This is a genomic window from Oryzisolibacter propanilivorax (genome assembly GCF_900103645.1).
Classification (GTDB): domain Bacteria; phylum Pseudomonadota; class Gammaproteobacteria; order Burkholderiales; family Burkholderiaceae_C; genus Melaminivora; species Melaminivora propanilivorax.
The window spans coordinates 393,263-505,891 of the sequence record NZ_FNHP01000001.1 but is presented as its reverse complement, the minus strand read 5'-3'; the positions used below and the strand labels follow the sequence as shown (position 1 = coordinate 505,891).

Here is a 112,629-nt window from a genome sequence, read left to right as displayed (position 1 = left end):
CAGGGGTGCACCAGGCCGCGCGCCACCTCGACCACCGACGCCGGCTGCGTCGCGCGCTCCGGTGCCGGCTGCAGCGTTGTCCGGTCCTGGGCTGGCACGGCCGCAGCGCCAGCCAGCGCCAGGCACAGCGCCAGGGCGCGAAATCGAAGGCGCGAGCAGGTCGGCATGGTCATCCTTTCAGGGGACAGGGCGGGCGCCCCAGGCGCTGCCCGGCCAAGCGGCCAGGGCCGGCAAGAAATGCCTGGACCATCGGATTTGACAATCGTTTGGCACGAATGGCTGAAAACAATCAACCGTTTGCTACATTTTTGTAGGAATTCGCGCCGCATCCCTGTGCTACTCTCGCGCCCCATGTCTCGCTGGTTGTGCCTCCTGTTACTGGTTTGCGCAAATTCTTACGCCTCCCCGGCCGAAGAAAAACCGGTTTCCCCCGCTCTTTCCCTGTCCACTCGTGCTCCGCTGATGGCGCAGTTCGATGAGGTGCGCCACAACGTGGCGGATCGCACGTCCGATCTGATCTCCACGGCCATGGGCTTCATCGGCGTGCCCTACCGCCGCGGCGGCAACAGCGCCGAGGCCGGGTTCGATTGCAGTGGCTTCGTGCGCGCCGCCTTCCAGCAGGCGCAGGGCCTGGTGCTGCCGCGCCGCGCCAACGAGCAGGCCGCCGCCACCGAAGTCATCGACCGCAAGGACCTGCAGCCCGGCGACCTGGTGTTCTTCAACACCATGCGCCGCGCCTTCAGCCATGTCGGCATCTACTTGGGCGAAGGCAAGTTCATCCACGCCCCGCGCTCGGGCGCCAAGGTGCGGGTCGAAGACATGCAGGCCTCGTACTGGCAGCGCCGCTTCAACGGCGCGCGCCGCGTGGCCGATGGCGACGCCGACAGCCTGACTGCGCAGGCCCTGGTGCAGGCCAGCGGCAGCGGCTACTGATTCCACGCGCCTGTGCCGGCGCAGGTTTGATCCTGAATCTGCTCATACTGCCAGGCGCGTCTCGGCAGCAGCCTCTTCCGCCCCCGAACACCGCTTTCCGTCCCTACAATCATCTGCCAGTTGTGGGGACGTAGCTCAGCTGGGAGAGCGTCGCGTTCGCAATGCGAAGGTCGGGAGTTCGATCCTCCTCGTCTCCACCACTCTCCAGCGCCATGCCTTATCTGCAGGCGCCTTTTGCCAGCTGATCGCGATTTGGGTGCCAGGCGCCGGCCTGACGCTGCTTCAACCATGACCGCGCTGCGTCCCGCCGCGCTGCTCTGCCACCGCCTTGCGGTGTGGCCGCTGGCGGTGCTGACGCTGTGGGGCGCGTTCTCACCGGCCCTGATCCGCCTGCATCAAAACCAGCGCCGGCCCGCGCCTAGCCCCCGTCTGCCGCTTGTGATTTCATAGCAGTGCGCCGGGGGCTTGCCCCTAGAATGCGCGCTCCATGTCGCTGGTATTCCTCGTCCTGTTGCCCTTTGTCGGAAGCCTGCTGGCGGCCGTGCTGCCGGCGAACGCGCGCAATACCGAGTCGACCCTGGCGGGGATCATCGCAGTGTTCTGCACGGTGCAGACGGCGCTGCAGTTCAGGCACATCGAGGACGGCGGCGTGCTGCGCCAGGACATCGAATGGCTGCCTGCTCTGGGCCTGAACCTGACGCTGCGCATGGACGGCTTCGCCTGGATGTTCGCCATGCTGGTGTTCGGCATCGGCGCGCTGGTGGTGCTGTATGCGCGCTACTACATGTCGCCGTCCGACCCGGTGCCGCGCTTCTTCTCGTTCTTCCTGGCCTTCATGGGCGCCATGGCCGGGGTGGTGCTGTCGGGCAACCTGATCGTGCTGGTGTTCTTCTGGGAGCTGACCAGCCTGTTTTCCTTCCTGCTGATCGGCTACTGGCACCACCGCGAGGACGCGCGGCGCGGCGCGCGCATGGCGCTCACCATCACCGCCAGCGGCGGGCTGTGCCTGCTGGCCGGCGTGCTGGTGCTGGGCCACATCGTCGGCAGCTACGACCTGGACCATGTGCTGGACTCGGCCGACCTGATCCGCGGCCACCCGCTGTACCTGACGGCGCTGGTGCTGGTGCTGCTGGGCGCCTTCACCAAGAGCGCGCAGTTCCCGTTTCAGTTCTGGCTGCCGCACGCCATGGCGGCGCCCACGCCCGTGTCCAGCTACCTGCACTCCGCCACCATGGTCAAGGCCGGGGTGTTCCTGCTGGCGCGGCTGTGGCCGGTGATGGGCGACACCGAGGCCTGGTTCTGGCTGGTCAGCGGCGCGGGGGTGTGCACCTTCCTGGTCGGCGGCTACGCGGCCATCTTCCAGAACGATCTGAAGGGCCTGCTGGCGTACTCGACCATCTCGCACCTGGGGCTGATCATGCTGCTGCTCGGCATGAATAGCCGGCTGGCGGCGGTGGCGGCGGTGTTCCACGTCATGAACCACGCCACGTTCAAGGCCTCGCTGTTCATGGCCGCGGGCATCATCGACCACGAGAGCGGCACGCGCGACATCCGCCGGCTGTCCGGCCTGCGGCACATGATGCCGGTCACCGCCACCCTGGCAGCGGTGGCCAGCGCGGCCATGGCGGGCGTGCCGCTGCTCAACGGCTTCCTGTCCAAGGAGATGTTCTTCGCCGAGACCGTCTACCTGGATGCGTCTCCGGTGGTGGCGGTGCTGCTGCCGGCGGCGGCCACCGTGGGCGGCATGTTCAGCGTGGCGTACTCGCTGCGCTTCGTGGTCGACGTGTTTGGCGGCCCGCCCGCGCGCGACCTGCCGCACACCCCGCACGAGCCGCCGCACTGGATGCGCGTGCCGGTGGAGCTGCTAGTGCTGATCTGCTTGGTGGTCGGCATTTTCCCGGCCTGGGCCGTGGGCCGCTTCCTGGACGCGGCGGCGCTGCCGGTGCTCGGAGGCGCGCTGCCTCCCTTCAGCCTGGCGCTGTGGCACGGCGTGAACACGCCGCTGGTCATGAGCGTGGTGGCCCTGGCCGGCGGCACGGTGCTGTACCTGTTCGTGCGCGCGCAGCGCCGCGCCGGCCGCATGGAGGCGCCGCCGCTGATGTACCGCATCAGCGGCAAGGCGCTGTTCGAGGCGTTGCTGGCGCGCCTGACCTGGGCCGGGCGCTGCGCGCGCCGGGCCCTGTCCACGCAGCGGCTGCAGTGGCAGATGCTGTGGCTGGTGCTGGCCTCGCTGGCCGCCGGCATGCTGCCGGTGTGGCTGGCCGACGGCCCCGAGGCCGGCGCAGGGCGCGCGCTGCTCCCGCTGTCGCCGGCCTTCGTCCTGCTGTGGCTGCTAGGCGCGGTGTGCGCGCTGGCGGCGGCCTGGCAGGCCAAGTACCACCGGCTGGCGGCGCTGGTGCTGATGGGCGGCGCCGGGCTGTGCGTGTGCATCACCTTCCTGTGGTTTTCCGCGCCCGACCTGGCGCTGACCCAGCTGTCGGTGGAGGTGGTGACCACCATCCTGATTCTTTTGGGCCTGCGCTGGCTGCCACGGCGCGACGCCAGCCTGCCGGCGGCCGACCCCAGCGCGCTGCTGGCGCGCGGGCGCCGGCTGCGCGACCTGGGGATCGCGCTGGCCGCCGGTGGCGGGATGGCCTGGCTGGCGTTCGCCATGATGAGCCGGCCGTTCGCCGAGAGCACCTCGACCTTCTTCCTAGAGCAGGCGCTGCCCGGCGGCGGCGGCACCAACGTGGTGAACGTGATGCTGGTGGACTTCCGCGGCTTCGACACCTTCGGCGAGATCGTGGTGCTGGGCATCGTCGCGCTCACCGTGTATGCGCTGCTGCGGCGCTTTCGCCCGGCGCTGGAGACCATGGACCTGCCCGAACAGCAACGCTGGCTGCCCGCCGACCTGCAGACCGACCTGCTGAACCCGCGCAACGCGCAGGACACGGCCATCGGCTACCTGATGGTGCCTGCGGTGCTGGTGCGGCTGCTGCTGCCCTTCACCGCGCTGGTCGCGGTGTACCTGTTCCTGCGCGGGCACGACAAACCGGGCGGCGGCTTCGTCGCCGGGCTGGTGTTCTCGGTCGGGCTGGTGCTGCAGTACATCGTCTCGGGCACGGCCTGGGTCGAGGCCAACATGCGCCTGTTCCCGCGCCGCTGGATCGCCACCGGCATGCTGCTGGCGTTGGCCACCGGGCTGGGCGCGGTGGCGCTGGGCCACCCCTTCCTGACCAGCCACATGGCGCATGTGCGCCTGCCGCTGGTGGGCGAGCTGCACATCGCCAGCGCCATGTTTTTCGACGCCGGGGTGTTCGCGCTGGTGGTCGGCGCGACGCTGCTGATCCTCACCGCCATCGCCCACCAGTCGGTGCGCAGCCACCGCTGGCATGCGCGCCTGCTGGAGGACGAGCAGCAGGCGCTGTCCGCGGTGGTCCGCTACGACGACGACACGCCGGCGCCCGCGCCGGCCGGGGGGGCGCGCCGATGGAGCTGATCCTGGCGCTGGCCATCGGCGTGCTCACCGGCTCGGGCGTGTGGCTGCTGCTGCGCCCGCGCACCTTCCAGGTCATCATGGGCCTGTCGCTGCTGTCGTATGCGGTCAACCTGTTCATCTTCAGCATGGGCCGGCTGGGCCTGACCGTGGGCCACGAGCCGGTGCTGGTGGACGGCGTGCCGACCGACCTGCTGCACTACGCCGACCCGCTGCCACAGGCGCTGGTGCTCACCGCCATCGTCATCGGCTTCGCCATGACGGCGCTGTTCCTCGTGGTGCTGCTGGCCTCGCGCGGCATCACCGGCACCGACCACGTGGATGGCGAGCGCGCGCGCGACGCCCAGGAGATGCCATGAGCGCCTGGGCCGAGTGGGCGGCGCGCTTCATGCCGCACCTGATGCTGGCGCCGATCGCGCTGCCGCTGCTGACCGCCACGCTGACGCTGCTGATGCGCGAGGAGCGCCAGCGCGCCAAGCTGACGCTGAACATCGCCTCCACCGCGCTGGGGCTGGTGGTGGCGGTGGCGCTGCTGCGCTGGTCAAACCAGGCCAGCGCGCCGACCGGCATGGGCGTGTACCTGCAGGGCAACTGGGCTGCGCCGTTCGGCATCGTGTTGGTGCTGGACCGGCTGTCGGCGCTGATGCTGGTGCTGACCAGCGCCATCGCGCTGTGCGCCGTGGTCTTTGCCGGCACGCGCTGGCACCGTGCCGGGGTGCATTTTCACACCCTGTTCCAGCTGCAGCTGATGGGACTGGCGGGTGCCTTCCTGACCGGCGACCTGTTCAACCTGTTCGTGTTCTTCGAGATCATGCTGGCCGCCTCGTACGGCCTGCTGCTGCACGGCTCGGGCCGCGCGCGCGTGCAATCCGGGCTGCACTACATCGCCATCAACCTGGCGGCGTCGTCGCTGTTTTTGATCGGCTCGTCCATGCTGTACGGCATCACCGGCACGCTGAACATGGCCGACCTGGCGCGCAGCGTGCCACTGGTGCTGCAGCAGGACATCGGGCTGCTGCACGCCGCCGCCGCCATCCTGGCCACCGCGTTCCTGATCAAGGCGGCGGTGTGGCCGCTGAACTTCTGGCTGGTGCCGGCCTACGGCGCCGCCGCGGCGCCGGTGGGCGCGCTGTTCGCGGTGATGACCAAGGTCGGCGTGTACACGCTGCTGCGGCTGTGGACGCTGATGTTCGGCGCCGAGGCCGGCGCGTCTGCGCTGTTCGGCGGCGCGTGGCTGATCGGCGCCGGCATGCTGACCATGGCGTTCGGCGGCATCGGCATGTGGTCGTCACAGCGGCCGGTGCACCTGGCGGGCTTCGCGGCGGTGGTCTCGTCGGGCACGGTGCTGGCGGCCGTGGGCTTTGGCCAGAACCACCTCACGGCGGCGCTGCTGTACTACCTGCCGGGATCGACCATGGGGATTGCCGCGCTGTTCCTGCTGGCCGATCTGGTCGAGCGCTGGCGTACCGATGGCACGCCGCTGCTGGCCGACGACGGCAACGAGGCGCCCTTCCTCACGCCCGAGCTGGTGCCGCGCCCGGGGCTGAACCTGGACGACGAGGAAGAGGTGCTGGTCGGCCGCGCCATCCCCGCTGCTGCTGCTCTGCTTGGCCTGGCCTGGCTGGTGTGCACGCTGGTGATCGCCGGCCTTCCGCCGCTGTCGGGCTTCGTCGGCAAGTTCGCCATGCTGTCGGCGCTGCTCAACCCGCTGGGACTGGGTTCCTCCGCTGGGCTGCGCCCGGGCGCAGCCGGGTGGGGCCTGCTGGCGCTGATGATCACCACCGGTCTGTTGTCGCTGCTGGCGCTGACGCGCACCGGCATCCGGCACTTCTGGGCCGCGTCCGAGCGGCTGGCGCCGCGCCTGCACGTGCTGGAAGGCCTGCCGGTGGCGGCGCTGCTGCTGGGCTGCGTGGCGCTGACGCTGCGCGCTGAGCCGGTGCTGCGCTTCACCGAGGCCGCGGCCACCGCGCTGCACGCCCCGGGCACCTACATCCGCGCCGTGCTGGAGACGCGGCCAACCCCCACGCCGCCCGCACCGGCCGCCCCTGCAGCAGCGCCGGACGGCGCCCCCTCCACGGGGAGCGCGTCATGAAGCGCCTGCTGCCCGCGCCGCTGGTCTCCATCGGCCTGTTCATCGTCTGGCTGCTGTTGAACCAGTCGCTGTCCATGGGCCACCTGCTGCTGGCGCTGATCCTGGCGCTGGCGCTGCCCCTGATGTTCGCCTCGCTGCGACCGCAGCAGGTGCGCGTGCGCCGGCCAGGCGCGATCCTGCGGCTGTGCTTCGCTGTCATGGTGGATACCACCGAATCCAACATCGCCGTGCTTCGCGCGCTGCTGCGCCCTGGTCCGCCGCGCTACCCGTCGGGCTTCGTCGTCATCCCGCTGCAGCTGCGCGACCCGAATGCGCTGGCGGTGCTGGCGATGATTGTCTGCATCACGCCCGGCACGTCGTGGGCCGAACTGTCGCTGGACCGCTCGCGCCTGATGCTGCACGTGCTGGAGGTGGCCGATGAGCAGGCCATCATCGCGCACGTCAAGACGCGCTACGAGCGCCCGCTGATGGAGATCTTCGAGTCGTGAACACCGCAGCCCCCTCCTCGTTCCTGATGGCCTGGGCGCTGCCCGGCGCGCTGCTGATCCTGGTGCTGGCGATGCTGCTGTGCCTGGTGCGCGTGGTGCGCGGCCCGAACGCGCAGGACCGCATCCTGGCGTTGGACTGCATGTACCTCGACGGCATGCTGCTGATGCTGCTGCTGGGCATGTACTACGCCAGCCAGCACTACTTCGAGGCGGCGATGCTGATCGCGCTGCTGGGCTTCGTCAGCTCGACGGCGCTGGCCAAGTTCCTGCTGCGCGGCGAGGTCATCGAATGAGCGGAACTACGCTGCCGCTGTGGCTGGACATCGTGGTCTCGGCGCTGGTGCTGGCCGGCGCCTGCATTGCGTTCATGGGGTCATGGGGCCTGCTGCGCCTGCGCAACTACTTCGAGCGCGTGCACGCGCCGTCGATCATCGCCACCCTGGGCTGCTGGTGCGTCATGCACGCCACGCTGATCTACTTTTCGGCCACGGGGCAGCTGGCGCTGCATGCGCTGCTGATCGCGCTGTTCATCGCGGTAACGGTGCCGGTGACCACCATCTTCCTGATGCGCGCGGCGCTGTTCCGTGCGCGGCGCATGGGCGAGAAGGTGCCGCCCAGCCTGAGCGGCAGCGGGCACGATCCGGGCGCCTGAGCGCCGGACCGCCCGCTTTTGCTACTGATACAAGAGCTTTAGGCCCTTATGGATAAAGGGCTACAGGCGCTTTTTGCCTGAATTCAGGCCCAGCCCTTGCGCGCGCTGGCGCGGCGGCGGCCGCGCCGCGCAAGCGCCGCCGTTCAACCCAGCGCCGCGATCACCTCGGGCGGCGCCTGCACCAGCTCGACCAGCACGCCCTCGCCGGCGATCGGAAACTCCGCGCTGGCCTTGGGGTGCAGGAAGGTGATGTCGTGCCCGGCCGCGCCGCGGCGGATGCCGCCCGGCGCGAAGCGCACGCCCTGCGCGGTGAGCCACTCGACGGCGCGTGGCAAGTCGTCGATCCACAGGCCGATGTGGTTCAGCGGCGTGGCGTGTACCGCCGGCTTTTTGTCGATGTCCAGGGGCTGCATGATGTCCACCTCCACCACATGCGCGCCGCGGCCCATGGCCAGGATGTCCTCGTCCACGTTCTCACGCTCGCTGACGAAGGTGCCGGTCTGCGTCAGGCCGAGCATGTCCACCCACAGGGTCTTCATGCGCGCCTTGTCGGTGCCGCCGATGGCGACCTGCTGGATGCCCAGCACCCGGAACGGGCGGGCGGTGGCGGCTGCATTCACGTCATTTGCTCCCTTATTCATAGCTGGATGCCTTTGTAGTACAAGGGCTGGAGGCCGATTTCATTCAAATTCCAGGATGACTTCGTCCACGCTGAGCGAGTCGCCCTTGCCGGCGACCACTTTGGACACCACGCCGTCCTGCGCGGCGAACAGCACGTTCTCCATCTTCATGGCCTCGATGACGGCCAGACGCTCGCCGGCCTGCACTTTTTGGCCGGGCTCCACCGCCACCTGCACCAGCAGGCCGGGCATGGGCGAGAGCAGGAATTTCGACATGTCCGGGGGCGCCTTGTAGGGCATCAGCCGGTACAGCTCGGCGCCGCGCGGCGACAGCACCAGCGCCTCGACCTGCGTGCCGTTGTGCGCGATGCGCAGCGCCAGCGGGTTCTTGCCCGCGCCGCGCTCGACCTGCGCCGTGAAACCCTGGCCATTGCACGCGCCTTGCACGCGGATCTGTCCCAGCCCGGCAATGCTGCTGATGCGGTAGTCCTTGCCGTTCACGTGCACCACGCTGGCGCCCGAGTCGGTGTCGAAGTCCGTCACCGAGACCGGGTGCTGCTGGTGCTGGCCCTCGTGCCCCAGCGTGACGACGACGAACTGCTCGCCCACCTTCACGCCATGCCCGGCCAGCTGCCCGCTGATGCCCGAGGCGCGCGCGCGGTAGCGCCGGTGCATGAAGGCCGCCAGTGCCACCAGGAAATCCGGGTCCTGGTGTGGCACGTCCTCGGCAGAGAAGCCGTGCGCGTAGTGCTCGGCGATGAAGCCGGTGTTGAACTGGCCCGAGACGAACTTCGGGTGCGCCAGCAGCGCCGCCTGGAACGGGATGTTGCTGCTGATGCCGCGGATGACGAAGCCGTTGAGCGCGGCGCGCATCTTGGCGATCGCGTCGCCCCGGTCGGTGCCATGCACGATGAGCTTGGCGATCATCGAGTCGTAGAACATCGGGATCTCGCCGCCCTCGTACACGCCCGTGTCCACCCGCACGCCGAAGCGCTTGTCCGCGTCGGCCTGGAACATCGTCTCCTCGGGTGGCGCGAAGCGCACCAGCCGGCCCGTGGAGGGCAGGAAGTTGCGGAACGGGTCCTCGGCGTTGATGCGGCACTCGATGGCCCAGCCCTCGCGCTTCACGTCGGCCTGGGCCAGCGGCAGCGGCTCGCCGGCGGCCACGCGGATCATCAGCTCCACCAGGTCCAGCCCGGTGATGCACTCGGTCACCGGGTGCTCGACCTGCAGCCGGGTGTTCATCTCCAGGAAGTAGAAGTCCTGGTCCTTGCCGACCACGAACTCCACCGTGCCGGCGCTCTGGTACTTCACGGCCTTGGCCAGCTGCACGGCCTGCTCGCCCATCGCCTTGCGGGTGGCGTCGGAGATGAAGGGCGACGGTGCCTCCTCGATGACTTTTTGGTGCCGGCGCTGGATGGAGCACTCGCGCTCGTTCAGGTAGATCACGTTGCCGTGGGCGTCGCCCAGCACCTGGATCTCGATGTGGCGCGGCTCCTGCACGAATTTCTCGATGAACACGCGGTCGTCGCCAAAGCTGTTGCGCGCCTCGTTCTGGCAGCTGGCAAAGCCTTCGTGGGCCTCCTTGTCGTTGAAGGCCACGCGCAGGCCCTTGCCGCCGCCGCCGGCGCTGGCCTTGATCATGACCGGATAGCCGATCCCGCGGGCGATCTCCACGGCCTGGTCGGGCGAGGCAATGGGCTCGTTGTAGCCGGGGATGCAGCTCACGCCGGCCTCTTGCGCCAGCTTCTTGGAGGCGATCTTGTCGCCCATGGCGGCAATCGAATGCGCCTTGGGGCCGATGAAGGCCAGGCCCTCATCTTCGACCTTCTTGGCGAACGCTTCGTTTTCCGACAGGAAGCCGTAGCCCGGGTGGATGGCCTGCGCACCCGTCTGCTTGGCGGCGGCGATGATGCGATCGGCCTGCAGGTACGAATCGCGGCTGGGCGCGGCGCCGATGTGCACGGCCTCGTCGGCCAGCTGCACATGGCGGGCGCTGCGGTCGGCGTCGGAATAGACGGCGACGGTGGCGATGCCCATCTTGCGGGCGGTGGCGATCACGCGGCAGGCGATTTCGCCGCGGTTGGCGATGAGGATTTTTGTGAACATGATGTGAGGAATAAGGAGCGCCTCAGGCCTTGGTGGAGGCCATCAGATCCAGCTCGACGCTGGCGTTCTTGGGCAACTGGAATACGCCGACGGAGGTGCGGGAGTGCCGCCCGGCTTCGCCGAGCACGTCAAAGAGCACGGCGGACGCGCCGTCCGCCACTTCGCTGTGGAGCGTGAACGATTCGGTGCATTGCACGAAAACCGTGATGCGCAGGATGCGGCTCACCTGCTCCAGGCTGCCGAACTGGCGGCGCAGCAGGGCCAGGGCGCGCAGCGCGCAGATCCTGGCTGCCAGCTGCGCTTGCTCCAGCGACACCTCGGCGCCCACGCGGCCGGTGACGACGACGCTGTCACCCACGCGGGGCACCTGGCCGCTGACATAGGCCACCCCCACGTCAACGACCAAGGGCGTGTAGTTGCCGCCGATCTTGATCTCGCCGTCGAATGAATAACCCAGGCGCCGGGCCAGGTCGTCAAAGCGTTGATCCGCATTCATCGCGCGCGCTCCCTCAGAGCGGGATGTTCCCGTGCTTGCGCCATGGGTTCTCCAGCTTCTTCTCGCGCAGCATGACCAGGCTGCGGCAGATGCGCTTGCGCGTTTCGTGCGGCAGGATCACGTCGTCGATGAAGCCGCGCGCACCGGCGACGAACGGATTGGCAAAGCGCTCCTTGTACTCGGCCTCGCGGGCGGCCAGCTTCACCGGGTCGTTCTTGTCCTCGCGGAAGATGATCTCCACCGCGCCCTTGGCGCCCATCACGGCGATCTCGGCGTGGGGCCAGGCCAGGTTCACGTCGCCGCGCAGATGCTTGGAACTCATCACGTCGTACGCGCCGCCGTAAGCCTTGCGGGTGATGACCGTGATCTTGGGCACCGTGCACTCGGCATAGGCAAACAGCAGCTTGGCGCCGTGCTTGATGATGCCGCCGTACTCCTGCGACGTGCCGGGCATGAAGCCGGGCACGTCCACGAAGGTCACCACGGGGATATTGAAGGCGTCGCAAAAGCGCACGAAGCGCGCGGCCTTGATGCTGCTCTTGATGTCCAGGCAGCCGGCCAGCACCAGCGGCTGGTTGGCGACGATGCCCACGGTCTGCCCCTCCATGCGGGCGAAGCCGATGAGGATGTTCTTGGCGTAGTCGGGCTGCAGTTCGAAGAAGTCGCCGTCGTCCACGGTCTTGGCGATCAGCTCCTTCATGTCGTACGGCTGGTTGGGGTTGGCCGGCACCAGCGTGTCCAGGCTCATGTCGGCGCGGTCGGCCGGGTCGTTGCTGGGGCGCACCGGCGCCTTCTCGCGGTTGTTCAGGGGCAGGTAGTTGTACAGGCGGCGCAGCATCATCAGCGCCTCGACGTCGTTGTCGAAGGCCATGTCGGCCACGCCGCTCTTGGTGGTGTGGGTGATGGCCCCGCCCAGCTCCTCGGCCGTCACCTCCTCGTGCGTCACGGTCTTCACCACGTCCGGGCCGGTCACGAACATGTACGAGCTGTCCTTGACCATGAAGATGAAGTCGGTCATGGCGGGCGAGTACACGGCGCCTCCGGCGCAGGGGCCCATGATCATGCTGATCTGCGGCACCACGCCGGAAGCCAGCACGTTGCGCTGGAACACGTCGGCGTAGCCGCCCAGGGACGCCACGCCCTCCTGGATGCGCGCGCCGCCCGAGTCGTTCAGGCCGATCACGGGCGCGCCCACTTTCATCGCCTGGTCCATGACCTTGCAGATCTTCTCGGCGTGCGTCTCCGACAGCGCCCCGCCGAACACGGTGAAGTCCTGGCTGAAGACGAACACCAGGCGGCCGTTGATCATGCCGTAGCCCGTCACCACGCCGTCGCCGGGGATCTTGGAGTCCTGCATGCCGAAGTCGGTGCAGCGGTGCTCGACGAACATGTCCCATTCCTCGAACGTGCCGTCGTCCAGCAGCAGCTCGATGCGCTCGCGCGCGGTGAGCTTGCCCTTCTTGTGCTGCGCGTCGATGCGCTTTAGGCCGCCGCCCAGGCGGGCCTGCTCGCGCTTTTTCTCCAGTTGGTCGAGGATGGTTTGCATGGTGAAGCTCGTCCTTGTAGTGAACCGCTGAACGGTTGATTTGCTATTTAAATGATAGCTCTCGACGCTTGACTGGATTGCGCTGAGAGCAGATTTCGTGCTGCAGTGCTGGCGGCGATGCGCCCGGCTGCGACGTCTTGCTGCATTTGCGGCAGCAAGGCCCTGACCTCCGGATGCTGGCGAAACGCCTGCTTGAGGCCTGCGTCGATGCGCTCCCACATCCAGGCCAGCGCCTGGCGCTCGCGCCGCGCCGCCAGCCGGCCGTTGGCGGTCTGCTGCGCGCGGAACTCGCTCACAGCGGCCCAGAACTCGTCCACGCCCTGGCTCTGCAGCGCGCTGATCGTGATGACCTTGGGACGCCACACCAGCCCGGCCTTCCAGTCGTGGTCGGGATTGCCGTGCAGCATCAGCAGCCGCAGGCTGGAGGTGATCTGCGCCTGCGCGCGCATGGCGGCATGGGGATCGATGTCGGCCTTGTTGATGACCACCAGGTCGGCCAGCTCCATCACGCCCTTCTTGATGGCCTGCAGGTCGTCGCCGGCATTGGGCAGCTGCAGCACGCAGAACATGTCTGTCATGCCGTGCACCGCGATCTCGCTCTGGCCCACCCCGACGGTCTCGACGACGACCACGTCGTAGCCGGCGGCCTCGCACACCAGCAGGCTCTCGCGCGTCTTCTCGGCCACGCCGCCCAGGGTGCCGCCGCTGGGGCTGGGGCGGATGTAGGCGTGCTCGTGCACGGACAACTGTTCCATGCGCGTCTTGTCGCCCAGGATGGAGCCACCGGAGACGGTGGAGGACGGGTCGATGGCCAGCACCGCCACCTTCAGGCCGTGCTCGCGGATGAGATGCAGGCCCAGCGCCTCGATGAAGGTGGACTTGCCGACGCCGGGCACACCGCTGATCCCCAGGCGCAGCGCGCGCCCGGTATGCGGCAACAGCGCGGTCAGCAGTTCGTCGGCCTGTGCGCGGTGGTCGGCGCGGGTCGATTCCAGCAGCGTGATGGCCTTAGCCATAGCGCGGCGGCGCACCGCTGGGGCGCCATGCAGCAGGGGTTCCAGCAGGAGGTGGGTCATGCCATCCAGTCGTTGGGAAACGGGGCGCCTCGCATCAAGCGGCGCAGCGGCGCCGGCTTGCAGCGTCCGCACTTCATGCCGCGATGCTGGCCTTGATCTGCTCCAGCACGCCCTTGGCACTGGCCGGGATCGGCGTGCCCGGGCCGTAGATGCCCTTCACGCCCGCCTGCCACAGGAAGTCATAGTCCTGCGCCGGGATCACGCCACCGACGAAGACGATGATGTCGTCCGCGCCCTGCTTTTTCAGCGCCTGAATGATGGCCGGCACCAGCGTCTTGTGGCCGGCGGCCAGGGTCGAGACGCCGATGGCGTGCACGTCGTTTTCGATGGCCTGGCGCGCGCATTCCTCGGGGGTCTGGAACAGCGGACCGATGTCCACGTCGAACCCCAGATCGGCAAACGCGGTGGACACCACCTTGGCGCCGCGGTCGTGCCCATCCTGGCCCAGCTTGGCGATCATCACGCGCGGACGACGGCCCTGGGCCTCGGCGAATTCGGCGATCTCTCCCTTGAGCCTTTCCCACCCCTCGGCGCCCTCGTACGCGGTGGCATAGACGCCGGTGACCATCTGCGTGTCGGCGCGGTGCCGGCCGAAGGACTGCTCCAGCGCATCCGAGACCTCGCCCACCGTGGCGCGCGCGCGGATGGCGTCGATGGCCAGCCCCAACAGGTTGCCCTCGCCGCTTTCTGCTGCAGAACTGAGAGCAGCCAACGCTTGGCTGACGCGGGCTGCATCGCGTTTTTGCTTGATATCGTTCAGCCGGGCGATCTGGCTGTCGCGCACCTTGACGTTGTCCACCTCCAGGATATCAACGGGGTCTTCCTTGGCCAGCTTGTACTTGTTCACGCCAACGATGACCTCCTTGCCCGAGTCGATGCGTGCCTGCTTCTCGGCGGCGGCGGCCTCGATCTTCAGCTTCGCCCAGCCCGAATCCACGGCGGCGGTCATGCCGCCCATGGCCTCGACCTCTTCGATGATCTTCCAGGCGGCGTCCGCCATGTCCTGGGTCAGCTTCTCCATCATGTACGAGCCGGCCCATGGGTCGATCACGTTGGTGATGTGCGTTTCTTCCTGAATGATCAGCTGGGTGTTGCGCGCGATGCGGGCGGAAAATTCGGTCGGCAGGGCGATCGCCTCGTCCAACGCGTTGGTGTGCAGGCTCTGCGTGCCGCCGAACACGGCCGCCATGGCCTCGATGGTGGTGCGCACCACGTTGTTGTAGGGGTCCTGCTCGGTCAGGCTCCAGCCGCTGGTCTGGCAGTGCGTGCGCAGCATCAGGCTCTTGGGCTTCTTGGCGTTGAAGCCTTTCATGATGCGGCACCACAGCAGGCGCGCGGCGCGCATCTTGGCGATCTCCAAGTAGAAGTTCATGCCGATCGCCCAGAAGAACGACAGCCGTCCCGCGAAGTCGTCCACGTCCATGCCCTTGGCGATGGCGGTCTTCACGTATTCCTTGCCGTCGGCCAGGGTGAAGGCCAGCTCCAGCGCCTGGTTCGCGCCGGCTTCCTGCATGTGGTAGCCCGAGATCGAGATCGAGTTGAACTTGGGCATGTGCCGGCTCGTGTACTCGATGATGTCGCCGATGATGCGCATCGACGGCTTCGGGGGGTAGATGTAGGTGTTGCGGACCATGAACTCCTTGAGGATGTCGTTCTGGATGGTCCCCGACAGCTGGTCTTGGCTGACGCCCTGCTCCTCGGCCGCCACCACGTAGCCGGCCAGCACCGGTAGGACGGCGCCGTTCATGGTCATGGACACGCTGACCTTGTCCAGCGGAATGCCGTCGAACAGGATCTTCATATCCTCCACGCTGTCGATGGCCACGCCGGCCTTGCCGACGTCGCCCGTCACGCGCGGGTGGTCGCTGTCGTAGCCGCGGTGCGTGGCCAGGTCGAACGCCACCGACACGCCCTGCCCGCCCGCGGCCAGCGCCTTGCGATAGAAGGCGTTGGATTCCTCGGCCGTGGAAAAGCCCGCGTACTGGCGAATGGTCCAGGGCCGCACCGCATACATCGTGGCCTGCGGGCCGCGCACGTAGGGCTCGAAGCCCGGCAGCGTGTTGGCATACGGCAGGCCCCGCGTGTCCTCGGCGGTGTACAGCGGCTTGACGGTGATGCCGTCCGGCGTGACCCAGTTCAAGGCCTGCACGTCCCCGCCGGGAGCAGACTTGGCGGCTGCCTTGGCCCAGTCCTGCAGGCTGGCGGGCGTGAAAGAGGAGTCGGGTTGCTGGCTCATGGGAAGGAAAGTGGTTCGCAAGGTTGGCGGATGCGCCCGCAGCGGTACGCTGTCGTTCGCCCATTCACCCGAGTTTACCCGAACCATAATTATTAATTCATAACTTTCCTGCGTTACATTCCGCGCATGTCCGTCCTTTCCCTCACTCCCAAGGCACTGTACGAACAGGTGGCCGAGCAGCTGCGCCAGCGCATCTTCCGGCGCGAATTGCAGCCGGGCGGCTGGATCGACGAGCTGAAGATCGCCGAGGAGCTGGGCATCAGCCGCACGCCGCTGCGCGAAGCGCTGAAGGTGCTGGCCGCCGAAGGGCTGGTGACCATGAAAGTACGCCGCGGCGCCTATGTCACCGAGATGAGCGACAAGGACCTGCGCGACGTCTACCACCTGCTGGCGCTGCTGGAGTCCGACGCCGCCGCCGTGGTCGCCGCGCGTGCCACGCCGGCGCAGCTGCAGGAGCTGGAGACGCTGCATGCCGAGCTGACGGCCGCCACCTACGACCGCGAACGCTTCTTTGCGTTGAACGAGCGCTTTCACATGCGCCTGCTGGAGCTGGCCGACAACCGCTGGCGCGGCCAGCTGGTGGCCGACCTGCGCAAGGTCATGAAGCTGAACCGGCACAACTCGCTGCTCAAGCAAGGCCGCATCCAGGAGTCCCTGGCCGAGCACGACACGCTGATGGCGGCGCTGCGCGCCCGCGATGCGGCCGGCACGGCACACGCCATGCAGGTGCATTTCACCAACGGGCTGGAAGCCGCCGGCTGACGGCGGCGATACCCCGGCGCCGGCGCGCCGGCGGCTGATCGGCTATCGTCGCGCCCGGCGGGCGGCGCCCTCGTGGCGCCCGCCCTTTTTGTTGCCCTTTGGTTTCCTTCCTGCGGCTGATGGTGGAGCATTTTTTCTGGCTGAATCCCGGGCCCGGCACACCACTGCCTTTCCATCACGACCCGGCATTGGTGCTGCTGTCGGTGGCCGTGGCGGTTGCCAGCGCGGCCCTGGGCCTGCATCTGGCGGAGACGACCCGGCGCCTGCCGCCTGGCACGCAGCGCCGCCGGCTGGCGCTGCTGGGTGGTGCGGCGGCGTTGGGCACAGGTATCTGGGCCATGCACTTCATCGGCATGCTGGCACTGCGCCTGCCGGTGTCCGTCAGCTACCGGTTGCCGCTGACGGCGCTGTCGCTGCTGCCGGCGCTGCTGGCAGCCTGGGTCGCGCTGCGGGTGCTGGCCCGGCCATACGTCAGCCGGGCGCAGTGGCTGGCCAGTGGCTGCGTGCTCGGCCTGGGCGTCGGTGCCATGCACTACAGCGGCATGGCAGCCATGCAGCTGCAACCGCTACTGCGCCACGAGCCTCTGGCCTTCGTCGCTTCACTGGCGCTATCCGTGGCGCTGGCGCTGCTCGCACTGTGGCTGCGCCTGGCACTGCCGCGGCGCAGCACTTGGGCGCAGCACGCCATGCCGCTGCTATCAGCGCTGGCGCTGGGGCTGGCGTTCGCGGCCATGCACTACACCGGCATGCACGCTGCGCGCTTCATTGGCTTGCCCGACTCCGAGGCGCCCTTGCCGTCGGGCTGGCGCCATCCGCTGGCGCTGGCGGTGGCGCTGACCACCCTGGGTGTGGGACTGCTGGCCCTGCTGCTAGACGCCTTGCTGCGCTACCGCGCGCTGTACCGGCGCGTGCGCGGCAATGAGGAACGGCTGCAGGCGCTGGTGGACACCGCCGTGGACGCCATCGTCACCATCGACGCGCACGGCCTGATCCAGGATTTCAACCGCTCGGCCGAGCGCATCTTCGGCTGGAGCGCGGCCGAGGTCTATGGCCGCAACGTCACCCTGCTGATGCCCGAGCCGTTTCGCGGCGCGCACGACTGGCACCTGCAGCGCTACCTGCAAACCGGCCAGGCACACGTCATCGGCACTGCACGCGAAGTGCTCGGCGTGCGCAAGGACGGCAGCCGGCTGCCGCTGCGACTGGCGGTGGGCCGCTCGGGCACCCGGCAGCGGCCGGTGTTCGTCGGCTTCCTGACCGATCTGACCGCGCTCAAGCAGACCCAGGCTCAGCTGCGCATTGCCGCCAGCGTGTTCCACCACAGCAACGAAGCAGTGCTGATCCTGGACGCCGGGCTGCAGGTGACGGACCTGAACCCGGCCTTCGAGCGCCTGATGGGTGTGACGCGCCTGGGCGCCATGCGGCAGGACATCGAGCACTGGTGGCCCGACATGGATTCCGAACCGCTGTGGGCGGCGGTGCGCGAGCGTGGGCGCTGGCAGGGCGAACTGGCGGCGCGCACCGCCCTTGGCGACGCGCTGGTGCAGCACCTGTCGATCGCCGCGGTGCAAGACGGTGACCAGCCGGCGCGGCACTTCATCGTCGTCATCCGCGATGTCACCCAGGCCCGCCGGAACCAGCAGGAGCTGGAGCGCATCGCCCTGTACGACGCGCTGACCGGCCTGCCCAACCGTCGGCTGCTGATGGACCGGTTGCGCCAGGCCATGGCCCAGGCGCAGCGCAGCGGCCAGTTGCTGGCGGTGTGCTTCCTAGACCTGGACGGCTTCAAGCAGGTCAACGACCGGCACGGGCACGAGGCCGGCGACATCCTGCTGGTCGAAGTCGGCCGGCGCGTGCAGGCGCTGCTGCGCGCGCACGACACGCTGGCGCGGCTGGGCGGCGACGAGATGGCGCTGCTGCTGGGCGAGCTGGACACGCCCGACGCCGGCCTGCCAGTGCTGCGGCGCGTGCTGGATGCCGTGCGCCAGCCGGTGACGCTGCCGGGCGGGACCGGCCAGGTGTCCGTCAGCCTGGGCTTCGCGCTTTACCCGCTGGACGGAGCCAGCGCCGACGCGCTGCTGCGCCATGCCGACCAGGCGATGTACCAGTCCAAGCAGGCCGGCAAGGACCGCATCTGCCGCCACGGCGCCAGAGCGGTCACCGGCACGCAGGGGGCGCCGGTATGATTGCGGGTTTTCCCGCATCTGGGCCGGTACCGCCTGCCTGCCTGCAGATCTGCGTGCCGCACCCTCTGTTGCTACGCTATTTATAGCTGCCTGCCCTTTGAAACAAAGGGCTAGAGGCCAAAAACATACCAAAGTGACTGTTTCGTCCAATTCCTGCAGCCCCTGGCGCATGTCGGTCGCGCCCATGCTCGACTGGACCGACCGGCACTGCCGCTACTTCCACCGGCTGCTGAGCCGGCGCGCGCTGCTGTACACCGAGATGGTGACCACTGGCGCGCTGCTGCATGGCGATGTGCCGCGGCACTTGCGCTTCGACGCCGCCGAGCACCCGCTGGCGCTGCAGCTGGGCGGCAGCGAGCCGCAGGACCTGGCGCGCTGCGCACGGCTGGCGCAGGACTGGGGCTACGACGAGGTCAACCTGAACTGCGGCTGCCCCAGCGAGCGCGTGCAGCGCGGCGCCTTCGGCGCCTGCCTGATGCACGAACCACGCCTGGTGGCCGACTGCGTGAAGGCCATGGTGGACGCGGCGGCGCTGCCGGTCACCGTCAAGCACCGTATCGGCATCGACCGCACCGAGGACTACGCCTTCGTGCGCGACTTCGTCGGCACCGTGGCCGACGCCGGTTGCCGCGTGTTCATCGTGCATGCGCGCAATGCCTGGCTGAAGGGCCTGAGCCCGAAGGAAAACCGCGAGATCCCGCCGCTGCGCTACGACGTGGTGGCGCGGCTCAAGCAGGACTTCCCGCAGCTGACCATCGCCATCAACGGCGGCCTGGCGGGCGACGCGGCGGTGCACGAGCAGCTGGCGCTGGTCGATGGCGTGATGGTCGGGCGCGAGGCGTACCACAACCCCTGGTGGCTGGCACGCTGGGACGAGCAGTTCTTCGGCGCGCAGCCGTCTGCGCTGACGCGCGAGCAGGCCGAGGAACTGCTGGTGGACTACATGGAGCGGCAAGCCGCCGCCTACGGCACGCACTGGTACGCCATCGCCCGCCACATGCTGGGCCTGCGCGCCGGGCTGCCGGGCGCGCGGCGCTGGCGCCAGGTGTGGAGCGACCATCGGCTGAAGCACTTGCCGGCGCGCGAAGTCATGGCGCTGGCGCGCATCCGGCCCGAGCCTGTGGCGGCATGAAGCGACACACCCACGCGCCGATGGGGTCAACCCCTGCCTGCCGGCCGCGTTGCACAGCGGCGGCGCACGTTCTGCGGGCCGTCGCACCGACAGGCCAGCCCGGCATGGCCCGCCGTGTTTCTGCCGGCCGCCTTCCACCATCCCTGCTCCACCCGACCGTACTGCCATGTCCCTGATGCCGGAGGAAGCCGCTTTCCATGCCTTCTACCAACGCGAGCATGCCGCGCTGGAGCAGGCCTGCGCGCTGCATGTGGCACATCTGCAGGAATTGCTGGCGCAGGCGCCCGGCCTGGAGGTCGCCAAGGTCGAGGGCCGGGTGAAGGACCGCGACGAATGCCTGCGCAAGTTCGCGCGCAAGTACCGCGCGGCGCTGGAAGAAGCCGGCACACCCTATGAGATAGCGCCGTGCATCACCGACCTGATCGGCGTGCGCGTGGTCTGCCTGTACGAGGACGAACTGGCGCGCGTGGCGCAGTTGGTGCAGGCGCATTACGAGGTCATCGACGTGACCGACCGTACCGGCGCGGCCCAGGCCGAGACCTCGTTCGGTTACAAGGGCCTGCACCTGGACCTGCGACTGAAGCCGACACCGGGCTCGCAGCCGCAGACGCATGCGGCCCTGCCCTTCGAGCTGCAGGTGCGCACCATCATCCAGGACGCCTGGAGCGTGCTGGACCACCGCATCAAGTACAAGAAATCCATTCCGGCGGAGCTCAAGCGGCGCATCAACGTACTGTCGGCGCTGTTCGAGCTGGCCGACCGCGAGTTTCGCCAGATCCGCGAGGCCACGGAGGCCGAGCTGCGCCGCGTCGACGACGACGCCGAGGCGGAAGCCATCGGCAGTCGCGCCAACCCGGCCAGCGCCACGCTGAATGCCTTCACCTTCCTGCGCATCGCCCAGCATTTCTTTCCCGAGCATGCCTTCGACGCGGCACGGGTGGACCAGTTCGTGCAGGAGATCCACGACGCCTGCCCGGCCATGACACGGGCGCAGTTCAACACGCTGCTGCGTACCACCTTGGCGCCGGTCAGGCGCTATCGGCAGTTCTACGAAACCGCCAACCCACAGGGCAGCTTCAATGCCTTCACCGCCATGCGCCACAGTCTTTATTTGAGCGACAAGGTGGTGTTCCGTCGGCTTTTGCGCAACAGCGCGCGTCAGGCTTTCGAGGGCTGGCTACAAGCCCAATCCTGATGCAAGCAGCGGTGCGCGTCTGACACTCAACGGCACTGCGCTATTCAAAAAATAGCATCAACATTTCACCTAGTGTCGCTTCAGCGACTTGGTGTCAGTAGATGCACGGGCCGTCAGGCTTTTTGTCACTGATATATTGCGTTGCAACAAAAAATTACTTTTACCTATGCTGTACACGATTTATGAAGCCCAGCGCACGCTGATGGAACCCTTTGCCGATCTGGCCCAGGCCACCGCCAAGATCTACAGCAACACGCTCAACCCCTTCAGCCACACCCAGCTGGCGCACCGCATCTCGGCCGGCTATGAGCTGCTGCACCGGCTGTACAAGGACTACGAAAAGCCCGAATTCGGTATCCGCACGGTGCCGGTCGAGGGCGTCGAGGTGGCCATCCATGAACGCATCGAGGTGGAAAAGCCGTTCTGCGAACTGCGCCGCTTCAAGCGCTTCACCGACGACCCCACCACGCTGACCCGACTCAAGGAGCAACCGGCGGTGCTAGTCGTGGCGCCGCTGTCGGGCCACTACGCCACCCTGCTGCGCGAGACCGTGCGCACCATGCTCGGTGGCCACAAGGTCTACATCACCGACTGGAAGAACGCGCGCACCGTGCCGCTGGCCGAAGGCGACTTCCACTTGGACGACTATGTGAACTATGTGCAGGAGTTCATCCGCCATCTGCAGGCACGCTATGGCAACTGCCATGTCATGAGCGTGTGCCAGCCCACCGTGCCGGTGCTGGCGGCGGTATCGCTGATGGCCAGCCGCGGCGAGACCACGCCGCTGTCCATGACCATGATGGGCGGGCCGATCGACGCTCGCCGTTCGCCCACCGCGGTGAACGACTTGGCGATGGAGCACAGCTACCAGTGGTTCGAGAACAACGTCATCTACCGCGTGCCGGACAAATTCCCGGGCGCCGGGCGTCTGGTCTACCCCGGGTTCCTGCAGCACACCGGCTTCATCGCGATGAATCCGGATCGTCATGCCACCAGCCACTACGACTACTTCAAGAACTTGGTCAAGGGCGATGACGCCAGCGCCGAGGCGCACCGCAAGTTCTACGACGAGTACAACGCGGTGCTGGACATGGACGCGCACTACTACCTGGAGACCATCCGCACCGTGTTCCAGGATTTCAGCCTGGTCAATGGCACCTGGGACGTACGCTCGCCCGAGGGAGAGCTGGAGCGCGTGCGCCCGCAGGACATTCGCGGCACGGCACTGCTGACCGTGGAAGGCGAGCTCGACGACATCTCCGGCAGTGGCCAGACGCAGGCGGCGCACGACCTGTGCACCGGCATCGCGCCGGCCCAGCGCCAGCACCTGGAGGTCAAGGGCGCGGGCCACTATGGCATCTTCAGCGGCCGTCGCTGGCGCGAGGTGGTGTACCCGCAGGTGCGCGACTTCATCCGGGCCCATGACCAGCAACCGAAATCCGCGGAAAAATCGCCACGCGGCAAGAACTTGCTGCCAGCCGCAGCGTGAGTCACGGCCCTGTGCGTGCCGCCGAGCTGGCGGCGCGCATCGACGATGCCCTGCCGCAGACGCAATGCACGCGCTGCGGCTTTCCTGACTGCGCTTCCTATGCCCGAGCCGTGGCTTTCGACGGCGCGGCCATCAACCGCTGCCCGCCGGGCGGTACCCAGGGCGTGCAACGGCTGGCTGCGCTAACCGGCCGTGACGCCATGCCGCTGGACCCGGACTGTGGCCAGGAAGGGCCGCGCGGCGTGGCCGTGATCGATGAGGACTGGTGCATCGGCTGCACCTTGTGCCTGGACGCCTGCCCGACGGACGCCATCGTCGGCCTGAACAAGCAGCTGCACACCGTGGCAGCGGGGCACTGCACGGGTTGCGAGCTGTGCCTGCCGGTCTGTCCGGTCGACTGCATCCACATGGAAAACGCCAGCGGCACTGCCTCCGGCTGGCACGCCTGGAGTGCCCAGCAAGCCCGGCACGCGCGCACGCGCTACGGCGCGCGCACCGCCCGGTTGCAACGTGCGCCGGCGGCACAGCCGAAGGCCGATGCGCCGGTGGACAAGCGCGACACCATCGCCGCAATCCTGGCACGGGCCCGCGCGCAGCGGCGTTGAAGCGCGCCGCCCGTCAGCCGCGTGCCGCCAGGCTCTGGTACACGCCGCAACCCAGGTACAGCTCGCCCAGCTTCTGCACGAACGACATCTTGGTCTGCACCGCGCCAGTGGCAGGGTGGGTGATGTCGTACTCGACCCAGCCGGGCGCGCGTTCGGCCTGGGCCACGATATGGCGCAGCAGCGCGTCGCCATCGACGCCGGGAATGTCCTGCACGCGCGTGCCGACCTTGGCCGGGTTGCCGCCGAACGCCAGGTACTGGCCCTTGCCATCCAGCGCGAACACGTACATGTCGCGGTCGTGAAACGGCTGGGCCGAATCGCTCACGGTGCGCAGGAACTCCGCCTGCGCGCCATTGCGATAGATCTGCACCGCACGCTGCACCAGGCCCACGGCTTCGTCGGCCGTACCTTGCGGCAGTTGAAAGCTACGCACCGCCTGCGCCAGCGTGCCAGCCCGCCCTTCGAGGGCCTGGGTCTGGCGCAGGCTGTTGCCCACCATCTGCGCGTTGTGCTGCGTGATCTGGTCCAGTTGCTGCACGGCCGTGCTGATCTCGCGCAGACCGGCGCTTTGCTCACTGGCGGCGTGCGAGATGGCGCTGACGTGCCCGGCAACGTCGCGGATGCCTTCCGCCAGGGCGCGGATGCGCTCGCCGGCGCCGCCGATCAGCACCGCGCTGGACTCCACCTGCTGCACGGACGCCTGGATCAGCGCCCGGATCTCGCGCGCCGCCTCGGCCGAGCGGCCCGCCAGCGTGCGTACTTCCGACGCCACCACCGCGAAGCCGCGCCCGGCGTCGCCGGCGCGTGCCGCCTCGACGGCGGCATTCAGCGCCAGGATGTTGGTCTGGAAGGCGATGCCATCGATCACGCCGATGATCTCACCCATGCGCCGCGCGTCACCCTGAATCGCCTGCACCGACTGCACGGCCTGCGCCATGGTGTCCGCGCCCGCCTGCACCGCGGCGTGCATCCGGGCTGCCTGCCGGTCGGCCACCTCGGCGGCCTGGGCATTGCTGCCGACAGTGGCAGCCAGTTGCTCCACGCTGGCAGCGGTTTCTTCCAGGTTTGCTGCCTGCTGTTCAGTACGTTCGGCCAGGTTGCCGCTGTCATGCGCCAGGTTCCGCCCTTCCTGGGCCACCAGCGCGGCGCCGCTGCGGACGTCGGCCACCATGGCCGCAAGCGCCAGGACCATGCGGTCCAGCTGCTGGCCCAGTTGTGCCAGCTCACTGTTGCCCTGAAAACCGACGCGCGAGCACAGGTCGCCCTCGGCGGCGCGTGCCACTCCTTGCGCCAGATGGCGCAGCCCTGGCACCACGCTTGCCCACAGCGCCCCGCCCAGATAGGCCAGCAGCGCCGCGCAGGCGCCGAAAACGCTCCAAATCATGCCGGTGCTGCTCGCGCGCAGGGCCGCCAGCAGCGCCAGCGCGGCAATGGCCAGCGCGACCAGCAGCAGCAACCGGCCACCCAGGCGCAGACGCCGCATCAGCCAGATCCCGGGACCCAGGATCGAAAAAGAAGGCATGTCGAAGTCTCCAAAAAAATGCCCCGCCTCGCCGGGCAGGTGCACCGTGGCCGCGGATGATACCCTCCGTAACAATTGCGCGGGCTGACAAGATACTGGGGGAGACCCGGAGTCTTGCGGCAGGTCATGCGCCGGCGTCGCGCTCCCCGATAATCGCGCGCCATGAATCCCCTGCTCGACCTTCTGCAGCCCTACCCTTTCGAGCGGCTGCGACAACTTTTTGCGGGGGTGCAGCCGGCATCCGCGTACCCGCCCATCAGCCTGGGCATCGGCGAGCCGCGCCACGAAACGCCGGCCTTCATCCAGCAGGCCCTGGCCGACTCGCTGGACGGCCTGGCGCGCTACCCCTCCACTGCGGGCGAGCCGGCATTGCGCCAGGCCTGCGCCGACTGGGTGCAGCGGCGCTATGGCGTGGCGCTCGACGCGGGCACCCAGGTGCTGCCGGTGAATGGCTCGCGCGAGGCGTTGTTTTCCTTTGTGCAGACCGTGGTCGATCCCCGCCGTTCTGGCGCCACGGTGGTCTGTCCCAATCCGTTCTACCAGATCTATGAGGGCGCAGCGCTGCTGGCGGGCGCCCAGCCCTGGTACGCGCCCAGCGTGGCGGAACGCAACTTCGCGGTGGACTGGGACAGCGTCCCCCAGGAGGTTTGGCAACGCACGCAGCTGCTGTTCGTGTGCTCGCCCGGCAATCCGACCGGCGCCGTGATGCCGCTGGCCGAGTGGGACAAGCTGTTCGCGCTGAGCGAACGCCACGGCTTCGTCATCGCATCCGACGAGTGCTACAGCGAAATCTGGTTCCAGGGCGAGCCGCCGCTGGGCGGACTGGAGGCCGCGCGCCGGCTGGGCCGGACGGACTTCTCCAACCTGGTCGTCCTCACCAGCCTGTCCAAGCGCAGCAACGTGCCCGGCCTGCGCAGCGGCTTCGTCGCCGGCGACGCACGGCTGCTGCAGGCCTTCTTGCTCTACCGCACCTACCACGGCGGCGCCATGGGCCCGGCGGTGCAGGCCGCCAGCATCGCCGCCTGGAACGACGAAGCGCACGTGCAGGCCAACCGCGCGCTGTACCGCGCCAAGTTCGAGCAGGTCACGCCGCTGCTGGCGCAGGTGCTGGACGTGCGTCTACCCGATGCCGGCTTCTACCTCTGGGCCGGAGTGCCGCCGCAGCTCGGGCTGGATGACACTGGCTTCGCCCGCGAACTGCTGGCTCAATACAATGTGACGGTGCTGCCGGGCAGCTACCTGGCACGCGAGGTACAGGGCTTCAACCCCGGACGCGGCCGCGTGCGCATGGCCCTGGTGGCCAGCCAGGACGAATGCCTGGAAGCGGCGCAGCGCATCGTGCGCTTCGTGCGCAAACACCTCTGAACGCGCCCTCCTCGCCTGCATCTCCAGCCTGTTCCTTTTTTTTCTCAACCCTTGACCGCAACACCATGAGCCACGCTCTGCAGACCCTGATCGACAACGCCTGGGAAGACCGCGCCAGCCTCTCGCCCGGCCGCGCGCCGCGCGAGGTGCAACAGGCCGTCGAAGAGGTGATAGACGGTCTGGACAGCGGTGCGCTGCGCGTCGCCACGCGCCAGGGCGTGGGCCAGTGGACGGTGCACCAGTGGATCAAGAAGGCGGTGCTGCTGTCGTTCCGGCTGAACGACAACGCCGCCATGCGTGCCGGTGACCTGGCGTTCTACGACAAGGTGCCCACCAAGTTCGCCGGCATGAGCGACGAGCAGCTGGCCGCCACCGGCGTGCGCGTGGTGCCACCGGCCACGGCGCGGCGCGGCAGCTACATCGCCCCCGGCGCCATCCTGATGCCCAGCTACGTGAACATCGGCGCGCATGTCGGCGAGGGCACCATGGTCGATACCTGGGCCACCGTCGGCTCCTGCGCGCAGGTGGGCAAGCACGTCCACCTGTCCGGCGGCGTCGGCCTGGGCGGGGTGCTGGAGCCGCTGCAGGCCGGCCCGACCATCATTGAGGACCACTGCTTCATCGGCGCCCGCTCGGAGATCGTCGAGGGCGTGGTCGTCGAGGAGAACTCGGTCATCAGCATGGGCGTGTACATCGGCCAGAGCACGCCCATCTACGACCGCGCCAGCGGCGAGATCCACTACGGCCGCGTGCCGGCGGGCTCGGTCGTGGTCAGCGGCAGCCTGCCCAAGGATGGTGGGCGCTACAACCTGTACGCCGCCGTGATCGTCAAGCGCGTGGACGCCAAGACGCGCTCCACCACCAGCCTGAACGAGCTGCTGCGCGACTGAGAAGCGCCAGCGACTGCCAAGGAGGAACAGCCGGCATGAACACCAGCATGGGCACCATGGAGCGCATCCTGCGCCTGATGGCGGAGAAGCACGCCTCCGACGTGTACCTGTCGGCCAACGCTCCGGCGCTGATCAAGATCGACGGCGAGTGCGTGCCCATCAACAGCCAGCCGCTGCCCATCGACGCACCGCTGAACCTGCTGTCCGAACTCGTTCCGCCCGAGCGCATTGAGGAGCTGAAGGAGACCGGCGAGCTGAACATGGGCGTGCCGCTCAAGGGTGTGGGGCGCTTTCGTGTCAGCGCCATGCGCCAGCGCGGCACGGTGGCGGTGGTCATCCGCTTCATCGCCCAGAACATCCCGCGCCTGGCCAGCCTGCAACTGCCGGCCGTGCTGACCGAGCTGGCGCTGCACAAGCGCGGCCTGGTGCTGGTGGTCGGCGCCACCGGCTCGGGCAAGAGCACCACCCTGGCGGCGATGCTGGACGAGCGCAACGAATCCACCACCGGCCACATCCTGACGGTGGAAGACCCGATCGAATACCAGTTCAAGAACAAGAAATCCATCGTCAACCAGCGCGAGATCGGCAGCGACACGCAGTCGCTGCAGACGGCGTTGAAGAACGCCCTGCGGCAGGCGCCGGACGTGATCCTGATCGGCGAGATCCGCGACCGCGAGACCATGTCCGCGGCCATCGCCTATGCCCAGTCGGGCCACCTGTGCCTGGCCACGCTGCATGGCAACAACAGCTACCACGCGCTGAATCGCATCCTGTCGTTCTATCCGGTCGAGGTGCGCGAGACCATGCTCGGCGACCTGGCGTCCGCCCTGCGCGCCATCGTCTCGCAGCGCCTGGTGCGCACGCTGGGCGGCGCGCGCGTGGCGGCGGTGGAGGTCATGCTCAACACCAAGCTGGTGGCCGAGATGATCGAGAAGGGCGACTTCTCCGGCGTGCGCGACGCGCTGGAGAAATCCATGTCCGAAGGCTCGCAGACCTTCGAGGAGTCTCTTGCGCACCTGATCCGCGAGGGCCGCATCGACCGCAAGGAAGGCCTGGCGCATGCCGACTCGCCCACCAACCTGATGTGGCGCCTGCAGAACGACTTCGTCGCCGCCAAGGGCGTCGAGCAGGCGCCGCTGCAGACCGGCCCCGGCGAGGACGATCTGCCCTCGTTCACCGAAATCGTGCTCGACGTACGTCCGCCGGCCTGACCGGGCTTCAGCTTTTCGCATCACCATGAACGCCACCCTGCAACTGGCGTGCGAACTCATCGCGCGCCCTTCCGTCACCCCCCACGATGCCGGCTGCCTGGAGCTGCTCGCCGGGCGCTTGGCGCCGCTGGGCTTTGCTTGCGAGCGCCTGGACGGCGGCCCCGAGGCCGCGCGCGTCAGTAATTTATGGGCAAAACGGCCTTCAGCCCTGGATGGAAAAGGGCCTGATGCTACAAAAACCATAGTTTTCGTGGGCCATACCGATGTCGTGCCGCCCGGGCCGCTGGACGCCTGGACCAGCCCGCCGTTCGAGCCCATGCAGCGCGACGGCCGGCTGTACGGCCGCGGCGCGAGCGACATGAAGACCTCCATCGCCGCCTTCGTCGTCGCCGCCGAGGAATTCCTCGCCGCCACGCCCCGCCCGGCCATCGGGCTGGCGCTGCTGCTGACCAGCGACGAGGAAGGCCCGTCGGTGGACGGCACGCGCATCGTCGTCGAGCAGCTGCGCGCACGCGGCGAGCGGCTGGACTGGTGCCTGGTGGGCGAGCCCACCGCCGTGCAGCGCGCTGGCGACATGATCAAGAACGGCCGGCGTGGCACGCTGTCGGGCCGGGTCACCGTGCGCGGCGTGCAGGGCCACATCGCCTACCCGCAGCTGGCACGCAACCCCATCCACCAGGCGCTGCCGGCGCTGGCCGAGCTGGCCGCCACCTGCTGGGACGAAGGCAACGCCTTCTTCCCGCCCACCAGCTGGCAGGTCAGCAACATCCACGCCGGCACCGGCGCGACCAACGTCATCCCGGGCGATGTCACGGTGGACTTCAACTTCCGCTTCAGCACCGAGTCCACCGCTGACGGCCTGCGCCAGCGCGTGCACGCCGTGCTGGACCGCCATGGCCTGGAGTACCAGCTGGAGTGGACGCTGGGCGGCCAGCCCTTCCTGACGCCGGCCGGCACGCTGGTCGAGGCGGTGCGCGGCGCCATCCACGACGAAACCGGCCTCATGGCCGAACTGTCCACTACCGGCGGCACCAGCGACGGGCGCTTCGTCGCGCAGGTCTGCCCGCAGGTGGTCGAGCTTGGCCCACCCAACGCCAGCATCCACCAGGTGAACGAACACATTGCCCTAGCCGACATCGAGCCGCTGAAGAACATCTACCGCCGCACCCTCGAGCGCCTGAACGCGCAGGCCGCCACATGAGCGGGCCACTGGCCACCCAGGTCACGGGCAGCACCGTGGGCGAACTGCTGGCCAGCGGCGAACAGCGCCTGCAGCAGGCCGACGTCGCCTTCGGGCACGGCACCACCAACGCCCGCGACGAGGCCACGTGGCTGGTGCTGTGGGCGCTGGGCCTGCCGCTGGACAGCGCCCTCGACCCGCAGGCGCCGGAATCTGTATCAAATCGGCCTGTAGCCGTTGAAGATCAACGGCGTATAGCTACACTTTTTGAAGAACGCATCACCACCCGCAAGCCCGCCGCCTATCTGACGCGCGAGGCCTGGCTGCAGGGCGTGCCGTTCTATGTGGACGAGCGCGCCATCGTGCCGCGCAGCTTCATCGCCGAACTGCTGGCCGACGGCAGCATCGACCCCTGGCTGAGCGAGCGCACGCACCGCGTGCTGGACCTGTGCACCGGCAATGGCAGCCTGGCAGTGCTGGCGGCCATGGCCTGGCCAGAGGTGCGGGTGACAGGGGCAGACATCTCCGCCGACGCGCTGGAGGTGGCGCGCATCAACGTCGAGCGGCATGGGATGGGCGAGCGGGTCAGGCTGGTGGAGAGTGACGGGCTGGCCGGCGTGCCAGGGCCGTGGGACCTGATCCTGTGCAATCCGCCCTATGTCAACGCCGCCAGCATGGCGCGACTGCCCCAGGAATATTTGGCCGAACCGCAGCTGGCGCTGGCGGGTGGAGGCGATGGCATGGACTTCATCCGTACCCTGTTATGGGGAGCCGCTGCCTGTATGACAGAGTCTGCGGTGTTGGTGTTGGAAATAGGAAATGAACGTCATTTCTTTGAATCTGCTTTTCCAGATTTACCGGTTTTCTGGCTACCAACAAGTGCTGGAAATGACCAGGTGTTGCTGATCACCCATCCGGCACTATTTATTTGGCACAACTCTAGAAACGTAAAATCATTACCCTCCTCATGAGGATTGAAATGGCCAAACAAAATTAAACCAGGCCATTCTCGCAGCACTGGTTTAATTTTTGAAAAATCAAGGATTGAATCTCAAAGTAATAGGGTAGCCATAGTAGAGATTTCCACCCATCGGATCTCCGCTACCATTAAGATACGTAATATTCAATACATCGTTATTTTGAAAAACCCTGAATACATTGTTGATTGAATCACGACCATAAGCATAAGTGGCAGATGTGTTGCGCAAAAAATTATTGTTGCGCCCTGAACTTCCTATCTCACTATTCAGAGCAGCCGGCCCGGTAAGCCAAACGTAGCTCACAATACTGGCATTAGGCGGACAAGCCGGCGGCGTGATCAGTGGATTGTTGATTGGACGATTCACCGCGAGTATATATAAGCGGCGCCCATCTGCGGTGGTGGAAGGGGAGCTTAAAGAATAGCTGCAATTCGGATTATTCACCGCCTGATCGCTGCTCCGCTGCACAAAATACGGATCTTTGCCGGCATAATTTCCTATTTTGAAATTCAAAGTGCTTGAAAGCGGATCTACCGCTGGACCTTGAGCTGGCGAGGCAGAAAGCAACATGGCACCGAAACCTGCAGGATTTGCCTGAAGCTCAAATTCCAGATTTAGATACACAGTGGATCCGTTGTACACAATCGGAACGTGTCCGGCTCTCAGTATTTTTCCAACACCAGATACCGCGGCATTGCCGAAGTCAATGGATAATCCCGTGCCATTCACCTCCTGAGACTCAGCATGGGCCGACACGGAAAATACCGCGAGCATCACCGCGCAGACAGCGGGCGAAACAATTGAATACTTCATTGCAGCTCTCCTTACATTCCATCTCACTTTGGCGAAGCGCCACCGGTGATTTTGCCGATTTCCTCAGCCGGGTTTGTACATTTTGCGCATATGAAATGAATTCTTCATATTCATCGACAATGCAGCATTACGTGATATATCTGTCTTTTGCCTTGAACACCTGGCGACGGGAAATGCCTAATATTTTGTCCAGGCGGCTCAACCCACTCCCGGCTTTGTCATAGGCCATCCAGTTCAAGCTCAGCATTCGTCTGGCCAAAGCTGCGCGGCCCTGTTCTTTTTTTCATTACCGTGATCCAACTCAAAAACGTCACCCTGCGCCGCGGCGCCAAGGTGGTGCTGGATGGCGTCAGCGCCACCCTCAATCCTGGCGAGCATGTCGGCCTGGTCGGACGCAACGGCGCCGGCAAGTCGTCGCTGTTTGCGCTGCTCGCCGGCCAGCTGCATGAAGATGGCGGTGACTTCTTCGTCCCGCCGCAGTGGCGCATGGCGCAGGTCGCGCAGGAAATGCCGGAAACCGACGAAGACGCCACCGCCTTCGTGCTGGCGGGCGATACCCGGCTGGCCCAGCTGCAGCAGCGTCTGGCCGAGGCGCAGGAGTCCGGCGACGGCATGGCCATCGCGCAGCTGCACGCCGACCTGGCCGACGCTGGCGCGCACGACGCCACGGCGCGCGCGCAGACACTGATCCTGGGCCTGGGCTTTCTGCCGGCGCAGCTGCAGCAGGCGGTGAACAGCTTTTCCGGCGGCTGGCGCATGCGCCTGCAGCTGGCGCGCGCGCTGATGGCGCCGTCCGATCTGCTGCTGCTGGACGAGCCGACCAACCACCTGGACCTGGACGCGCTGGTGTGGCTGGAGGCCTGGCTCAAGCGCTACGCCGGCACGCTGATCGTCATCAGCCACGACCGGGAGTTCCTGGATGCCGTCACGGACGTGACGCTGCATATCGAGCACGCGCAGCTGACGCGCTACGGCGGCAACTACAGCCGCTTCGAAGAGCTGCGCGCCCAGCAGCTGGTGCTGCAGCAGTCCGCCTACGAGCGCCAGCAGGACAAGATCGCCCACCTGCAGAGCTTCATCGACCGCTTTAAGGCCAAGGCTACCAAGGCGAAACAGGCGCAGAGCCGCGTCAAGCAGATCGAGCGCATGGAGAAGATCGCGCCGGTGCTGGCCAGCGCCGACTTCACCTTCACCTTCCGCGAACCGGCCAACCTGCCCAACCCGATGCTGGCCATCACCGATGCCGCCTTCGGCTACCAGGGCGAGGACGGCCAGGAGACGGTCATCCTGCGCGGCGTGAACCGCTCGGTGCTGGCCGGCCAGCGCATCGGCATCCTGGGCGCCAACGGCCAGGGCAAGTCCACGCTGGTCAAGACCATCGCGCGCGAGATGGCACCGCTGGCCGGCCGGGTAACGGAAGGCAAGGGCCTGTCGATCGGCTACTTCGCCCAGCAGGAGCTGGATGTGCTGCGCCCGCAGGACAACCCGCTGCAGCACATGGTGCGCCTGGCGCGCGAGACCGGCGCCGACGCCGCCGCCAGCCGCGAGCAGGAACTGCGCAACTTCCTGGGCAGCTTCAACTTCAGCGGCGACATGGTGGCGCAGGCGGTGGGCAGCATGAGCGGCGGCGAGAAGGCGCGCTTGGTGCTGGCGATGATCGTCTGGCAGCGCCCGAACCTGCTGCTGCTGGACGAGCCGACCAACCACCTGGACCTGGCCACACGCGAGGCACTGGCCATGGCGCTGCAGGACTTCGACGGCACCGTCATGCTGGTCAGCCACGACCGGGCGCTGCTGCGCGCCGTATGCGAGGACTTCTGGCTGGTCGGGCGCGGCGCCGTCGCGCCGTTCGACGGCGACCTGGACGACTACCAGCGCTACCTGCTGGAGGAATCGCGCCGGCTGCGCGAGGCTGCGCGTGCCGCGGCGGCCCCTGACACCGCTGCCGCGATGGCGGACAAGCCCGCGACCGCCGGCGGGCGCGAACAGCGCAAGGCCAGTGCCCAGGCACGCCAGCAACTGGCCGAGAAGACACGCCCGCTGCGCCGTGAACTGGAAAAGATCGATGTCCGGCTGGCGGCGCTGACGGCAGAGCGCTCGGAGCTGGAAGAGCGCTTGAGCACACCGCTGGCGCCCGCCGACATCGCCGAGTGCGGGCGGCGCCTGAAAGCCTGCGGCGAAGAAATCGATGGCCTGGAAGAGCGCTGGCTGGAGCTGGGTGAAGCCATCGAGGCCCTCGCGAGCACCGCCGACCCAACCTGAAATTCACTCCAAGTCATTGATTCTTAAGGCCTTTCTTTTCCATCGCCAGGAATTTAAGGGTTTATACGCAGTTTTCTACAAATTCTTGCGTGGCGGCGTCAACGCCGAGCGCTTCCAGGGCGTTGTTCCCGCATCTAAGGAGGTTATCCGCGATGAACACCATGCTCAGCACCCTGTCCGCCTGGCCCGAAGACGAACGCGACCGCAAGCGCGCCCCCGTCCGCGCCTGAGCGCTACGGCGCGGGCCCCGGCGCCCGGCCTGCCCCCATCCCATATGGCCGGCGCCATTCCCCTTACTACCGCCTTTCAGGCCCCATGAAAAAAACCCGCCGCGGCGGGTTTTTTGTCGTCCTGGCGCAATGCGCAATCAGTTCATGTGCAGGCCGCCGTTGACCGAGAATTCGGCGCCGGTGGCGTAGCCGCCCTCTTCGCTGGCCAGCCAAGCGATGATGGAGGCGATTTCGCTGGGCTCGCCCAGGCGCTTCACGGGCACGGTGCCGACGATTTTTTCCAGCACATCCGGGCGGATGGCCTTGACCATGTCGGTGCCGATGTAGCCGGGCGAGACAGTATTCACGGTGACGCCCTTGGTGGCCAGCTCCTGCGCCAGCGCCATGCTGAAGCCGTGCATGCCGGCCTTGGCGGCCGAGTAGTTGGTCTGCCCGGCCTGGCCCTTCGCGCCGTTCACGCTGGAGATGTTGATGATCCGGCCCCAGCCCTTTTCCACCATGCCAGCGACGACCTGCTTGGTCACGTTGAACATGGAGTTCAGGTTGGTCTCGATCACCGCATCCCAGTCTTCGCGCGTCATCTTCAGGAACATGCGGTCGCGCGTGATGCCGGCGTTGTTCACCAGCACGTCGATCTGGCCATGCTCGGCCTTGGCCTTGTCGAAGGCCGCCACCGTGGAATCCCAGTCGCCCACGTTGCCGGCCGATGCATAGAAGGTGTAGTCCTGCGCCTTCTGCTCGTCCAGCCACTTCTGGTAGTCGCGCGTCGGGCCGCAGCCGGCGATGACCTTGAAGCCTTCCTTGTGCAGGCGCTGGCAGATGGCGGTGCCGATGCCTCCCATGCCGCCGGTGACGTACGCTACTTTCTGGCTCATTTTTGCCTCTCCTTGTGAATGGTGGAATCTGTGGGCCTGGTCACTCTAACCAGGCTTGCTTGCGGATGGCTTGCTGACAAACACTGAATCGCCAAGTAGCGCGCGTCAACGCTCCAGCGCCATGGCCACACCCATGCCGCCGCCGATGCACAGCGCAGCCAGGCCCTTCTTGGCGCCGCGGCGCTGCATTTCGTGCAGCAGCGTGACCAGGATGCGGCAGCCCGACGCGCCGATGGGGTGGCCGATGGCGATCGCGCCGCCGTTGACGTTGACCTTGGCCGGGTCGGTGCCCAGTTCCTGGTTGACCGCGCAGGCCTGGGCAGCGAAGGCCTCGTTCAGCTCGAACAGGTCCACGTCATCCACTTTCCAGCCGGCGCGCTCCAGCGTCTTGCGCGACGCCGACACCGGGCCCATGCCCATGGTGGCCGGGTCCAGGCCGGTACTGGCGTAGGCGCGGATGTGCGCCAGCGGCGTCAGGCCCAGCTCCTTGGCCTTGGCGGCGCTCATGACCACCACGGCGGCGGCGCCGTCGTTGATGCCCGAGGCATTGCCCGCGGTGACCGAGCCGGCTTTGTCGAAGGCCGGACGCAGGCCGGCCAGGGCTTCGGCGTTGGTCTTGCGGTTCAGGTACTCGTCCTGGTCGAAATTGACCGGGTCACCCTTCCTTTGCGGAATCTGCACAGGGACAATCTCGTCCTTGAAGCGGCCGGCGTCCTGCGCCGCGGCGGCCTTTTGCTGGCTGGAGAGGGCCAGCGCGTCCTGCGCCTCGCGGCTCACGCCGTGTTGCTTGGCGACGTTCTCGGCGGTAATGCCCATGTGGTACTGGTTGTACACGTCCCACAGGCCGTCGACGATCATGGTGTCGGTCATCTTCCAGTCGCCCATGCGCTGGCCGTCGCGCGAGCCGTTCAGCACGTGCGGCGACAGGCTCATGTTCTCCTGGCCGCCGGCGACGACGATCTCGCTGTCGCCCGTGGCCACAGCTTGGGCCGCCAGCATCACCGCCTTCAGGCCCGAGCCGCAGACGGCGTTGATGGTCAGCGCCGGGGTTTCCTTGGCAATGCCGGCCTTCATCATGGCCTGGCGCGCCGGGTTCTGGCCGACGCCGGCCGCCAACACCTGGCCCATGATGACTTCGCCCACCTGGTCGGGCGCTACCTTGGCGCGTGCCAGGGCTTCCTTGATGACGGTGGCGCCCAGTTCGGTGGCGGGCACCTTGGCGAGAGCGCCGCCGAACTTGCCCACGGGCGTGCGTACGGCGGAGACGATGACGATGTCCTGTTGCATGGCTGGCTTTCGTTCGTTGTGTGGCGGTGAGGAAAAGGATGCAGGCGCTCAGGCCTTTTGCAGCACGTAGCGGCCGGGCGCGGGCTCAATGGCCTGGTAGGCCTTGCCGCGGCCGTAAGCCTTGGGTGCGGCGATCTGCTTGCCGGCGTGCGAGGCGAGCCAGCCGGCCCAGTCGTCCCACCAGCTGCCGGGCACCTGCGTGGCGCTCTCCAGCCAGGCGTCGAAGCTGGCGGGGAACTGGCCGTCGTCCCGCACCCAGTGGCTGCGCTTCCTGGCCGCCGGCGGGTTGATGACGCCGGCGATGTGCCCGGACGCCCCGGCGACGAAGCGCTTGTTGCCCGGCAGCACCTGGGTGGAGGCGTAGGCGGCGTCGATCGGCACGATGTGGTCCTCGCGCGAGCCGTAGACATAGACCGGCAGGCGCACCCGGTTCAGGTCCAGCTTTTCGCCGCAGACGGTGAGCGCGCCGGGGCGCACCAGGCGGTTTTCCAGGTAGAAGTTGCGCAGGTACGACGCGTAGAACGGCCCGGGCAGGTTGGTCGCGTCGCCGTTCCAGTACAGCAGGTCGAACGCCGGTGGCGTCTCGCCCTTCAGGTAGTTGCCCACGACGTAGTTCCAGACCAGGTCGTTGGGCCGCAGGAAGCTGAAGGTACTGGCCATGTCCTGGCCCTTCATCAGCCCGCCCTTGCCCATCTGCAGCTCGCGCAGGCGCACGAAGTTCTCGTCGATGAAGACGTCCAGGATGCCAGGGTCACGGAAGTCCAGCAGCGTCGTCAGGAACGTGGCGCTGGCCACCGGGTCCTCGCCGCGCGCGGCCAGCACCGCCAGCGCGTTGGCCAGCATAGTGCCGCCGACGCAGAAGCCCAGGGCGTTGATCTGCTCGCTGCCGGCAATATTGCCCACCGTTTCGATGGCGCGCAGTACGGCGCCTTCGATGTAGTCGTCCCAGGTCTTGCTCGCCAGGCTCTCGTCCGGGTTGCGCCAGCTGACCACGAAGGTACGGTGGCCCTGGGAGACGGCGTAGCGAATCAGCGAATTGGCTGGCTGCAGGTCCAGGATGTAGTACTTGTTGATGCACGGCGGCACCATCAGGAACGGCCGCTCGTGCACCTTGGGCGTCAGCGGCTTGAACTCCAGCAGCTGGAACAACTCGTTCTCGAACACCACTGCGCCTTCGCTGCTGGCCACGTTGCGCCCGACCTGGAAACCGCTCTCGTCGGTCATCGAGATGCGGCCCTGGCGCATGTCGCGCAGCAGGTTGGCCATGCCCTTGGCGATGCTCTCGCCCTGAGTTTCCAGCGCCTTTTGCTGCGCTTCCGGGTTCAGCGCCAGAAAGTTGCTGGGCGCCATGGCCGCCAGCCACTGGTCGACGGCGAAGCGGATGCGCGCGCGCGTCTTGTCGTCGGCCAGCATTGCGTCGACCAGGCCGTTGAAGGTGCGCGACTGCAGCTGGTACAACGCGGCGGCGTAGGCCGACAGCGGGTTGTGCGCCCAGCTCTCGCCGGCGAAGCGCCGGTCGGGCTTGTCGCTGGCGAGGGCGGCCGGGCCCTGGGTCCACAGCGCACGGGCGTCCTGCAGGTACTGCTCCTGCAGCTGGGCCAGCTTTTCCGGGTCGAAGTTGACCGGCGGCTGCGGCCGCACGGCGGCCGAGAGCGAACCCAGGTCCGGCGGCTGCAGTGTCGCCATCATCCGGCTCCAGCCATCACCGATCATCTCTTGCCATTGCCGGGCGCTTTCGGCCCAGCCTGCGTCAGAATTCATGGTCCGCCTCCTTGCATGTGCTTTGCGTATACACGGCATAGGCCAGCCCGTATAGCGCGCTTGTCACCATTGTGACGCACCGCAGAAACGACCAAGGCCTCGAGCACTCTAACCGGGGCCCATCCTCTCGCAAACCCTGATAAAAGACATGTATCTGGTTGCCATTGCCTGGCTGTACGTGACGCTAATGATGGCCCTGGCCGAGGCCACCGCGGCCAATGGCAGCGTGCTGGGGGCGATCGTCACGTTCGTGCTCTACGGGCTGCTGCCCCTGTCCATCGTGCTCTACATCCTGGGCACACCGGGGCGCAAGCGCGCGCGCCGCCAGCGCGAGGCACAGGAACAGCAGGCCCATGTGCAGCAGCAGGCAGACGCCGCCGCGCCGGCGTCAATCGGCCAGCCAGACCAGGGCGGCCATCCGACCGGTGCCGCCGAGGGCGGCGTGGTCGCGCCGGTACGAGAAGAACCGTGACGCGTTGGCGAAGGTGCACCAGGCGAGCGAGCCATCGTTGCCGTGGATGTGCCGCACCCCGGCGGCGCGCAGGCGCTGGCGTGCCAGCCCGGCCAGGTCGGCCCAGTACTTCCCGCCGGCTGCTGCCTGGAAGTGCAGTGCGGCAGCGGGGTCATGCGCCAGGAAGGCGGCACGCACCTCCGGCCCCACCTCGAATGCCTGCGGGCCGATGCCAGGGCCGATCCAGGCCAGCACTTCATCGCCCCCCAATGCTCCATTTTCGATAGCTAAAAGCCCTTTGTTTTCACGGTCCAGGGCGGAAAAACAGGCCACGGCATTGTCCAGCACGCCGGCGGCCAGCCCGCGCCAGCCGGCATGCGCGGCCGCGACCTGCGTGCCAGCGCGGTCGGCCAGCAGGACCGGCAGGCAGTCGGCAGCCAGGGCTACGCAGGCGATGCCGCTGGCGCGGGTGGCGGCGGCGTCCGCCGGCTGGCGCTCCTGCGTGCCCGGCCCGAGCTGCAGCACGCGCGTGCCGTGCACTTGGTCCAGCCGCACCGGGCGCACCGCTGCGCCGGCGCGCCCGCCGTGCAGCGCCGCCTCCACCGCAGCCCAGTTGGCAGCGACGGCGGCTGGCCTGTCGCCGGTGGACAGGCCCAGGTTCAGGCTGTCGAACGGCGCCGCGCTGACGCCGCCGCGCCGCGTGGTGCACAGCGCGCGCACGCGCGCCGGGGCGGGCCAGTCGGGAACGATCCAGTCGGGGTGCGGGGGCAGGTGATTCACGATAGCGGTCCAGGCCAGGTGGGGCGGCGCTGCGTGGCACACTGCGCCGGTCATCGTTCGATTGCCAATCCAAACCGCATCATGCGCCATGTGATCCCCCCTGCCGAAGTGCCGTCGGTGCCCGTCACCGGCCGCGACGCGCGCTTTCCCGTGCGCCGCATCTACTGCGTAGGCCGCAACTACGCCGAGCACGCCCGCGAGATGGGCTTTTCCGGGCGCGAGCCGCCGTTTTTCTTCATGAAGCCGGCCGACGCCATCGTGCCGGTGCCTTCGGGCACCACCGGCCGCCTGCCCTACCCCACGCTTACCGCCGACCTGCACCACGAGGTGGAGCTGGTCCTGGCCATCGGCCAGGGCGGCCGAAACATCCGCGCCGCCGATGCCCTGGCGCATGTCTGGGGCTACGCCGTCGGCCTGGACATGACGCGCCGCGACCTGCAGGCGCAGATGAAGCAGCAGGGCCGGCCCTGGTGCATCGCCAAGGGCTTCGACGCCAGCGCGCCCATCGGCCCCATCACGCCTGCCGCACAGGCGGGCGACATTCAGCACGCCGGCATCTGGCTGCATGTGAATGGCCAGCAGCGCCAGCGCGGCAGCCTGGATCAGCTGATCTGGAGCATCGCCGAGACGCTCGAGCACCTGTCGTCGGCCTGGACGCTGCAGCCGGGCGACCTGGTCTTCACCGGCACGCCGGCCGGCGTCGGCGCGGTGCAGCGCGGCGACCTGCTGGAGGCCGGCATCGACGGCCTGGAAGGCCTGCGCCTGGAGCTGGCGTGAAGACCGGTGCGCCACCCCGCCGTCCGCCCATCCGCCATTGCCGCGAGTGCGGTGCACCGACCGCGTACCGGGTGCCCGACGATGGCGACACGCGCCAGCGTGCCATCTGCAGCGCCTGCGGCACCATCCACTACGAGAACCCCCTGAACGTGGTCGGCACCCTGCCGGTGCTGGGCGAGCGCGTGCTGCTGTGCCAGCGCAACATCGAGCCGCGCTGGGGCAAGTGGACGCTGCCGGCGGGCTTCATGGAGCTGGAGGAAACCACCGCCCAGGGCGCGCTGCGCGAGACCGACGAGGAGGCCGGCGCGCAGGTCACGCTGGGGCCGCTGTTCTCGCTGCTGAACGTGCCGTCGGTCGGCCAGGTACACCTGTTCTACCTCGCCACGCTGCACAGCGACCGCTTCAACCCCGGGCACGAGACCATCGAGGCACGGCTGTTCAGCGAAGACGAGATCCCGTGGGAGCAGATCGCCTTTCGTACGGTGCGCGCGACGCTGGAGCGCTACTTCGCCGACCGGCGCACCGGGCACTTCGGCGTGCACTGCATCGACATCGTGTGACCGCGCCGCGCGGTCGAGCGCGTTCAATTAACCAGGAAAACCCAGCCCAGCCCTTGTCGGACAATGGCACGCAGCTACTTATTCGATAGCGGAATGGCGATTGCCGAAGCGCCCAGCCTGCAGCCTGGGAACGTGTGCAGGAGCCCGATGCGGATGCGGGGCAGCGGCCCCGGTCGCTCCGCGTCGGTGTCCGTAGTCGGCACAGCGCCGCCGCCTGCGCCCCGCGGCCTGTCCCGATCCGCAACCCGCACCCCTTCACGCCGATACCGGAACCACGCCCTCAGCGCTGCGGCGGCAGCGGCGTCGGAAATACCGTGCCGGGCGCCACCACCCGGCCCGGGATAGGGCCGTAGCCGTCGCCCGGCGGCAGCACCTCGCCCTGGATGGGCGCGGGCAGGGTAGGCACCACCACTCCTGGCTCCGGCGCGGGCGCTTCTTCCGGGGACAGCACCCACACCGGCGGCGCCGCCGGGCGTGGCGGAACGCTTTCCAGTGGCAGCAGCGGGGCCTCGCTGATCTCCGGGCGCTCCTCGGGCGGCGCAGGCGGGGGTATCCGCTGCGGCTCGGGCGACTGCGGCCCGGCGCCTTTGTCTTGCACCGGCGCGGGGTTACCGAACAGGTCGTAGGCCCAGTGGCGCAGCGCATCCACGGCCTCGCCGGCGCGGCTGCTCCAGCTGCGGTCGGCTTCGTCCACGAAGCGCACTTTCGCATCCAGCACCTTGGTGCGCAGCGCCTGGCGGAAAAATTCGCCCACGATGGGCAAGGCACTTTGCGCGCCCTGGCCCCAGTGGTCGCTGCGCAGGGTGATGCGCGCGTCGTTGAAGCCGACCCAGGCGCCCGCTACCAACTGCGGGTGCATCAGGATGAACCAGCCATCGGTGTTGCCTTGGGTGGTGCCGGTCTTGCCGGCCACGTCGGCGGTGATGCCGTAGCGGCTGCGGATGGCCGTGGCCGTGCCCTTGTCCACCACTCCGCGCAGGGCGTCACGCAGCTGCTGGGCCGCGCCGGTGGCCAGCGCCTGCTCGGGCGCGGGCGGGACGAATTCTTGCAGCACGCGGCCGCTGGCGTCCTCGATGCGCGTGATGATGTACGGCGCGTGGTAGCGCCCGCCGCTGGCGATGGTGCCGTAGGCAGCGGCCATTTCCTTCAGCGTCACGTCGCTGGTGCCCAGGGCCAGGGCCGGCACCGCTTCCAGCGGCGACTCGCGCACGCCCATGGCGCGCGCCAGCTGCGCCACGCGCTGTGGGCCGACCTGCGTCATCAGCTGCGCGGTGATGGTGTTCTTGGAGTACGCCAGGCCGTCGGCCAGGGTCATCGGCATTTCGCTGGGCGCGGCATTGCCGTCGCGCGGGCGCCAGACATGGCCGCCGGGCAGCGGAATCTCCACGGCGGTATCCAGCAGCGTCTCATCCGGCCGCCGGCCCTGGGCGAAGGCGGCGCCATAAACGAAGGGCTTGAAGGTCGAGCCCGGCTGGCGCCGCGCCGCCTGCACGTGGTCGAACGGGTCGGCGGCGTAGTCGCGGCTGCCCACCCAGGCACGCACGGCGCCTGTACCTGGCTCCAGCGCCAGGAAGCCGGCCTGCACCCGCGTGCGCGCGGCGCGCAGCTCCTGCAGGAAGCTGGCATCGGCCAGCAGGCGTTCCAGCGCCGCCTCCTCGCTCTCGCCGCCCTCCACCGCTTTGGCGAAGGTGTTCGATTCGCGCACCAGCTGCTGCACCAGCGGGTTCCTGGCGTTCCACACGCCGCGCCCGGCCCAGGCGCCATCGGCCACGCGCTGCAGCGTGCGGCCGTGCTGCTGCACGGCCTTCGTCGCCAGCTCTTGCAGCTGCCCGTCGATGGTGGTGCGGATGACCAGCCCGTCGGCGTACAGGCTGTAGCCGTTGCGATCCGACCATTCGATCAGCTGGCGCTTGAGCTGCTGCGCCAAGTGTGGCGCCAGGCCCCCGACCTCGCTCTGGCGCTCGAAGCGGATGCGCAGCGGGCGGCGCACCAGCTTGTCGTACTCGGCCGGCTCCAGCTTGCCGCGCTTTTTCATCTGCGCCAGCACGGTGTTGCGCCGGTCCTGCGCGCGCTCGGGGTTGAGCACCGGGTTGTAGTAGGCCGTGCCCTTGAGCATGCCGATCAGCGTGGCGCTCTCCAGCACGCCCAGCTTGCCCGCCGACTTGTCGAAATAGGTGCGCGCGGCCATCTCGATGCCGTAGGCGTTGTAGAGGAACGGCACGGTGTTGAGGTAGGTTTCCAGGATCTCGTCCTTGGAATAGCTCCATTCGATCTTCAGCGCCGTGATGGCTTCCTTCAGCTTGCGGTTGAGCGTGGGCGCGCGGCCGATCTCCTCTGGGTACAGGTTGCGCGCCAGCTGCTGGGTGATGGTCGAGCCGCCCTGGCGGTCGCCGCCGGCGGTGCGCACCACCGCGGCCAGGGTGCGGCGCCAGTCCATGCCCCAGTGCTGGTAGAAGCGGTGGTCCTCGGTGGCGATCAGTGCATCGACCACCGCCGGGGCGATAGCCGCCAGCGGCACCCATTCGCGGTTGACCCACTTGTACTCGGCCAGCAGCCGCCCGTCGGTGGACACCAGCTGCGCGGGCTGCTCGCCCTTGGCCTTGCGGATGTCGCGGATGGACGGCGTGAGCAGCGTCAGCACCAGCAGGTACAGCACGCCGGCCACGGCCAGCGCCGCGGCGCCCCAGGCCAGGCCGTGCGGCGACAGCCAGCGCTGCGGCCGGCGTGCCAGGGGCGCCAGGCGCAGGCGCAGCGCGGCCAGGCGCTGGCGCAGCAGTTCGATGGCTCTCATCAGTATTTCAATGGTCAAAATTGGCTCTAGCCCTTATCAGATAAGGGCTAGAAGCTATGGTTTTCATATCAATCAAAAGGCGCGCAGCGGCTCAAGAGATGTTGCATCTCCGTTATCCATAGCGCTGCGCGCCACCCGCAGGGCATGAAACCGGCGCGCCCCGCGCGCGGGCAGCCGCGCAAGGGCCGCCCCGCAGCGAGGGCTGCGTCCTCCTGCCCGCATGGCGCAGCCATGCGAGAGCGGGGGGAAGCGCCGCAGGCGCTCAGGGGGGTGTTTTTGCATCTCACCCCGTGAAGCGCTGCAGCTGCGCCAGCGCGGCCTGCGCGGCGCGCCGGCCTTCCTCGATGGCCTCGGGGGCGCGGTGGAAATCGAGCACGCCCAGGTGCGACAGGCTGGGGGCAATGACCACCTCGGGCGGGTCGCCGGCCATGCGGCTGCGGGTGATGCGGATCTGCATGATGGTCACGCTGGTCATGACCACGTCCAGCACCGAAGGCCGGCTGGGCAGCGGCGCCACCTGCGCGGCGCCGGCGGCGGCACCCGAGCCCGTGCCGTGTCCCCAGAATTTCAGGCGGCCCATCCAGTCGCCACCGGTGCGTGTGCTGGCCAGCGCCGTGGCGTCCGCGGCCGGCAGCGTCGCCGCCGCTTCGCCCGCCAGGGCCAGAGGCTGCAGGTGGCGGTGCAGGATGTCGGAGTTCAGGTCAACACCGATGACGATGTCCGCGCCCATGGCGCGTGCCAGCGAGGTCGGCACCGGGTTGACGATGCCGCCGTCGACCAGCAGCCGCCCACCCTCCTGCGCCACCGGCGTGAACAGACCGGGCAGCGCGATGGAAGCGCGCACTGCGTCGGCGATGGAGCCCTCGCGCAGCCAGACCTCGGCGCCCGAGTGCAGGTCGGTGGCCACGGCACCGAAGGGCATGGGAGATGCTTCGATGTCGAAGTCGGCGAAGTTGCGGCGCCAGAAGGCGATCAGGCGCTCGCCCTTGAGCATGCCGCCCGACAGGTTGAAGTCCATGAACCCCCAGACCTGGCGCATGCCCAGCGACTGCACCCAGGCGGAAAACCGCTCCAGCTCGCCGGCCGCGTAGGCGGCGCCCACCAGCGCGCCGATGGAGGCACCGCAGACCACGTCGGGGCGGATGCCCGCCTCGTCCAGCACCTGCAGCACGCCGATGTGCGCCCAGCCGCGCGCCGAGCCGCTGCCCAGGGCCAGGCCCAGGCGCGGTCGGCGGCGCGACAGGGCCATGGAGGAATTACCCCTGCGCCGGCGGCGTGCCGGCCAGCAGCGCGCGCAGGCCGTCTTCGTCCAGCACCGGCACTCCCAGGGCGCGCGCCTTGTCCAGCTTGGAGCCGGCTTCGGCCCCGGCCACGACGTAGGCGGTCTTGCCGCTGACGGAGCCGGATACCTTGGCGCCGGCGGCCTCCAGCAGCTCCTTGGCCTGCTCGCGGCTCAAGGACGGCAGGGTGCCGGTCAGCACCACCGTCTTGCCCGCCAAGGGCAGCAGTGCTGCGGGCTGGGGCTCGCCCTCGGCCCAGATCACGCCGCAGGCGCGCAGCTGCTCGACCACCTCGCGGTTGTGCGGTTCGGCGAAAAAGTCGTGGATGGCGGCCGCCACCACCGGGCCGACGTCGGGCACCTGCAGCAGCTGGTCGACACTGGCATCCATCAGCGCATCCAGGTTGCCGAAGTGCCGCGCCAATTCCTTGGCCGTGGCCTCGCCGACGTGGCGAATGCCCAGGCCGAACAGAAACCGCGCCAGCGTCGTGTGCTTGGACTGCTCCAGCGCCGCCAGCAGGTTCTGCGCCGACTTGTCGGCCATGCGGTCCAGCTGCGCCAGCGTCGCCAAGCCCAGCCGGTACAGATCGGGCAGCGCCCGTATCACACCGCCCTCGATCAGCTGGTCCACCAGTTTCTCGCCCAGGCCCTCGATGTCCATGGCGCGGCGCTGGGCGAAGTGCAGGATGGCCTCCTTGCGCTGCGCCGGACAGAACAGTCCGCCGGTGCAGCGGTGGTTCGCCTCGCCCTTTTCGCGCACCACGGCGCTGGCGCAGACCGGGCAGCGGCGCGGCATGCGGAAGTTGGGCACGTAGGGGCGGCGCGGCACGTGCTCGCCCGGCCCCGTGGCCGTGCCGTCGGCGTCGCTGGATGCATCGACCAGAGCGTCGCTGCCGACCAGTGCCGGTGCCAGCGATTGCAGCGCCGGCGGTACGGTGCCCACCACCTCGGGAATCACGTCGCCGGCGCGCCGCACGATCACCTGGTCGCCCACGCGCACGTCCTTCTTGCGGATCTCGAACAGGTTGTGCAGCGTGGCGTTGGTGACGGTGACGCCGCCGACGAACACCGGCGCCAGCCGCGCCACAGGGGTCAACTTGCCAGTGCGCCCGACCTGGATGTCGATGCCCTCGACGCGCGTGACCATCTCCTGCGCCGGGTACTTGTGCGCCACCGCCCAGCGCGGCTCGCGTGTGACGAAACCCAGCTGGCGCTGCAGGGCCAAGCTGTTGACCTTGTAGACCACACCGTCGATGTCGAACGGCAGCTGGTCGCGCAACGCCCCGACGCGCTGGTGATACGCTATGAGTTCAGGAGCACCATGGGCAATCTCCACTAGGGCCGAGACCGGAAAACCCCAGGATTTCAGCTGCTGCAGCATGCCGTAGTGCGTCTCGAACTGCGGCCCGCCGTCCTCCGGCGGCGTGACCTCGCCCAGGCCGTAGGCGAAGAACGACAGCGGCCGGCGCGCGGCAATGCCCGAATCCAGCTGGCGCACTGCGCCGGCGGCGGCGTTGCGCGGGTTGACGAAGGTCTTGTCGCCCGCCTCGCGCTGGCGCTCGTTCAGGCGTTCGAAGTCGGCGCGGCGCATGAAGACCTCGCCGCGCACCTCCAGCACCGGCGGCACGGGGGTGGCTGCGCTGCCCTGCAGCAGCAGCGGGATCTGGCGGATGGTGCGCACGTTGTGCGTCACGTCCTCGCCCACCTCGCCATCGCCGCGCGTGGCGGCCTGCACCAGGCGCCCGGCCTCGTAGCGCAGGCTCATGGCCAGACCGTCGAACTTGGGCTCGGCGACGTATTCCACGGCCGGCGTGTCGGGGGCGAGCTTCAGCTCGCGGCGCACGCGGGCGTCGAAGGTCTCGGCGCCGCTGCCCTCGGTGTCGGTCTCGGTGCGGATGCTGAGCATCGGCACCCGGTGGCGCACAGGGGCCAGGCCCGGCAGCACCGCGCCAATCACGCGCTGCGTGGGCGAGTCGGGCGTGACCAGATCGGGATAGGCGCCCTCCAGCGCCTGCAGCTGCTGGAACACGCGGTCGTACTCGGCGTCGGGCACGCTGGGGGCGTCCTGCACGTAATACTCGTGCGCCCAGCGGTTCAGCTGCGCCCGCAAAGCTCCTATTTTGCTAGCTGCAAGCCCTTGTCCCTTCGGGGCTGGAGCCGGAAAAAGCTCGGATTGATCGGTCATGCCAGCGCGCGACTCAGCTGAACAGGCGTCGCGCCAGCACCGAGCCGGCCGACAGCTCGCGCGCGTCCAGCTGGTCGTACAGCTGCTCCAAGTCGGCGGTGATCGGGTCGAACGCCATGGCCGGCAGCGGCGTGCCGTTGCCGTCGCACAGCACGCCGTCCATGGCCTCGCCCAGCGCCTGCGCCACGTCGCGCAACCGGGCGAAGGGCTGCTCGGTGCGCTCCACCTGCGCCACGTCCAGGCTCAGCGCCACGTCGCGCAGCGCGGTCTGCTCGGGGTCGTCGGACATCGCGGCCTGGGCGTCGAAGTCCAGCGTCAGCACCGGCGGCATGCCGCTGGCCGCTGCCGGCAGCACCATGCGCCCGGGCATGGCGCCGGGCACAAAACCGGCGCGCGTGGCGTTCTGCTGCACGTAGCCCGGGCTCCACGCCGCCTGGCGTGCGCGCAGCACGAAGGTCAGCTGCGCATCGTGGTCGCTGGCGAACTGGTCCAGCTCCTTGGCCCGCGCCACCTCGTGCAGCATGTCGGGGAAGTCCGCGGTGGCGCCGATGGCGTCGGCGAACTGCTGGGTCTTCATGACGAACTCGGAGAACTCGATCTCGTTGAGCGCGCCGGTGCGGTTGGCCAGCTGCACGCCGGAATGGAAGTGGCGGTAGCTGCGCCCGGACTGGGGCGTTTCCCACTGCTGCGTGTCCTCGTTCAGCCCCTCGACGGCAAACGGCTTGCTGCCGGCGCGGCGCGTGGGCGGCAGTGCGGCCAGCGCGGCGTCGCCGCTGACGGGACGCTCGGGCGTGATCGGGGCGATGGCGTCGATCAGCGCATCCAGGCCGCCGCGGCGCTCGGCCACGGGCAGCGGCAGGTCCAGCGTGTCGCGCGGATCGACGATGTGGCCACCGGGCTCGGTGCCGCCGCCGGCCATCTCGGGCAGAGGCGCGGCGTTCAGCGCCGGCTCCTGGCGCAGCGCGGCGGCGTCGCCCGGGCCGCCGACGGCGGGCTCGTCCGGGCGCGGGCGTTTGGGCGCATTGCGGTGCTGGTTCCAGGCGTTGCCGGCGATGACGAGGATCAGCACCAGCGCGCCGGCGATGAGGAGACCGAGTTGGAAGTTGCTCATGGTCGTTGGGATTGTGAATTCACTCTGTCTCGGCCATCGTCAGGGCCGCCTGCATGTCCACCGCGACGATGCGCGAGACGCCCTGCTCCTGCATGGTCACGCCGATCAGCTGCTCGGCCATTTCCATGGCGATCTTGTTGTGGCTGATGAACAAAAACTGCGTGCCGCGCGACATGCTGGCCACCAGGCGCGCATAGCGCTCGGTGTTGGCATCATCCAGCGGCGCGTCCACCTCGTCCAGCAGGCAGAACGGCGCCGGGTTGAGCTGGAAGATGGCGAACACCAGCGCGATGGCGGTGAGCGCCTTCTCGCCGCCACTGAGCAGGTGGATGGTCTGGTTCTTCTTGCCCGGCGGCTGCGCCATGACCTGCACGCCGGCGTCCAGGATTTCGTCGCCGGTCATGATCAGGCGTGCCTGGCCGCCGCCGAACAGCTCGGGGAACATGCGCCCGAAGTGCGCGTTGACAGTCTCGAAGGTGCCCGACAGCAGCGTGCGCGTCTCGGCGTCGATCTTGCGGATCGCGTCCTCCAGCGTGGTCATGGCGAGCTGCAGGTCCTGCATCTGCGCGTCCAGAAAGCCCTTGCGCTCGCGCGCGGCCGCCAGCTCCTCCAGCGCCGCCAGGTTCACCGCGCCCAGGGCGGTGATCTCGCGCTGCAGGCGGTCGATCTCACCCTGCAGGCCGGCCAGGCGCACGCCGCCGTCGGCGATCGACTGCTCCAGCGCCGCCAGGTCGGCCTGGGCGTCGTTCAGCAGCGATTCGTACTGCTCCAGCCCCAGGCGCGCGGCCTGTTCCTTCAGTTGCAGCTCGGTGATGCGCTGGCGCAGCGGCTCCAGCGCGCGCTCGTGCTGGCCGCGCTGCTCGTCGGCGCCGCGCAGGCGCGCCGTCAGCCCGTCGTAGTGGCTGCGCTGCTCGCCCAGGCGCTGCTCGGCGGCCAGCTTGGCGTCCAGCGCCTGCTGCAGACCGCCCTGCGCGGCGGCGTCGGTCAGGCACGCCAGTTCGTCCTGCGCGCGCTGGCGCTCGTCGTGCAGGTTGCGCGCCTGGGCGGCGGCGGTGTCGATGGTGCGCGCCAGTTCGGCGCGGCGCGCGGCCAGGCTGCGCTGCGAGAACTGCGCCTCCTGCGCGCGCCGCTCCAGCGCACGCAGTTGCTCGCGGCATTCGCCCAGGCGCCGCTCGGCGTCGATGCCGCGGTCGCCCAGCTGCGCGTGGCGCTCCTGGGCGTCGGCCAGCTGCATGTCGAGCTCTTCGAAGCGCGCCTCGGCGGTGGCGGCGCGCTCGTGCAGTTCGGCCAGCTGGCTCTCGACCTCGGAGAGATCCGCGCCGATCTGCTCGCTGCGCGCGCGCGTTTGCTCCACGGCCTGCGCCAGGCGCAGGGTCTGCACCTGCAGCTCATGCGCGCGCGCCTGGGCGCCTTCGGCCTCGCGCCGGGCGCTGACCAGCCGCTGCGATGCCTCGGCATAGGCGGCTTCGGCACGCGCCAGCGCGGTGCCAGCTTCTTCGGCGATCAGCGCCTGGGCACGCACTTCCTTGTGCAGGTGCTCGATCTCCTGCGCACGCGCCAGCAGGCCGGCCTGTTCGGAATCGGGCGCGTAGAAATCCACGCTGTGCGCGGTAACGGCGTGGCCCGCCGGCACGTAAACGACTTCGCCCGGCTGCAGACGGGGGCGCGCGGCCAGCGCGTCCTCCAGCGTCGGCGCGGTATGGCAGCCATGCAGCCATTCCGCCAATACGGCGTGCAGGGCGGCGTCGGGCACCTGCAGCAGGTCGGCCAGACGCGGCAACGGCGCTGGCGCGCTTGCCGCCGCAGCCGACAGCGGCGTGCTGTAGAACGACAAACGCACGGGTGGGCCTTCGCCACCCGCACCGCCGGCAAAACCGCGCACCGATTCCAGCCGCCCGACGGGCAGCGCGGCCAGGCGCTCGCGCAACGCGGCCTCCAGCGCCGGCTCCCAGCCAGGCTCGATGTGCAGACGGCTCCACAGCACGGCCAGGCCGTCCAGGCCGTGGCGTGCCAGCCAGGGCTGCAGCCGGCCGTCGACCTTGACCTTATCCTGCAGCGCCTGCAGCGCCTGCAGGCGCGCGGTCAGCTGCGCCTGCAGCGCGCCTTCGGCGTTCACCACCTGCTGGCGCGCACGGCGCTCGTCGTCCAGCTGCGGCAGCGTATCCTGCAGCTCGGCCAGCAGCGCCTGGCCGAATTCGGCCTGCTCCTGCGCCTCGTGCAGCTGTTGGCGCAGGTGCGCCAGGCGCGATTCGTCGGGCGCGGCCAGGGCATTGCGGTCGGCGCGCAGGCGTTCGCTGCGCGCGGTGAGCTGGCGCGTCTGCTCGGACAGGGCACGCTGCTCGGCCGCCAGCACCTGGATCTGCTGCTGCACCTGCACTACGGCGGCACGCTGCGTCTCGCCGCGCTGGCGCGCCAGGGCCAGCTGCTCCTCCAGTTCGGGCAACAGCTGGCCCTGCTCTTCCAGCTGGGCGGCCAGCAATTCGCTCTGCTCTTCGGCGTCCAGGCCCTGGCCTTCGAGCTGCTCGGCCTCGTGCGTGGCTTCCTCGCGCCGCTCGGCCCATTCCTGCAGCTGCTGCGCCAGCTGCTCCAGGCGCAGCTGCACGCGCTGGCGGCCTTCGACGACGTAGCGGATCTCGGCCTCTAGCCGGCCGACCTCGGCGGTGGCCTGGTACAGCTGGCCCTGCGCCTGGTTCAGCGCGTCGCCGGCCTCGTAGTGCGCTTGGCGGATGGACTCCAGCTCGGCCTCGCCGTGGCGCAGGTCGGCCATGCGCGACTCCAGGTCGTTCACGGCCTGCAGGCCCTCGCTGCGCACGCGCGCCTGCTCGGCCAGGGCGTCGGCGCGCTTGAGGAACCACAGCTGCTGCTGGCGCAGCGTGGCCTGCTGCTGCAGCTGCTGGTAGCGCGTGGCCACCTCGGCCTGGCGTTCGAGCTTTTCCAGGTTGACGTTCAGCTCGCGCAGGATGTCCTCGACGCGCGTCAGGTTCTCGCTGGTGCCGGCCAGGCGGTTCTCGGTCTCGCGCCGGCGTTCCTTGTACTTGGACACGCCCGCGGCCTCTTCCAGGAACAGGCGCAGGTCCTCGGGGCGCGACTCGATGATCCGGCTGATCGTGCCCTGACCGATGATGGCGTAGGCACGCGGACCCAGGCCGGTGCCCAGGAACACGTCCTGCACGTCGCGCCGGCGCACCGGCTGGTTGTTGATGTAGTAGCTGCTGGTGCCGTCGCGCGTCAGCACGCGCTTGACGGCGATCTCGGCGTACTGGTTCCACTGCCCGCCGGCGCGGTGGTCCTCGTTGCTGAAGGTGAGCTCGACGCTGGCGCGGCTGGCGCTCTTGCGGGTGGTGGTGCCGTTGAAGATCACGTCCTGCATGGACTCGCCGCGCAGCTCGCTGGCGCGCGACTCGCCCAGCACCCAGCGCACCGCGTCCATGATGTTGGACTTGCCGCAGCCGTTGGGCCCGACCACGCCCACAAGCTGCCCGGGAAGCAGGAAGTTGGTGGGCTCGGCGAACGACTTGAAGCCGGCAAGCTTGATGGAGCTGAGGCGCACGAAACGGCAGGAGGCAAAGGACGGGGGATGCGGCCGCAGCGGCGGCCAGGGCGGAAATCATACCGTGGCGCGCCGACTGCCCCGACACTGCATCGGGCATAAAAACCGGCCCTGGCCCTTGTTTCTGAAGGGCGTACAGCTATTTTTTCAATAGCACAGGCAGTTGCCTCAGGTCTGCCCTGCCGCGTGTTCCTGCACCAGCGCCTCGAAGCGCTCGCGTGGCAGCGGCGGCGACAGCAGGTAACCCTGCCAGACATGGCAGCCGTTTTTCTCCAGGAACTGGCGCTGCGCCTCGGTCTCCACGCCTTCGGCCACCACCTGCAGGCCCAGGCTGGTGCCCAGGGCGACGATGGTGCGGGCGATGGCCGCGTCGTTGGGATCGGTCAGCACGTCGCGCACGAAGCCCTGGTCGATCTTCAGTTCGTGCAGCGGCAGGCGCTTGAGGTAGGCCAGCGACGAGTAGCCGGTGCCGAAGTCGTCCAGCGAGAAGCCCACGCCATAGCCGCGCAGCTGCACCATCTTGTCGATGGTGCCCTCCACGTCGTGCAGCAGCATGCCCTCGGTCAGCTCCAGCCGCAGGCGGCGCGCGTCGGCGCCGCTGCCGGCCAGCGCCTGCAGCACCTGCGCGACGAAGCCGGCCTCGCGGAACTGGCGCGGGCTGACGTTCACCGCCACGCTCAGTTGCGACAGCAACGGGGGGCCCGTCCACTGCGCCAGCTGCCGGCAGGCCTCTTCCAGCACCCACTGCCCGAGCTGCAGGATCAACCCGCTCTGCTCGGCCTGGGCGATGAACTCCGACGGCGGCACGAAGCCGCGCGCGGGATGGCGCCAGCGCAGCAGCGCCTCGGCGCCGCGAATGCTGCCGTGCCCGACCTTGGGCTGGTAGTACAGCTCGAACTGGCCTGCCGCCAGGCCGGTACGCATGTCGGCCTCCAGCTGCGCGCGCGCCGCCACCACCGCCTGCATGCGCGGGTCGAAGAAGCGCAGCGTGTCGCGCCCGGCGGCCTTGGCGTCATACATCGCCAGCTCGCTGCGCTTGAGGAGTTCCTCGGCCGGCTCGCCCTTGCCGTCGAACAGGGTGATGCCGATGCTCAGCGTGATGTGGTGCAGCTCGCCGCCCAGGTCGAACGGGGGGCGCAGCGCCTTGAGCACGTCGCGCGCCACCTCCTCGGCATGCGCCGAGGCCTGCTCGGAGCTGGTGCTCAGCTCCTTGAGCACCGCCACGAACTCGTCGCCACCCTGGCGCGCCAGTGTCACGTCGCCGCCCAGGCTGGCGCGCAGGCGGTCGGTGGCTTGGCGCAGCAGGCGGTCGCCGGCGTCGTGGCCGCGGGTTTCGTTCACGGTCTTGAAATGGTCCAGGTCGAGCAGCAGCACCGCGCCCCAGCTCTGGTGGCGCATGGTCGTGGCCAGCGCCTGCTCCAGCCGGTCCAGCAGCAGCCGGCGGTTGGGCAGGCCGGTCAGCGGGTCGTTGTAAGCGAGGTAGCGCAGGTCTTCCTCGGCCTTGCGCCGCTGGGTGATGTCCTGCACCACCAAGATGTGGTGGTGCGCGCCGCCGGGCTGGCCGCGCATGGCGGAGGCCGTCACGTCCACCCAGACCAGGCTGCCGTCCTGGCGCCGATAGCGCTTTTCCAGGCGGTACTCGGCAATCTCGCCGGCCAGCAGGCGCCGTAGCTGCGTCTCGCTGCGCTCCAGGTCGTCCGGATGCGTCAGGTCCTGCACATGCAGCTGGCGCACCTGCTCCGGCGTGTAGCCGACGATGTCGCAAAAGCGCTGGTTGGCGCGCACCAGCCGGCCGCTTTCGGAATCGACCTGGGCCATGCCGACGGCCGCCTGGTGGAACACGGTGCGAAAGCGTGTCTCGCTCTCGCGCGCGGACCGGGCGGCCAGTTGCGCATGGGCCAGGGCCTGCAGGCGCCGGCGTACCAGCAGCGCTACGACCGCCGTGAGCAGCGCGGTCATGGCCAGGGCGCCCAGCGTCAGCACCAGCGGCAGCCGGGCCTCCTGGGGCGTGAGGAACGATTGCGTGGGCGCATAGGCGGTGCGCCACAGGCGGCCGTCGACGGTGATGTCGTGCGTCAGAAGCGGCGTGTCCACGGGCTGCGGCGCTTCGCTGTACAGCGGCTGGCCCGGTGGCGGGCCCGGCCGCGCGACCGTGCCCAGGTCGTGCACCGTCATCGCCAGACCTTCCAGGTAGCCGCGCTGGCGCATGCCGTGCAGCAGCTCCTTGACGCTGACGATCGCTCCGATGGCGCCCAGGAAACGCGGCGTCGGCTGGCCTTGCAACGGTGCATAGACCGCCAGCCGGATGTTGAACGCCGTCGCCGACGTGCCTTGGCCCTGGACGATGTCAAACGGCGCGGAGGCGACCACGTTGCCGGTGTCGCGTGCCTGCAGCAGCGATTCCAGGTTGGCTGGCTGGGAATGGATTTCCAGGCCTTGCACCGGTTCGTTGCCGGCCAGCGGCCAGACGTAGTCGACCACGAAATATTCGGGCTGCGCCAGCGCCGGATGAATGGCGAAGCCGGTGGGCAGGCTGCCGTCCAGGTGCGCGTCCAGGCGTGCCTGGGCTTCGAAGTCGGCGCGCTGTGCCGCCGGCACCGCGCGTGTGAAATGCAGGTTGCGCACGCTGGCGTGGTGCACGTCCAGCTGCAGGCTGCCAGCCACCAACTCGAACTGTGCGCGCGACAGCTGCGGGTTGACCATCAGCACACCGCGCATGCTCAGCAGAACGTCGGCCTTGGACTCGATGCGCTGCTGCAGCGCCTGCGTCGCCGCGCGCGCCTGGCGTTCGAAGCGCGCATGCGACAGCGCCTGCGTCTGCTCGGTCTGGTATTGCCACAGCGCCAGGCTGATGCCCAGGCCGGCAACGGCCACGGCCAGCCCAGGCAGGCGCAGCCATGCCGGGTGTTGCAGTGTACGGACGGGCTTCATGATGGCGACAGGACAGGCAGACCGCAGCATAGCGCCATTCCAACGAAGGCCCAGCCGGCTGAAATTGTTAATTTCCTACGGCCGGGCTGCTGGTTATGCCTATCCTTGGCGCTCTTTCACTGCCCGTGCTGCATCGTGCTGTTTCGCTTCTTCGAAGACCGCGTCCCGCCCTACCCTCCTGCCGACCCCGAGCCGCCGCCAAGCGGCTTTTTCGACTTCCTGTGGCGCTGCACACAGGGCATGCGCGGCTGGATCGCGCTGCTGACCTGCACTTCGGCGCTGCTGTCGGTCTACGAGGCGCTGCTGTTCGCCCTGCTGGGCCGCGTGGTGGACTGGCTGTCGGCGGTGTCGCCGCTGCAGTTCTGGCAGGAACAGGGAGCCACGGTGCTGGTCATGGCGGCCGCACTGCTGTCCAGCACCGCGCTGCTGGCGCTGCACACCACGGTGCTGCACCAGGTGCTGGCGATCAACTTCCCGATGCGCCTGCGCTGGATTTTCCACCGCCTGATGCTGGGCCAGAGCATGTCCTTCTACGCCGACGAGTTCGCCGGGCGCATTACCACCAAGGTCATGCAGACCGCCCTGTCGGTGCGCGAAGTGGTGTTCATGGTGGTGGACGTGCTGGTTGGCGTCAGCGTGTACCTGGTCGGCATCCTGGTACTGGCGGCCAGCTTCGAGTGGCGGCTGATGCTGCCGTTCGCGCTGTGGGTGCTGGGCTACGCCGGCGCCTGCTGGTACTTCGTACCGCGGCTGGGCGCCGTGGGCAAGGAGCAGGCGGACGCCCGCTCGCTGATGACCGGGCGCGTGACCGACGCCTACACCAACATCGCCACCGTCAAGCTGTTCGCCCACACCCGGCGCGAGGCCGAGTACGCACGCAATGCCATGGACGCATTCAAGGCCACTGGCTACGCCCAGATGCGCCTGGTCAGCCAGTTCGAGATCGCCAACCACTTGATGATCACCCTGCTGCTGCTGGGTTCGGGCGGCACCGCCCTGTGGCTGTGGTCGCAGGGCCAGGCCAGCGCTGGCGTGGTGGCGGCGGTGCTGGCCATGGCGCTGCGCCTGATGGGCTATTCGCACTGGGTGATGTGGCAGATGACCGGCCTGTTCGAGAACGTCGGCACCATCCAGGATGGCATCGCCACGCTGACGCGCCCGCGCAGCATCGTGGATGCGCCAGATGCCCGGCCGCTGGTGGTGACGCACGGTGAGATCACCTTCGACAACGTGAGTTTTGCCTACAAGCGCGGCGGCCGACCGGTCATCGACCAGTTGCAGCTGACCATCCAGCCCGGCGAGCGTATCGGCCTCATAGGCCGCTCGGGCGCCGGCAAGTCAACGCTGGTGAACCTGCTGCTGCGCCTGTCGGACGTGGACGGCGGGCGCATCCTGATCGACGGGCAAGACATCCGGCACGTGACGCAGGACAGTCTACGCGGCGCCATCGGCATGGTCACGCAGGATACATCCCTGCTGCACCGCTCGATGCGCGAGAACATCCTCTATGGCCGCCCCGACGCCGGCGAGCACGAAATGCACGCCGCCGCGCAGCGCGCCGAGGCGGCAGAGTTCATCGAGCAGCTGACCGACCTGCAGGGCCGTGGCGGATACGACGCGCAGGTCGGCGAGCGCGGCGTGAAGCTCTCGGGAGGGCAGCGCCAGCGCGTGGCGATTGCCCGGGTGCTGCTCAAGGACGCGCCGATCCTGCTGCTGGACGAAGCCACCAGCGCTCTCGACAGCGAAGTGGAGGTGGCCATCCAGCGCAGCCTGGACATGCTGATGCGCGGCAAGACGGTGATCGCCATCGCGCACCGGCTGTCCACCATCGCCGCCATGGACCGGCTGATCGTCATGGACGCCGGCCGCATCGCCGAGCAGGGCACACATGCCGAACTGCTGGCGCTGGGCGGCATCTACGCACGCCTGTGGACGCACCAGAGCGGCGGCTTCATGGGCGACGTTCCGGGGGACTGACGGCGCCGGGCAGCGCGGCGTCCTGTGCTCGGGCATCGCGTGCCGCGCGCTCGGCGTTTTCGCGCGTGATCCAGGCCTCGACCATGTGGCGCATGCGCAGCGTCTCGTGGCGCATGCGCTCGTCCTCGGTGCTCAGTACCCGGTAGAGGCTAACGATGACCAGTGCCATCAGCACCGCGAACGGCAGCGCGGCGATGGTGATCAGCGCCTGCAGCGCATCCAGACCGCCGGCCAGCAGCAGTACGGCCGCGATCAGCGCCACCGCCACGCCCCAGGCCAGGCGCCGCGCCAGCGGCGGATCGCCGGCCTCGTCGGTGGACATGCTGGCCAGCACCAGCACCGCCGAGTCGGCCGAGGTCACAAAGAAGATGGTCAGCAGCAGCAGAGCCACCAGCGCCAGCAGGCTGCTGCCGGGCAGGCTGTCGAACAGCGCGAACAGCACCGTCTCGTAGCCGTTGGCCAATGCCTGCAGCAGCTCCACGTGGCCGAAGATCTGCGCCTGCAGCGCCGCGCCGCCGAACACCGAGAACCACACGAAGCCCAGCAGGCTGGGTGCCAGCACCACGCCGACGACGAACTCGCGCACCGTGCGCCCGCGCGAAACGCGGGCGATGAAGGCGCCGACGAAGGGCGACCAAGCAATCCACCAGGCCCAGTAGAACACCGTCCAGTCGCGTACCCAGGTGCTTTCCGAAAAAGGCGACAGGCGGAGGCTCATGGTCACCAGCTGGTTGATGTAGGCGCCCAGCGTGGTGGTGAAGGTGTCCAGGATGAATCCCGTGGGGCCGAGGACCAGCACCGCGAGCATCAGCACGCCTGCCAGCAGCAGGTTGGTGTTGGACAGCCATTTGATGCCGCGCTCGACACCGCTGGTGCTCGACAACATGTACATCACGAAGGCCACGGCGATGATTACCAGCTGCGTGAGCTTGCTAGACGGCAGGCCAAACACGCGCTCCAGCCCAGCGGCGATCTGGATGGTGCCGAAACCCAGCGTGGTGGCCACGCCGATGGCCGTCGCCACCACCGCGGCGATGTTCACCGCATGGCCCAGCGGCCCGCGGTTGTGCCGGCCGATCACCGGCTCCAGCATGTCGCTGACCAGGCCGCGCCCGCCGCGGTTGAACTGGAACCAGGCCATCGCCAGGCCGATCAGCGCATAAATGGCCCAGGGATGCAGGCCCCAGTGAAAGAAGGCGTAGCGCATGGCCGCACGCGCGGCGGCGGCGCTCTCGGGCTCCAGCCCTTCCGGCGGATTCAGGAAGTGCGATACCGGCTCGGCCGCGCCCCAGAACACCAGGCCAATACCCATGCCGGCGGCGAACAGCATCGACAGCCAGCTAAGCTGGGAAAACTCAGGCTCCGCGTCCTCCCCGCCGATACGCAGGTTGCCGAAGCGCCCGAACGCCAGGTACAGCAGGAACAGCAACGCGAAGAACACCACCAGCAGGTACATCCAGCCGGCGCCGCGCACTACGGTGACCAGCGCAGCCTGCATGAAGTCGTTGAACGGCCCGGGCGCCAGGCCGGCCAGCAGCACTAGGGCGGCGACGATGGAGATCGAGATGCGAAAGACCATGGGCTCTCCTGCGATGGCGTGACAAGGGCGGATGGCCGTGGCTGGCCGGCGCCGCCGGCGGTGTGGCGCTCAGGCGCCGGGCTTCAGGTGGCGCTGGAAGGTCTTGCGGAACTTGTCGACCTTGGGGCCGACGACAAAGGCGCAGTAGCCCTGCTCCGGGTGCTGCAGGTAGTAATCCTGGTGGTAGTCCTCGGCCGGCCAGAAGCTGGTCAGCGGGCGGATCTCGGTCACCACCGGGGCGCCGAACAGCTTGTCCTGCTCCATCTGCCGCACGAGCTCCTCGGCGGCATCGCGGTGCGCCGGGTCGCTCCAGTAGATGCCGCTGCGGTACTGCGTGCCGACATCGTTGCCCTGGCGGTTCAGCGACGTCGGGTCGTGCGTGGCGAAGAAGATCTCCAGGATCTCGCGCACGTCGATCTCTCCGGGATCGAAGGTCAGGCGCACCACCTCGTTGTGCCCGGTGCGGCCGCTGCACACCTGCTCGTAGGTTGGGTGCTGGGCGTCGCCATTGGCATAGCCGCTTTGCACGTCGGTGACGCCACGCACCCGGTCAAAGACGGCCTCGGTGCACCAGAAGCAGCCGCCTCCCAGGGTGATGGTTTCGGTGGCGGGGGGAGGAGTGGAAGACATGGCAGCAAGCCCGATGGCGGACAGTGGTGGCGATGCGGCCATCGTAGGGGACCGCCGCTGAGCGGCCTTGCCGGACAAGGGCGCGTTGACGCTGTGGCGGTGCATGGCTATATTACTAACCAGTCAGTCATTAACAGCCCATGCCGTCTTCATCGTCTCCCTCGTCCGCCCCACCGCCAATGCCCCGCGCCCGGCGCAAGGAGGCGCGCCCGGGCGAGCTGCTGGCCGCGGCGCTGGACGTGTTCGCCGAAAAAGGCTTCGCCGCCACGCGGGTGGACGAGGTGGCGGCGCGCGCCGGGGTGTCCAAGGGCACGCTGTTCCTGTATTTCTCCAGCAAGGAAGAGCTGTTCAAGGCCGTGGTGCGCGAGAACCTGTCGGGCCGCTTCGTGGAGTGGGACCAGGAGCTGGAGCAGTTCCAGGGCAGTACGGCCGAGCTGCTGCGCTACTGCTTCGAGACCTGGTGGGAGCGCATCGGCTCGACCCAGGCGTCCGCACTGGGGCGGCTGATGCTGTGCGAGGCCAACAACTTCCCGGAACTGGCGCAGTTCTACCGCCAGGAGGTCATCGAGCCCGGGCACGCGCTGGTGCGCCGCGTGCTGCAGCGCGGCATGCAGCGCGGCGAGTTCCGGCTGCTGGAGCTGGAGCATGCCGTGTACCTGGTGCTGGCGCCCCTGATGTTCCTGATGCTGGCGCGGCCTACCATGGGCCTGTGCATTCCCTGTCCGGACAGCTTCGACGCCGGGCGTTACATCGCCCTGCAGGCCGACAACGTGCTGCAGGGCCTGTTGGTGCGGCCGGCCTAGAATCGCGGGTTTGTCCGACTTTTCAGCGTTATTTCGTCCGGAGTTTTCCATGAGTCTGCCCCTGAACACGTTTGCCGACGTCCACGATGCCACTGCGCAGGCGCGCTTCAACATGATCGAGCAGCAGATCCGCCCCTGGAACGTGCTGGACGAGCGCGTGCTGGAAGCGTTGGCCGACGTGCGCCGCGAGGACTTCGTGCCGCCGGCCTACCAGGGCCTGGCCTTCGCCGACGTGGAAATTCCATTGAGCCTGCCGGTGGACGAAGCCGAGCGGCTGGGCCAGGTGATGCTGGCGCCGCGCGTGGACGCGCGCATGCTACAGGAGCTGTCCATTCTGCCGACCGACCGCGTGCTGGAAATCGGCGCCGGCTCGGGTTATATGGCGGCGCTGCTGGCGCACCAGGCCGAGCAGGTGGTGTCGCTGGAACTGGTGCCCGAGCTGGTCGAGGTCGCGCGCGAGAACCTGCGCAGCGCCGGCGTGCGCAATGCCGACGTGCGCCAGGCCGATGCGGCATGCGACCCGATCCCCGATGGCCCGTTCGACGTGGTGGTGCTCAGCGGCTCGGTGGCCGAGGTGCCGGCCAAGCTGCTGGCCCTGCTGCGCGACGGCGGCCGCCTGGGCGCCATCGTCGGCCTGGAGCCGATGATGCGTGCGACCATCGTGCGCCGCGTGGGCGAGCGCTTCGAGACCAGCCAGCCCTGGGACGCCATCGTGCCGCGCCTGCGCCATTTCGCCGAGCCTTCGGCGTTCCGCTTCTGAACGTCGCGCACGGAAAGCTTGTGATGATCGAACAGGTACGCCCCGCAGAAGTCCAGGCGTGGATGGACGAACTGGCAGCCGCACGGCCGCTGCTGCTGGACGTGCGCGAGCCGTGGGAAGTGCAGACCGCCAGCGTCACCGGCGCCGGTTACGAGGTGCTGGCCCTGCCCATGGCCAGCATCCCCGCGCGGCTGCGCGAGCTCGATCCGGAGCGCCCGGTGGCTTGCCTGTGCCACCACGGGGCGCGCAGCCAGCGCGTAGCGCAGTTCCTAGACCAGCAGGGCTTTGCCCATGTGGCCAACGTCGCCGGCGGCATCGACGCCTGGTCGCTCGAATGCGACCCGGCCGTGCCGCGCTACTGAGCGCACGCCCTTTTCTTTCACTGTTTTCGGTACCGACCATGAACGCACCGCGCCGCTGGCTTCTCGGGCTCGTCGCCGCGTGCGCGGTGGCATTGCCGGCGCAGGCGCAGAGCCTGTCGCAGCTGGCCCTGCTGGCGCGCGCCCACGATGCACCGCTGGCCGCCGCCGAGGCCCAGCTCGCGGCGGCACAAAGCCGCGCCGAGCAGGCCCGCGCCGGCCTGCTGCCCAGCGCTGCGCTCTCGGCCGGCACCACCTACGCGCGCACCGACGTCACCCGCCCGCCCATCGACCTGCATGCGCCGACGCAGACCGTCGGCGTGGTTGCGGCCCAGCCGCTGTACCGCCCCGCCAATCGCATCACGCTGGAGCAGGCGCAGCGCGGCGTGGCGCTGGCGCAGGCGCAGCTGGACGCGGCTGAGCAGGACCTGTGGGTGCGCGTCGGCCAGCGCTACTTCGACGTGCTGGCGTCGCAGGACACCCTGGAGGCGATCCGCGCGCAGAAGGCCGCGGCCGACGAGCAGCTGGCTGCGGCGCAGCGCAATTTCGAGGTCGGCACCGCCACCATCACCGACGCACGCGAGGCACAGGCCCGGCGCGACCTGGCCGAGGCGCAGGAAATCGCCACCCAGAACGAATTGCAGGTGCGCCGCCTGGCGCTGCAGGACCTGGTCGGGCGCCCCGACGCCGCGCCGCTGCCGCTGCGCCAGCCAACCGAGCTGCCTGAATTGCGCCCCGTCGCACTGCAGGACTGGGCCCTGGCGGCCGAAGGCACGCAACCCCTGGTGCGCCAGGCCCAGATCGCGCTGGACGTTGCCCAGTTGGAAACCGCCAAGGCCGAGACCGGCCACCTGCCGACGGTGGACCTGCAGGCCGGCTACACCGTGCAGCGCACCCCCAACGGCACCGTCACCATGCCTGGCGTGCATTCGCGCGCCAACGTCGCCAGCGTGGGTGTGGCGCTGAACCTGCCGCTGTTCGCCGGCTTCGCGGTGCAAAACCGCGTGCGCGAGACCCTGTCGCTGCAGGAGCGCGCCCGCGCCGACCTGGACAACGCGCGCCGCACGGCCGCGCAGGCGGCGCGCGCCGCCTTCCTGGGCGTGCAGTCGGGCCGTGCGCAGGTGCAGGCGCTGCAGGCCGCCGAGGCATCGAGCCAGCTGGCGCTGCAGGCCAACCTGCTCGGCTACGACGCCGGAGTGCGCGTGAACATCGACGTGCTGAACGCACAAAGCCAGCTCTACCAGACGCGGCGCGAACTGGCCGTGGCGCGCTACAACGTGCTCGTAGGCACCTTGCGTCTGAAGCAGGCAGCCGGCACCCTGTCCGTGGACGACCTAGCAGCGCTGGACGCGTTGCTGGCTCCCTGATCTTGAGTCAAATGTGCTCTTGGCCCTTATGAACAAAGGGCCAATAGCTACTTTTTCAATAGCGCTACAGGATCTTCTGCAGGAACTGCGCCTGCCCCATCGCCGGGTCCAGCGCATAGCCGGCGAAACCTGCGCGTGCATAGGCGCGCAGGGCCGGGGCATTACCGGCCAGCACTTCCAGAGTCAGCTTGCAGGCGCCGCGCTCGCGGGCGATGACTTCCACCAGCTCCAGCATCTGCGCGGCCACGCCCCGGCCGCGCCAGCGGGGAAGCACCGCCAGATCGTGCACATTGACCAGCGGCCGGCAGGCGAAGGTGGAGAAACCCTCGAAACAGTTCACCAAGCCGACGGGGCATGGCGGGGCATCCGGAACTTCCTGCATCCAGGCGATGACGCTAAACGCATCGCTTCGGGCATGCAACGCTTGCGGCAGCCCGGCGCGTACGTGCGGGTCCAGAGGTTTGCCGCCACCGGCGGGGTCGCATGCATAGGCGTCCAGCAACTCGACCAGCGCTTGCACATCGCGCGCATCGCCATAGTCCACACGCCGGACGGTCAAAGGGCCGGTCATGACGCAAGGCCCTTCGCGCTGTGCATCTGCTGTCGCCATCAGGCGGCACGCGCCGCATCGGCCAGGCGCCGGGCCCAGCGGTTCGCGGTGTCGGCGTCGCGCGCCTCGACCATCACCCGCAGCAGCGGCTCGGTGCCGCTGGCGCGCACCAGGATGCGGCCGTCCTCGGCCAGTTCCTGCTGCGCGCTGCGCATGGCGTCGGCCAGCACGGCATTGGCCTTCCAGTCCTGCTGCGGTGCCAAGCGCACGTTCAGTAACACCTGCGGGAACAAGACCACTTCCGCAAGCAGGTCCTCCAGGCCGCGGCCGCTGCGCACGCAGGCCTGCAGCACCTGCAGCGCGCTGACCAAGCCGTCGCCGGTGGTGTGCCGGTCCAGCGCCAGCAGGTGGCCCGAGCCCTCACCGCCCAGCAGCCAGCGGCGCTGCGTCAGCTCCTCCAGCACATAGCGGTCGCCCACCTTGGCGCGCACGAACTGCACGCCGCGCTGCGTCAGCGCCTGCTCCACCGCCATGTTGGTCATCAGGGTGCCGACCACGCCGGGCACGGCGTGGCCGTCCGCCAGCCGGTCGGCGGCCAGCAGGTACAGCAGCTCGTCGCCGTTGTACAGGCGGCCGGCGGCGTCCACCATCTGCAGCCGGTCGGCGTCGCCGTCCAGCGCGATGCCGAAATCGGCTTGGTTGGCGCGCACCGCGCGCACCAGTGCCTCGGGGTGCGTGGCACCGACCTCGTGGTTGATGTTCATGCCGTCCGGCGCGCAGCCGATGGCGACCACATCGGCGCCCAGTTCGTGGAAGACCTTGGGGGCGATGTGATACGCCGCGCCATGCGCGGCATCGACCACGATGCGCAGGCCGCGCAGTGTCAGGTCGTGATCGAAGGTGCTCTTGCAGAACTCGATGTAGCGTCCGGCCGCGTCGTCCAGCCGGCGAGCGCGCCCCAGCGAAGCCGAATCGGCCCAGGCAGGCGGCTGCGCCAGCGACTGCTCGACCTCCGCCTCCCAGGCATCGGGCAGCTTGCTGCCCTGGGCGCTGAAGAACTTGATGCCGTTATCGGGATACGGATTGTGGCTGGCGCTGATGACCACGCCCAGGCTGGCGCGCTGGGCGCGCGTCAGGTAGGCCACGCCGGGCGTAGGCAGCGGGCCCAGCAGCACCACGTCGGCGCCGGCAGAGTTCAGGCCGGACTCCAGCGCGCTCTCCAGCATGTAGCCGGAAATGCGCGTGTCCTTGCCGATCAGCACTGTCGGACGCTCCTCGCTCGCGCGCAGCACGCGGCCCACGGCGTGCCCCAGGCGCAGCACGAAGTCGGGGGTGATGGGGGCCGTGCCCACCGTGCCGCGGATGCCGTCGGTGCCGAAATAGGTGCGTGTCATGGGAAGGGTCGTGGAAGAAGGAGGTTGGAGAAATCAATGGGCCGTGGCGACCGGGCGCTGCGCGTCCATGGCCTGCCACACCGCCAGCGCGGCCACGGTTTCGCGCACGTCGTGCACGCGCACGATGCGCGCGCCCTGCTCGACCGCCAAGAGCGCCGCGGCGACGCTGGGCAGCAGGCGCTGTCCCACGTCCAGGCCGCTGACGGCGCCGAGCGAGGACTTGCGCGACCAGCCGGCCAGCAGCGGCCGCCCGGCCGCCAGCAGCTCGCGCTGGCGCGCCAGCAGCGCAAAGTTCTGCTCCACGGTCTTGCCAAAGCCAATGCCCGGGTCCAGCACGATGCGGGCTGAATCGACCCCCAGCCCTTGCAAATCGAGGGCTGATTGCTGCAAAAAATGTAGCACTTGCGGCACCGCATCGGCCTGCATGGGGTGCAACTGCATGGTTGCGGGCTCGCCGTGCATGTGCATCAGGCACACGCCGCAGCTTCCGTGCTGCGCCACCACGTCGGCGGCGCCGCTCTGGCGCAGCGCCCAGATGTCGTTGACGATGTCCGCGCCCAAGTCCAGCGCGGCCTGCATCACCGCACTCTTGTAGGTATCCACCGAAACTGGAACGCCCAGGCGCACCCCCTCGCGCAGCACCGGCAGCACGCGTGCCAATTCCTCCTGCAGCGGCAGCGGCGGACTGCCGGGGCGGGTGGATTCGCCGCCGATGTCCAGGATGTGCGCACCGTCGCGCAGCAGCTGCTCGCAGTGGCGCAGCGCCGCGTGCGGGCCAGCATGCTGGCCGCCATCGGAAAATGAATCCGGCGTGACATTGACGATGCCCATCACCTGCGGCTGCGCGAGGTCGATGGCGAAGCGGCTGGTCTGCCAGAAGGTCGAAGGTGCGGAATGCATCGCTGGGGAGCCCAAAAGGCAAAAAGCCAGACGTGAAAAACGGGGCTTCAAGGCCCCGTTGTTTCAACGCCGCGGCGTCTGGTTCAGGTGTGCGCCCCTTCAGGCGGCGGTGGGTGCCGGATCGGGCTTGACCGCCGGCGAGCCGCCGGAGTCGTCGCCGCCGGAAGGCGGGCGGCGCGGCGTCCAGTCCTTGGGCGGACGCGGCTCGCGCCCGGCCATGATGTCGTCGAGCTGCTCGGCGTCGATGGTTTCCCACTCCAGCATGGCCTTGGCCATGGCGTGCATCTTGTCCTGGTTTTCCTCGATCAGGCGGCGCGCCAAGTGGTACTGGTCGTCGATGATGCGACGCACCTCCAGGTCCACCTTCTGCATGGTTTCCTCGGACAGGTTGGTGGTCTTGGTCACCGAGCGGCCCAGGAACACCTCGCCTTCGTTCTCGGCATAGACCATGGGGCCGAGGGCCTCGCTCATGCCGTAGCGCATGACCATGTCGCGCGCGATGGAAGTAGCACGCTCGAAGTCGTTGGAAGCGCCGGTGGTCATCTGGTTCATGAACACCTCTTCGGCGATCCGGCCGCCGAACAGCATGGCGATCTGGTTCAGCATGTACTCCTTGTCGTAGGAGTAGCGGTCCTTCTCTGGCAAGCTCATGGTCACGCCCAGGGCGCGGCCGCGCGGGATGATGGTGACCTTGTGCACCGGGTCGCACTTGGGCAGCAGCTTGCCGATCAACGCATGGCCGGCCTCGTGGTAGGCGGTGTTGCGGCGCTCCTCCTCGGGCATGACCATGGATTTGCGCTCGGGGCCCATGATGATCTTGTCCTTGGCCTTCTCGAAGTCCTGCATCTCCACCACACGGGCATTGCGGCGCGCGGCCATCAGCGCGGCCTCGTTGCACAGGTTGGCCAGATCGGCGCCGCTCATGCCAGGCGTGCCGCGGGCGATGACCGCCGGGTTTACGTCCTGGCCGGCCGGGATTTTGCGCATGTGCACGTTCAGGATCTGCTCGCGGCCGCGGATGTCGGGCAGCGTGACATAGACCTGGCGGTCAAAGCGGCCGGGGCGCAGCAACGCCTGGTCCAGGATGTCGGGACGGTTGGTCGCGGCGACCACGATCACGCCCAGGTTGGTCTCGAACCCGTCCATCTCGACCAGCATCTGGTTCAGCGTCTGCTCGCGTTCGTCGTTGCCGCCACCCAGGCCGGCGCCGCGCTGGCGGCCCACCGCGTCGATTTCGTCGATGAAGATGATGCAGGGGGCATTCTTCTTGGCGTTCTCGAACATGTCACGCACGCGGGCCGCGCCCACGCCGACGAACATCTCGACGAAGTCCGAGCCCGAAATGCTGAAGAACGGCACCTTGGCTTCGCCGGCGATCGACTTGGCCAGCAGCGTCTTGCCGGTGCCCGGAGGGCCGACCAGCAGCAGGCCGCGCGGGATGCGCCCACCCAGCTTCTGGAACTTGTTCGGGTCCTTCAGAAAGTCCACGACCTCCTTCACCTCTTCCTTGGCCTCGTCGCAGCCGGCCACGTCGGCGAAGGTGACGGTGTTGTTGTTCTCATCGAGCATGCGCGCCTTGGACTTGCCGAAGCTGAACGCCCCGCCTTTGCCGCCGCCCTGCATCTGCCGCATGAAGTACACCCACACGCCGATCAGCAGCAGCATCGGGCCCCAGCTGACCAGCAGCGTCATCAGCAGCGAGCCTTCCTCGCGTGGCTTGACGTCGAACTTGACGTTGTTGTTGATCAGGTCGCCCACCAGGCCGCGGTCCAGATAGGTCGCGGTGGTGCGGATACGCCGGTCATCGTTGGTGGTGGCGACGATCTCGGTGCCGCCGGCTCCCTCCTGGATGGTCGCGTTCTTGATGCGGCCGTTGCGCACTTCCTCCAGGAAGGCGGAGTAGCCGACGGTGCCGGCGCTCATGCCGCTGCGGGTGTCGAACTGTTTGAACACCGTGAACAGCACCATCGCGATGACCAGCCAGACGGCGACCTTGGAAAACCACTGATTGTTCAAGCTGAACTCCAGAGACTGAAAGAGGAACGGGCGACAAGCCCGCTGCGGGCCGCCGTCCTGGCGCAATTGGGGCGGATTTTAGGCGTTTCAACCCAAGCAGCCTGTGCATTAACCCCCCGCACGCCCATGGTCACCATGGTGTTGCCCAGGCATCAGCGCTGCGGCTTCAGGCGCATGCCGACCAGGAAGGTCTCCGAGGAGCGGTCGCGCGAGGCCTTGGGTTTGATGGGTTTGACGACCTGGAAGGTGTCCTTGAACAGCTGCACCAGCTGGCTGTAGCCGCTGCCGTGAAAGACCTTTACTACCAGCGCACCGCCCGGCTTGAGGTGCTCGCGCGAGAAATCCACCGCCAGCTCGATCAGGTGCGCGATGCGCACGGCATCGACCGATTCCACTCCCGAGAGGTTGGGCGCCATGTCCGAGACCACCAGATCCACCGGACGGCCCTGCACTGCCTCCTGTAGCTGCTGCAGCACGGCCTCGTCGCGAAAATCGCCCTGGATGAACGTGACGCCCTCGATGGGCTCCATGGGCAACAGGTCCAGCGAGATGATGGTGCCGTCCAGCTGTCCGGTCGCCGCGCCACCAGGCGCCAGGCGCCGGCGCAGGTACTGGCTCCAAGCGCCGGGCGCGCTGCCCAGATCAACCACCACCTGCCCGGGCCGCACCAGGCCCAGCTGCTCGTCGATCTCCTTGAGCTTGTAGGCAGCGCGCGCGCGAAAGCCTTCCTTGTGGGCCAGCTTCACCCACGGGTCGTTAACGTGGTCGTTCAGCCACGCCTTGTTCACCTTCTTGCTCTTGGTCTGGACTTTCATGCGTTGAAGAATAATACGGGTATGCCCCAAATCGAACTCACCACCGCCGAACGGCGCGAACGCCGTGCCGACGCGCACCACCTGGACCCTGTCGTGCTCGTCGGCTCCGATGGGTTGACGCCGGCAGTGCGCAAGGAAATCGACGCCGCGCTGAACGCGCACGGCCTGATCAAGATCCGCGTCTTCGGGGACGACCGCGCGGCGCGCGAGGCCATGTTCCAGCAGCTGGCCGAAGAGCTGAATGCCGCCGCCGTGCAGCACATTGGCAAGTTGCTGGTGCTGTGGCGCCCGCAGCCGGACAAGGTTCGCGCCGTCGACGAGGACCGCAAGCCCGGCCCGCGCGACGTGAAAGTGCTGAAGTTCGGCCGCCCCGGCCAGCGTCCCGAGGTCAAGCAGCTGCGCGTGCTGGGCAACCAGCGCCTGACGGCCGGTGGCCAGATCAAGCGCGCCAAGCCCAAGCAGAAGTCGGTGAAGAAGCGCCAGGGCGACTGATGCCGCCCGCCGCGCCGCACGAGCGCCACATCCTGTGCATGAAGTGGGGCCGCAAGTACGGCCCCGAGTACGTCAACCGCCTGTACGCCATGGTGCGCCGGCATCTGCGCGGCGATTTCCAGTTCGTCTGCCTGACCGACGATGCCAGCGGCATCCGCACCGAGGTGCGCTGCCTGCCGATTCCGCCGCTGGACCTGCCTGCCGGCATTCCCGAGCGCGGCTGGAACAAGCTGGCCACCTTCAGCGCCGACCTGCATGGCCTGCGCGGCACGGCGCTGTTCCTGGACGTGGACGTGGTGGTGGTGGGGCCGCTGGAGGACTTCTTCACCCAACCGGGCGAGTTCCTGATCATCCACGACTACAAGCGGCCGTGGCGCATCACGGGCAACTCGTCCGTGTACCGGTTCGAACTGGGCGCGCATGCCGACGTTCTGGAGTACTTCCGCGGGCATTTCCAGGAGATCCGCGGCCGCTTCCGCAACGAGCAGGCCTACCTCTCGGACTTCCTGCACCGGCAGGGCCAGCTGACGTACTGGCCCGAGGGCTGGTGCCCGAGTTTCAAGTACCACAGCATCCCGCGCTGGCCGACCAACTACTGGAAGGCGCCAGTCGTGCCGCCCGGCGCACGCATCGTCGTCTTCCACGGGGAATGCAACCCGCCGGACGCCCTGGCCGGGCGTCGCAACCGGCGCTGGCGGCATATCCAGCCGGCGGCGTGGGTCGCCGAGCACTGGCACGAATAGCCCGCCCACCGCGCTGCGGCGGCGTCAACATCAGCGCCGCTGCGCCTTCAACAATGCGCCTAGCGCGCACAGCCACTGCAGCGCATACATCACGGTGCCCACGCCGTGCCACAGCCGCAGATCCTGCCGCGCCACGATGCGCGGCGCCACGCCGAACTGGATCAACAGCGCCAGCAGCATTCCGCCCACTATGAATACCATAGCTGTAGGCCCTTGTTCCATATGGACCTCGCCGGGTTTTGGCATGAAAAGCAGCAGCAGCACCAGCGCGCAGCCCACCGACAGCCACATCTGCGCCTGGAACAGCTTCGCGGCCATGCCGCCGGCCATGGCGGGGTTGGGCAGGTGGACAAACAGCAGCGGCACCGCCATGAAGCCAATCGCCGTCAGGCCGCCCCACCACAGGGCTGCGGCCAGCAGTGGCAGCAGCGTGCGCAGGCGCTCCGGCATCACTGGTAGCTGACCGCGACGATCTCGTAGCGGCGCACGCCGCCGGGGGCCTGCACCTCGGCGGTGTCGCCCTCCTCCTTGCCGATCAGCGCACGCGCGATCGGGCTACCGACGTTGATCAGGCCCAGCTTCAGGTCGGCCTCGTCCTCGCCGACGATCTGGTATTTCACGGCGTCGCCCGTCTCCTCGTCCTCCAGCTCCACCGTGGCGCCGAAGACCACGCGCCCGCCAGCGTCCAGCGCCGCCGGGTCGATGATCTGCGCCGCAGCCAGCTTGCCCTCGACCTCGGCGATGCGGCCTTCGATGAAGCCCTGGCGGTCCTTGGCGGCCTCGTACTCGGCGTTCTCGCTCAGGTCGCCCTGGGCGCGGGCCTCGGCGATGGCGTTGATCACCGCCGGGCGCTCGACGGTCTTGAGGCGGTGCAGCTCGTTCTTCAGCTGCTCGGCACCGCGCTTGGTGATGGGAATGGTGGCCATGGGTCGGTCTCCGTGGAAGGCAAAAATGAGTTCGGTGGTGCGACAAAAAGCAAACCGCCGCACGTTGCCGCGCGGCGGTTCGTCATCGAAAAATCAAAGGCGATTATGCCGCCTTTGTACCGCTACCCCTCAGGCGCCAGCCAGCTGCGCATGCATTTCCTGGATCGAGATCACGCCCAGCTGGTCCATGAACTTCATGCCCTCGACGGCTGCTTCCGCGCCGAAGATGGTGGTGAAGGTGGTGACGCGCGCGGCCAGCGAGCTGGTGCGGATGGCGCGTGAATCAGCAATGGCGTTGCGGCGCTCTTCCACCGTGTTGATGACCATGGCGATGTCGCCGGTCTTGATCATGTCCACGATGTGCGGGCGCCCTTCGGTGACCTTGTTGACCACCTGCACTGGGATGCCAGCGTCGCTGATGGCGGCGGCCGTGCCGCGCGTGGCCAGCAGTTCGAAGCCCATGGCGGTCAGGTCGCGCGCAATCGCCACAGCACGCGGCTTGTCGGCGTTCTTCACGGTGAGGAACACCTTGCCCGAGGTCGGCAGTTTGGTGCCGGCGCCGAGCTGGCTTTTCACGAACGCCTCGCCGAAGGTCTTGCCCACGCCCATGACCTCGCCGGTCGACTTCATCTCGGGGCCGAGGATGGTGTCCACGCCCGGGAACTTGACGAACGGGAACACGGCTTCCTTGACGCTGAAGTACGGCGGCGTCACTTCCCGGGTCACGCCCTGCTGCGCCAGCGTCTGGCCAGCCATGCAGCGCGCCGCCACCTTGGCCAGCTGGATGCCGGTGGCCTTGGAGACGAAAGGCACGGTGCGGCTGGCGCGCGGGTTCACCTCCAGCACGTAGATCACGTCGCGCTTGTCCTGGCCCTCGCCCACTTCCTGAATCGCGAACTGCACGTTCATCAGGCCGACCACGTTCAGGCCCTCGGCCATGGCCGCGGTCTGGCGCTTGAGCTCGGCCACGGTCTCGGGCGACAGGTAGTACGGCGGCAGCGAGCACGCCGAGTCGCCCGAGTGCACGCCGGCCTGCTCGATGTGCTCCATCACGCCGCCGATGAAGACCTGGCCCGAAGCGTCGCGCACGCAGTCCACGTCGCACTCGATGGCGTCCGACAGGAAGCGGTCGAGCAGCACGGGCGAGTCGTTGGAGACCTTGACGGCCTCGCGCATGTAGCGCTCCAGATCGCGCTGCTCGTGCACGATCTCCATGGCGCGGCCGCCCAGCACGTAGCTGGGGCGCACCACCAGCGGGTAGCCCAGGGCCGCGGCCTTCTCCAGCGCCTCGGCCTCGGTGCGTGCGGTGGCGTTGGGCGGCTGGCGCAGGTCCAGGTCGTGCAGCAGCTTCTGGAAGCGCTCGCGGTCCTCGGCGGCGTCGATCATGTCGGGCGAGGTGCCGATGATCGGCACGCCTTCACGCTCCAGGCCCAGCGCGAGTTTGAGCGGCGTCTGGCCGCCGTACTGCACGATCACGCCCTCGGGCTTTTCCAGCGCGACGATCTCCAGCACGTCTTCCAGGGTGAGCGGCTCGAAGTACAAGCGGTCGGAGGTGTCGTAGTCGGTCGAGACGGTCTCCGGATTGCAGTTGACCATGATGGTCTCGTAGCCGTCCTCGCGCATGGCCAAAGCCGCGTGCACGCAGCAGTAGTCAAACTCGATACCCTGGCCGATGCGGTTCGGCCCGCCGCCCAGCACCATGATCTTTTTCTTGTTCGTGGGCTGCGCCTCGCACTCTTCCTCATAAGTGGAGTACATGTAGGCGGTGTTGGTCGGGAACTCGGCCGCGCAGGTGTCCACGCGCTTGTAAACCGGGCGCACGCCCGCGGCATGGCGCGCATCGCGTACGGCCTTTTCGGTGGTCTTGAGCAGCTTGGCCAGGCGGCGGTCGGAGAAGCCCTTGCGCTTGAGCTCGCGCAGCGTGGCCTTGTCCAGGCTGGCGAGAGCCCTGTCGCCCTGGTCGGCCGCCAGCTGGTCCAGCTCCAGCTCGATCTTCACGATCTGCTCGATCTGCACCAGGAACCACTTGTCGATCTTCGTGAGATCGTGCACCTCATCCACCGACAGGCCCATGGCGAAAGCGTCGCCCACGTACCAGATGCGCTCGGGGCCGGGCTCGCCCAGCTCCTTTTCCAGCAGCTCGCGATCCTGGGTCTTCTCGTTCATGCCGTCCACGCCCACTTCCAGGCCGCGCAGCGCCTTCTGGAACGATTCCTGGAAGGTGCGGCCCATGGCCATGACCTCACCCACGCTCTTCATCTGCGTGGTCATGCGCGAGTCGGCGGCAGGGAACTTCTCGAAGGCGAAGCGCGGGATCTTGGTGACCACGTAGTCGATGGTGGGTTCGAAACTGGCCGGCGTGGCGCCGCCGGTGATCTCGTTCTTCAGCTCGTCCAGGGTGTAGCCGATGGCCAGCTTGGCGGCAATTTTTGCGATCGGGAACCCGGTGGCCTTGGACGCGAGCGCCGATGAGCGCGACACGCGCGGGTTCATCTCGATGACGATCATGCGCCCGTCTTTGGGGTTGACCGCAAACTGCACGTTCGAGCCACCAGTGTCCACGCCGATCTCGCGCAGCACCGCGAGACTCGCGTTGCGCATGATCTGGTATTCCTTGTCGGTGAGCGTCTGCGCCGGCGCCACGGTGATCGAGTCGCCGGTGTGCACGCCCATCGGGTCCAGGTTCTCGATGGAGCACACGATGATGCAGTTGTCCGCCTTGTCGCGGATGACCTCCATCTCGAACTCCTTCCAGCCCAGCAGCGACTCCTCGATCAGCAGCTCGCTGGTGGGCGAGGCCTCCAGGCCGCGCTTGGCGATGGTCTCGAACTCTTCCGGGTTGTAGGCGATGCCACCGCCCGTGCCGCCCAGCGTGAAGCTGGGGCGGATGACGGTCGGAAAGCCGACGCGCTTTTGCACTGCCCAGGCCTCATCCATGGTGTGTGCGATGCCCGAGCGCGCCGATTCCAGGCCGATGCGCGTCATCGCGTCCTTGAACTTCAGGCGATCTTCGGCCTTGTCGATGGCCTCGGGCTTAGCGCCGATCAGCTCGACGCGGTACTTGTTCAGCACGCCGTGCTTCCACAAGTCCAGCGCGCAGTTCAGCGCGGTCTGGCCGCCCATGGTCGGCAGAATGGCGTCGGGGCGCTCCTTGGCGATGATCTTCTCGACCGTCTGCCAGGTGATAGGCTCAATGTAGATGGCGTCGGCCGTGGCCGGGTCGGTCATGATCGTCGCCGGGTTGCTGTTGATCAGGATGACGCGAAAGCCCTCCTCGCGCAGCGCCTTGCAGGCCTGCACGCCGGAGTAGTCGAATTCGCACGCCTGGCCGATGACGATGGGGCCGGCGCCGATGATGAGGATGCTCTTGAGGTCTGTGCGTTTTGGCATGGTGTCAGGGTTCGGTCGGACGGCAGGCGTTCAGGCGGCGGCCTTGGCGGATTGCATCAGGTCGGTGAAGCGGTCGAACAGATGCGCCACGTCCTGCGGGCCCGACGAAGCTTCAGGGTGGCCCTGGAAGCAGAACGCCGGCTTGTCGCAGTGCGTGAAGCCCTGCAGCGTGCCGTCAAAGAGGCTGACGTGCGTGGCGCGCAGATTCTTCGGCAGGGTCTGCATGTCCACCGCGAAGCCGTGGTTCTGGCTGGTGATGGCCACCGAGCCGCTGTCCAGGTCCTTGACCGGGTGGTTGCCGCCGTGGTGGCTGTTGGTCATCTTGAATGTCGTGGCGCCGGCGGCCAGCGCCATGATCTGGTGGCCCAGGCAAATGCCGAATGTGGGCACGCCGCTGTCCACGATCTCGCGCACGGCGGCAATGGCGTAGTCGCACGCCGCCGGGTCGCCGGGGCCGTTGGACAGGAACACGCCGTCCGGGTTCATCGCCAGCACCTCGGCGGCAGGCGTCTGCGCCGGCACCACGGTCAGCTTGCAGCCGCGCTCGGCCAGCATGCGCAGGATGCTGTACTTGACGCCGAAGTCATAGGCCACGACGTGGAACGGTGCCTCGCCTTGCGTGCCGTAGCCGCGGCCCAGCTGCCATTCGGTCTGCGTCCATGCGTAGGGCTTGGAGGTGCTGACGACCTTCGCCAGATCCATGCCCTGCATGTTGGGCGCGGCCTGGGCGGCGGCGACGGCCTGGGCAATGCGCTCATCGGTCACGGCCTCGCCGGCAGCCAAGCCGACGATGGCGCCGTTTTGCGCGCCCTTGTCACGCAGCAGGCGCGTCAGGCGGCGCGTGTCGATGTCGGCAATGGCCACGGTGCCGTTGCGCCCCAGGTAGCCGGACAAGGTTTCGGTGCAGCGGAAGTTGCTCGCCACCAGAGGCAGGTCACGGATGATCAGGCCGGCGGCCTGCACCTTGTCGGACTCGATGTCCTCAGGGTTGATGCCGTAGTTGCCGATGTGCGGATACGTCAGCGTGACGATCTGCTGGCAGTAGCTGGGGTCGGTCAGGATTTCCTGGTAGCCGGTCATCGAGGTGTTGAACACCACCTCGCCGACGGTGGTGCCGGCAGCACCGAAGGATTGGCCGATGAAGACTGTGCCGTCCGCCAGAGCCAGGATGGCGGGCGGGAAGGCTCCCTTGAGTGACAAGAGCACGGGGTTCTCCGAAAAATTGCGGGTCGCCCGGCAGCCTGCGGGACGGTACGTCCTGCAGGCGGATGCTTTGGATGGGATTGCTTTTCGTGCGGCCGGGCGACTGTTGGGCGGGAAAGCCGTTTATTGTAGCGCGCGGCTTTAACGCCTGCGCGCCGAGCGCACGCCCGGAACGCCGGCCACAATGGCCAACACCTTGCTCAGTCGGCCGGCATCGGAGACCTCCACGGTGAACGTCATCCAGGCCGTGCCGCGCACCGACTGCGTCTGCACGCCGATGACGTTGGTCTTCTCGCGCGCGAACACGTCGGAGATGTCGCGCAACAGGCCCTGGCGGTCGGTGGCTTCCACCGCCACGTCAACCGGATATACGGCCGCCCGCGCGGCGCCTACAGGCGCGCCGCTGCCCCACTGCACCTCGATCACGCGTTCGGCGTTGCGCGCCGCCATCTCGCGGAAGTTGCGGCAGTCGCTGCGGTGCACGCTGACACCCTTGCCGCGCGTGACGAAGCCCGAGATAGCATCGGGCGGCGCTGGCCGGCAGCACTTGGCCAGCTGCGTCATGAGTGAATCGATGCCCACCACCAGCACCCCGCCCTTGCCCGAGCCCGGGCTGGCCGAGGGCTTCTTCAGCAGCAGCTCGGGCGCCTCGGCCGGGGGGTCGGCAGGCGGGCGCAGCAGCTGCTCGATGCTGCGCAGCGAGAACTCGTCCTTGCCGACCACCTCGAACAATGCATCGGCCGTCTTGAAACCCAGCTGCACCGCCAAGTCGTCGAGCTTGAAGGCGGTCTTGCCCTCGCGCTGCAACAGCTTTTCCACCAGCTCGCGCCCGCGTGCCACGGTGGCATGCGTGGCCTGGGCGTTGAACCAGGCGCGTACTTTGGCGCGGGCGCGGTTGCTGGTCAGGTAGCCCAGCTCGGGGTTGAGCCAGTCGCGCGAGGGCCGGCCCTCCTTGACGGTGCTGATCTCCACCGTCTGGCCGTTGTGCAGGGGCGTGTTCAGCGGAACCATGGCGCCGTCGACCCGCGCACCGCGGCAGCGATGGCCCAGGTTGGTGTGCACGGCGTAGGCGAAGTCCAGCGGCGTGGCGCCCTGGGGCAGCTCGACCACGGCGGCATCCGGCGTCAGCACGTAGATGCGGTCTTCGAACAACCCCTTGCCGGCCTCACCCGACAGATCGCGCTCCCAGGCCAGCAGCTGGCGCAGCACGGCGATCTTCGCGTCGTACTCGCTGCTGGCGCTGACGCCGGCGTAGCCCTTGGTGCCGGCCTCCTTATAGGCCCAGTGTGCCGCGACGCCGTTCTCGGCGTGCTCGTGCATGGCCTGGGTGCGGATCTGGATCTCGATGGCCTTGCCGGAGTCGTCGCGCACCACCGTATGCAGCGACTGGTAGCCATTGGCCTTGGGCCGGGCGATGTAGTCGTCGAACTCGGCCTCGATCGGGGTGAACTGGCTGTGCACCCAGCTCAGGGCGGCGTAGCAGTCCTTGACGCTGGGCACGATGACGCGCAGCGCGCGGATGTCGAACACTTGGTCGAAGTTCAGCGACTTGCCACGCATCTTCTTGACGATGCTGTAGATGTGCTTGGGGCGCCCGGACACCGTGGCGCTGATGCTGCGCGCGCGCAGTTCGGCCCCCAGCCGCTCGCGCAGCAGCTGCATGTTGTGCTCGCGCTCGGTGCGCTTTTCGTCCAGCAGCCGGGCGATCTGCTTGTAGGTGTCCGGCTCCAGGAAGCGGAACGCCAGATCCTCCAGCTCCCACTTCATCTGCCAAATACCCAGCCGATTGGCCAGCGGCGCGAACACCTGCAAGGCCTCGCGCGCCATCGCCGGCGACACCGGCCGTTTGCTGGCGGCATAGAAGCGCAGCGTCTGCAGGCGCGAGGCCAGGCGCAGCATCACCACGCGCAGGTCGCGCGAGAACGCCAGCAGCATCTTGCGCACGTTCTCGGTCTGCGTGGCGGCGTCATCCACCTGCTGGCTGCTGGCGCGCGTGTCGCGCGCCTGCTGCTGCACGCGCATCAGCTTGGTGGTCTCGAGCGCCAGCTCGGCCAGATTGTCGCCGAAGGCCTTGGCGATGACCTCTTGCGGGCGATTCAGGTGGATGCAGGTGTAGACCAGGTAAGCTGCCGCCTGCATGGTTTCCGACCCGCCCAGGTCGCGCAGGATGGCGCGCACGCCGTGGGCATGCGTCAGAGTGTTCTCGCCGGTCTCCAGCGTCTCGGCGGCCAGCAGCGGCTCGGCGAAAGCCAACGCGCGGGCCAGGGAGCCGACATGCTCCGGCTGGACCTGCGCGGTGGCGGCGATAAGCTGCGGCAGCGCCCGCGCGCCCGCGGCCGGCTGGAGCTCGTCGGTGCCGATCTTCATGGCGCGCTGCCTTCCTCCAACAGGAAACGCCGCACCACCTGCACCTGCGCATCGTCCACCAGCGTCGGCGCATGGCCCACACCCTCGAACTGCACGCATTGCGCGTGAGGGCCGCGCCCGGCCATCGCCCGCGCGGTGGCCGGCGCCAGCAGGTCGGACTGCGCGCCGCGCAGCAGCAGCACCCGGGCCTGGATGCGGTCGTACAGCTGCCACAGCAGCTCCTCGCCGGCCGCCGCATCCTGCTGTCGCAGCTGGTTGAAGGGCACGGCGATGGCCGGGTCGTAGTGCAGTATGAAGCCGCCCTGCGGCGCGGGCCGCAGCATGGGCCGCGACAGCGCCACCCACTGCTCGCGCGTGTGCGGACCGAAGCTGCTGGAAATGGCCCACAGCGCATCGGCGGCCGCCTCGGCGGTGGCGAAATGCGCCGGTACGCCCAGGTACTGGCCGATGCGCTCCAGCGCCTGCCATTCCAGGGCCGGGCCCACGTCGTTGAGCACCATGCGCCGCACCGGCGCTGGCAGCGGCAGGCCCGGCTGCCCGGCCAGGGCAATGCCGATCAGCCCGCCCATGCTGGTGCCGACCCAGTCCAGCGTGCGGATCGGCACGCGGGCATGCAGCGCATCCAGCAGCGCCAGCATGTCCGCCGCATACACCGGCACCTGGTAGCCGGCCGGGTCGGCCAGCCAGTCACTGTGGCCGCGCCCGACGACGTCCGGGCAGACCACGCGCACCTGCGGCGCCAAGGCCCGAGCCAGCACATCGAAATCGCGCCCCTGGCGCGACAGGCCATGCACGCAGACCACCACGTGCGAAGCGTCGCGGCATTGCGGCGCGCTCCATTCCCACCAGGCCATGCGATGGCCCTCGGGCACCGTGGCCCCCGGCGCTGCCGCAGCAGCCGGACCGGGGCAGGTTACGTAGTTCAGCGTAGGTTCAATCATGGGAACGATGGGGCCAGCACGCATTCGATAATGCCTGCGCTGCATCGTAATTCATTCGGAGAGACTCACATGCTTCACGGCAAGACCGCCCTCGTCACCGGCTCCACCAGCGGCATCGGCCTCGGCATCGCCAAGGCTCTGGCCCGCCAGGGCGCCCACATCGTGCTCAACGGCTTCGGCGACGCGGATGGCCCGCGCGCCGAGGTGCTGGCCGCAGGCGAGCAGCATGGCGTGCGCGTTGCCTACCACGGCGCCGACATGGGCCGCCCGGCCGAGATCGAGGACCTGCTGCGCTACGCCGCCGAGCAATTCGGCCGCGTGGACATCCTGGTGAACAACGCCGGCATCCAGCACGTGGCCAGCGTGCAGGACTTTCCGGTGGAAAAGTGGGACGCCATCATCGCCATCAACCTGACCAGCGCCTTCCACACCACGCGCCTGGCGCTGCCGGGCATGCTGGCCGCCGGCTGGGGGCGCATCATCAACGTGGCCTCGGTGCACGGCCTGGTGGCCTCGGCGCAGAAATCCGCCTACGTCGCGGCCAAGCACGGCATCGTCGGCCTGACCAAGGTGACGGCGCTGGAGACCGCCACCACCGGCGTGACCTGCAACGCCATCTGCCCCGGTTGGGTACTGACGCCGCTGGTGCAAAAGCAGGTCGACGCCAAGGCCGCCGAGCACGGCCTGGACAACGAGGGCGCCAAACGCCTGCTGCTGGGCGAGAAGGAACCGTCCATGCAGTTCACCACGCCCGAGGAACTGGGCGAGCTGGCGGTGTTCTTCTGTTCGCCCGCCGGCAACAACGTGCGCGGCGTGGCATGGAACATGGATGGCGGCTGGGCGGCCCAGTAACGCTATTCATTCGATAGCTGGAAGCCGTTGAAATACGTGGGCTTCCAGCCTTTTTGGTTTGAAAAACCGCGTCAGCGCAGCTGCACCGAGCCAGAGATGGTCACCATGACCTGGGACTTGCCGGCCTCCACCGGCACCGGCGCGTCCATCTCGTACGCCGCCCCCTTGGCCTGCATGGCCATGACCCGCGGGCGCGGGCCGGGTGAGCTTTCGTTGCTGTTCACGCTGACCTCGCGCAGGCTGTAGCCGGAGAAGCCGAAGCCGCGCGCCAGCGCCTCGGCGCGGGCCTTGAAGGCGGCGATCGCCTCGGCCTCGGCCTGGCCCTCGACGCGCTGCCGCGCCTGGCGCGACAGGTCGAACGCCACGCGGCTGATCGCCAGCGTGCGGATGCGCCCTGCCGTGCCGGTGATGCGGCCGAAGTCGCGCCCGGACAGCACCAGCTCGGCACGGCCCTGCCAGCCGGTGATGGCGCCTTCCTTGTCGTAGCGCGGGTGCAGGCCGAAGTCGCCGGTGCGCACCTCCATCTGCTCGGGCGCCGCATCGGCGCGCGCCTGCTGCAGCGCTGCGTCCAGCGCCTGGCGCAGCTCCTTTTGCACACTGGCGGCGTCGCTGCCCTCGCGCGTCGTGGCCAGCGTCAGCACCAGCAGGTCCTGCTGCACCTCGACGCTGCCGCTGGCCGACAGCTGCAGCACGTCGCGCGGCGGCTCGACGCTGATGGCTTGCGCCACCGCCAGGCCACTGGCCGCGGCCAGCGCGGCGCCGACCAGCAGGCGGCGCGATGAAAGGAAAGCGAAGCGCGAAAGCATGGGCATGGTGCTCCTTGGGTTCGATTACACAGTGCACGGCAGCACAGGCTGCCCGCTGACAGCGACGCTAACCGCTTCCATGGCAGGGCTTGCGTAACTGGCAGGCTGCTGCGGTGCGAGGTGCCGCAAAACCTGTAACAGTTGGTCAGGGTGTCAGCGCAATCCTGCGAATCCGCCGGCAAAGCTGGTCAGAATCGCCGCTGTTACAAATTGGACCCGAGGAAAAATCGATATGGCTTCGACAACCAACCGCACCGACAAGATCCTGGTGGTGGACGACGACGCACGCATCCGCGACCTGCTGCGCCGCTACCTCACCCAGGAAGGCTTCGAGGTCATGGTGGCCGAAGACGGCAAGGCGCTCAACCGCATCCTGCTGCGCGAGACGGTGGACCTGATCGTGCTGGACCTGATGATGCCCGGCGAGGATGGCCTGTCGATCTGCCGCCGCCTGCGCGCCGCCAATGACCGCACGCCCATCATCATGCTCACCGCCAAAGGCGAGGACGTGGACCGTATCGTCGGCCTGGAGGTCGGCGCCGACGACTATCTGGGCAAGCCCTTCAACCCGCGCGAGCTGCTGGCGCGCATCCACGCCGTGCTGCGCCGCCGCCCGCCGGTGGAGGCGCCCGGCGCACCCTCGGGCGAGAACGAGGTCGTCACCTTCGGCCCCTTCACCTTCGACCTGGGCACGCGCGCGCTGCAGAAGAACGGCGAGGAGCTGCCGCTGACCACCGGCGAATTCGCCATGCTGAAAGCCCTGGTGCGCCACCCGCGCCAGCCGTTGTCGCGCGAAAAATTGGCCCTGCTGGCACGCGGGCGCGAGTTCGAGCCCTTCGACCGCAGCCTGGACGTGCAGGTCTCGCGCCTGCGCAAGCTGGTGGAGATCGACGCGGCGCAGCCGCGCTACATCCAGACCGTCTGGGGCGTGGGCTATGTCTTCGTTCCGGACGGGGCCAACTGACGCCGCGCCCCGTGCCTACCTCTGACGCCACCAGCCCGGCGCCGCTGGAGGCAGCGCCGCAGCGCCAGCCCCAGCGCAACCGCGTCGGGCTGAACCTGTTCTGGCGCACCTTCTTCCTGCTGTCGCTGCTGCTGGTGGGCAGCATCCTGGCTTGGCTGCAGACGCTGCGCGCGCTCGAGTTCGAGCCACGCACGCTGCAGTCGGCGCAGCAGATCGCCTCGCTGGTCAACCTGAGCCGCGCGGCGCTGATCCACGCCGATGCCATCGCGCGCGTGTCGCTGCTGAAAACCATGGCCGACCAGGAGGGCGTGCGCATCCTGCCGCGCGAGCCGGCCGACCGCTTCGAGCTGCTGGCGCCGTCGGCCCTGGGCGCGCGCCTGACCGACGAGCTGACGCAGCGCCTGGGGCCCGGCACCATCGTCGCCAGCCAGGTCAACGGCGAGCCGGGGCTGTGGATCGGCTTCACCATCAACGGCGACGCCAACTGGCTGCTGATGGACCGCTCGCGCCTAGCCACAGCCAGCGGCAAGACCTGGCTGATCTGGCTGGTCACCGCCGGCGCGCTGTCGCTGGCCGGCGCCGCCGCCATCGCGCGGCTGATCAACCGGCCGCTCAAGCAGCTGTCGTACGCCGCCAACCGGGTGCGCGACGGCGACTTCGGCGCCAGCCAGCTCGACGAGGGCGTGGTCACCAACGAGATCCGCGAGGTCAACATCGGCTTCAACCGCATGGCGCAAAAGCTCGCCAAGCTGGAGCAGGACCGTGCGGTGATGCTCGCCGGCATCTCGCACGACCTGCGCACGCCGCTGGCGCGTCTGCGCCTGGAGACCGAGATGAGTGTCGAGGACGATGTCGCGCGCCAGCACATGGTGGCCGACATCGTGCAGCTGGATGCGACCATCGACAAGTTCCTGGACTACGCGCGCCCGGACGTGGTCACGCTGTCGCCGGTGAACCTGCATGCCGTGGTGTCGTCCTGCGTCTACGCGGTGCAGGACCACCGCGAGCTGCAGGTCAGCATGCAGGTGCCGGAGGACCTGAACGTGCTGGCCGACGAGGTCGAGCTGGCGCGCGTCATCTCCAACTTGATGGAGAACGCGCGCCGCTACGGCAAGGACCGCGAGACCGGCATCACCACCATGGACATCAGCGCCAAGGCGCGCGAGAAATGGGTGCTGCTCAAACTGCGCGACCACGGCCCCGGTGCCCCGCCCGAGCAGCTGGCCAGCCTGACCAAGCCGTTCTTCCGGGGCGACGCGGCGCGCACCGCCGCCGCCGGTGCCGGCCTGGGCCTGTCCATCGTCGACAAGACGGTGCAGCGCATGGGCGGCATCTTCGCGCTGGCCAACTCGTCCAGCGGCGGTCTGGTGGCGCACGTGCAGCTGCAGCGCGCCGATGTGGCCGATGGCGAGGACCCCAAGCAGCGCCTGCAGCGCCCGCAGGTCAAGCGCCACCTGCCGCCGCGCGCGCAGCGCCAGGCGTAACCGGCCCGCGGCCGGTGCGTGCCACCCCGGCATGTTGCGGGATGGCATGCGCTGGCTGCGGCGAGGTCCCTACACTGGCACGGCAACACCGTGGAGAGCCGCCATGACCATGCCCGCCTTTGATTCGGCCAGCGTGGGCCTGCGCGTGCCGCTGTCGGCGCTGTATGAGGACGTGCGGCTGGCGCCGCCCACGGTGCCGGCGCCCGGCAGGCCGCTCACCCCCGAGCAGATTCAGGGCAAATAGCCCTCAAGCCCATACGACACATGGGCTTTCAGCTATCTTTTTGGCAGTGAACGAGCGCCACAGGGCCTAGCCGGCGCCGCGCACCAGCAGCGCCACCGCGCGCGCCTCGATCGCCGCGCCCTGCCCCACCGGCCCCAGGCGCTCGGCGGTCTTGGCCTTGACATTGACTTGGGTCCGCTCCAGGCCCAGCGCCTGCGCCAGTCGCTCCTGCATGGCGGTGATGTGCGGCGCCAGGCGCGGCACCTGCGCCACCACGGTGCTGTCGATATTGCCGATGCGCCAGCCGGCCGCCGCCACGCGCGAACCGGCCTCGGCCAGCAGCGCCAGCGAATCGGCACCGCGAAAGCGCGCATCGGTATCGGGAAAGTGCCGGCCGATGTCGCCCAGCCCGGCACCGCCCAGCAGCGCGTCGGTGACGGCGTGCGCCAGCACGTCGGCATCCGAATGGCCCAGCAGCCCCGCGTGGTGCGGGATCGTGACACCGCCGATGACCAGGGCGCGCCCCGGCACCAGCGCGTGGATGTCCCAGCCTTCGCCCATCCTGAAATCCATGCCTGTCCTTTTCAAATTTAATAGCTGCAGGCCCTTGATCCGTATGGGCCAGAGCGGTTTTTTGCTTGAATTCCTGCCCGGACAGTCCGCTCAAGACCCCGGGCGGGAGAAGAACACCGCCGTATCCGCGCCCCGCGCCGCCTCGCCGGCCGCGCCGCCAAAGCGCGCCACCGTGGCGCCGTGCAGGCGCTGCGCCAGCACCGCCTCGGCCAGGGCAAAGTCCTCCGGGTACGTGACCTTGAAATTCTGCGCGCCACCTTCCACCAAGCGCGGGCGCAGTCCGGTGGCCTCGATGGCGCTGGCCTCGTCGGTGGCCGCAGCACCCACCTGCTGCAGCGCCTGGCGCAACGCGCCCAGGCGGAACATCTGCGGCGTTTGCGCCAGCCACTTGTCGCTGCGGTCCACGGTGGCCAGCACGCGCACGCCGCCGGGGCCATCGCTGGCGGTTTTCAGCGTGTCGGCCAGCTTGTGCGCCAGCAGGCCGCCGACGCTGTCGGACAGGCAGGTGTCGATCAGCTGATTGATCAGCGCGGTGGTGACCAGGCAACGCGCGGCGTCGTGCACCAGCACCCAGTCGTCCGGCTGCGCGCCGCGCTCGGCCAGGGCCTGCAGCCCGCCCAGCACGCTGTCCGCGCGCGTTGCGCCGCCGCAGGGCACTGCGAAATATGCCGGGTGCGGGTGCCGGTCGAAGAAGGTGTCGCTCGGCGCCACCGCCACCAGCGTGCCCGCCAGCCGCGCCACGCCGGCGAACGCCGCTAGGGTGTGCAGCACCAGTGGCTGTCCGGCCACCGGCCGGTACTGCTTCGGGCCCGCGGCCGCACCCGGCGCCAGCGCGCGTGTGCCGCTGCCGGCGCACGGCACCAGGCCCCACAGCCGCACGCCCGGCGGCCCGGGCCGGGCGATGGGCTGACCCGCCAGGGCGCCGAAAGCGGACGTGTGTGTCATGGGGCGGCATTCTAGAATCGCCCGTTCGCCGCCCCGATGCGCGCTCCACTGGTCGGGGCGCCGCCTGCCCGCCGCGCGGCGCCGCTGCATGGACCTGCCCAAACTCTCCCCCACCAAACGCTTCACCCTGCCGCGCCCGCCCGGCAGCGCCGACGCCCTGCTGCTGGCCCGCCTGGGCCAGCGCGAGCGCGCCGCCGGCCACCTGACGGCCATCGTCTGCGCCGACAGCGCCGACGCGCAGCGCCTGATCGACGAGCTGGCCTTCTTCGCCCCGGACTTGCGCTGCGCGCTGTTCCCCGACTGGGAAACGCTGCCCTACGACAGCTTCTCGCCGCACCAGGACCTGATCAGCGAGCGCCTGGCCACGCTGTGGCGCATCTCGCAGGGCGAGGTGGACGTGGTGCTGGTGCCGGCCACCACGGCGCTGTACCGCCTGGCGCCGCAGTCCTTCCTGGCGGCCTACACCTTTCTTTTCAAGACCGGCCAGAAGCTGGACGAGGCCCGGCTGCGCGCGCAGCTGACCGTCGCCGGCTACCAGCACGTCTCGCAGGTCGTCAGCCACGGCGAATACGCCGTGCGCGGCGGGCTGATCGACCTGTTCCCCATGGGCTCGCCCGTGCCGTACCGGGTGGACCTGTTCGACGACGAGGTCGATTCCATCCGCACGTTCGACCCCGACAACCAGCGCAGTCTGTATCCGGTGCAGGAGGTGCGCCTGCTGCCCGGGCGCGAGTTCCCGATGGACGACGACGCGCGCGCGCGCTTTCGCCAGCGCTGGCGCGAGCTGCTGGAGGGCGACCCCACCAAGAGCCGCATCTACAAGGACATGGGCCAGGGCCTGGCCACGGCCGGCATCGAGTACTACCTGCCGCTGTTCTTCCAGGAGACGGCCACCGTCTTCGACTATCTGGGCGCCAGCGCCACGCTGGTGCTGCACGGCGACCTGGAGGGCGCCTTCCAGCGCTTCTGGCAGGACACGCGCGAGCGCTACCGCCTGATCCAGGGCGACCCGGAGCACCCGGCGCTGCCGCCCGAGGCGCTGTTCCTGACCGCCGAGCAGTTCTACGTCTGCGCCAAGCCGCACGCCCAGCTGGCGCTGCGCCCGGGCGTGCAGGACGTCCCGGACAGCGCCGGCTTTCAGCCCCTGCCCGAGATGGCCGTGGTGCGCGGCGCAGACGACCCGCTGGCCCGGCTGCACGCCTATATCGCCGCCAGCGACCGGCGCACGCTGCTGCTGGCCGAAAGCCGCGGCCGGCGCGAGAGCCTGCTGGACTTCCTGCGCGCCTCGGGCCTGAACCCACCGGCGTTCGACACGCTGGCCGAGTTCCAGGACATGCCCGAGGAGCCGGTGGGCATCGCCACCGGGGCGCTGGCGCAGGGCTTTGCCTGGATCGATGGCGGCATCGACTTCGTCACCGATACCGAGCTGTTCGCCACCACCGGCACCACGCGCCGGCGCCGCAAGCAGGAGCAGGCCAGCGACCTGGAAGCCCTCATCAAGGACCTGTCGGAGCTGAAAGTCGGCGACCCGGTGGTGCACACTCAGCACGGCATCGGCCGCTACCGCGGGCTGGTGAACATGGACGTGGGGCAGAAGATGCCCGACGGCACGCCGGCGTTGCAGGAATTCCTGCACCTGGAATACGCCGACCAGGCGGTGCTGTACGTGCCGGTGAGCCAGCTGCAGCAGATCGGCCGCTACACGGGCGTGTCGGCCGACGAGGCGCCGCTGCACAAGCTGGGCGGCAGCCAGTGGGAGCGCGCCCGGCGCAAGGCCGCCGAGCAGGTGCGCGACACGGCCGCCGAGCTCTTGAACATCTATGCCCGGCGCGCCGCGCGCCAGGGGCACGTCTTCCGCTTCCCGGCGCAGGACTACGAAGAGTTCGCCAACGACTTCGGCTTCGAGGAAACCGCCGACCAGAAGGCCGCCATCCATGCCGTGGTGCAGGACATGATCAGCCCGCAGCCCATGGACCGGCTGGTCTGCGGCGACGTGGGCTTCGGCAAGACCGAGGTCGCGCTGCGCGCCTGTTTCGTCGCCGTGGCCGGCGGCAAGCAGGTGGCGTTCCTCGCGCCGACCACGCTGCTGGCCGAGCAGCACTACCGCACGCTGGTCGATCGCTTTTCCAAGTGGCCGGTGAAGGTCGCCGAGGTCTCGCGCTTTCGCTCGGGCAAGGAGATCACGGCCGCCGTGAAAGGTATCGCCGACGGCACGGTGGACATCGTCGTCGGCACGCACAAGCTGCTGTCGGAGTCGACCAAGTTCAAGAACCTGGGCCTGCTCATCATCGACGAGGAGCACCGCTTCGGCGTGCGCCACAAGGAGGCGATGAAGGCGCTGCGCGCCGAAGTGGACGTGCTGACCCTCACCGCCACGCCGATTCCGCGCACCATGGGCATGGCGCTGGAGGGCCTGCGCGACCTGTCGGTCATCGCCACCGCGCCGCAGCGGCGCCTGTCGATCAAGACCTTCGTGCGCAGTGAAAGCAACGGCGTGATCCGCGAGGCGGTGCTGCGCGAATTGAAGCGCGGCGGCCAGGTCTACTTCCTGCACAACGAGGTCGAGACCATCGAGAACCGGCGCCAGGCGCTGCAGCAGATCCTGCCCGAGGCGCGCATCGCCATCGCCCACGGCCAGATGCCCGAGCGCGAGCTGGAGCGCGTGATGCGCGACTTCGTGGCGCAGCGCTTCAACGTGCTGCTGTGCTCGACCATCATCGAGACCGGCATCGACGTGCCGAGCGCCAACACCATTGTGATTTCGCGCGCCGACAAATTCGGCCTGGCGCAGCTGCACCAGCTGCGCGGGCGTGTCGGGCGCAGCCACCACCAAGCCTATGCCTACCTGCTGGTGCCCGACCTGGAGAGCCTGACCAAGCAGGCCGCGCAGCGCCTGGAGGCGATCCAGCAGATGGAGGAGCTGGGCAGCGGGTTCTATCTGGCCATGCACGACCTGGAGATCCGCGGCGCCGGCGAGGTGCTGGGCGAGAACCAGAGCGGCAACATGCTGGAAGTCGGTTTCCAGCTCTACAACGACATGCTGTCCGAGGCCGTGAAGGCTCTGAAGGCCGGCAAGGAACCCGACCTGCTGGCGCCCATGCAGGCCGCGACCGACATCAACCTGCACGCGCCCGCCCTGCTGCCCGAGGACTACTGCGGCGACGTGCACCTGCGCCTGTCGTTCTACAAGAAGCTGGCCACCGCCAAGACGTCCGAGCAGATCGACGCGCTGCTGGAAGAACTCGTGGACCGCTTCGGCAAGCTGCCGCCGCAGGCGCAGGCGCTGATCGACGTGCACCGCCTGCGCGTCCTGAGCCAGGCCTACGGCGTGGTCAAGGTGGACGCGGCGCCGGGCGTCATCACCATCACCTTCAAGCCCCAGCCGCCGGTGGACCCAATGGCCATCATCCACCTGATCCAGAAGAACAAGCACATCAAGCTGGCGGGCAACGAGAAGCTGCGCATCGAGCGCGAACTGCCCGACCCGGCAGCGCGCGCGCAGATGGTGCGCGACGTGCTGCGCAGCCTGGGCCGGCCGCTGGTCGAGGCTGTTCCGGCCTGACGGGAAACGACCATGCCCGCCCCCGCCCCCTCCTTCCTCCCTCTCCCTCTGGGAGAGGGCCGGGGTGAGAGCCTGCCCCGCTGCATCGCCTTCTTCAAAATTCAGTCCAAATCACTCTCCAGCCCTTTATTCACAAGGACATGCAGCTACAAAAGTAATAGCTACATGCACCGGCGCACTCTTTTCCTGGCGGCGCCGCATGCTGCTTGAAGCGACCCTGGCCGTGCTGGCCCTCCTCCTCGCGCTGGCCGCGCGCCCCTGGCGCATGCTGGCCAGCCAGCGCCCGCTGGCGCACCAGGCGCACGGCGCCCCGGCCGCGCTGTGGACGCCGCTGCTGGCCACGCTGGCCATCCTGCCCTGGGCCTGGGCGCTGCCCACGCTGCACCACATGCCGTTGCAGCTGCAGTGGTCCGGCGCCTGTCTGGTGCTGTTGATGCTGGGCTGGCCGCTGGCCGTGCCCACGCTGCTGGCCGTCGGCGCGCTGGCCTGCCTGTTTTCCCCGTCCCTGGGCTGGCCCGAGGCACTGGGCCTGGCGGTCTGGTCCGGCATCGCGCCGGCCACGCTGGCGCTGCTGCTGGGCGCGCTGGTGCGCCGGCTCATGGGCGACCACCGCCTGGGTGGCGCGCGTGTCTTTGTCTACGTGCTCGGGCGCGGCTTCATCGGCACGGCGCTGTGCATGTTCGCCGCCGGCAGCCTGGCGCAATGGACCGGCCACGTACTGCCCGGCGTGGGCGATGGCCTGTCGCTGGTCGCGCGCTGGCTCATGGCCTGGGGCGACGCCTTCGTCACCGGCATGCTGAGCGCGGTGTTCGTCGCCTTCAAGCCGCAGTGGCTGGCGACCTGGTCGGACGATCTGTACCTGCCCCGGCCCCGGCCGTGAACGACAATCCCCGGCCGTGCACGTGCCGGCCGGCAGGGCCGGCTGTCTTTTCCTTCTCGATGCCTGTTTCCATGTCCCCCTTCCCCACCGAATTCGCTCCTGGCCTCGTCGTGCAGGGTATTCAGCCACCGCTCAAACTGTCCGACTACCGGCTGATCGCCTTCGACATGGACTCGACCCTGATCAACATCGAGTGCGTGGACGAGATCGCCGACGCCGCCGGCAGGAAGGCCGAGGTCGCGGCCATCACCGAGGCGGCCATGCAGGGCGTCATCACCGACTACAAGGAGAGCCTGCGTCAGCGCGTGGCGCTGCTGCAAGGGGTGCCGGTGGCGCACCTGGAGCAGGTATTCACCGAGCGCCTGCGCTTCAACCCCGGCGCACGCGAGCTGGTCGCCACTGCGAAGGCTGCCGGGCTGGCGACGCTGCTGGTCTCGGGCGGTTTCACGTTTTTCTCCGACCGGGTGCGCCAGCAGCTGGGCATCCAGTTCGGACGTGCCAACGTGCTGGAAGTGCAGGACGGGCGCCTCACCGGCCGCATGGTCGACCAGCCCTGGGGCGACATCTGCGACGGCGCGGAAAAGCGCCGCACGCTGCTGGAGCTGGCGTCGCTCATGGGCATAGCCCCGCGCCAGGCAATTGCCGTGGGCGACGGCGCCAACGACCTGCCGATGATGGGCGCGGCCGGCCTGTCGGTGGCCTACCACGCCAAGCCGGCGGTGCGTGCCCAGGCGATGGTGGCCATCAACAGCGGCGGGCTGGACCGGCTGCTGGAAGTGCTGCGCTGAGCGTCAACAGCGCCTAGCCGCTACTGTTTTGGTAGCTGCAGGCCGTTGTAATGCATGGGCTCGCGGCCCAAAACCCTCAAAAATCCAGACCGCCGTCGCGTCCCCGTTCTTCCTCCCTCTCCCTTTGGGAGAGGGCCGGGGAGAGGGCCAGCCCCGCCACCTGGCTGCGTTTTCCAGCTACCCGCCCCCATCACCCGCGCCACACCCACCACGCCAGCACCAGCATCATGGCGCCGGTGAGCGCGTCCAACACGCGCCAGGCGCGCGGATCGGCGAACACACGCTGCAGCCGGCGGCCGGCCAGCGCCAGCAGCACGAACCAGGTCAGGCTGGCGCAGGCCGCGCCCAGCACGAACACGGCCTTCAGCCAGCCGTCCTGGCGCGCACCGATGGAGCCGATCAACACCACCGTGTCCAGATAGACATGCGGGTTCAGCAGCGTGATCAGCGCCAGTGCTCCCACCACGCCCAGCACGCCGCGCGCCACGCGCGTACCCGAGGCATCCAGCCCCTCGCCCGGCGCGAACAGCGCGCGGTGCCAGGCGAACAGGCCATAGCCCAGCAGGAACAGCGCCCCGCCCCACTGAAGCCACTGCGCCAGGATGGGCGAGCTGCCCAGCAGCTGCGCCATGCCGGCCACGCCCAGGGCCACCAGCAGCGCGTCGCTGGCCACGCACCAAGCGATGCAGGCGCGCACATGCTCGCCCTGCACCGCCTGGCGCAGCACGAACAGGTTCTGCGCGCCGATGGAGGCGATAAGCGACAGGCAGACGGTGAAACCCGTCAGCCAAGTGGACGAGGCGGCGGTGGCGGTGAGCGATGCGTGGACCATGATGGCGCCGATGGTAGGCAGCCGCCCGGTTTACGTACACTTCAATTTCCTAAACGATCGTTAGCAAAACTGATGCTGGACTATGCCGGACTGGAAGCCCTTGCCGCCGTGCTGCGCGAGGGCAGTTTCGAGCGCGCCGCGCGCCGGCTGCACGTCACGCCGTCGGCCGTGTCGCAGCGCATCAAGCAGCTGGAGGAGCGCGCCGGCCAGGTGCTGGTGCAGCGCGGCAGCCCATGCACCGGCACCGATGCCGGCCGGCGCCTGTGGCTGCACCTGGAGCAGGTGCGGCTGCTGGAAAACGAGTTGCGCCGCGCCCACCCCGACCTGCTGGCCGGCAGCGACGCCCCGGCGCCGACGCTGCGCCTGGCGGTGAACGCCGATTCGCTGGCCACTTGGTTCATGGATGCGATGGCCGACTTCACCGCAGGCGGCAACGAACTGCTGGACCTGCGCATCGACGACCAGGACCACACCGGCGAGCGCCTGCGGCGCGGCGAGGTGATCGCCGCCGTCACCGCCAGCGCTGCGGCGATCGCGGGCTGCAACACCTGGCCGCTGGGCCACATGCGCTACGTGGCGGCCGCCAGCCCGGCGTTCGCGGCGCGGCATTTCGCCGATGGGGTGACGGCCGCCGCGTTGGCGCGCACGCCGGTCATGGTCTATGACGCCAAGGACCGGCTGATCGACCGCTGGCTGCAGGCGCACGGCCTGGCCACGCGCGCGCACGCGCCGCGCCACCTGCTGCCGTCCGAGTTCGGCTACGTGCGTGCCTGCGAGGTCGGCATGGGCTGGGGCATGCACCCGGCAGCGCTGATCGCGGGGCAGCTGGCGCGCGGCACGCTGGTACCGCTGCTGGACGGCGCGGGCCTGGACGTGCCGCTGTACTGGGCGCACCCGCGCAACGCCCAGCAGTCGCTGGCGCGCCTGACGCAGTGCGTCATGGCGGCGGCACGGCACTGGCTGGATGCTCCTTGAACGATAGCTGCAGGCCCTTGCTCCATATGGGCCAGGGCCACTTTTGACCTAAAACCGCTAGACCGCCGGCGCGAACGGCAGGCCGGGCATGAAGCGCAGCGCCTGCACCGCGCGCCGGGTCTCGCCGCGCGGTGGCACCAGATCGGCCAGGGTGACCGCGTCCAGCACCGCCAGGTAGGCGTGCGTGGCGCGCGCCAGCAGGCCCTTCATGCCGCAGTGCTCGCTCATGCGGCAGCTGTTGGTGCCCGCGTCGAAGCACTCGACCATGTCGAAGTCGGTCTCGGTGGAGCGCACCACCGCGCCGATGTTGATCTGCTTCGCCGGGCGCATCAGCCGCATGCCGCCGCCGCGCCCACGGGTGGTCTCCAGCAGGCCCTGCGCGGCCAGCTGCTGCACGATCTTGGTCAAATGGCTGCGCGAGATGTCGTGCGCCTGCGCGATCTCGGTGATGGTCACGGGTTGCGCCCGCCCGTCGCAGGCGGCGCAGTACATCAGCACGCGCAGCGTGTAGTCGGTCCATTGGGTCAGTCGCATGGGCCCTCGCGGCAAAAAGATTCGGACAAAAGGAATTTTATGAATTTAAAATGTTCATGTCATTTGAAACTTTAAAGGACCCCACGCCATGAACGCCATCCTGAACGCTCCCGCCACTGTCGATCCGGCCATGGCCATCGGCCAGATCGCCGTGGAGCTGCCGGGCGCGACGGCCGTCTTTCGCCGCCTGAAGCTGGATTTTTGCTGCGGCGGCCAGGTCAGCCTGCGCCAGTCGGCGGCCGAGAAGGGGCTGGACCTGCAGGCGCTGGTGGATGAACTGTCGGCGCTGCAGCGCCCGGACAGCGCGCCCGACGCCGGCACGCCAGCTGAGCTGGTCGGGCACATCGTCTCGCGCTACCACGAGGTGCACCGCGAACAGCTGCCCGAGCTGATCCGCATGGCGCGCCGCGTCGAGGCCGTGCACCGCGCCAACCCCGACGTGCCCGCTGGCCTGGCGGATGCGCTGGAGGCGATGCACGAGGAGTTGCTGATGCACATGCACAAGGAGGAAGCCATCCTGTTCCCAATGTTGCAGCGCGGCGGCAACCCCTTCGTGACGCAGCCCATCGGCATGATGCGCGCCGAGCACACCGACCACGGCGAGGCGCTGGAGCACCTGGCGCGCCTGACCGGCGACATGATCCCGCCGCCCGGCGCCTGCAACACCTGGCGCGCGCTGTATGGCGGCCTGGCGCAGTTCGCCGACGACCTGGTGAACCACATCCACCTGGAAAACAACGTGCTGTTCCCGCAGTTCGAGCCCGCGGCTGCCGAGCAGGGCTGCGGCAGCGGTTGCGGCTGCAGCTGATGGACGCGCAGCGTGACCTGCCCGCCCCCGTCCAGCAGGCTGATACGGACAGCATCACGCGCCTGGTGCACGGCTTCTACGGCAGCGTGCGCGCCGACGCCGCGCTGGGCCCGGTGTTCGACGCCGCCATCGCGCCGCACTGGGACGCGCACCTGGCGCGCATGGTCGACTTCTGGAGCACCGTGATGCTGGGCACGCGCAGCTTTCGCGGCGGCGACGTGTTCGGCAAGCACATGGCGGTGCAGGGCGTGCAGCCCGAGCACTTTGCCACCTGGCTGCGGCTGTGGGCCGAGCACACGCAGGCGGTGTTCGTGCGCGAACTGGCGCTGGAGCTGCAGACCGTGGCGCACAACATCGCGCGCAACCTGTTCCGCGGCTATTTCGGCCAGTGGCCGCAGGCGGCTTGAGAGCATGGGCCGAAGAAGCCCGCGCGTCGCCCAGGTGACGCAGGCGCGCGCGGCGGCGCTTTTATCCTGCCGGCTGCCCCGCCGCCATGGCAGGATGCGGCGGCCCTTCAGGAGACCATGCACCATGATCAGCTACGACGTCACCGCCTGCGGCGAGCCGCTGCAGCGCCAGGAGCGCCCCACCCCCCGGCCCACCGGCGACCAGGTGCTGCTGCGCACGCTGGCCACCGGCGTGTGCCATTCGGACCTGCACATCTGGCAGGGCTCATACGACCTGGGCAACGGCAAGCTGCTGTCCATGCTGGACCGCGGCATGAAGCTGCCGCTGACCATGGGCCACGAGGTCGTCGGCGAGGTGGTCGCCGTGGGCGATGAGGCCACCGGGGTGCAGGTCGGGCAGCGCTATCTGGTGTACCCCTGGCATGGCTGCGGCCAGTGCGGCGTGTGCCGGCGCGGCGACGAAAACCTGTGCATGGCCGGCCGCTCCATGGGCATCTACCAGCCGGGCGGCTACGCCGACCATGTGCTGGTGCAGCACGCGCGCTACCTGGTGGACATCGGCGACCTGCCACCGGCGCAAGCCGCACCCTATGCCTGCTCCGGCCTGACGACGTACAGCGCGCTGCGCAAGTTCGCGCCGCAGGTGCTGCAGTCCGAGGCGGTGGTGGTCATCGGCGCCGGTGGCCTGGGGCTGATGGCGGCCCTGCTGAACCCGGCCATGGGAGGCGCGGGCTGCATCGTGGTCGAGCCCGATACCGCCAAGCACCTCGCCGCGCTGCAGGCCGGCGCACGCGCCGTGGTCAGCCCGCGCGACGCGGACTGGATGGACCAGGTGCGCCAGGCCGCGGGCGGCGCGGTCTGGGCCATCCTGGACTGTGTCGGCTCCAGCCAGACGGTGCAGTCGGGCATCGACCTGCTGGCCAAGGGCGGGCAGCTGGTGCAGGTCGGGCTGTTCGGCGGGCATGTGGACCTGCCCACGCCGTTCATGCCGCTGCGCGCCCTGACCTACCAGGGCTCGTACGTGGGCAACCTGCGCGAGCTGCAGGAATTGATGCAGCTGGTGCGCGAGCGCCGCCTGCAGCCCGTGCCCACCACCTGCATGCCCTTGAGCCGGGCCTTTACCGCACTGCTGGCGCTGGAGCATGGCCAGGCCATCGGCCGCCAGGTGCTGGTGCCGGAAGACGCCGAGACGCCGTCGGCCGAACTGCCCGCCTGAGCCCGGGCCTTGCCCGCTGCGCGCTCAATCGCGCTCAGCCGCGCCGCGCAGCGGCGCCAGCAGCGGGCGCAGTCCGTTGTGGTCGATCTCGCGCATCAGCGCCAGCAGCCGGCCGATCTCGCCTTTGGGGAAACCCTGGCGCGCGAACCAGTGCAGGTAGTTCGCCGGCAGGTCGCAGATCAGCAGGCCCTCGTGCTTGCCGAATGGCATGCGCCGCTGGCACAGCAGCGCCAGCTGCTCCGGGTCCAGGCCGGGCACTTGCGGTGGCATCAACCGCCGACGCCGCCGTAGCGGAACGACACGCCCGTCAGCACGAAGGCCACGCCCAGCAGCGTCACCGCGCCCACGTGCCAGGCCATCAGCGGCAGCGTCTGCGCGCTTAAGTTGGGGATGACGCGGGCGCGGGCGTGCGCCGCCACCAGCGCCGTGGCCAGCAGCAGCGCCAGCTTCATCGTGACCGCGCGCTCCATCGCATCGCCGGGGTTGACCCAGGCCGTCCAGTCCGGCACCAGCTGGAGCGCCAGCCACAGCCCGGTGGCCACCTGGATGGCCAGCGCCGCCATGCCGACATGCTCATAGGCCTGCTCGAACTGCAGCAGCGTTTGCGGCGAGCGGGTGCGCAGCGCCCGGGGCAGCACTGCCAAGGCCAGGACCAGGTGGCCGCCGGTCCAGATGGTGGCGGCCAGCACGTGCAGCGAGAAAACGTAGGGGTACATGGCGATGGTCAGGCGCGGCGCGCCTGCAGCGGATAGGCGGGGTCGGTATAGCCCGGTGTGGAAGGGTGGCCCGGGGCGACCAGGCTGTCCACCAGCGCCTCGTCCTCGGACGTGACCTGGTAGCGCAGCGCCGGCAGGTAATCCTGCCACTGCGCCAGCGTGCGCGGGCCGGCGATGACGGCGCTGACGCCACGGTGTGCCAGCACCCAGGCGGTGGCGAACTGCGCCAGTGTCACGCCGCGCTCCTGCGCATGCTGCAGCAGGCGCTGCGCGATCTGCAGGGATTCCTCGCGGAACTCGGTCTCGCCCATGCGCCTGTCGCCGCGCCCGGCGCGCGACGCAGCGTCGGGCGCCTGGCCGGGCAGGTACTTGCCGGTCAGCACCCCGCGCGCCACCGGGCTGTAGGGCGTTACACCCAGGCCGTGGTGCTGGCAGGCGGGCAGTATCTCAACCTCCGGCATGCGGTTGAGCAGGTTGTAGTACGGCTGGCAGACCACCGGGCCGGGCATGCCGATGCGGCGCGCGCCGTGCGCCAGTTCGGCGATGCGCCAGGCGCGGAAGTTGGACACACCCCAGTAGCGGATCTTGCCGGCGCGCAGCAGCGCATCCAGCGCGAACAGGGGTTCTTCCAAGTCCATGTCCTCGTAGTCGCGGTGCAGGTACAGGATGTCCACGTGGTCGGTGCGCAGCCGGGCCAGGCTGGCCTCGACCTCGCGCAGCATCCAGCTGCGCGAGTAGTGGCCTTCGTTGGGCCGCTCGGACATTCTGTTGCCCAGCTTGGTCGCCAGCACCCAGTCGTGGCGCTGGCCCTGGAGCAGCCCGCCCAGCATGGCCTCGGACGCCCCCTTGGTGTACACGTTGGCCGTGTCGAGGTAGTTCACGCCCTGCTCGCGCGCGTGAGCGACGATGGCCGCGGCCTCGGCCGCGCCGGTCTGGTCGCCGAACATCATGGTGCCCAGGCACAGCGGGGAGACCTGCAAGTTGCTTTTGCCCAGGCGGCGGTATTGCATGGAAAACCTTTCGCTATCAAATACAGAGCTTGAGGCCCTTGTTTTTCAAGGGCTAGAGGCCGGTTTGGCTTGAATCTTCGATGGGCGCGCCATCCGCGCAGGGCTCGAAGCGCGGACGCCACACACCGTCCACCAGCACCTGTTCCTCGAACATCGCGGCCGGCCGCACCCACAGGCCGCGCTCGCCGTAGAGCGCGCGGTACAGCGTCATCGGCTCCAGCGTCTCGCTGTGGCGCACGGTGCCCTGCACTTCGTAGAGCATGCCTTTGTAGTGGCGGTACAGGCCGGGCGGCGTGCAGCGCAGCGGGGGCAGTTCGCTGCCGTCGTTCATGGCGTGCGGCACTCAGTAATGCGGCGGCAGCTCGTCGCGCAGGCTGCGCACGGCCGCGCCGCCGCCGTCCGGCACCTGCTGGCGCAGCTGCGCCACCTGGCGGGCGAGCTGGTCGATCTGCTGCTGCTGGCGGTAGATGGTCAGGTTGAGCTGGTCGATCAGGTCTTCCGCATACGCGGCCTTGATCTCCAGCGCCTCCAGCCGCTCCTGGGTCTGTTGTGCCATGGCGCTTCAGCCCGCCAGCGCCTGGCCCAGCCGCGCCACGCCTTCGCGGATCTGTTCCACGCCGGCCGTGGCGAACGACAGGCGCAGCGTGGCGTGGTCAGGGTTGGCGCAGTAGAACGGCGCCCCCGGCACGAAGGCCACGCCTTGGTCGATGGCACGCTGGGCGAAAACGTTGCCGTCCGCCACCTGGCCGCGCGCGCCCGTCAGCCGCGCCCAGACGAACAGGCCGCCCTGCGGCGGCACGAAGTCGATGGCGTCGCCCAGCTCGGCGCGCAGTGCCTCGCCCATGGTCTGGGCACGCTCGGCATACACCGCGCGCACGCGGGCCAGCGTCGCCGGCATGCGCCCGGCACGCAGGTACTGCGCGGCGGTGGCCTGGGCGAAGGTGCTGGTGTGCGCATCCGAGAACTGCTTGCACATGGTGGCGCGCGCCAGCATCTCGGGCGGCGCGACCATCCAGCCTACGCGCAGGCCCGGCGCCAGCACCTTGGACAGCGAGCCGCAGTGCACCAGCCAGTCGCGGCTGCCCGGCACCTCGTGCGACAGCGCCAGCAGGCTGGGCGGCGGCGCATCGCCAAAGTACAGGTCGCCGTAGGGGTCGTCCTCGACGATGACGGTCTGGTGTTGGACGGCCAGCTCCAGCACGCGCCGGCGCCGCTCCAGGCTCAGGGTGGCGCCGCTGGGGTTGCCGAAGGTGGGAATCAGGTACACCAGTTTGGGGCGGTGCTCCACGATCAGCTGCTCCAGCCGGTCGACCTGCACCCCGTCGGCGTCGATCGGCGCGCTGACCAGATCGGCGCCGTACAGCCGGAAGCACTGGATGGTGGCCAGGAAGGTCGGGCCCTCGACGATGACCTTGTCGCCCGGGTCGATCAGGGTCTTGCCGATCAAGTCCAGCGCCTGCTGGCTGCCGGTGGTGACGATGAGCTGCTGCGGTGCCATGTCCTGCACGCCCTTGCCCCCCATGAACTGCGCCAACGCCTCGCGCAGCGGCTGGTAGCCCTCGGTGGCGCCGTACTGCAGCGCGGCGCCGGGCTCATCGCGTAATGCCGCCTCGGCGGCTTGGCGGATGCCGTCCACGTCGAACATGGCGCTGTCCGGAAAGCCGCCGGCGAAGCTGATGATGCCGGGCTTGCCCAGCAGCTTGAACAGTTCACGGATGGCGGAAGTTTCGACCTGGTCGAGGCGGCGGGCAAAGGGCATGGGCATGGCGTGGAATGCAGGGCACGGGGCCGGCGGGTGAACGAATGCAGCGCGCATTGTCGCCAATCCGCGCGGCCCGCCGGCACCGGCCGGCGCACAATCGCCGCCATGCAAGACCGCGACGTCGTTCCCTTCTTCACCGCGCTGGCCGCCGCCAACCCGTCGCCGACGACCGAGCTGGAATACACCAGCGTGTTCGAGCTGCTGGCCGCCGTGCTGCTGTCGGCGCAGGCCACCGACGTGGGCGTGAACAAGGCGACGCGGCGGCTGTTCCCGGTGGCGAACACGCCGCAGGCCATCCTGGCGCTGGGCCCCGAGCGGCTGGAGGGCTACCTGTCCAGCATCAACCTGTACCGCAGCAAGACGCGCTACCTGCTGGCCACCTGCCAGCTGCTCATCGAGCGCCATGGCGGCCAGGTGCCCCGCACGCGCGAGGCGCTGGAAGCCCTGCCCGGCGTGGGCCGCAAGACCGCCAACGTGGTGCTGAACACCGCCTTCGGCCTGCCCACGGTGGCGGTGGATACGCACATCCTGCGGGTGTCGAACCGCACCGGCTTGGCCCCAGGGCCGACGCCGCTGGCGGTGGAGCGCGGACTGGAGCGGCGCGTGCCCGAGCGCTTTCTGGCCAACGCACACCACTGGCTGTTGCTGCACGGGCGCTACGTCTGCCAGGCGCGCAAGCCGCGCTGCTGGGAATGCATCGTCGCGCGCTGGTGCGACTACGAGCCCAAGACGCCAGCGCCGCACTGAGGCAGCGCAAGACTCCTTTTTTGATAGCTGCAGGCCCATGCAGAACATGGGCTGAGGTCCGTTTTGGCATCAAATCATGCGCCGACCGCTGACAGCGGCGCGCAGCGCTGGACGGCACGCCCGGCACCGGAGGCGGCGCAGCATGCACGGCACTTCCCCTCGCCGCAGCGCCTGCCATGTCCACTTCCTCCGCCCTTCCCGCCGCCGATGCGCCCGCGCCACGCGCCTACACCCCGGAAGAAAAGCGCCACCGCATCTTCGCCATCATGGCCGCCTCGTCGGGCAACCTGGTGGAGTGGTTCGACTTCTATGTGTACGCGTTTTCGGCGCTGTACTTCGCGCCGGCGTTCTTCCCCAAGTCCGACCCCACTGCGCAGCTGCTCAACACCGCCGGGGTGTTCGCCGCGGGCTTCCTGATGCGCCCCATCGGCGGCTGGCTGTTCGGCCGCATCGCCGACCGCTACGGGCGCAAGCTGTCGCTGCTGATCTCGGTGGGCATGATGTGCGCCGGCTCGCTGGCCATCGCCTGCCTGCCGACCTACGCGGCCATCGGCGCGTGGGCGCCGTTCCTGCTGCTGGTGTGCCGGCTGGTGCAGGGCCTGTCGGTGGGCGGCGAGTACGGCACCACCGCCACCTACATGAGCGAGGTCGCGCTGCGCGGGCAGCGCGGGTTCTTTTCATCCTTTCAATACGTGACGCTGATCGGCGGGCAGCTGCTGGCGGTGCTGGTCATCGTGGCCTTGGAGGCGCTGTTCACCGAGGGCGAGCTCAAAGCCTGGGGCTGGCGCATCCCGTTCGTCATCGGCGCGCTGTCGGCGGTGGTGGCGCTGCTGCTGCGCCGCACCCTGCACGAAACGCAGACCGAGGCGGCGCGCACCTCCAAGGAGGCCGGCACCCTGAGCGGGCTGATGCGGCACCACAAGGCGGCGTTCTTCACCGTGCTGGGCTTCACCGCCGGTGGCTCGCTGATCTTCTACACCTTCACCACCTACATGCAGAAGTACCTGGTCAACACCATGCACCTGCCGATCAAGACGGCCAGCTACGTGATGACCGGGGCGCTGTTCCTGTTCATGTGCATGCAGCCGCTGATCGGCGCGCTGTCGGACCGCATCGGGCGGCGCAACAACATGCTGCTGTTCGGCGGCCTGGGTGCCCTGTGCACGGTGCCGCTGATCACTGCGCTGCAGCACACGCACAACCCGGTGCTGGCCTTCGTGCTGATCACCGCAGCGCTGTTCGTGGTCAGCTTCTACACCTCCATCAGCGGGATCGTGAAGGCCGAGATGTTCCCGCCCGAAGTGCGCGCGCTGGGCGTCGGCTTGGCCTACGCCGTGGCCAACGCGCTGTTCGGTGGCACGGCGGAATACGCCGCCCTGGGCCTGAAGTCCCTAGGCCACGAGCAGGCGTTCTTCTGGTATGTGACGGCGATGATGGTGGTGGCCTTCCTGGTCAGCCTGCGCCTGCCGCGCCAGGCGGCCTATCTGCATCACGACCATTGACGCCCGCTCCGCAGGAGGGACTGTCACCTGCGGCGCGGATCCACGCCTCGGCGGGGCGCGCCGTCCTGTCTGCGGTCCTGCGCCATCAGGTGCTCGGCGACGGCGCGGTAGGCCGGCAGCGAGGTCGGGTCGCTGGCGGCGTTGGCGGCCACAGGGTTCGAGGCGAACCGCGCAATCACCATGTCGGCCTTCGGATCCAACCAGATCGTCTGCCCGTGCACGCCGCGCGCGGCGTAGGCGCCATGGTCGTCGTTGCTGATCCACCACATGCCGCCATAGCTCCAGCCCTTCAACAGCGGGTAGTTGGCACGCGCGAACGTGGCTTGGCTGCCGCCATGCCGGATGCGCTCGATGGCCGCGGCCGGTACCAGCTGGCGGCCCTGCCAGCGGCCGTCCTGCAGCATCAGCTGGCCCAGCCGAGCCATGTCGCGCAGCGTGGCGTTGAAGCCGCCGCCGGCGAACGGCGTGCCGATCGAATCCACCGTGTAGAAGGCCTCGCGGTCGGCGCCCAGCTGGCTCCAGATGCGCTCGGACAGCAGCTGCGCCACCGACCGGCCACTGGCGCGGGCGATGAGCCAGCCCAGCGTGTCGGCGTTGACGGTCTTGTAGCCAAACGCCTCGCCATGCGTGCCCTTCTTCTTCACGGTCTGCAGGTACTCGAAATAGCTGCGCGGGCCGGTGTAGCCGGGCGGCGGCGGCAATGGGCTGCCGGCCTTGGCGTAGGTCCAGACCTCGGCGTTCGGGTCGGCATAGTCTTCGGAATAGTCCAGCGCCGTGGTCATGTCCATGACCTGGCGCACCGTGGCGTCGCCGAAGGCGCTGGCCTGCAGCTCGGGGATCAGCGTGCCGACGCGCGCGTTCTCGTCCAGCGTGCCCTCGGCCACCAGCATCTCGCCCAGCAGGCCGGTGAGCGATTTGGTCACCGACATGGCGCCGTGCAGCGTGTCGGGGCCCAGGCAGCCGGCGTAGCGCTCATACACCACGCGGCCGTGGTGCAGCACGAGGACGCCGTCGGTGTAGTTGGCGTCGAAGGCTTGGTCCCAGGTCATCTCCGCCTCCCCATTCAGGGGCCGGAAACGCACCTGGTCCAGCGTCGCGTCATGGGCCTGCGCCAGCGTGCTGGAGGCCCCCTGCCCCCTGCCTACCGCCGCAGTCGGCATCAGCTCGCGGAAATGGCACACGGTCCAGCGCAGTTTCGGGAAGGCGAAGTAGTCCGGATCGGTGAAGCGGATGGTCTTGTCCGCGGCAGGCGGAAAGCCCTGCATCCAGCGCAGCGTGCGCGTGTCGGAGTCGGCGGCGGACAAGGGCGCCGGTCTTTGGGCCTGGGCGGCGCCTGTGGCCGCCGCCAGCGCCAGCGCCAAGGCGGGCGCGCGCAGGTGTTTCATGACGATCTCCTTGAAAAAGGGCCTGTCCGGCAATTTTCCACACGTACGGGCAACATGCCGGGCACGGCTTTCAGTCCAGTTCCTGCACCCCGCCGCCAGAGACGGTGAGCACCTGGCCACTGATCCAGCTGGAAGCCGGCGCGCACAGGAACAGCGCCGCGTTGGCCATGTCCTGCGCCTGGCCCAGCCGCTGGATGGGCGTGTGCTGCAGCATGGTCTTCAGAATCTGGTCGTTCAATACCGACTCCAGCGCCTCGGTGCGCGTGGCGCCGGGGGCGATGGCATTCACGCGAATGCCGCGCGGGCCCAGATCGAAGGCGATGTTGCGCACCAGATGATTGGCTGCTGCCTTGGACGCGCCGTAGGACGCCATGCGCCGGTTCTTGTTCTCGCCGGCCATGGACGAGATCGCCAGCAACGCGCCGCCACCGGCTTTTTCCATCTCGGGCGCTGCCAGCTGCGCCAAGCGGAACAGCGAGAACACGTTGAGCTCGAATGCGCGGCGGAAGTCTTCCATCGGCATGTCGAAGGGCTTGGGCCCACCGCCACCGGCGTTGCTGACCAGCGTGGTGAGCTTGCCGAAGCGCCGCACGGTGGCGTGCACCAGCTGCTCCAGGTCGGTCTCGCGCGTCACGTCGCAGGCCAGGGCGCCTGCCTGACCACCCGCCTGGGTGATGGCCTGCGCCACCGCCTGCGCGCTGTCCGCATTCAGGTCGCTGACCATGACGCTGGCGCCGGCGGCGGCGAAGGTCTCGGCGATGGCGCGGCCGATGCCGGCGCCCGCCCCGGTCACGATGGCCACCTGGCCGTCCAGGCGGAAATGGGAGGGGTCGTACATGGAGGGTTCCTTTCGGTGATTGCGCGCTGGCGCCAAACGGCGTACACAGGCGAAAAAGACATCGGACGGCAGATGCGGCGTGGCGTGCCGCCAGCGCAAGACACTTGCAATCGTACACTTTTGTACGTTTTATAAGTGTACTGTTTTGTACGTTTGCGATAACATGGCGCCATGCAGATCCCCGCCCGCCGCGCCGACGCGCAGATGCACCGCACCTTGCTGCTGGACGCCGCCGACCAGGTGTTCGCCGAGCACGGCGTGCATGCCGCGCTGGAGCTGGTCACCGCCCAGGCCGGCGTCAGCCGCGCCACGCTGTACCGCAACTTTCCCGACCGCGATGCACTCATGGCTGCGCTGCTGCAGCGCAGCTTCGAGACGCTCGAGGCGCGCGCGCTGCAACTGTCGGGCACGGCGGACGGGCTGTTCAAGCTGCTGGAGCATATGGCCGTGCTGGCCGCCGAATCGGCCCCGGTGGCCGACCACTGGCGCGCCACCGGGCGTGGCAGCCCGGTGCTGGCGCAGGCACAAAGGCGTCTTTCCGGCCTCGTCAAGCCGTTGCTGGCGCAGGCGGTTGCCGCTGGCGCCTGCCGGGCGGACCTGACGGTGGGCGACGTGCTGCTGGTCACCACCATGCTGGGCTCGGGCCTGCGGGGGCGCAGCCGTACGCAGCGGCGCAGCCTGTCGCGCCGGGCCCTGGCGCTGCTGCTCGACGGCCTGCGCACACATCCCGAGGGCGACTTATCCCAGGAGACGACCCGATGAAGCCGCAGCCGCGCATCATCGGCCCCGTCCCCGACTGGGAGGAGCACGAAAAGCCCAGCATGCCGGGCTCGCCCGCGTCGCTGGTGCACCCGCTGCCGGTGCGCATCGCCTATGCCTGCGTAGCTGTGCTGGTGGGCCTAACGGGCGGTCTGGGCGCGGGCCTGATGTCGGCCAACCTGCCGGCCATCGCTGGCCAGCTGGGCCTGACCACGGCCGAGGCCACTTGGCTGCCGGCCGCCTATGTGATGGTCAGCGTCACGGCTAACCTGCTGGTCTACAAGTTCCGCCAACAGTACGGCATCCGCCTGTTCGCCGAGCTCGGCCTAGGGTTGTATGCGCTGGTCACCGTGCTGCACCTGTTCATCGAGGGCTTCGAGATGGCGCTGGTGGTGCGCGGCGTGAGCGGCTTCGTCAGCGCCGCGACCAACACGCTGGCGGTGCTGTACATGCTGCAGGCGTTTCCGAAGGCGAAGCTGGGTGCCGGGCTGGTGGTGGGCCTGAGCATCGCGCAGTTCGCCACGCCGCTGGCCTGGGTGATTTCGCCGTCGTTGATGCAAAGCAGCGATTGGCGCACGCTGTACCTCTTCGAGAGCGGCCTGGCGCTGTGCTCGCTGGCGGCGGTGGTCATCCTGAAGCTGCCGCTGGGCCTGCGCATCCACGTGCTGGAAAAGACGGATTTCCTGACCTTCGCGCTGGTCGCCCCCGGCGTGGCGCTGCTGGCCGCCGTGCTGGCGCAGGGCCTGAACGGCTGGTGGACCGACAGCGCCTGGCTGGCCTGGGCGCTGGTCGGTGCGCTGGTGCTGCTCACGGCGGGCGCCATCGTCGAATACCGGCGCCAGAACCCGCTCTTGCAGGTGCGCTGGCTCACCAACATCGCCATCCTGCGCTTCATTCTGGGCGCGCTGATGATGCGCTTTCTGCTGTCCGAGCAGACCTATGGGGCCATCGGCCTGCTGCGCTCTCTGGGCATGGGCCCGGACCAGCTGCAGACGCTGTACGGCGTGATGCTGCTGGGCATGGTCTGCGGCACCGCGGTGTCGGCCCTCACCTTCAGCCCCAAGACCATCGTGCCGCAGATCCTGGTGTCCATCGTGCTGATCGCCATAGGTGGCTGGCTGGACCACCACTCCAGCAGCTTGAGCCGTCCGCACGACTTCTTTCTCAGCCAGTTCTTGCTGGCCGTGGCGTCGTCGATGTTCATGGGACCATTGATGATGATCGGCTTCGGCCAGGCCATGAAGCACGGTCCCGACCACATGGTCACCTTCATGGTGCTGTTCGCCATCACGCAAAGTGTGGGTGGGCTGCTGGGCCCGGCGCTGCTGGGCACGCTGCAGGCCGAGCGCACGCAGGCCTATGCCCTGTCCATCAACACGCACCTGCGCGCCGATGATCCGCAGGTGGCGCAGCGCCTGTCGATGCAGCAGGGAGGGCTGGCCGGCCGCATCACCGACCCCACGCTGCGTGCCGCGCAGGGCACGGCGCAGCTGGCACAGGTGGCCCGGCGCGAGGCATCGGTGCGTGCCTACAACGATGTGTTCGGCGTGATCGCCGCGCTGGCGCTGGGCTTCCTGGCCTGGTCGTTGTACCGCGTGCGCCGCGCAGCGGTAGCTGCACGGGCCACCTCGGCGCCGGGCACAGCCCCAGCTCCCGCCGCGTCCGCCTGATCCCTTCGCCGCACGCCCGCCCCTCAGAACATAAAGCACCCTGCCATGAACCAACCTGTCCCTGCGCCCCGCCCTGTACCGCCAGACGACCTGCGCAACGACGACAGCGTGCCGGTTGATACCGCCGGCGCGCAGCCGCTGGCCGACGGTGCGAACGACCCGCAGCCCGCGCCCGGCGCCGAGGCACCAGCGCCCGCGCCAACTGCGCCGGCGCCCGCCCCGTCGGCCGCGCCCAAGACCATCAAGCCCTCGCGCACCGCTGTCATCGCCATGCTGCTGGTGGCCTTGGTCGGCGTGCTGCTGATCCTGTGGGCCTGGCGCCTGGGCCCGTTCGCCACGGCGCACGAGCGCACCGACAACGCCTATGTGCGCGGCCAGATCACGGTGCTGGCGCCGCAGGTCAGCGGCCACGTGGCCGAGGTGCTGGTGCACGACTTCCAGCGGGTAGCGGCCGGCCAGCTGCTGGTGCGCATCGACGACCGCGTCTACCTGGAGAAGGTGCACGCCGCCGAGGCGCAGCTGGCCAGCGCCCAGGCGCAACTGGCCAACTTCGGCCAGACCCAGGCGCAGAACCAGGCCACGCTGGGGTCACGCCGCGCCACGCTGCTGGCCGCGCAGGCCGAGGCCCAGCGCGCGCAGACCGACCTGAAGCGCGCCGACGACCTGGCCGCGCGCGGCTCGGTGTCGCTGCGCGAGCGCGACCAGGCGCGCGCCACGTTCGAGTCGGCCCAGGCCAACGTGCGCAAGGCGCGCGCCGACATCACCATCGCCGAGCAGGCCATCAAGTCGACCACCGTCTCGCGCGCCGGCCTGCAGGCGCAGGTGCAGGCGGCCGAGGCGCAGCTGGGCCTGGCGAAGATCGACCTGGCCAACACCGAAGTGCGGGCGCCCCGCGCGGGCCAGCTGAGCGAGGTCGGCGTGCGCCTGGGGCAGTACGTCACAGCCGGCTCGCAGCTGCTGTTCCTGGTGCCCGACACGCTGTGGGTCGTGGCCAACTTCAAGGAAACCCAGACCGCGCACATGCACGTCGGCCAGCACGCGCGCTTCACCGTGGATGCGCTGAGCGGCGAAACGCTCACCGGCCGGGTCACCGAGATCGCACCCGCCACCGGCTCGGAGTTCAGCGTGCTGCGCTCCGACAACGCCACCGGCAACTTCACCAAGGTGGTGCAGCGCCTGCCGGTGCGCATCCAGCTCGACCCCGGCCAGGCGCTGGCCGCACGCCTGCGGCCGGGCATGTCGGTGGTGGCCGAGGTGGACACAGCGTCCGATGCCGGATCCCAGGCGCCGCAGGTGCCTAGCGCCGAGCCTTCCACGGCGAATGCGCCGCTGCCCGGCACGGCTGGCCAGCCCACTGCCTCGCCTCCTGCCGCAGTCACGCCGACGGAGAGCCGTGATGCGCCCAAGGCGACCGATGCTCCAGATGCATCCGGTGTGGCCGCGCCCGTGAGTGCCAGCGACGGCAGTCCTGCGCCTGCGCCCGCGCCCGCAACCAGCGCTGCTGCGCCCACGGCCGGGGGATCGCGATGAGCACCCCCCTCGCCACGGTGGCAGCGCCGCAGTGTCACACCCCCATGGCGCTGCTGCTGGCCGCCACCCTGCTGGCCGGTTGCATGCCGGCGCACCGGCAGGCGCCGGCCCTGGCCGCCATCGACGCGCCATCGGGCTGGAGCGTTCCCGCCGGTGCGCACGCCGCTGTCAGCGACGCGCCCATCGCGCAGCAATGGTGGCGCGCCTTCGGCGATCCGGCGCTGGACGGCCATGTGCAGGCCGCCCTGACCTACAACGCCGACCTGCTGTCTGCCGGCAGCCGGCTGGATACCGCGCGCGCCCAGCTCGACCTGGCGCGCGCCGCGATCGGCCCCACCCTGGCGGGCACGCTGGGCCTGCAGGCGCAGCGCACGCTGGGCGCCACGGGCGAAGCCACGTCGCGTGTCGCGCAACCGGGCCTGCAGGCCTCGTGGGAGCCCGACCTGTGGGGCCGCCTGCACAGCCAGGCAGGTGCGGCCGAGCTGCGCCTGTCGGCGTCCGAAGCGGACCAGGCCGGCGTGGCGCTGGCGATCGCCAGCACCACCGCGCAGACCTACATCGGCCTGCTGGCGCTGGAGGCCCAGCTGCAGGTGACGCGCGACACCGCCGCCTCCCGCGCCGAGGCGCTGCGCATCGCGCGCGACAAGGCCAGCGCCGGCTATACCTCGCAGCTGCAGTCCACCCAGGCGGAGTCGGAGTACGAAGCCGTGCTGCAGTCGCTGGCGCAGCTGCAGCAGGCCATCGCTCGCCAGTACAACGCCCTGCGTCTGCTGACCGGGCAGCCGCCAGCGCAGCGCGATGGTGCGCAGGCGCAGGCCGCGCGGTTTGCCCGCCTGCAACTGCCCACCGTGCCGGTGGCGCTGCCGTCTGAACTGCTGCGCCGCCGCCCGGACCTGGCGCAGGCCGAGGCCCTGCTGGCGGCCAGCGACGCCAGCCTGCAGGCCAGCCGCGCGGCCTTCCTGCCGCAGGTCGCGTTGAGCGCCAGCCTGGGCGCGCTGTACACCAATGCGCTGCACTACAACCCGGTGGCGGTGTGGAGCCTTGGCGGGAGCGTACTGGCGCCGCTGTTCGTCCAGGGCCGGCTGCAGGCCCAGTACGACAGCAGCGCGGCGCAGCGCGACCAGGCGGCATTCGCCTACCGCGGCGCGGTGCTGAACGCCCTGGCCGAGGTGGAAAACGCCCTGGTGGCCGACGCGCGACTGCAGGAGCAGATGCAGCACGCCACGCGCCGGCGCGAAGTGCTGGCGCGCTCGCTGCAGTACGCCCGTGACCGCTACGAGGCGGGCTACGCCGCCTACCTGGAAGAGCTGGACGCCCAGCGCAACCTCTACCAGACGGAAATCGAGCTGATCAACCTGCGGCAGTCGCAGCTGAGCAACCAGCTGAGCCTGTTCAAGGCGGTCGGAGGCGGCTGGACCGCACCCAACACGCCCGGGTAATGCGGGTTTATTTACAATCTCATACACCTGCTTGTAACCCTCCGGTCCATGAGTTCGCTTGACCCGCGCTCGCTGATCGCCATGGCCGTTTTCATGTCGCTGGTCATGGGAGTGGTTCTGGCCTTCATGCGGCATTACTACCCGCGCAACATCCGTGGTCTGCGCGAGTGGGCCTGTGCGCCCCTGGCATGGGCCCTGGGAGCGCTGCTGCACCTGGTGACGTCTGCGCAGTGGCTGCAGGCACCCCTGTTTCTGGCCAATGCCTGCGTGCTCGGTGGCTTGTTGCTGTTCCACTTGGGCTGCCGCCGCTTCCTCCAGCAGCCTGATCTCAAAACCGTGCTGCTGGGCATCTGGCTGGCAGCGCTGGTGTCGGTGGCCTGGCTGATCTGGGTCGCACCGTCGTACCCGTTGCGCCTGGCCTTCGTCTCGCTGACCATCGCTGCCTTGCACGCGTGGACCTTGGCGCTGCTATGGCGCCATGGACCGCGTCGCTTTCCCGTGCGGCTGGTGCAGGCCACACAGGCCTTGCATATCGCCGCCCTGCTGGTGCGGGCGGTAACGGCGCTGGCGCGCTACCAAGACGCGGGCCTGATGGAGCCGTCCTTCATGCAGGTACTGCACCTGGGCATGCATGTCACCGTGGTGCTGCTGCTGACCATCGGTGCCGTGCTCATGGCCACCGACCGGGTGCACACCGAATTCGAGCACATGGCCACGCATGACAGCCTGACCGGTGCGTTGAATCGCCGCGCCATCCTGGCGAAGTGCCAGGAGGAACGCGACCGCGCCCTGCGCCAACCCCAGTCCTTCAGCCTGATGCTGCTCGACCTGGACCACTTCAAGGCCGTCAACGACACCCATGGCCACCAGCATGGCGACCGGGTGCTGCAGCATTTCACACAGTCGGTGCAGGCAGTGCTGCGCCGCACCGATCGCCTGGGCCGCTACGGCGGCGAGGAATTCGTGGCACTGCTGCCCGGGACCGACGCTGTGGCAGCCCAGACCCTGGCCCGGCGCATTCATGTCGCGCTGGCCAGCGGCCATGCGCTGGACTGCCAGGTCAGCATCGGGCTGACCGGCTGGCAGGGCGTCCACGACACGGTGGACGCGATGCTGGCGCGTGCCGACACCCAGCTGTACCGCGCCAAGGCGCAGGGGCGCAACCAGACCTGCGCGGGCTGACCAGACAGGCAGCAGGCGTGACGGCATGGACCCGTGAAGGTCAGCGAGGGGGTCAACTCAGGCCGGCCAATCGGCCGAGCAGGCGCCCGTACAGCCCATCGAACGCCAAGCTGCCCTGCACCGCCGTGAGGCAGACGCATTCCCCGCCCGACTGCACCACGGGCAGGTGGTGCACCGTGCTGTCCGCCACATCGAAGTCGCCCGCGCCGAACTGTGCCCGGCCGTCGTGGAAGCTGCCGCACAGCACCTGGGTGAACTCGCGGTCGGTGTGCACGTGCCGCGGCAGGTATTTGCCGGCGACGAGGCGCAGCAGGAACACGAAGGCGTCGTCGCCGGCCAGCCGCACCCGGCTGTAGCGCATGCCCGGGCCGATCCAGCGCCAGGGCGTGATCTGCAGACCCGCCAGAGCGCGCGGCCAAGCCATGCCGGCGGGCAGCGGTGGCGGTCCCTGCAGGCTGGCAGGAGGCTCCGGTTCGTCGCAGACATCCAGCGCCGCCAGGACACGCTCCAGGGCGTGCGGGTGCAGGGCGGAGGCGGGCGTGTCCTCCAGCCACTGCCCGGCAGTCTCCTGCAGCAGCGCCAGGCGCGCCGCGCAGCGCGTGCACTGCTCGACATGCACGGTCGTCACCAGCGCCGGGCCAGCCGGCAGCCAGCCGCCCGCGTGGGCCAGCAGCAACTCGTCGGAAGGATGGTGGCGAATCGATGTCATGGCGCTGGGGAATCGTTTTGCATGGCCCGCCGCAAATATGCCAGGGCCGCCCGCATGCGCGACTTCACGGTGCCCAGGGGCAGTTGCAGCGCGCTGGCAATGCGGGTGTGGGGCTGGCCCTCGAAGTAGCACATGCGCAGCACCCGCGCCTGCTCGGCCGGCATGCCCTGCAGCGCGGCAGCCATGCGCTCGTGCGTCTGTTCCTGCTGCAGGCGCTCGTCCGGGGCGGGCGCTTCGTCGGCGATCGCCTGCAGATCCATGTCGTCGCAGGGCAGGCACCCCGCGCCGGCGCTGCGCAGGCAGTCCACGCGCAGGTTGCGGGCGATGGTGAACAGCCAGGTGCCGACGCTGGCGCGCGAGCGGTCGAACTGGCAGGCCTTGCGCCACAGCACCAGCAGCGACTCCTGCGCCAGCTCCTCCGCCTGGCACGGGTCGCAGCCGCAGCGCACCAGGTAGGACTTGATGCGCGGCGCATAGTGGCAGAACAGCTGGGCGAACGCCTGGCGGTCGCGCTGCTCGGCCACGGCCCGGACCCAGGCGGCCAGCCGGTCGGCCTGCGCCGCGCGCTGCGCGCCCGGGCCGCCGACGGCGTGCAGGTGCGTCACCGCGGCAGGCGCACGCGGTGCGGGCTCCAGGGGAGATGGGCTGTTCATGGAAGCTGCATCAGAGATGGCATTGTGGCGACTGCCGGGCGGCGCCGGCTAGGCCAGTGCGGTGTCCAGCACCATCATCAGCACGAAGCCCAGCATCAGCCCGCACGTGGCCCAGCGCTCGTGGCCGGCGCGGTGCGACTCGGGAATGATCTCGTGGCTGATGACGTACAGCATCGCGCCGGCAGCGGCCGCCAGGCCCCAGGGCAGCAGACTCGCCGACACCCCGATCAGGGCCGCACCGAACACGGCGGCGACGGGTTCGACCAGCCCGGACAGCGCCCCCAGGGCGGCACTGCGCCCGCGCCCGTAGCCCACGCCGCGCAGGGCCAGGGCCACCACCAGGCCCTCGGGCACGTCCTGGATCGAGATGCCGGTGGCCAGAGCCAGCGCGCCCAGCGCATCGGTGCCGGCATAGGCCACGCCGATGGCCAGGCCCTCCGGCAGGTTGTGCACGGCGATCGCCAGCACGAACAGCCACACACGCTTCATGGCGCGCGCCTGGGGCCCCTCCAGGCCCTTCACGAAATGCTCGTGCGGCACCACGCGGTCGATGAGCAGCAGCAGCAAGCCACCGGCCGTGATGCCTGCCCCGACGATACCGGCTGCGCCCCAGCCACCGGCGCCCTGCCCCCTGGCCGCGGCCAGCGCCGGGATGATCAGCGAGAACGCGCTGGCCGCCAGCATCACCCCGGCGCCAAAGCCCAGCATGGTGTCGTGGCTGCGCTGCGAAAAGCTGTGCGACAGCAGCACCGGCAGCGTGCCCAGCGCGGTGGCCAGGGCCGCCATGGCGCCGCCGGTCAGCGCGCCGGCGACCGCCGGCTCGCGCAGCCACGGCGCCTGCAGCAGCTCGCGCCCCCAAATCACCAGCGCCGCCAGCGCGATCGCCAGGCCGACCAGATGCCGCCAGCGCCAGCGCAGGGCCGGCGCAGCCTGCAGGGTTGCAACACGGGGCACGGAAGATGGAAGGGAGTCCATGGGGCATCCTCGAACGCTGCAGGAAGGAACAGAGCGGCACGCCCGGCCCTGCCAGGCCTGCCGCCGGCCTTGTCAGGCCAGGGCGCTGCTCAGCGCCAGCGTGCCGTTCACGCCGGCCGGGTAGAAGCCGCCGCGCGAAACTGCGCCAGGGTTGAGGTAAACGATGTTCAGCACGTCGCCCGGCGACCGGCTGAAGGCGATGCCGTTGGCATCGGTCGGCACGATGTTGGAGCGGTCGCCCGAGCCCGAGATGCCCTGGTCCACGTCGCTGCTGCCGTCCAGGCTGTCGCGCGCATCCGAAATGGCGTCGGCGGCGCTGCGCAGGCTCGGGGCTGCCACGCCCTTGGCATAGAGCGCGGTGCGCACCAGGCCGGCGTGGTAGGCCTCGGCGGCCAGGATGCCCGCGGCCGCCTCCAGGAAGGTCTTGTTCTGGATCAGCGGCGACGCACCCTTGTACGCCGTCACGCCCACGTCCTCGAAGATGAACGCGGCCAGCAGGAAGTTCTCGTCGCTGGCGTAGGGGTCGAACGACTGGCCGGCGCCGACCAGCCCGGCCGCCCGGGCGGCACTGGAGAAGGCCCCGTTGGGATCGACCCCGATGTCGATGGCCGGCTGCGCCACCGCGGACGCACCCAGCGCCTGGCGCAGGAAGGCCACGTGGGCGATCTCGTCCTGCGCGATCTCCTTGGCGTACTGGCGTACCACCGGGTCGCTGAACGCCACCGCCCGCCCCCCGGTCACGGCGCCCTGGGTGCCGGTGCCTGTCAGCTGCGACGCGGGCAGGCCGCTGCCGGTGGCGGCGTAGGCATAGAACTGCGCCTCCAGGTATTCCAGGTTCAGGGCGAAGTTCAGCACATCGGCGTCGGAGACCGGATTGGCCTGGGCGCTGGAGTCGCCCGACCCGCCGCCGCACGCCGCCAGGATGCCGCCGCCGGCGACCCCCACCGCGAATCCGCTCGTCTTGCGAAAGAAAGCGCGCCGTTCGGCGCGCCGCGTCGCGATCTCGCTGACCTGTTCACGCGTCAAGAAGTGTCCCAGCATGGCTTGGCTCCTGTGGGCGCCGGCAGGCCTGCTTGCAGGGCCGCGTGGCGCCGTGGGTGGGCAGCCACGCGAGCGCGGGGCCGCAACCCGATGCCTGGGCGGCATGCGCGCCGCGGTGGCGCACAGGCATCCGGTCACGCACTGATACGCAGCCGGGCGCGCGGCGGATCGATCGCGCCATGTAGGACAAGACGCCGACCCGCATCAGCCGGCACAACCAGAGCGTTCCGGGCGCTGAACAGGCGCCACCCGCCCACGTCCGGTCCGGCGGCAGGCCGAGGCAGAAGGGCTGCCTCAGCCGCTGGTGGATACCCCCGCCGCCTCGAAACTCGCCATCTCGCGCAGGATGGCGCAGGCCGACACCAGCAGCGGCCAGGCCAGCGCCGCGCCCGAGCCCTCGCCCAGGCGCAGGCCCAGGTCCAGCAGCGGCTCGGCCTGCAGCGCCGCCAGCAGGCGCGCGTGCCCCGGCTCGCTGGAGTGGTGCGCGAACACGCAGCGCTGCAGCACGTTCGGCGCCAGCCGCGCCGCCACCAGCACCGCCGCGCTGGTGATGAAGCCATCGACGACGATCACGCGCCGCTCGTGCGCGGCCTGCAGCACGGCGCCGACCAGCGTGGCGATCTCGAAGCCGCCCAGCGCCGCCAGCGCGGCCAGCGGCGCGCGCGCGCCCTCGTTGGCTGCCAGCGCCTGGCGCAGCACCGCCACCTTGCGCGCCACGCCGGCCGCGTCCAGCCCGGTGCCGGGGCCGGTGCAGTCGGCCACGTCAAGGTCCAGCAGCCGCGCCAGCAGCAGCGCCGCGCTGGAGGTGTTGCCGATGCCCATCTCGCCCAGCAGCAGCACGTTGCCCGGCAGCGCCGCCAGCACCTCGCGGCCGTTGGCGATGGCCTGCGCGCACTGCGCCGCCGTCATGGCCGGGCCGCTGCTGGCGTCCTGCGTGCCGGGCGCCACCTTGCGCAGCACCAGGCCGGGGTATGGCGCGAAGTCGTGGCGCACACCGCAATCGACCACCGTCAGCCCCAGGCCGTGCTGGCGCGCCAGCACGCTCACCGCCGCGCCGCCAGTGACGAAGTTATGTACCATCTGCCAGGTCACGTCGCTGGGGAAAGCCGACACGCCGCGCGCCGCCAGGCCATGTTCTGCCGCGCACACCAGCATCTGCGGTGCGTGCAGCGCGGGCGCCTCGCTGCCCAGGATCAGGCCAATGCGCAGCGCCAGCCCCTCCAGCCGGCCGAGCGAGCCCAGCGGCTTGGTCTTGTGGTCGATCAGCTGCTGCAGGCGCGCGGCCAGGGCGTCGTCGGCGATGCACGGGATGTCGGGAAGCTGCATGGAAAAACCTGTTTTGTTATGAAATTGATAGCTGCAGGCCCTTGACTTTTAAGGGCTGGCGGCCGATTTGGCTTAAAACTTCAGGATGCGGGTGTCAAACCACTGCTCCACCCCGTCCGCCATGCGCTCGAACGCCGCCTCCAGCGTCTGCGCGTCACCGCCCAGCAGCGCCCGCAGCACGCCGGCGTTCTCGAACAGGCCGTGCAGATACACGCCCAGCACGTTGCCGGCCGGGTTCTGCCAGGCCAGGCCGGGGATCAGCTCGCGCGCCACGTCGCCCTTGGCGGCCATGGCCGGGTGCTGCGCGGTCTGGCCGTGGTGGATCTCGTAGCCCAGCACCTCGACGCCGGACAGCGCCTGCCACGCGCCCTGCACGCCGGCGAAGCGAGCGCGCGTGCTGCGCACGGTCTTTTTTTCCTCGAAGCTGGTGACCAGCGGCAG

99 protein-coding genes and 1 tRNA gene (2 of these 100 only partly in view) are annotated in these 112,629 nt (G+C 69.0%); 49 read left to right on the top strand and 51 right to left on the bottom strand.

Annotated features, from left to right (window positions below):
* On the bottom strand, positions 1-173 hold the 5' portion of the coding sequence (locus tag BLQ61_RS02230; RefSeq protein WP_245703779.1) for a PQQ-dependent sugar dehydrogenase. Its footprint begins 1,012 nt before the window's first position; only the first 173 of its 1,185 coding nucleotides appear in the window; its start codon is at positions 171-173; its stop codon lies beyond the left edge, outside the window.
* A gap of 289 nt (positions 174-462) precedes the next feature.
* Here BLQ61_RS02230 and BLQ61_RS02225 point away from each other — a divergent pair, with 289 nt between their 5' ends.
* From BLQ61_RS02225 to mnhG, 9 genes are all read left to right on the top strand, one after another.
* Complete coding sequence (locus tag BLQ61_RS02225; protein ID WP_425415595.1) at positions 463-933, top strand: C40 family peptidase; 471 nt, start codon at positions 463-465, stop codon at positions 931-933.
* Between the two features lie 124 nt (positions 934-1,057).
* Positions 1,058-1,133, top strand: a tRNA-Ala gene (locus BLQ61_RS02220).
* Between the two features lie 88 nt (positions 1,134-1,221).
* Positions 1,222-1,383 (top strand): hypothetical protein, encoded by a 162-nt coding sequence (locus BLQ61_RS17290; protein ID WP_175488186.1) that lies wholly within the window; start codon positions 1,222-1,224, stop codon positions 1,381-1,383.
* Between the two features lie 37 nt (positions 1,384-1,420).
* On the top strand, positions 1,421-4,411 hold the full coding sequence (locus BLQ61_RS02215) for a monovalent cation/H+ antiporter subunit A (protein ID WP_091566172.1): 2,991 nt from the start codon (positions 1,421-1,423) through the stop codon (positions 4,409-4,411).
* On the top strand, positions 4,402-4,767 hold the full coding sequence (locus tag BLQ61_RS02210) for a Na+/H+ antiporter subunit C (protein ID WP_091566169.1): 366 nt from the start codon (positions 4,402-4,404) through the stop codon (positions 4,765-4,767). Before BLQ61_RS02215 ends, BLQ61_RS02210 begins: the two co-directional genes overlap by 10 nt.
* The gene (locus BLQ61_RS02205) at positions 4,764-6,500 is read left to right on the top strand and encodes a monovalent cation/H+ antiporter subunit D (protein WP_091566166.1); all 1,737 of its coding nucleotides are present in this window, start codon (positions 4,764-4,766) and stop codon (positions 6,498-6,500) included. The genes BLQ61_RS02210 and BLQ61_RS02205 overlap by 4 nt, the downstream gene beginning before the upstream one ends.
* Positions 6,497-6,988, top strand: a complete 492-nt coding sequence (locus BLQ61_RS02200; protein ID WP_091566164.1) for a Na+/H+ antiporter subunit E — start codon at positions 6,497-6,499, stop codon at positions 6,986-6,988. Before BLQ61_RS02205 ends, BLQ61_RS02200 begins: the two co-directional genes overlap by 4 nt.
* Positions 6,989-7,014: 26 nt before the next feature.
* On the top strand, positions 7,015-7,281 hold the full coding sequence (locus BLQ61_RS02195; RefSeq protein ID WP_091566482.1) for a K+/H+ antiporter subunit F: 267 nt from the start codon (positions 7,015-7,017) through the stop codon (positions 7,279-7,281).
* Positions 7,278-7,640, top strand: a complete 363-nt coding sequence (mnhG, locus tag BLQ61_RS02190; RefSeq protein ID WP_091566161.1) for a monovalent cation/H(+) antiporter subunit G — start codon at positions 7,278-7,280, stop codon at positions 7,638-7,640. Before BLQ61_RS02195 ends, mnhG begins: the two co-directional genes overlap by 4 nt.
* A 143-nt stretch (positions 7,641-7,783) precedes the next feature.
* Here the strand turns inward: mnhG and BLQ61_RS02185 are convergent, their stop codons facing one another.
* From BLQ61_RS02185 to scpA, 6 genes are all read right to left on the bottom strand, one after another.
* Entirely contained in the window at positions 7,784-8,281 is a 498-nt protein-coding gene (locus BLQ61_RS02185; RefSeq protein ID WP_091566158.1) for a VOC family protein, read from the bottom strand.
* Between the two features lie 39 nt (positions 8,282-8,320).
* On the bottom strand, positions 8,321-10,369 hold the full coding sequence (locus BLQ61_RS02180) for an acetyl-CoA carboxylase biotin carboxylase subunit (protein WP_091566156.1): 2,049 nt from the start codon (positions 10,367-10,369) through the stop codon (positions 8,321-8,323).
* A gap of 22 nt (positions 10,370-10,391) precedes the next feature.
* A complete protein-coding gene (locus tag BLQ61_RS02175) occupies positions 10,392-10,865 on the bottom strand; it encodes a RidA family protein (RefSeq protein WP_091566153.1) in 474 nt (157 codons plus the stop codon).
* Positions 10,866-10,878: 13 nt separating this feature from the next.
* The gene (locus tag BLQ61_RS02170; RefSeq protein ID WP_091566151.1) at positions 10,879-12,411 is read right to left on the bottom strand and encodes an acyl-CoA carboxylase subunit beta; all 1,533 of its coding nucleotides are present in this window, start codon (positions 12,409-12,411) and stop codon (positions 10,879-10,881) included.
* Between the two features lie 47 nt (positions 12,412-12,458).
* Positions 12,459-13,487, bottom strand: coding sequence for a methylmalonyl Co-A mutase-associated GTPase MeaB (gene meaB, locus BLQ61_RS02165; protein WP_091566148.1), 1,029 nt, complete (start codon positions 13,485-13,487; stop codon positions 12,459-12,461).
* 73 nt (positions 13,488-13,560) lie between these two features.
* The gene (scpA, locus tag BLQ61_RS02160; RefSeq protein ID WP_091566145.1) at positions 13,561-15,723 is read right to left on the bottom strand and encodes a methylmalonyl-CoA mutase; all 2,163 of its coding nucleotides are present in this window, start codon (positions 15,721-15,723) and stop codon (positions 13,561-13,563) included.
* Positions 15,724-15,849: 126 nt separating this feature from the next.
* Between scpA and BLQ61_RS02155 the strand changes: the two genes are divergently transcribed.
* The 6 genes from BLQ61_RS02155 (at position 15,850) to BLQ61_RS02130 (ending at position 23,092) form a co-directional block, all read left to right on the top strand.
* Positions 15,850-16,485: a GntR family transcriptional regulator gene (locus tag BLQ61_RS02155; protein ID WP_091566143.1), complete on the top strand. Its 636-nt coding sequence runs from the start codon at positions 15,850-15,852 to the stop codon at positions 16,483-16,485.
* A 98-nt stretch (positions 16,486-16,583) separates the two neighbouring features.
* Positions 16,584-18,671: a diguanylate cyclase domain-containing protein gene (locus tag BLQ61_RS02150; RefSeq protein ID WP_091566140.1), complete on the top strand. Its 2,088-nt coding sequence runs from the start codon at positions 16,584-16,586 to the stop codon at positions 18,669-18,671.
* Positions 18,672-18,804: 133 nt separating this feature from the next.
* The gene (gene dusA, locus BLQ61_RS02145) at positions 18,805-19,803 is read left to right on the top strand and encodes a tRNA dihydrouridine(20/20a) synthase DusA (RefSeq protein ID WP_281218487.1); all 999 of its coding nucleotides are present in this window, start codon (positions 18,805-18,807) and stop codon (positions 19,801-19,803) included.
* Positions 19,804-19,969: 166 nt separating this feature from the next.
* Entirely contained in the window at positions 19,970-20,998 is a 1,029-nt protein-coding gene (locus BLQ61_RS02140) for a GTP pyrophosphokinase (RefSeq protein ID WP_091566134.1), read from the top strand.
* A 166-nt stretch (positions 20,999-21,164) separates the two neighbouring features.
* Complete coding sequence (locus tag BLQ61_RS02135) at positions 21,165-22,487, top strand: polyhydroxyalkanoate depolymerase (protein ID WP_091566132.1); 1,323 nt, start codon at positions 21,165-21,167, stop codon at positions 22,485-22,487.
* Entirely contained in the window at positions 22,484-23,092 is a 609-nt protein-coding gene (locus BLQ61_RS02130; RefSeq protein ID WP_091566129.1) for an RnfABCDGE type electron transport complex subunit B, read from the top strand. Before BLQ61_RS02135 ends, BLQ61_RS02130 begins: the two co-directional genes overlap by 4 nt.
* Before the next feature lie 13 nt (positions 23,093-23,105).
* Here BLQ61_RS02130 and BLQ61_RS02125 read toward each other — a convergent pair whose 3' ends face one another.
* Complete coding sequence (locus BLQ61_RS02125) at positions 23,106-24,614, bottom strand: methyl-accepting chemotaxis protein (protein ID WP_091566127.1); 1,509 nt, start codon at positions 24,612-24,614, stop codon at positions 23,106-23,108.
* A gap of 162 nt (positions 24,615-24,776) precedes the next feature.
* Here BLQ61_RS02125 and dapC point away from each other — a divergent pair, with 162 nt between their 5' ends.
* The 5 genes from dapC to prmB all read left to right on the top strand — a co-directional run bounded on the left by dapC (position 24,777) and on the right by prmB (position 30,231).
* Positions 24,777-25,979 (top strand): succinyldiaminopimelate transaminase, encoded by a 1,203-nt coding sequence (gene dapC, locus BLQ61_RS02120; RefSeq protein ID WP_091566124.1) that lies wholly within the window; start codon positions 24,777-24,779, stop codon positions 25,977-25,979.
* 65 nt (positions 25,980-26,044) lie between these two features.
* Positions 26,045-26,869 carry a 2,3,4,5-tetrahydropyridine-2,6-dicarboxylate N-succinyltransferase gene (gene dapD, locus BLQ61_RS02115; protein ID WP_091566121.1) on the top strand — a complete coding sequence of 275 codons (825 nt, stop codon included), beginning with the start codon at positions 26,045-26,047 and terminating at the stop codon, positions 26,867-26,869.
* 47 nt (positions 26,870-26,916) lie between these two features.
* Positions 26,917-28,080, top strand: a complete 1,164-nt coding sequence (locus tag BLQ61_RS02110) for a PilT/PilU family type 4a pilus ATPase (protein ID WP_091566480.1) — start codon at positions 26,917-26,919, stop codon at positions 28,078-28,080.
* Between the two features lie 25 nt (positions 28,081-28,105).
* The gene (gene dapE / locus BLQ61_RS02105; RefSeq protein WP_091566118.1) at positions 28,106-29,281 is read left to right on the top strand and encodes a succinyl-diaminopimelate desuccinylase; all 1,176 of its coding nucleotides are present in this window, start codon (positions 28,106-28,108) and stop codon (positions 29,279-29,281) included.
* Complete coding sequence (prmB, locus tag BLQ61_RS02100; protein ID WP_175488185.1) at positions 29,278-30,231, top strand: 50S ribosomal protein L3 N(5)-glutamine methyltransferase; 954 nt, start codon at positions 29,278-29,280, stop codon at positions 30,229-30,231. The genes dapE and prmB overlap by 4 nt, the downstream gene beginning before the upstream one ends.
* Positions 30,232-30,297: 66 nt before the next feature.
* On the opposite strand, the gene BLQ61_RS17165 is transcribed toward prmB, so the two are convergent.
* Positions 30,298-31,053, bottom strand: a complete 756-nt coding sequence (locus BLQ61_RS17165) for a hypothetical protein (protein ID WP_139182705.1) — start codon at positions 31,051-31,053, stop codon at positions 30,298-30,300.
* Positions 31,054-31,344: 291 nt separating this feature from the next.
* On the opposite strand from BLQ61_RS17165, the gene BLQ61_RS02095 reads away from it, so the two are divergent.
* Positions 31,345-33,315, top strand: coding sequence for an ABC-F family ATP-binding cassette domain-containing protein (locus tag BLQ61_RS02095; RefSeq protein ID WP_091566116.1), 1,971 nt, complete (start codon positions 31,345-31,347; stop codon positions 33,313-33,315).
* A gap of 367 nt (positions 33,316-33,682) precedes the next feature.
* On the opposite strand, the gene phbB is transcribed toward BLQ61_RS02095, so the two are convergent.
* The 3 genes from phbB to BLQ61_RS02080 form a co-directional block, all read right to left on the bottom strand.
* Positions 33,683-34,420 (bottom strand): acetoacetyl-CoA reductase, encoded by a 738-nt coding sequence (gene phbB, locus BLQ61_RS02090; RefSeq protein WP_091566113.1) that lies wholly within the window; start codon positions 34,418-34,420, stop codon positions 33,683-33,685.
* Positions 34,421-34,525: 105 nt separating this feature from the next.
* Positions 34,526-35,707, bottom strand: a complete 1,182-nt coding sequence (locus BLQ61_RS02085; protein WP_091566111.1) for an acetyl-CoA C-acetyltransferase — start codon at positions 35,705-35,707, stop codon at positions 34,526-34,528.
* A gap of 48 nt (positions 35,708-35,755) precedes the next feature.
* Positions 35,756-37,468 (bottom strand): PHA/PHB synthase family protein, encoded by a 1,713-nt coding sequence (locus BLQ61_RS02080; protein WP_091566108.1) that lies wholly within the window; start codon positions 37,466-37,468, stop codon positions 35,756-35,758.
* A gap of 148 nt (positions 37,469-37,616) precedes the next feature.
* Between BLQ61_RS02080 and BLQ61_RS02075 the strand changes: the two genes are divergently transcribed.
* On the top strand, positions 37,617-37,940 hold the full coding sequence (locus tag BLQ61_RS02075; protein WP_091566105.1) for a hypothetical protein: 324 nt from the start codon (positions 37,617-37,619) through the stop codon (positions 37,938-37,940).
* Here the strand turns inward: BLQ61_RS02075 and pgeF are convergent.
* A complete protein-coding gene (gene pgeF / locus BLQ61_RS02070) occupies positions 37,857-38,699 on the bottom strand; it encodes a peptidoglycan editing factor PgeF (protein WP_245703777.1) in 843 nt (280 codons plus the stop codon). The genes BLQ61_RS02075 and pgeF overlap by 84 nt on opposite strands.
* An 81-nt stretch (positions 38,700-38,780) precedes the next feature.
* Here pgeF and BLQ61_RS02065 point away from each other — a divergent pair, with 81 nt between their 5' ends.
* Complete coding sequence (locus tag BLQ61_RS02065; protein ID WP_091566101.1) at positions 38,781-39,476, top strand: fumarylacetoacetate hydrolase family protein; 696 nt, start codon at positions 38,781-38,783, stop codon at positions 39,474-39,476.
* The gene (locus BLQ61_RS02060) at positions 39,473-40,036 is read left to right on the top strand and encodes an NUDIX hydrolase (RefSeq protein WP_091566099.1); all 564 of its coding nucleotides are present in this window, start codon (positions 39,473-39,475) and stop codon (positions 40,034-40,036) included. The genes BLQ61_RS02065 and BLQ61_RS02060 overlap by 4 nt, the downstream gene beginning before the upstream one ends.
* A gap of 280 nt (positions 40,037-40,316) precedes the next feature.
* Here the strand turns inward: BLQ61_RS02060 and BLQ61_RS02055 are convergent, their stop codons facing one another.
* From BLQ61_RS02055 to BLQ61_RS02025, 6 genes are all read right to left on the bottom strand, one after another.
* Positions 40,317-42,827 carry a penicillin-binding protein 1A gene (locus tag BLQ61_RS02055; protein ID WP_091566096.1) on the bottom strand — a complete coding sequence of 837 codons (2,511 nt, stop codon included), beginning with the start codon at positions 42,825-42,827 and terminating at the stop codon, positions 40,317-40,319.
* A gap of 283 nt (positions 42,828-43,110) precedes the next feature.
* On the bottom strand, positions 43,111-44,076 hold the full coding sequence (locus tag BLQ61_RS02045; RefSeq protein WP_091566090.1) for a patatin-like phospholipase family protein: 966 nt from the start codon (positions 44,074-44,076) through the stop codon (positions 43,111-43,113).
* A 7-nt stretch (positions 44,077-44,083) separates the two neighbouring features.
* Positions 44,084-46,291, bottom strand: a complete 2,208-nt coding sequence (ligA, locus tag BLQ61_RS02040) for an NAD-dependent DNA ligase LigA (protein WP_091566088.1) — start codon at positions 46,289-46,291, stop codon at positions 44,084-44,086.
* A 13-nt stretch (positions 46,292-46,304) separates the two neighbouring features.
* On the bottom strand, positions 46,305-47,402 hold the full coding sequence (locus tag BLQ61_RS02035) for a cell division protein FtsZ (RefSeq protein WP_091566085.1): 1,098 nt from the start codon (positions 47,400-47,402) through the stop codon (positions 46,305-46,307).
* Between the two features lie 19 nt (positions 47,403-47,421).
* Positions 47,422-50,952 carry a chromosome segregation protein SMC gene (smc, locus tag BLQ61_RS02030; protein ID WP_091566082.1) on the bottom strand — a complete coding sequence of 1,177 codons (3,531 nt, stop codon included), beginning with the start codon at positions 50,950-50,952 and terminating at the stop codon, positions 47,422-47,424.
* 168 nt (positions 50,953-51,120) lie between these two features.
* Positions 51,121-53,883, bottom strand: coding sequence for a bifunctional diguanylate cyclase/phosphodiesterase (locus tag BLQ61_RS02025; protein ID WP_091566475.1), 2,763 nt, complete (start codon positions 53,881-53,883; stop codon positions 51,121-51,123).
* A gap of 138 nt (positions 53,884-54,021) precedes the next feature.
* Here BLQ61_RS02025 and BLQ61_RS02020 point away from each other — a divergent pair, with 138 nt between their 5' ends.
* Entirely contained in the window at positions 54,022-55,860 is a 1,839-nt protein-coding gene (locus tag BLQ61_RS02020; RefSeq protein ID WP_091566473.1) for an ABC transporter ATP-binding protein, read from the top strand.
* Here BLQ61_RS02020 and BLQ61_RS02015 read toward each other — a convergent pair.
* Both BLQ61_RS02015 and msrA read right to left on the bottom strand, forming a co-directional pair.
* Positions 55,835-57,439, bottom strand: coding sequence for a BCCT family transporter (locus tag BLQ61_RS02015; RefSeq protein WP_091566080.1), 1,605 nt, complete (start codon positions 57,437-57,439; stop codon positions 55,835-55,837). The genes BLQ61_RS02020 and BLQ61_RS02015 overlap by 26 nt on opposite strands.
* A 69-nt stretch (positions 57,440-57,508) precedes the next feature.
* Positions 57,509-58,069 carry a peptide-methionine (S)-S-oxide reductase MsrA gene (msrA, locus tag BLQ61_RS02010; RefSeq protein WP_091566077.1) on the bottom strand — a complete coding sequence of 187 codons (561 nt, stop codon included), beginning with the start codon at positions 58,067-58,069 and terminating at the stop codon, positions 57,509-57,511.
* 179 nt (positions 58,070-58,248) lie between these two features.
* On the opposite strand from msrA, the gene BLQ61_RS02005 reads away from it, so the two are divergent.
* From BLQ61_RS02005 to BLQ61_RS01990, 4 genes are read left to right on the top strand one after another with little or no spacing between them, the layout of a single operon-like run.
* Positions 58,249-58,872 (top strand): TetR/AcrR family transcriptional regulator, encoded by a 624-nt coding sequence (locus BLQ61_RS02005; RefSeq protein WP_245703775.1) that lies wholly within the window; start codon positions 58,249-58,251, stop codon positions 58,870-58,872.
* A 49-nt stretch (positions 58,873-58,921) separates the two neighbouring features.
* Positions 58,922-59,632, top strand: a complete 711-nt coding sequence (locus BLQ61_RS02000) for a protein-L-isoaspartate O-methyltransferase family protein (protein ID WP_091566071.1) — start codon at positions 58,922-58,924, stop codon at positions 59,630-59,632.
* A 23-nt stretch (positions 59,633-59,655) separates the two neighbouring features.
* On the top strand, positions 59,656-59,994 hold the full coding sequence (locus BLQ61_RS01995) for a rhodanese-like domain-containing protein (protein WP_091566069.1): 339 nt from the start codon (positions 59,656-59,658) through the stop codon (positions 59,992-59,994).
* 38 nt (positions 59,995-60,032) lie between these two features.
* On the top strand, positions 60,033-61,358 hold the full coding sequence (locus tag BLQ61_RS01990) for a TolC family outer membrane protein (protein ID WP_091566066.1): 1,326 nt from the start codon (positions 60,033-60,035) through the stop codon (positions 61,356-61,358).
* Positions 61,359-61,422: 64 nt separating this feature from the next.
* Here the strand turns inward: BLQ61_RS01990 and BLQ61_RS01985 are convergent, their stop codons facing one another.
* The 5 genes from BLQ61_RS01985 to BLQ61_RS01965 form a co-directional block, all read right to left on the bottom strand.
* Positions 61,423-61,929 (bottom strand): GNAT family N-acetyltransferase, encoded by a 507-nt coding sequence (locus BLQ61_RS01985; protein ID WP_091566064.1) that lies wholly within the window; start codon positions 61,927-61,929, stop codon positions 61,423-61,425.
* Between the two features lie 38 nt (positions 61,930-61,967).
* Positions 61,968-63,302, bottom strand: coding sequence for a phosphoglucosamine mutase (gene glmM / locus BLQ61_RS01980; protein WP_091566061.1), 1,335 nt, complete (start codon positions 63,300-63,302; stop codon positions 61,968-61,970).
* Positions 63,303-63,335: 33 nt separating this feature from the next.
* The gene (gene folP / locus BLQ61_RS01975) at positions 63,336-64,202 is read right to left on the bottom strand and encodes a dihydropteroate synthase (RefSeq protein WP_091566057.1); all 867 of its coding nucleotides are present in this window, start codon (positions 64,200-64,202) and stop codon (positions 63,336-63,338) included.
* A 99-nt stretch (positions 64,203-64,301) separates the two neighbouring features.
* The gene (gene ftsH, locus BLQ61_RS01970; protein WP_091566054.1) at positions 64,302-66,218 is read right to left on the bottom strand and encodes an ATP-dependent zinc metalloprotease FtsH; all 1,917 of its coding nucleotides are present in this window, start codon (positions 66,216-66,218) and stop codon (positions 64,302-64,304) included.
* 152 nt (positions 66,219-66,370) lie between these two features.
* Entirely contained in the window at positions 66,371-67,033 is a 663-nt protein-coding gene (locus BLQ61_RS01965; protein WP_091566051.1) for an RlmE family RNA methyltransferase, read from the bottom strand.
* Between the two features lie 21 nt (positions 67,034-67,054).
* On the opposite strand from BLQ61_RS01965, the gene BLQ61_RS01960 reads away from it, so the two are divergent.
* Both BLQ61_RS01960 and BLQ61_RS01955 read left to right on the top strand, forming a co-directional pair.
* The gene (locus BLQ61_RS01960; RefSeq protein ID WP_091566048.1) at positions 67,055-67,525 is read left to right on the top strand and encodes a YhbY family RNA-binding protein; all 471 of its coding nucleotides are present in this window, start codon (positions 67,055-67,057) and stop codon (positions 67,523-67,525) included.
* A complete protein-coding gene (locus tag BLQ61_RS01955) occupies positions 67,525-68,268 on the top strand; it encodes a glycosyltransferase (RefSeq protein WP_091566045.1) in 744 nt (247 codons plus the stop codon). Before BLQ61_RS01960 ends, BLQ61_RS01955 begins: the two co-directional genes overlap by 1 nt.
* A 30-nt stretch (positions 68,269-68,298) precedes the next feature.
* On the opposite strand, the gene BLQ61_RS01950 is transcribed toward BLQ61_RS01955, so the two are convergent.
* The 6 genes from BLQ61_RS01950 to BLQ61_RS01925 all read right to left on the bottom strand — a co-directional run bounded on the left by BLQ61_RS01950 (position 68,299) and on the right by BLQ61_RS01925 (position 77,095).
* Positions 68,299-68,718 (bottom strand): DUF4149 domain-containing protein, encoded by a 420-nt coding sequence (locus BLQ61_RS01950; RefSeq protein ID WP_175488184.1) that lies wholly within the window; start codon positions 68,716-68,718, stop codon positions 68,299-68,301.
* Positions 68,718-69,194 carry a transcription elongation factor GreA gene (greA, locus tag BLQ61_RS01945; RefSeq protein ID WP_091566043.1) on the bottom strand — a complete coding sequence of 159 codons (477 nt, stop codon included), beginning with the start codon at positions 69,192-69,194 and terminating at the stop codon, positions 68,718-68,720. Before greA ends, BLQ61_RS01950 begins: the two co-directional genes overlap by 1 nt.
* Before the next feature lie 129 nt (positions 69,195-69,323).
* Entirely contained in the window at positions 69,324-72,584 is a 3,261-nt protein-coding gene (gene carB, locus BLQ61_RS01940; protein WP_091566040.1) for a carbamoyl-phosphate synthase large subunit, read from the bottom strand.
* A 30-nt stretch (positions 72,585-72,614) separates the two neighbouring features.
* Positions 72,615-73,790: a glutamine-hydrolyzing carbamoyl-phosphate synthase small subunit gene (carA, locus tag BLQ61_RS01935; protein WP_091566037.1), complete on the bottom strand. Its 1,176-nt coding sequence runs from the start codon at positions 73,788-73,790 to the stop codon at positions 72,615-72,617.
* A 138-nt stretch (positions 73,791-73,928) separates the two neighbouring features.
* The gene (locus tag BLQ61_RS01930) at positions 73,929-76,154 is read right to left on the bottom strand and encodes a RelA/SpoT family protein (protein ID WP_091566033.1); all 2,226 of its coding nucleotides are present in this window, start codon (positions 76,152-76,154) and stop codon (positions 73,929-73,931) included.
* Entirely contained in the window at positions 76,151-77,095 is a 945-nt protein-coding gene (locus tag BLQ61_RS01925; RefSeq protein WP_091566028.1) for an alpha/beta fold hydrolase, read from the bottom strand. The genes BLQ61_RS01930 and BLQ61_RS01925 overlap by 4 nt, the downstream gene beginning before the upstream one ends.
* A gap of 69 nt (positions 77,096-77,164) precedes the next feature.
* On the opposite strand from BLQ61_RS01925, the gene BLQ61_RS01920 reads away from it, so the two are divergent.
* Positions 77,165-77,947: a 3-hydroxybutyrate dehydrogenase gene (locus tag BLQ61_RS01920; RefSeq protein WP_091566024.1), complete on the top strand. Its 783-nt coding sequence runs from the start codon at positions 77,165-77,167 to the stop codon at positions 77,945-77,947.
* A gap of 71 nt (positions 77,948-78,018) precedes the next feature.
* On the opposite strand, the gene BLQ61_RS01915 is transcribed toward BLQ61_RS01920, so the two are convergent.
* Positions 78,019-78,759 (bottom strand): SIMPL domain-containing protein, encoded by a 741-nt coding sequence (locus tag BLQ61_RS01915; RefSeq protein WP_425415594.1) that lies wholly within the window; start codon positions 78,757-78,759, stop codon positions 78,019-78,021.
* A 226-nt stretch (positions 78,760-78,985) separates the two neighbouring features.
* Between BLQ61_RS01915 and ompR the strand changes: the two genes are divergently transcribed.
* The 3 genes from ompR (at position 78,986) to BLQ61_RS17285 (ending at position 81,445) form a co-directional block, all read left to right on the top strand.
* A complete protein-coding gene (ompR, locus tag BLQ61_RS01910) occupies positions 78,986-79,717 on the top strand; it encodes an osmolarity response regulator transcription factor OmpR (protein WP_091566015.1) in 732 nt (243 codons plus the stop codon).
* An 11-nt stretch (positions 79,718-79,728) separates the two neighbouring features.
* Positions 79,729-81,201, top strand: a complete 1,473-nt coding sequence (locus tag BLQ61_RS01905) for a sensor histidine kinase (protein WP_425415593.1) — start codon at positions 79,729-79,731, stop codon at positions 81,199-81,201.
* Between the two features lie 103 nt (positions 81,202-81,304).
* Positions 81,305-81,445 carry a hypothetical protein gene (locus BLQ61_RS17285; protein WP_175488183.1) on the top strand — a complete coding sequence of 47 codons (141 nt, stop codon included), beginning with the start codon at positions 81,305-81,307 and terminating at the stop codon, positions 81,443-81,445.
* Positions 81,446-81,511: 66 nt separating this feature from the next.
* Here BLQ61_RS17285 and ispF read toward each other — a convergent pair whose 3' ends face one another.
* Together ispF and ispD are read right to left on the bottom strand one after the other, a co-directional pair.
* Positions 81,512-81,997, bottom strand: coding sequence for a 2-C-methyl-D-erythritol 2,4-cyclodiphosphate synthase (ispF, locus tag BLQ61_RS01900; protein ID WP_091566004.1), 486 nt, complete (start codon positions 81,995-81,997; stop codon positions 81,512-81,514).
* 90 nt (positions 81,998-82,087) lie between these two features.
* Complete coding sequence (gene ispD / locus BLQ61_RS01895) at positions 82,088-82,942, bottom strand: 2-C-methyl-D-erythritol 4-phosphate cytidylyltransferase (RefSeq protein WP_091566000.1); 855 nt, start codon at positions 82,940-82,942, stop codon at positions 82,088-82,090.
* A gap of 88 nt (positions 82,943-83,030) precedes the next feature.
* Here ispD and mfd point away from each other — a divergent pair, with 88 nt between their 5' ends.
* The 3 genes from mfd (at position 83,031) to serB (ending at position 88,172) form a co-directional block, all read left to right on the top strand.
* Complete coding sequence (mfd, locus tag BLQ61_RS01890) at positions 83,031-86,504, top strand: transcription-repair coupling factor (protein WP_091565995.1); 3,474 nt, start codon at positions 83,031-83,033, stop codon at positions 86,502-86,504.
* A 199-nt stretch (positions 86,505-86,703) separates the two neighbouring features.
* A complete protein-coding gene (locus BLQ61_RS01885) occupies positions 86,704-87,384 on the top strand; it encodes a hypothetical protein (RefSeq protein WP_091565989.1) in 681 nt (226 codons plus the stop codon).
* 71 nt (positions 87,385-87,455) lie between these two features.
* Positions 87,456-88,172 carry a phosphoserine phosphatase SerB gene (gene serB, locus BLQ61_RS01880; protein WP_091565987.1) on the top strand — a complete coding sequence of 239 codons (717 nt, stop codon included), beginning with the start codon at positions 87,456-87,458 and terminating at the stop codon, positions 88,170-88,172.
* Positions 88,173-88,362: 190 nt separating this feature from the next.
* On the opposite strand, the gene BLQ61_RS01875 is transcribed toward serB, so the two are convergent.
* A complete protein-coding gene (locus BLQ61_RS01875; protein ID WP_091565984.1) occupies positions 88,363-89,004 on the bottom strand; it encodes a LysE/ArgO family amino acid transporter in 642 nt (213 codons plus the stop codon).
* A gap of 72 nt (positions 89,005-89,076) precedes the next feature.
* Here BLQ61_RS01875 and argP point away from each other — a divergent pair, with 72 nt between their 5' ends.
* Positions 89,077-89,979 carry an HTH-type transcriptional regulator ArgP gene (gene argP, locus BLQ61_RS01870; RefSeq protein ID WP_091565982.1) on the top strand — a complete coding sequence of 301 codons (903 nt, stop codon included), beginning with the start codon at positions 89,077-89,079 and terminating at the stop codon, positions 89,977-89,979.
* 57 nt (positions 89,980-90,036) lie between these two features.
* Here the strand turns inward: argP and BLQ61_RS01865 are convergent, their stop codons facing one another.
* The gene (locus BLQ61_RS01865) at positions 90,037-90,513 is read right to left on the bottom strand and encodes an RrF2 family transcriptional regulator (protein WP_091565979.1); all 477 of its coding nucleotides are present in this window, start codon (positions 90,511-90,513) and stop codon (positions 90,037-90,039) included.
* Positions 90,514-90,601: 88 nt separating this feature from the next.
* On the opposite strand from BLQ61_RS01865, the gene ytfE reads away from it, so the two are divergent.
* The 3 genes from ytfE (at position 90,602) to BLQ61_RS01850 (ending at position 92,944) form a co-directional block, all read left to right on the top strand.
* Positions 90,602-91,321, top strand: coding sequence for an iron-sulfur cluster repair protein YtfE (ytfE, locus tag BLQ61_RS01860; protein WP_091565977.1), 720 nt, complete (start codon positions 90,602-90,604; stop codon positions 91,319-91,321).
* A complete protein-coding gene (locus BLQ61_RS01855) occupies positions 91,321-91,728 on the top strand; it encodes a group III truncated hemoglobin (protein ID WP_091566469.1) in 408 nt (135 codons plus the stop codon). The genes ytfE and BLQ61_RS01855 overlap by 1 nt, the downstream gene beginning before the upstream one ends.
* Positions 91,729-91,852: 124 nt before the next feature.
* Positions 91,853-92,944, top strand: coding sequence for an alcohol dehydrogenase (locus BLQ61_RS01850; protein WP_091565974.1), 1,092 nt, complete (start codon positions 91,853-91,855; stop codon positions 92,942-92,944).
* Positions 92,945-92,968: 24 nt separating this feature from the next.
* Here the strand turns inward: BLQ61_RS01850 and BLQ61_RS01845 are convergent, their stop codons facing one another.
* Genes BLQ61_RS01845 through BLQ61_RS01820 form a run of 6 tightly spaced genes read right to left on the bottom strand, consistent with a single transcriptional unit; the run spans position 92,969 to position 96,429 of the window.
* Positions 92,969-93,214, bottom strand: a complete 246-nt coding sequence (locus BLQ61_RS01845) for a DUF3820 family protein (protein ID WP_091565972.1) — start codon at positions 93,212-93,214, stop codon at positions 92,969-92,971.
* Positions 93,214-93,660, bottom strand: coding sequence for a CopD family protein (locus tag BLQ61_RS01840; RefSeq protein WP_091565970.1), 447 nt, complete (start codon positions 93,658-93,660; stop codon positions 93,214-93,216). The genes BLQ61_RS01845 and BLQ61_RS01840 overlap by 1 nt, the downstream gene beginning before the upstream one ends.
* 8 nt (positions 93,661-93,668) lie before the next feature.
* Positions 93,669-94,670: an aldo/keto reductase gene (locus BLQ61_RS01835; RefSeq protein ID WP_091565967.1), complete on the bottom strand. Its 1,002-nt coding sequence runs from the start codon at positions 94,668-94,670 to the stop codon at positions 93,669-93,671.
* Positions 94,671-94,722: 52 nt separating this feature from the next.
* Positions 94,723-95,001, bottom strand: a complete 279-nt coding sequence (locus tag BLQ61_RS01830) for a DUF1653 domain-containing protein (protein WP_091566467.1) — start codon at positions 94,999-95,001, stop codon at positions 94,723-94,725.
* 12 nt (positions 95,002-95,013) lie between these two features.
* Positions 95,014-95,226, bottom strand: a complete 213-nt coding sequence (locus BLQ61_RS01825; protein ID WP_091565965.1) for a SlyX family protein — start codon at positions 95,224-95,226, stop codon at positions 95,014-95,016.
* A 6-nt stretch (positions 95,227-95,232) separates the two neighbouring features.
* Complete coding sequence (locus BLQ61_RS01820; RefSeq protein ID WP_091566465.1) at positions 95,233-96,429, bottom strand: aminotransferase-like domain-containing protein; 1,197 nt, start codon at positions 96,427-96,429, stop codon at positions 95,233-95,235.
* A gap of 108 nt (positions 96,430-96,537) precedes the next feature.
* Between BLQ61_RS01820 and nth the strand changes: the two genes are divergently transcribed.
* Complete coding sequence (gene nth / locus BLQ61_RS01815; RefSeq protein ID WP_091565962.1) at positions 96,538-97,179, top strand: endonuclease III; 642 nt, start codon at positions 96,538-96,540, stop codon at positions 97,177-97,179.
* A gap of 176 nt (positions 97,180-97,355) precedes the next feature.
* On the top strand, positions 97,356-98,681 hold the full coding sequence (locus BLQ61_RS01810) for an MFS family transporter (RefSeq protein WP_091565959.1): 1,326 nt from the start codon (positions 97,356-97,358) through the stop codon (positions 98,679-98,681).
* 23 nt (positions 98,682-98,704) lie between these two features.
* On the opposite strand, the gene BLQ61_RS01805 is transcribed toward BLQ61_RS01810, so the two are convergent.
* Together BLQ61_RS01805 and hdhA are read right to left on the bottom strand one after the other, a co-directional pair.
* Entirely contained in the window at positions 98,705-100,066 is a 1,362-nt protein-coding gene (locus BLQ61_RS01805; RefSeq protein ID WP_091565957.1) for a serine hydrolase domain-containing protein, read from the bottom strand.
* A 70-nt stretch (positions 100,067-100,136) separates the two neighbouring features.
* A complete protein-coding gene (gene hdhA / locus BLQ61_RS01800; protein WP_091565954.1) occupies positions 100,137-100,904 on the bottom strand; it encodes a 7-alpha-hydroxysteroid dehydrogenase in 768 nt (255 codons plus the stop codon).
* Positions 100,905-101,075: 171 nt separating this feature from the next.
* Between hdhA and BLQ61_RS01795 the strand changes: the two genes are divergently transcribed.
* From BLQ61_RS01795 to BLQ61_RS01775, 5 genes are read left to right on the top strand one after another with little or no spacing between them, the layout of a single operon-like run.
* Positions 101,076-101,666 carry a TetR/AcrR family transcriptional regulator gene (locus BLQ61_RS01795; protein WP_091565951.1) on the top strand — a complete coding sequence of 197 codons (591 nt, stop codon included), beginning with the start codon at positions 101,076-101,078 and terminating at the stop codon, positions 101,664-101,666.
* On the top strand, positions 101,663-103,333 hold the full coding sequence (locus tag BLQ61_RS01790) for an MFS transporter (RefSeq protein ID WP_217629368.1): 1,671 nt from the start codon (positions 101,663-101,665) through the stop codon (positions 103,331-103,333). The genes BLQ61_RS01795 and BLQ61_RS01790 overlap by 4 nt, the downstream gene beginning before the upstream one ends.
* Positions 103,334-103,378: 45 nt before the next feature.
* A complete protein-coding gene (locus BLQ61_RS01785) occupies positions 103,379-104,863 on the top strand; it encodes an HlyD family secretion protein (protein WP_091565949.1) in 1,485 nt (494 codons plus the stop codon).
* A complete protein-coding gene (locus BLQ61_RS01780; RefSeq protein WP_217629367.1) occupies positions 104,860-106,302 on the top strand; it encodes an efflux transporter outer membrane subunit in 1,443 nt (480 codons plus the stop codon). Before BLQ61_RS01785 ends, BLQ61_RS01780 begins: the two co-directional genes overlap by 4 nt.
* Before the next feature lie 48 nt (positions 106,303-106,350).
* Positions 106,351-107,484 (top strand): GGDEF domain-containing protein, encoded by a 1,134-nt coding sequence (locus BLQ61_RS01775; RefSeq protein ID WP_245703772.1) that lies wholly within the window; start codon positions 106,351-106,353, stop codon positions 107,482-107,484.
* A gap of 52 nt (positions 107,485-107,536) precedes the next feature.
* On the opposite strand, the gene BLQ61_RS01770 is transcribed toward BLQ61_RS01775, so the two are convergent.
* From BLQ61_RS01770 to BLQ61_RS01745, 6 genes are all read right to left on the bottom strand, one after another.
* Positions 107,537-108,193 carry a ChrR family anti-sigma-E factor gene (locus BLQ61_RS01770; RefSeq protein ID WP_091565942.1) on the bottom strand — a complete coding sequence of 219 codons (657 nt, stop codon included), beginning with the start codon at positions 108,191-108,193 and terminating at the stop codon, positions 107,537-107,539.
* Entirely contained in the window at positions 108,190-108,846 is a 657-nt protein-coding gene (locus tag BLQ61_RS01765) for a sigma-70 family RNA polymerase sigma factor (protein ID WP_091565939.1), read from the bottom strand. Before BLQ61_RS01765 ends, BLQ61_RS01770 begins: the two co-directional genes overlap by 4 nt.
* Before the next feature lie 48 nt (positions 108,847-108,894).
* Positions 108,895-109,821: a ZIP family metal transporter gene (locus BLQ61_RS01760; protein ID WP_091565936.1), complete on the bottom strand. Its 927-nt coding sequence runs from the start codon at positions 109,819-109,821 to the stop codon at positions 108,895-108,897.
* Positions 109,822-109,893: 72 nt separating this feature from the next.
* Entirely contained in the window at positions 109,894-110,862 is a 969-nt protein-coding gene (locus tag BLQ61_RS01755; protein ID WP_091565935.1) for a ferritin-like domain-containing protein, read from the bottom strand.
* Positions 110,863-111,156: 294 nt separating this feature from the next.
* Complete coding sequence (gene cobT, locus BLQ61_RS01750) at positions 111,157-112,188, bottom strand: nicotinate-nucleotide--dimethylbenzimidazole phosphoribosyltransferase (RefSeq protein WP_091565932.1); 1,032 nt, start codon at positions 112,186-112,188, stop codon at positions 111,157-111,159.
* Between the two features lie 72 nt (positions 112,189-112,260).
* Positions 112,261-112,629 carry the final stretch of a cobyric acid synthase gene (locus BLQ61_RS01745; RefSeq protein WP_091565930.1) on the bottom strand. 1,089 nt of this gene lie beyond the right edge of the window, so 369 of the gene's 1,458 nt are visible here — the last part of the coding sequence; its start codon lies beyond the right edge, outside the window; its stop codon occupies positions 112,261-112,263.

What these genes read in the sequence shown, in the direction of transcription:
- BLQ61_RS02005 (WP_245703775.1), top strand. Translation starts at nt 58,249, where the DNA reads ATGCCCCGCGCCCGGCGCAAGGAGGCGCGCCCGGGCGAGCTGCTGGCC.
- BLQ61_RS01965 (WP_091566051.1), bottom strand. Translation starts at nt 67,033, where the DNA reads ATGAAAGTCCAGACCAAGAGCAAGAAGGTGAACAAGGCGTGGCTGAAC.
- BLQ61_RS01770 (WP_091565942.1), bottom strand. Translation starts at nt 108,193, where the DNA reads ATGACATCGATTCGCCACCATCCTTCCGACGAGTTGCTGCTGGCCCAC.
- BLQ61_RS01985 (WP_091566064.1), bottom strand. Translation starts at nt 61,929, where the DNA reads ATGACCGGCCCTTTGACCGTCCGGCGTGTGGACTATGGCGATGCGCGC.
- BLQ61_RS02200 (WP_091566164.1), top strand. Translation starts at nt 6,497, where the DNA reads ATGAAGCGCCTGCTGCCCGCGCCGCTGGTCTCCATCGGCCTGTTCATC.
- BLQ61_RS01955 (WP_091566045.1), top strand. Translation starts at nt 67,525, where the DNA reads ATGCCGCCCGCCGCGCCGCACGAGCGCCACATCCTGTGCATGAAGTGG.
- glmM (WP_091566061.1), bottom strand. Translation starts at nt 63,302, where the DNA reads ATGACACGCACCTATTTCGGCACCGACGGCATCCGCGGCACGGTGGGC.
- phbB (WP_091566113.1), bottom strand. Translation starts at nt 34,420, where the DNA reads ATGAGCCAGAAAGTAGCGTACGTCACCGGCGGCATGGGAGGCATCGGC.
- nth (WP_091565962.1), top strand. Translation starts at nt 96,538, where the DNA reads ATGCAAGACCGCGACGTCGTTCCCTTCTTCACCGCGCTGGCCGCCGCC.
- BLQ61_RS01795 (WP_091565951.1), top strand. Translation starts at nt 101,076, where the DNA reads ATGCAGATCCCCGCCCGCCGCGCCGACGCGCAGATGCACCGCACCTTG.
- BLQ61_RS02205 (WP_091566166.1), top strand. Translation starts at nt 4,764, where the DNA reads ATGAGCGCCTGGGCCGAGTGGGCGGCGCGCTTCATGCCGCACCTGATG.
- BLQ61_RS01830 (WP_091566467.1), bottom strand. Translation starts at nt 95,001, where the DNA reads ATGAACGACGGCAGCGAACTGCCCCCGCTGCGCTGCACGCCGCCCGGC.
- BLQ61_RS02135 (WP_091566132.1), top strand. Translation starts at nt 21,165, where the DNA reads ATGCTGTACACGATTTATGAAGCCCAGCGCACGCTGATGGAACCCTTT.
- BLQ61_RS01995 (WP_091566069.1), top strand. Translation starts at nt 59,656, where the DNA reads ATGATCGAACAGGTACGCCCCGCAGAAGTCCAGGCGTGGATGGACGAA.
- BLQ61_RS01920 (WP_091566024.1), top strand. Translation starts at nt 77,165, where the DNA reads ATGCTTCACGGCAAGACCGCCCTCGTCACCGGCTCCACCAGCGGCATC.
- argP (WP_091565982.1), top strand. Translation starts at nt 89,077, where the DNA reads ATGCTGGACTATGCCGGACTGGAAGCCCTTGCCGCCGTGCTGCGCGAG.
- BLQ61_RS02175 (WP_091566153.1), bottom strand. Translation starts at nt 10,865, where the DNA reads ATGAATGCGGATCAACGCTTTGACGACCTGGCCCGGCGCCTGGGTTAT.
- BLQ61_RS17290 (WP_175488186.1), top strand. Translation starts at nt 1,222, where the DNA reads ATGACCGCGCTGCGTCCCGCCGCGCTGCTCTGCCACCGCCTTGCGGTG.
- BLQ61_RS02210 (WP_091566169.1), top strand. Translation starts at nt 4,402, where the DNA reads ATGGAGCTGATCCTGGCGCTGGCCATCGGCGTGCTCACCGGCTCGGGC.
- BLQ61_RS01835 (WP_091565967.1), bottom strand. Translation starts at nt 94,670, where the DNA reads ATGCAATACCGCCGCCTGGGCAAAAGCAACTTGCAGGTCTCCCCGCTG.
- BLQ61_RS01825 (WP_091565965.1), bottom strand. Translation starts at nt 95,226, where the DNA reads ATGGCACAACAGACCCAGGAGCGGCTGGAGGCGCTGGAGATCAAGGCC.
- BLQ61_RS02180 (WP_091566156.1), bottom strand. Translation starts at nt 10,369, where the DNA reads ATGTTCACAAAAATCCTCATCGCCAACCGCGGCGAAATCGCCTGCCGC.
- BLQ61_RS01765 (WP_091565939.1), bottom strand. Translation starts at nt 108,846, where the DNA reads ATGAACAGCCCATCTCCCCTGGAGCCCGCACCGCGTGCGCCTGCCGCG.
- BLQ61_RS01960 (WP_091566048.1), top strand. Translation starts at nt 67,055, where the DNA reads ATGCCCCAAATCGAACTCACCACCGCCGAACGGCGCGAACGCCGTGCC.
- mfd (WP_091565995.1), top strand. Translation starts at nt 83,031, where the DNA reads ATGGACCTGCCCAAACTCTCCCCCACCAAACGCTTCACCCTGCCGCGC.
- BLQ61_RS01840 (WP_091565970.1), bottom strand. Translation starts at nt 93,660, where the DNA reads ATGTACCCCTACGTTTTCTCGCTGCACGTGCTGGCCGCCACCATCTGG.
- BLQ61_RS02015 (WP_091566080.1), bottom strand. Translation starts at nt 57,439, where the DNA reads ATGGTCTTTCGCATCTCGATCTCCATCGTCGCCGCCCTAGTGCTGCTG.
- BLQ61_RS01850 (WP_091565974.1), top strand. Translation starts at nt 91,853, where the DNA reads ATGATCAGCTACGACGTCACCGCCTGCGGCGAGCCGCTGCAGCGCCAG.
- BLQ61_RS01805 (WP_091565957.1), bottom strand. Translation starts at nt 100,066, where the DNA reads ATGAAACACCTGCGCGCGCCCGCCTTGGCGCTGGCGCTGGCGGCGGCC.
- BLQ61_RS02000 (WP_091566071.1), top strand. Translation starts at nt 58,922, where the DNA reads ATGAGTCTGCCCCTGAACACGTTTGCCGACGTCCACGATGCCACTGCG.
- BLQ61_RS01885 (WP_091565989.1), top strand. Translation starts at nt 86,704, where the DNA reads ATGCTGCTTGAAGCGACCCTGGCCGTGCTGGCCCTCCTCCTCGCGCTG.
- ligA (WP_091566088.1), bottom strand. Translation starts at nt 46,291, where the DNA reads ATGACCGATCAATCCGAGCTTTTTCCGGCTCCAGCCCCGAAGGGACAA.
- ispF (WP_091566004.1), bottom strand. Translation starts at nt 81,997, where the DNA reads ATGGATTTCAGGATGGGCGAAGGCTGGGACATCCACGCGCTGGTGCCG.
- folP (WP_091566057.1), bottom strand. Translation starts at nt 64,202, where the DNA reads ATGCATTCCGCACCTTCGACCTTCTGGCAGACCAGCCGCTTCGCCATC.
- BLQ61_RS02110 (WP_091566480.1), top strand. Translation starts at nt 26,917, where the DNA reads ATGGGCACCATGGAGCGCATCCTGCGCCTGATGGCGGAGAAGCACGCC.
- serB (WP_091565987.1), top strand. Translation starts at nt 87,456, where the DNA reads ATGTCCCCCTTCCCCACCGAATTCGCTCCTGGCCTCGTCGTGCAGGGT.
- ytfE (WP_091565977.1), top strand. Translation starts at nt 90,602, where the DNA reads ATGAACGCCATCCTGAACGCTCCCGCCACTGTCGATCCGGCCATGGCC.
- BLQ61_RS01820 (WP_091566465.1), bottom strand. Translation starts at nt 96,429, where the DNA reads ATGCCCTTTGCCCGCCGCCTCGACCAGGTCGAAACTTCCGCCATCCGT.
- mnhG (WP_091566161.1), top strand. Translation starts at nt 7,278, where the DNA reads ATGAGCGGAACTACGCTGCCGCTGTGGCTGGACATCGTGGTCTCGGCG.
- BLQ61_RS02215 (WP_091566172.1), top strand. Translation starts at nt 1,421, where the DNA reads ATGTCGCTGGTATTCCTCGTCCTGTTGCCCTTTGTCGGAAGCCTGCTG.
- BLQ61_RS17165 (WP_139182705.1), bottom strand. Translation starts at nt 31,053, where the DNA reads ATGAAGTATTCAATTGTTTCGCCCGCTGTCTGCGCGGTGATGCTCGCG.
- BLQ61_RS02125 (WP_091566127.1), bottom strand. Translation starts at nt 24,614, where the DNA reads ATGCCTTCTTTTTCGATCCTGGGTCCCGGGATCTGGCTGATGCGGCGT.
- BLQ61_RS01875 (WP_091565984.1), bottom strand. Translation starts at nt 89,004, where the DNA reads ATGGTCCACGCATCGCTCACCGCCACCGCCGCCTCGTCCACTTGGCTG.
- greA (WP_091566043.1), bottom strand. Translation starts at nt 69,194, where the DNA reads ATGGCCACCATTCCCATCACCAAGCGCGGTGCCGAGCAGCTGAAGAAC.
- BLQ61_RS02065 (WP_091566101.1), top strand. Translation starts at nt 38,781, where the DNA reads ATGCGCCATGTGATCCCCCCTGCCGAAGTGCCGTCGGTGCCCGTCACC.
- BLQ61_RS01990 (WP_091566066.1), top strand. Translation starts at nt 60,033, where the DNA reads ATGAACGCACCGCGCCGCTGGCTTCTCGGGCTCGTCGCCGCGTGCGCG.
- hdhA (WP_091565954.1), bottom strand. Translation starts at nt 100,904, where the DNA reads ATGTACGACCCCTCCCATTTCCGCCTGGACGGCCAGGTGGCCATCGTG.
- BLQ61_RS01775 (WP_245703772.1), top strand. Translation starts at nt 106,351, where the DNA reads ATGAGTTCGCTTGACCCGCGCTCGCTGATCGCCATGGCCGTTTTCATG.
- prmB (WP_175488185.1), top strand. Translation starts at nt 29,278, where the DNA reads ATGAGCGGGCCACTGGCCACCCAGGTCACGGGCAGCACCGTGGGCGAA.
- BLQ61_RS02085 (WP_091566111.1), bottom strand. Translation starts at nt 35,707, where the DNA reads ATGCAACAGGACATCGTCATCGTCTCCGCCGTACGCACGCCCGTGGGC.
- BLQ61_RS02035 (WP_091566085.1), bottom strand. Translation starts at nt 47,402, where the DNA reads ATGAGCAACTTCCAACTCGGTCTCCTCATCGCCGGCGCGCTGGTGCTG.
- BLQ61_RS17285 (WP_175488183.1), top strand. Translation starts at nt 81,305, where the DNA reads ATGACCATGCCCGCCTTTGATTCGGCCAGCGTGGGCCTGCGCGTGCCG.
- BLQ61_RS02140 (WP_091566134.1), top strand. Translation starts at nt 19,970, where the DNA reads ATGTCCCTGATGCCGGAGGAAGCCGCTTTCCATGCCTTCTACCAACGC.
- BLQ61_RS01755 (WP_091565935.1), bottom strand. Translation starts at nt 110,862, where the DNA reads ATGCTGGGACACTTCTTGACGCGTGAACAGGTCAGCGAGATCGCGACG.
- BLQ61_RS01865 (WP_091565979.1), bottom strand. Translation starts at nt 90,513, where the DNA reads ATGCGACTGACCCAATGGACCGACTACACGCTGCGCGTGCTGATGTAC.
- BLQ61_RS02045 (WP_091566090.1), bottom strand. Translation starts at nt 44,076, where the DNA reads ATGGCCCTGTCGCGCCGCCGACCGCGCCTGGGCCTGGCCCTGGGCAGC.
- msrA (WP_091566077.1), bottom strand. Translation starts at nt 58,069, where the DNA reads ATGTCTTCCACTCCTCCCCCCGCCACCGAAACCATCACCCTGGGAGGC.
- meaB (WP_091566148.1), bottom strand. Translation starts at nt 13,487, where the DNA reads ATGACCCACCTCCTGCTGGAACCCCTGCTGCATGGCGCCCCAGCGGTG.
- ompR (WP_091566015.1), top strand. Translation starts at nt 78,986, where the DNA reads ATGGCTTCGACAACCAACCGCACCGACAAGATCCTGGTGGTGGACGAC.
- BLQ61_RS01950 (WP_175488184.1), bottom strand. Translation starts at nt 68,718, where the DNA reads ATGCCGGAGCGCCTGCGCACGCTGCTGCCACTGCTGGCCGCAGCCCTG.
- BLQ61_RS02080 (WP_091566108.1), bottom strand. Translation starts at nt 37,468, where the DNA reads ATGAATTCTGACGCAGGCTGGGCCGAAAGCGCCCGGCAATGGCAAGAG.
- cobT (WP_091565932.1), bottom strand. Translation starts at nt 112,188, where the DNA reads ATGCAGCTTCCCGACATCCCGTGCATCGCCGACGACGCCCTGGCCGCG.
- BLQ61_RS01760 (WP_091565936.1), bottom strand. Translation starts at nt 109,821, where the DNA reads ATGGACTCCCTTCCATCTTCCGTGCCCCGTGTTGCAACCCTGCAGGCT.
- dapE (WP_091566118.1), top strand. Translation starts at nt 28,106, where the DNA reads ATGAACGCCACCCTGCAACTGGCGTGCGAACTCATCGCGCGCCCTTCC.
- BLQ61_RS01915 (WP_425415594.1), bottom strand. Translation starts at nt 78,759, where the DNA reads ATGCCCATGCTTTCGCGCTTCGCTTTCCTTTCATCGCGCCGCCTGCTG.
- BLQ61_RS01930 (WP_091566033.1), bottom strand. Translation starts at nt 76,154, where the DNA reads ATGAAGATCGGCACCGACGAGCTCCAGCCGGCCGCGGGCGCGCGGGCG.
- BLQ61_RS02075 (WP_091566105.1), top strand. Translation starts at nt 37,617, where the DNA reads ATGTATCTGGTTGCCATTGCCTGGCTGTACGTGACGCTAATGATGGCC.
- BLQ61_RS01790 (WP_217629368.1), top strand. Translation starts at nt 101,663, where the DNA reads ATGAAGCCGCAGCCGCGCATCATCGGCCCCGTCCCCGACTGGGAGGAG.
- ispD (WP_091566000.1), bottom strand. Translation starts at nt 82,942, where the DNA reads ATGACACACACGTCCGCTTTCGGCGCCCTGGCGGGTCAGCCCATCGCC.
- BLQ61_RS02195 (WP_091566482.1), top strand. Translation starts at nt 7,015, where the DNA reads ATGGCCTGGGCGCTGCCCGGCGCGCTGCTGATCCTGGTGCTGGCGATG.
- BLQ61_RS01785 (WP_091565949.1), top strand. Translation starts at nt 103,379, where the DNA reads ATGAACCAACCTGTCCCTGCGCCCCGCCCTGTACCGCCAGACGACCTG.
- BLQ61_RS02170 (WP_091566151.1), bottom strand. Translation starts at nt 12,411, where the DNA reads ATGCAAACCATCCTCGACCAACTGGAGAAAAAGCGCGAGCAGGCCCGC.
- BLQ61_RS02185 (WP_091566158.1), bottom strand. Translation starts at nt 8,281, where the DNA reads ATGAATAAGGGAGCAAATGACGTGAATGCAGCCGCCACCGCCCGCCCG.
- scpA (WP_091566145.1), bottom strand. Translation starts at nt 15,723, where the DNA reads ATGAGCCAGCAACCCGACTCCTCTTTCACGCCCGCCAGCCTGCAGGAC.
- BLQ61_RS01780 (WP_217629367.1), top strand. Translation starts at nt 104,860, where the DNA reads ATGAGCACCCCCCTCGCCACGGTGGCAGCGCCGCAGTGTCACACCCCC.
- BLQ61_RS01925 (WP_091566028.1), bottom strand. Translation starts at nt 77,095, where the DNA reads ATGATTGAACCTACGCTGAACTACGTAACCTGCCCCGGTCCGGCTGCT.
- BLQ61_RS02155 (WP_091566143.1), top strand. Translation starts at nt 15,850, where the DNA reads ATGTCCGTCCTTTCCCTCACTCCCAAGGCACTGTACGAACAGGTGGCC.
- BLQ61_RS01845 (WP_091565972.1), bottom strand. Translation starts at nt 93,214, where the DNA reads ATGCCACCGCAAGTGCCCGGCCTGGACCCGGAGCAGCTGGCGCTGCTG.
- BLQ61_RS02055 (WP_091566096.1), bottom strand. Translation starts at nt 42,827, where the DNA reads ATGAGAGCCATCGAACTGCTGCGCCAGCGCCTGGCCGCGCTGCGCCTG.
- dapC (WP_091566124.1), top strand. Translation starts at nt 24,777, where the DNA reads ATGAATCCCCTGCTCGACCTTCTGCAGCCCTACCCTTTCGAGCGGCTG.
- dapD (WP_091566121.1), top strand. Translation starts at nt 26,045, where the DNA reads ATGAGCCACGCTCTGCAGACCCTGATCGACAACGCCTGGGAAGACCGC.
- carB (WP_091566040.1), bottom strand. Translation starts at nt 72,584, where the DNA reads ATGCCAAAACGCACAGACCTCAAGAGCATCCTCATCATCGGCGCCGGC.
- BLQ61_RS02225 (WP_425415595.1), top strand. Translation starts at nt 463, where the DNA reads ATGGCGCAGTTCGATGAGGTGCGCCACAACGTGGCGGATCGCACGTCC.
- BLQ61_RS02025 (WP_091566475.1), bottom strand. Translation starts at nt 53,883, where the DNA reads ATGAAGCCCGTCCGTACACTGCAACACCCGGCATGGCTGCGCCTGCCT.
- BLQ61_RS01855 (WP_091566469.1), top strand. Translation starts at nt 91,321, where the DNA reads ATGGACGCGCAGCGTGACCTGCCCGCCCCCGTCCAGCAGGCTGATACG.
- BLQ61_RS01810 (WP_091565959.1), top strand. Translation starts at nt 97,356, where the DNA reads ATGTCCACTTCCTCCGCCCTTCCCGCCGCCGATGCGCCCGCGCCACGC.